Consider the following 115,343-nt stretch of genomic DNA (forward strand, 5'->3'; position numbering starts at 1 on the left):
GGTGCCCTTCTGGTTGGACAGCCGGGCCAGACGCCGCGTGTGGTCATGACCACGCCGGGCGAGATCACCGCCCTGCACTGGTCTCCGGACAGCCGCCGTCTCGCGCTCGAAATCGACCGTGGCTCCCACAGCCTGATCGCGCTCTGGGACGTCAGAAACAGCAGCGCCGCACCCATGTTCCTGCCCGCCGCACTGGGCCACGACCAGAACGCGACCTTCTCGCCAGACGGCCGTGCCATTGCCTTCGTCCGGGCCTATCACCCCCTGATGACGGCCGAACGCGGCAAGGGACATTTCTGGTCCCTTCAGGTCTATGACACCGCCTCCGGCGCGGAGCACACGCTCTGGACCGTACCGGAAGGCACGGGAAACCGCTTCTGGGCGCCCGAAGGCATGGACCTGACATGGACCCGCAGCGGGCAGCTCCTGTTCCCCTGGGAAGGCAGCGGCTGGCTGCGCCTCTGCGCCCTCAGCGTCACCGCCTCTGGCTCTGGCTCTGGCTCTGGCTCTGGCGCAACACCACGCTGCCTGACGTCGGATCAGGCCGAAATCGCATCCTATCGTCTGTCAGCGGATGAAACACGCCTGCTCTACACCGCCAATATCGGCGATCCGGATCACTGGCGCGCCTGGTCCCAGCCCCTTGATAACAGCCAGCCCGTAGCCCTCAGCGCACCCAACGAACAGGTTATGGACCTCACACTGGCGGGACCGGCCATCGCCATGATGGCCACAGGCACAGACCAGCCCGCCCACCCGGTCGTGCTCCAGAACACTGTCCGGCACCTCCCCGTAACCCCCGCCGCCCCGAACGGCTTCACATTCACGCCCCCTCAGGTCGTCCATTTCCGCAGCGAGGACGGCCGCGACATTCACGGACAACTGTTCCTGCCGCCCGCCGGAACACCCGGCCCGCATCCCGCGCTGGTCTTCGTGCATGGCGGCCCCCGCCGCCAGATGCTCCCGGCCTTCAATCCGATGGGCTATTATTCCAATGCCTATGCCATGAACCAGTTTCTGGCATCGCGCGGATATGTCGTGCTGGCCGTCAATTACCGCAGCGGCACCGGCTACGGCGTAGACTTCCGGACCGCCCCCGGAATCGGCCGTGCAGGTGCGAGCGAATACAAAGACGTTCACGCAGCCGGACTGTTCCTGCGCAGCCGCTCCGATGTGGTCCCCGGCAAGATCGGCATCTGGGGCGGAAGCTGGGGCGGCTATCTGACCGCCCTCGCCCTGGCCCGCAACAGCGACCTGTTCGTAGCCGGTGCAGATTTCCACGGCGTCCATGACATGACGGAGCCAGATCATTCCGGCCTTTCCCCCGAAGAAAAACAACGGGAAAAGGACAGCGAGTGGCGCTCCTCCCCGATCGCCGACATCGCCCACTGGCGCTCACCCGTCCTGCTGATCCACGGCGATGACGACTTCAACGTCGAATTCGAACAGTCCGTCCTTCTGGTCCGCATGCTCGTGGAACGGAACATTCCGTTTGAAGATCACGTCTTCCCCGGTGAACGCCACGCCTTCCTGCGAACACAGGACTGGTTGCAGGCCTATCTGTGGACGCTGCATTTCCTTGACGCAAAGCTGGACGTCCAGCCTCACTGACCTTCCTGCCGGATGGGGCCTCGGAACCACCCCATGCCCCTCATCCGGGAAATGTTGCCCTCATGAAACGTTAGGGGATGGCGCGCACATAACTTCGGGTTATATGGCGCGCGCAGTTTCGAAATCGACGCATGCATGACAGACATGCATATTAATTCGAAACCGAAACATCACCGCCCACCGGCGCTTATCGAGGGAACAAGGGTATGACGGCCAGACTGCCCCTGAAGTCTTATTTCCTGTCCTTTGCGGCCCTGTCATCGGGCGCAGCATTCCTGATGCCGCAGCAGGCCTGCGCAGCCGCAACAGTGACAGATCCCGCCCATTCCAAGGCGGCATCTTCCCAGTCTTCGAAGCCTGCTGCAAGTCACAAAAAGACACAGAAGCAGACCGACTCCAACCGGGAAGTCATTACTGTTACGGGCAGTCACATCGCGAACTCGCACATCAAGTCCCCGACCCCCATAAGCTCCCTCAACCAGCAGGAAATCCTGAACCAGGCGCCGAGCAATAACCTCGCCGATCTGATCAACCAGATGCCGCAGTTCGCAGGCAGCCAGACGCCCCAGAACTCCGCCTACTCCCTCAGTGACGGCACAGCCGGCATCAACGCGCTCAACCTGCGCAATCTCGGCCCCGTCCGCTCCCTCGTGCTGATGGATGGCCGCCGGATCACGCCTTCCGCCATCACCGGCATCGTCGACATCAACACAATCCCCCAGCAGCTCGTCAAACGCGTGGACGTCGTGACGGGCGGTGCGTCCGCGCAGTACGGCTCCGATGCCGTCGCAGGTGTCACGAACTTCGTGCTCGACAAAACCTATACGGGCCTGAAAGTCAGCGCGGATTCCGGCATTTCGGACTATGGCGACGGTGAGAACGAACACGCCGCCATCGCCGGTGGCTTCGGCTTCGCTCACGGAAAAGGCCATGTCCTGCTCAGCGGCGACATCGCCCATCAGGACGGCATTTTCCACGTCTCCCGCAGCTGGAACGTGAACGGCAGCCGCATCGTCGCCAATCCCGACTATGTCGCAGGAAACGGCCAGCCCTATTACCTCCGCGTCAGCAATGCAGGCACCAACAACGTCATGCCCGGCGGCATCATCAACGCCTCCACGGGCGGCGTGGCCAACTCCCTGCGCGGGATCTATTTCGGCCCCGGCGGCAGCGTCAATCATTACAACTACGGCTCGTTCTCAACGTCCAGTGTCTCGGTCGGCGGCGACCAGAACCTCGCCAACAACAACAAGAACATCGGCCTGGAGCCCCAGAGCGACCGCAAAAATCTCTTCGGACGCCTGAGCTATGACGTCGCGCCCTGGATGACCCTGTATGCGGAAGGCGCCTATAACGAGAGCGAATACGTCTACAATTCAGGCCCCCAGTATATCAGCTCGGTGTCCCTGAAAGGGACCAACCCCTATCTTGTCGATGCGCTCGGCGCAGCAGCCCTTCAGAACGTCTCAAACGTCACCGTCGGCACGACCGCCCTCGACATGCCCTATCGCCGGACCGACAACCTGCGCAACGTCCAGCGTTACACCTTCGGCGGCGAAGGCAATTTCGAGATGTTCGGCAAACGCGCCTCATGGAGCGCCTATGGCCAGTATGGCGTCACCCATACGCACGAGCAGATCTATAACGTCATGAACACGGCAAAAATCGCCAATGCGACCGACGCCGTGCGCAACTCCGCCGGACAGATCGTCTGCCGCTCGTCCCTGACCAATCCGGGCAATGGCTGCTCCCCGATCGACTGGCTGGGAACGGGCGTCATGTCTTCCTCATCCATCGGATACGTCCTCGACGCCCCGTGGCGCGACCAGCGGTTCCAGGAAATCGTCTCGGGCGTGAACCTCTCAACAATCCCGTTCGCAACATGGGCAGGCGACGTGAACGTGGCCGTCGGCGGCGAATATCGTGACGAACGCTCTTCAGGATATGTCCCGACCGAATACCAGTCGGGCTGGTCCGTCGGCAATTACCGCCCGACATTCGGCCATTACAACGTCAAGGAAGCCTATTTCGAAACGGCGGTTCCGCTGGCGAAGGGCCTGTCCTTCAACGGCGCCGTCCGCGGCACGGACTACTCGACCTCCGGCTATGTCACGACATGGAAAATCGGCGGCACCTGGCAGCCGGTCCGGGACGTGCTGTTCCGCGCCACGCAGTCGCATGACATCCGCGCGCCCAACATCAACGAACTCTACAACGCCGGAACGTCCCAGACGACAAGCGTGCTTAATCCGGCAACGGGCCTGACGAACACCGTTCTTGCCACCACAACCGGCAACACCAGACTGCGCCCCGAGACGGCCAATACGACCGTCGTCGGCGCTGTCATCACGCCGCGATACGTGCCCGGTATGGCCATCTCGGTCGACTGGTTCCACACCAAGATCAAGAACGCGATCCAGCAGTTCTATCCGCAGTCCATCATCAATGAATGTTACTCGGGCTACACCACGTTCTGCTCGGCCATCCGCCCCGACCCGACGGGCACGCGCGATCTCCTGATCAACGCCTCACCCTTCAACTTCGCCAAGCTCGAAACCAGCGGCATCGACATCGACGCCTCCTACACCTTCCCGCTCCGCCGCCTGCTGCGCGACGCCGACGGCAAGATCACCATCCATGGTCAGGCCACGAACTACCTGAAATATGTCTCGGACTCCGGCGTGGGCTATACGGTCGACACATCGGGCGACATCTCTTCCGGCCCGCCGCGCTGGATCTACCGTTTCTCTGCCACCTACAGCACGGCCCGCTACAGCCTCACGGCCATCGCCCATGGCATCAGCGCAGGCAACTATTCCAACAGCTACATCCAGTGCTCCGGAACATGCCCGGCGTATAACGCCAACTATCCCACGATCAACAACAACCGCGTCACGGGCATTTTCTACTTCGACATGAACGCGACCTACAATCTGCCGGTCGAGAAAATCGGCAAGATGCAGCTCTTCCTGACCGTCACCAACCTCGCAAATACATCCCCGATCCTGCTGCCGGAAGGCGGGCTCGAAGCCGACGAAACCTACAGCAACCTGCTGGGCCGGGCCTATCGCGGCGGTATCCGCATGGAGTTCTGAGCCAGCCTTTCCGCACCTGACCTGCCTACGAGGCTGCCTGTCTCCCCGACACAGGCAGCCTCATGTCTTTTCAGCTTCCAATCCCACTCAGCCAGGGCCTTCATGCATCAGATGTCCAGTTATCTTCCGCAGCGTTTGCCCCGGCTCTTCCACAAGCTGCTCTCCCGCACCGCCGCCGGACTGCCCGTCCTCCTGAGCGCCTGCGCCGTCCAGAGCACCCCGCCCCCGCTCGGCCAGCATGCCCTTGCGAAGCAACTCTCTCCCATCCTGCAACCCTCGCAGGATCAGGGCGTCCGATGGGGCATCGTCATTGCCACCCGGGACGGAAAAATCCTGTTCTCCCGCAACGCCAGCGGACGCTTCATCCCGGCCTCGAACACCAAACTGTTCACAACAGCCGCCGCCATGGCCGAGCTTGCAGAACTGGACCACGCGGCAGCCGCACACCCCACAACGCTCCTGCTCGCCCGCCGCCAACACGGAGCACCGGACCTCATCCTGCGCGGCTCGGGCGATGCCGTCCTGTCCGATGACGCTGCCTGCAAAACCGACTGCCTGAAAACACTGGCAGATGCCGTCTCCGCGAAGGGCCTCAGACATATCCACGCCATCATCGCCGATGACCGGCTTTTCGCCGACGAACGCTGGGGCGACGGATGGAGCTGGAACAACCTCCCAACCCAGTGGGGCACCGCCGTCTCGGCCTTGACGCTGAACGACAACACCGCCGAACTGACCGTCCAGCCCGGAACCCATCCCGGCGACCACCCAACCGCCCACTGGTCAGCACCTGAAGAAGGACTGTCCCTGCTCAATCAGGCCCTGACGGTCCCGGACGGCAAACCCGGACTGAGCCTTGAAAAGAGGCCCGGCGACAACCGCGTCGTTCTGACAGGAACACTCCCGCTCACCGCCCCCGTCCAGACACTGAAAATCGGTCTGGACGACCCGGCCCTCTCAACCGCCCGTCACTTCAGATCCCTGCTGCGCGACGCAGGCATCCGGGTGCAGACGGTGCAGGTCCGACACCGTCTGACGAAAACCACCTCTGATACGCCCACACCAGACGCAAGCATCCTCGCCACCCTGCCCGCCCCGGATCTGAAAGACGACATCCGTCACCTGCTCAAAGTCAGCCAGAACCTCCATGCCGAACTCATTCTGCGCCGTCTGGCGCTCGTGCACGGAAACGGTTCAGTCGAGGACGGCCTCGCGGAACGCAGCACGGTTCTGACTGCTCTGGGCCTGTCTGCCGCAGGCATCGCGCTTTACGACGGCTCGGGAATGTCTCCCTACAACCGCGTCACACCCCGGAGTGTCATCCAGCTTCTCCGTCTCGCGGACCAACAGCCCTGGGGCAAAGACTGGCGCGACGACCTTCCTCTCGCAGCACAGGATGGAACGCTGGCGCACCGCTTCATCGGCACCCCCGTCGCCGATCATCTGCACGCAAAAACCGGCACCCTCGCCGCCACGCATTCCCTGTCCGGCTATCTTCGAACCACGCGCGGCCAGACGCTCCTGATCGCCATCTTCGCAAACGACATCCCGGACGACCTGCCGCATCCGACCAGAATCATGGATGATCTCGTCACCGCCGTCGCCAAAGCCGAATAGTGCAAGTCGCGTAACAAATTCCCGGGATCCCGTCTCACATGCCCCACTCTCCTTCCGCGCCTCCTGCCCGGAAAACGTCCCTCGGCCGCCGCACCTTCATGGGCCTGTGCGCGGGAACTGCAGCCACATCATGGGCAACCGCTTCGGGACTGGGCACCGGATGTCTCTCTCCAGCCAAAGTCCGAACCGGCTACGACGTCCTCGAAGCCGATGGTTATCAGGCCCTTAAAGGCCGGAAACTGGGCCTGATCGCCAACCCCACAAGCGTGGACCCTCATCTGCGCCACATCGCAGACCGTCTGCACGCCGCCCCGGGCGTCAACCTGAAAGCCATTTTCGGACCGGAACACGGATTTCGCGGATCGGCACAGGCGGGTCATGCCGAAACGAAAAGCATCGACCCCCGCACCGGCATCCCCGTCTATGACATGTACACGCTCTCCGGCCCGAAGCTGGATGCGCTTCTGAAATCTGCGGATATCGACCTTCTCGTCTTCGACATTCAGGATATCGGCGCCCGGTTCTACACCTATATCTGGTCCATGTTCGACGCCCTCGCCGCCTGCGCCCGCTGCGGCATCGCGTTCATGGTGATGGACAGACCCAACCCCATCACGGGCCTGCATCCCAGCGGCCCCAGCCTCGACCCGGCCTTTTCTTCATTCGTGGGCAGGGTTCCGCTTCTTCTGCGACACGGCATGACCGTGGGCGAACTCGCACGCCTGTTCAACAGCCAGTTCGTGCCCCAACAGGCAGGACGTCCCGCCCAACTCAGCGTCATTCCCATGAGCGGCTGGCGGCGGGACCTGTATCTGGACGAAACCGATCTCGTCTGGGTGCCCCCAAGCCCCAACATGCCCGACATAACCACAGCCCTCGCCTATCCGGGGACCTGCCTGTTCGAAGGCACAACCCTCTCGGTCGGCCGCGGGACGGCATCGCCCTTCCTCACACTCGGCGCGCCCGATCTGGACGCGACCCGCTGGGTAGACAGCCTCAACGACGCCGCCCTGCCGGGATGCATGTTTCGCGAAGACTGGTTCACACCTACAGCGGACGTCGCGAAAGGCCAGCTATGCCACGGGCTTCAGCTCGCCATCACGGACCGAAAATCCTTCGATCCATTGCTGACAGGCATAACCCTGCTTCAAAGCGTCCTGAAAATATCGGACCGCCCGATCTGGAGAAAATCCGGCGCAACCTTCGACATCCTCGCCGGCAGCAACACCCTGCGCCAGCAGCTTTCCCGGAACGTGTCAGTCACCGAGATCATGGCAGGCTGGAAACCGGATGAAGCAGCCTTCACCCGGCAACGCCGCCCCTTCCTGCTCTACTGACGCCACGCCTCCCCCAACGGTCTTCACGACGCCTTATCGCCCCTGATCCAGTGGCAGAAGCCCGGTCCGCCCATACCGCCGGGCATATAGCAGCAGCGCCAGATAAGACGGCAGAACCAGCAGGGCGAACATGCCCTGAAAGCCGACGAACGGCTTGAGAAGGACATAAATCTGCGGAATGATCGCCCCGCCACTATACGCCATGACCAGCAGTGCGGATGCGAGCGGCGTCCACGCCCCCGCACCCCGGATGGCGATCGGGAAAATCGAGGGCATCAGCATGGCATTGGCCGCCCCCAGCAGCGCCACGCACAGAACCGAAACATATCCCTGCGTCAGAAACGCCGCGACCGTCAGCCCACCTCCCAGCAGACAGGCCAGTTCCATGAGCCGCTCCTGCGTCACGAGCCGCGGCACGACCAGAAACCCGAGAATATATCCCCCCAGCATTCCGGCCAGCGTCAGGGACGTGAAAAAGCGTGTCTGGCTCAGCGGCAGGCCAAAACCCTGCCCATAGGTCCCAATGGCGTCCCCGGCCATGACCTCCACGCCGACATACAAAAACATCACGATAATCCCGAACACCAGATGCGGCCGGAAAATACGCCGGCTCCCCTCCAGAGGTCCCGGCAGGGCTGGCGCCTGCAAATCCGGAAGCGGGCAGAGCGCCACGCCGATGGCCGTCAGCAGCAGAACAACCGCCATCGTCATGTAAGGCGCGTAAATCGCATGCACGAATCCCGACAGAAGCGCGTTGCGCGCCACAGGGTCCGTCGTCTCCTGCGCCCGCTGGGACAGCGTCCCAATATCGCCCATCACCACGGTCGCCAGAACGATCGGGGCCAGAATTCCCGCGCATTTGTTGCACACCCCCATGATGGCGATGCGCTGCGACGCCCGCTCGGACGGCCCCAGCAGACTGACCAGCGGGTTGATGACCACCTGCATCAGGGACAGCCCCGCCCCCATCACCAGCAACCCGGTCAGGGCCCCCCCATAAAGACGCATGGCAATGAACTGCCCGAACAGCGCCACGCCCGCCGCACACAACACGAGCGAAACAGCCAGCCCCCTGCGCAGACCCAGCTTCCGCGCCAGAAAAGACGCAGGCAGGGAAAACAGGAAATACGAAAAATAGAACACCATCGGCACGAGAAAGGCGCTCGTATCGCTCAGATCGAACGCCACGCGCACGAACGAAATCAGCGGACCGTTCATCCAGGTTACAAAACCCATGATGAAGAAAATGGCCGCCGCCACACCCAGCGGCGCCAGTCCATAATCCCCGGTCAGCCCCCTGCCGGACTGGACAGGAGCCGTCACGACGTCAGCCCCGCATCACGCAGTGCAACGGACACGCGCTCAATCCACGCATCATCCACGTCCCACCCGGCCAGACGCGCGGCACTGAGCAGCCCACCTCCGACAGGCGGAAGACGCGGCGATACAGGCGCACCATGCCGAACGGCGACGCCTTCCCCCAGAAACCGGCTCTGGAACGTTCCTCCGGCATAACTCCAGGGCAGCGATGTTTCGGGAAAATGGCGCTGGGCCGCCTCGATATGAGCACAGAGGTGACCCGCTGCCTCACGCATCAGGCGTCGGGCCGGTTCCAGCCCGTCCTCGGCCAGATCCGAAACAATCCGCGCCAGAGCCGCAACACTGGCCCTCGGATGACGCAGCGTCCCATACCATTCCAGAAGCGCTGTCCCACACGCCTCTTTTTCAGTCGGAAGCCCCATTGCGGTTGCAAACGGCGCGAAAAACGCATGATCCGCCTGATTGCGTCCATCCAGAAGCGCCGTCAGCAGCGCCAGCGCCTGACGCCCGATCCAGAACCCACTGCCCTCGTCCCCGAACAGGCCACCCCATCCACCAATCTTGACCTGACCGCCCCGGCCATCCGTAGCCCAGGCCACCGACCCCGTACCCGACAGGACCAGAACCCCGGCCGCGCCCGCGAAAGCCCCGGTACAGGCCATCTCCACATCGCTGCAGATGCTGAAGGGCCCTGCAAAGGCGCTCCCCACAACCTCCATCTGTTCACGCCCCAGAACCCGCGTCTCTTCATACCCCGCAAGCCCCAGAGACAGCGCCGCCGTAGTGGAGGGGAGCTGCCCCAGCAAAGACTGCAACACTTCCTGCCAGTCGGTCTGGTCAAACGGATTGGACCCTTTCCCCCGGAGCACAGGCCCCAGCGATCCGTCCCTGCCCAGAACCGCCAGAAGCGTCTTTGTTCCCCCCCCGTCTATGGCGGCGATGCAGGGCTGATGATGAGGCTGTAGGACCGGAGAAGAGACTGTCATGTTTTGACGCTTCGCTTGAGACAACAGAGGCAGAAAGAAAGACAGGCGAGCATGGCGGACGAATGATCGCATATCCAGCATCGTAATGATTTTTACCGCTTTTCAGGCCGCCCTGACAGAGGCTTTTCAGTTCCAGCCTCTCCCGATCCTTCGATTAGTCCTCTGACAGACCCTATGCTGATTGATATAGTATATTGCATATCATAACGCTGATGCTTTAAGTCTGACGCTGCCCCCTGATTCCGGGTGGCTGAACCCCACGCCGCAGGCCGCCCGCATGCATTCCAGCAAATATAGCAAATACTATAACATGATCAGCTTACTATCGCACCGAAAATGCTTCCGGACCTGCGGATGGATGGCCCTCAGCCTGACCCTCATCGGAACAGGCTTCGCAAACGACACCCCATCCAGACATAAACCCCGGACTGTCAAAAAAGCCGATCCCGCGAAAAAAGCCGCCCCTTCCGAACACATCAGCGTCGTCGGGCATCTCAACAGCGAACGCGCCCGCATTTTCCCCGGTCTCGGCGCCGTGGACTACACCATCGACCAGCGCCAGATCACCACCACCCCTGGCGGCCAGAACGCGGCTTTCAGCCAGATCCTCCTCCGCGTCCCCGGCGTGGTTCTCGACAGCTATGGCGAGGTCCATGTCCGCGGCGAACATGGCGGCCTAACCTATCGCGTCAACGGCGTGCTGCTGCCGGAAGGGCTGAACGGTTTCGGACAGGAACTCGACACGCGCATCATCCAGTCCGTGGACCTGCTGACGGGCACACTCCCCGCCCAGTTCGGCTTCCGCACTGCCGGCGTGGTGGACGTCACGACCAAGACCGGAGACAGCCTCAAGCACAACCAGGTCTCGCTATATGGCGGCAGCTACAACACGTTCGTCCCGTCCGTGCAGTTTGGCGGCCAGCATGGAAAACTGGACTATTTCACCACCCTGTCCTTTACCCGCAACAATATCGGCATCGAAAACCCGAGCAACACGTTCCGCGCCATCCATGACGTGACCGAACAGGAGAAAGCCTTCGCGTATCTGTCCTACCATCTCGACGACGCAAGCCGGATCACGCTGCTGACGAGCGCCTCCTACGCGGATTTTGAAATTCCCAACTCGTTCAAGACATTCGATACGACCAGCCCGGACTACACGACCCTGTACAACGTCGCAGGCGTCAATCCGCATGACCCGTCCATGAACTGGGCCAATCTGAACGACAGCCAGACCGAACAGAACTACTACGCCGTGCTGTCTTACCAGCGCACGACCGAAAAACTGAACCTTCAGGTCTCACCCTATTTCCGCTACGGCCGGATCGACTACACCCCGGACCGTGACCGCGACCTGATCTATCAGGGCGTCTCCGAACATGAAGTCAACGACTTCACGACTGGCGGCATGCAGGCGGACCTGTCCTACGATATCGCCCCCCATCACACCCTGCGGGCCGGTCTGCTGGGGCAGTACACGTCCGAACGTCTGGATACCGATACGCTGGCCTTCCCCGTGGACGAGGCCGGGAACCAGACGTCCGACATCGCCAAACGCATGATCGACAATACCGGCAACTGGTCCGTCGAAGCGGGTGCCTATATTCAGGACGAGTACAAAATCACCCATAACCTGACCTTCAATTACGGCATCCGTTACGACCGCTTCGCCTCGTCCTTCGACAATGAAGGACAACTCAGCCCACGCGCGAACATGGTCTGGAAACCCAGCCGCACCACGACGCTGCATCTCGGCTATTCGCGCTATTTCGCCCCGCCTTCCCCGCAATATGTCTACCCGTCCACACTCGCGCGCTTTGCAGGCACCACCAACGCGGCCGCGAACACGATCAACAGCGCCACAAAAGTCGAGAAATCGAATTACGTCGATGGCGGTATCCTCCAGCGCATCACACCCGAATTCCAGATCACGCTCGACGCCTACGCCAAATGGGCGCATGACCTCACCGATCTCGGACAGTTCGGCCGCGCGGTCATCCTCGCCCCCTTCAGCTACAAACGCGGCCGCGTCTATGGCGCGGAATTCGGCAGCTCCTGGCGCCACGGCCCCTGGTCGCTGTTCGGCAATTTTTCTTACGTCAAAACCTCGGCCCGCGACATCAATTCGGCGCAGTACCAGTTCGATCTGGCGGAACTCGCCTATATCCGCAACCACGCAATCCAGCTCGACCATCAGGGCGAATTCACCGCCACCGCAGGCGCATCCTGGACCACGAAACACGACATGGCCTATGTCGATTTCGTCTATGGCTACGGCCTGCGCAGCGGCTTCGCCAATCTGGAAAAAGAGCCGGAATACGACGTCTTCAACATCGGCTACCAGCACACCTTCACGAAGGTCCCGGTCGGGCATGACATCAAAATCCGCGCGGACGTCATGAACCTGTTCGACAAACGCTACCAGCTCCGCAACGGCAGCGGCGTCGGCATCTATCAGGCCCAGTACGGCCAGCGGCGCGGCACGTTTTTCTCAGTCGTCTCGGAGTTCTGAACGGATGCAAGAACCCGGTCTCACACCGGAACAACCAGCCCCCGCGCAGGCTCCACAGCCGTGCCCGGAAAGACTGTCCCAACCGCATGCTGCGGCAGATGCAGATGATCGCACAGCACCCCCGCCACGACCGACCGCAGATCGGTCGTCGGCGCAAGGTCGCGGTTCTCGAACAACTGCCCGGATCGCAGACCGGGCCAGGTTCCCCCGACCTTCCCGCCCGCAACCGCACCACCCGCCAGAAACGCGACCGTCCCCGTCCCGTGATCCGTCCCGCCCGTACCATTGATCCGCACGGTCCGCCCGAATTCCGTCAAAGCCAGAACCACGGTGCGGTTCCACCTCTCGCCCAGCCCCTGACGCAGCGCCCCGATCCCGCGGTCAAGCTGCGCCAGCGGTCCGCCCAGCCGCCCGAGCTGCCCGGCATGCGTGTCCCACCCCCCGATTTCCAGCGCCGCTACACGCGGACCATGCGCCGTCGCCAGCATCTCTCCCGCTGCCGTGGAAAGCTGCGTAAACGCGTCGATTTTTCGCGGCTTGCCCGCAGCATCCACGCCCGGCGCACCCGCCATGCCCCCTTCCGTCATGGCCGCATCCGAAAATCCCCGCGCTTTCAGAGCATTCCGCAACGCCGGTCCCGTCACAGGGTCGGACGCATTCAGCGCCAGAATCTGGCCATACAGATCCGCATCCGGGTGCTGGCTCCCCGCAGGCGCATAGCTCCCAACGCGCGCCGAACCGCGCAGCAGAAGCGGAACCGTCAGCCCCATCGCCAGCCCATACCCATCTGGCCGGTTCGCCTTGCCCTGAAGTACGGAAACAGCCCGGTTCAGCCATCCGCTCCCCAGACGCTCATCCGCTCCGCTCTCCAGATAATCCTGCGCCTCGAAATGCGACCGGCTGCGATAATGCCCCGCAACGGCATGGATCGGCAGCATCTGCCCCTGACCATACAGCCCATGCAGCGTCACGAGAGACGGATGCAGCCCGTAAAACCCACCCAGATCGAGCAGTCCGCCCTCCTGCCCCGGCTCGGGCAGAACCAGCGCACGACGATACGACGCCAGATCCGGGTCTCCATATGGCGTCACAGCCGACAATCCGTCGAGCGCGCCCCGAAGCAGGATCACCACCAGACGCGGATCATCCGGCCCACCGGAAGAGCCCGCAAAAGCAAGGGAAGAACGCCCGAGCGTCCAGGCAGACGTCAGACCCAGCAGGGCGGTACGACGGGAAATCATCATGGTTCAGCGCCTCTGGAATTCAGGGGAGGAAAACAGCAGGGCCAGCGCATCCTGACGCGACCCGGCATGATGCATGGCCGTGCGGGTCTGCGGCCGCAGGGCCGGACCAAGGGCAATATCGGCAACATCCATCGGATCGCCGGTTCGGACATGCGCCGCCACGCGCCAGGCCCAGTCCGTCCGCGCCAGCATGTCCGCAGGCGCGGACCAGTCCGCCGCATCGTCGCTCCAGCCATTGGGCAGCGGCGCGGTCCACAGCGGCTGCCCGAGCGATGCAAAACCCGAAACCAGCTGATGTGCCGGAGAATGCGGATCGCCCGGCTGGCTGGGCGCGCCCCCCACGGACAACGCCCTCAGAACCGCCGTGGCATAATCCATGGGGGAGCGGAACTTGCCCCCGCCCAAAGCCGGTTCCGGCAATGCCCCCAGAGCCAGAGACGCCGCCCGCAGATCCCCGCCACTGGCCTGCAAAACACCCTCGACATGCCGCACGGAGGCTGGCGCTGGCGTATCCGAAACGAAATGCCGGACCATCTGTGTCGCGATATGACGGTAGGTCGCCGGATGCGTGCCCAGAAACTGCAACGCCTGCACGCCGCCGTCCTCGCCTTCGGGGAAGGCCTGTCCCATAAGCGTTTTCACACCCGGCTCATGCGCCTTTTCGCGGAACACAAACCCCGGTTCGTCGGCTTTCAGATCCACGCCCCATCCCGTCAGGATCGCGGCAAAGGACGTCACATCCGCCTGACTGTAACCGGAAGCAGGCGAGACGGTATGCAACTCCAGACATTCGCGGGCCAGATTTTCGTTCAGTCCGCGATGGCTTTTGCGCCCCGCCGCGCTGTCCGGCCCGATGGAGGACGCGTTGTCCAGATACATCAGCATCGCCGGATGCCGCATGACCGCCAGCAGCATGTCCGAAAACCGCCCCGTCACATGCGGCCGGATCGCCTCGCGCATATAGGCGCCCACAACGGCACGTGTACTGCCCTGCCGCAGACTGACCGTGAAATGATTGAACCAGAACCAGACGAGTCGCTCCCGGAACGGCTGCTCCGTCAGCAACAGCGTGTCCATCTGCGTCGCGACTTCGGCCTGAAAGATCGGTTTGACCAGCGGATCGCCCTGCATCCTGGCCTTCCGCTGCTCCCGCAACGCAACCAGCCCGTCCGCACACGGCCCCACACCCGCAAACACGGCCCTGTCCGGCCCGGTCAACTGACCCGCCAGCCAGTCCTGAACGGACAGACCGGAACTGGAGCCATCCCGCTGGCCCCACCCAAACCTGTTGATTGCGCTGACTGATCGCATGGCATCCTCGCGAAACGGGGCGATAACGGGAGTCGACACCCTACAGAACGCTGGGCCGTCCATGTGGCGAAAGATGGGCCGTAACATGTGAAGTTTTTTAGAAACGCTTCTCCAGCACCACGCGCCATCGCGCCAGCCTGCCCGGCGCGTCGCGCACCAGATGCGGCACGATGGGCGATGTATGGCGCACGATCGGGTCCGCACTCTCCCGCATCGTCAGACCCGCAAACCGCTCCCCCACGATCCACGCCCCGACCGATGCCGTCACCCCGTCGATCCGGTGATCCGCAAATTCCTGAAAAATTTTCGGATATGCCCCATATGTCCCGCCCTCGGCACAGACCGTCCGCCCCCCGGCAATAATGCGCACATTCTCCCCGCCGCGGGCATGGATCGGTTTTTCAACGTAAGGCGCCCCGGCCTTCCCCCCACGCCTGCGACGCAGGTCTTCGGGCGCATATCCCGCCGCCAGCAGGTTGGGATGCCCCGGATACCGCCGCCATAATGCGGGCAAAAGCGCCTTGTTCGACAAAAGCGCCGTCCAGGGCGGATTGAGAAACGTACAACCACACTCCCGCAGATGCCGCGCTCCGGAATCGCGGAACATCAACTCCCACGGATACATGCGGATTATACTGCGAACGATCCGCCCCCGATGCAGAAGCTGACCATCCGTCGTCACCTCCAGATCCCGCAATTCACAGTGAATCGCCTCCAAGCCCGCCTGCTCGGCCCACTCCCGGTAATAAACGGCATGCGTGGTGTCTTCGAGATTGTCGGGATAGGGCACGATATGCACCGTGTGCCCTATCCGCCCCGCACGCCTCAGTGCGGCCAGACGCTCCACCAGAGCGCGCACGTCCAGAGGCGCATGGTCATGAGAGCCGCCACACTGCTGGTGCCAGAGTTCCTGCATCCGCGTGCTTTCCGGCAGTGTCGCAGGCGTATCGGCATTATATTCAATCAGACGAGGCTGCCCCCCACACCAGGCCAGATCAAACCGCCCGATCAGAAACGGGTCCCCGCGCCTCCAGGACTCCCGCACCACATCCTGCATGGCAGCCGGAATATGAAACGCGTCCAGTCCCTCAGGCCGCCGGACGGCCTCGTCCACAACCTCCAGACAGAGCCGATGCAGCGTTTCGGCCACGTTCCGAACACGCGCCACCGCCTGCGCATCGAACTCGTAACGCACGTCCTCACGCCATGCGAAACTTCCATCCGTATTGCGATAATAATGATAACCGAGCCGATCGGCCTGACGCTGCCAGTCCGGTCTCGCACAGGATGTCAGGCGGCGGATCTGCCCCACGGACCGACCCTATTCGCCCCCGCCCGCATGTCCGCCCGCACTTTCCCCAAACCCGGCATGCCCTGCCGATTCCGCCTCGCTGTCGCCATGCGAAGCACGACTGTCACGGGATCTGGACCGGGGTACATAAACGAAATGCCCCGAAGAACTGTCCTGTTCCGGGCAGTTCTGGGGCCGCTTGTCGGACGCTGCCGCACACGGGTCCTGTGCGGCCTGGGGATGTCGCATCGTCAGGCCAAGAACGCCCAGCCCGACAACCAGAGCACTCGCCCCCACACCCCACGCAATACCGTTTTTCATCATTCATCTGCAGATATGTTTGCCTGATACCGACCGTAACACATCCACAGACGAAGATAAGAGCCCTCAGAGCGTGAAGTTCACACGCCCGTAATAATATCCACCCGTCATCGGCACCTGAGACGAGAACGTATCGTAAGGATTGCCGCCAAGCTGGTTCAGCTCACCCGGCAGCTTGCGCGGACGGATATTGAAGATGTTGTTCGCCCCCACCGCCAGATGCCAACGCGAATTCACCCGATACCCGATCTCCAGATCCGTCAGCCAGCGCGGAGAATTTTTAAACTGCGCAAAACAGCTGCTGGACTGCTGAAGCTGCTTGCCATCAATTGGACAGATCGCCGCCGTAGGCGTCCAGTCCTGATACGTCATCATACCTGTCGTTTCGCCATAACGGGTCTGGCGCAGGTTCACGTCCCATTTCCCGATTGTCCAGAACGCATTCAGAATGATCTTGCTGCGCGGATAGGCGGTCGTGAGGTAAGCAATATTCTGCGCGTTCAGCAGCGGCGACCCGGTGGAGGACATGCCGTTATGCGTCAGACGCGTCCTGTTCAGGTCCAGCGCCATCGACAGGTTCAGGTTGCCGAAGCGATGCATGCGGACCATGTAATCCGCCTTGATATCCAGACCCTGCGTGCGTGTGCTGGCGCCGTTCGTAAAATAATAGGTCTGCACCGCATTTTCCGAAAGCTGCGTCAGAGCCGGAAGCGAAACGCCCATGCCTTCAAGTGCTGCAATTGCAGCCGGTCCCGTTACGTTGCCACCCTGCACGACGCGATCGCGGATATTGATCTGATAGACATCGGCCTCAACATGGAAACCATCTACCGGCTCAAGAACGATGCCACCTGTTGCACTGGTCGAACGTTCGGGCTTGAGGGGAGACGCCCCTGTCGCACGCGCTTCGGAAGACGAAACCGGCAACAGCCCCAGCACCGATGTCGGCCCGACATTGATGGCACTGTAATGCTGCTCGGCCATCGTCGGCGCGCGGAAGCCATTGCTGATCGTCGCCCGCAGGCCAATGCGCCTGGTGATGTCGTAACGCGTGGAGACCTTGCCGTTCTCGGTGTTGCCGACATCCGTGTAGTGTTCGAAACGGCCGGCGAAATCGAGGTTCCAGTTCTTCAGAAGGTGGAAGTCGCCATCCAGATAGGCCGCCCAGACATCACGGTCCCACTTGCCGGCGTCCTGCGGTGTCAGACCCGCCAGGGCCGAGGTGCCACCATATTCGTAAGATGCGGGTTCGCCCGCCAGAATGGTGTACTGTTCCAGACGATGTTCGCCACCGAAGGCCACGGTGACGGGGACCACATTGGCAATCTTGAAGTTCCGGCGCAGATCAAGATTGTTCGTCCACTGTGCTAGCCGGAAATTGGACGTCCGCACGGTCGTCGGTGTGTAGCCCGTGGCAGCGTACATGTTCGGATTGGTGGTGTTCTGGTTGGAGATCTTGTCCAGATCCTCACCCCAGGTGCTGCTCAGATCCCAATCAAAGCCCAGAAGATGGCCGCCTTTTAGACCCAGCGTTGCGGCATAATCATTCTCGTCGATCGTCTCCAACGGCGAATAGCCATATGGAAACAGCTCCGGATTGCTGGCGCTGGCGCCCGACGGGACGCGGTAGTTCTCATACGCTTCCGCATGACGGTGTGCATATGTGATCTGACCGTAAAACTGGATGTTCTCGGTCAGGTTCTTGCCGAAATCAATCCCAAGATTCTCACGCGTTTCTTCGGGCGTGCTCATGATCTTGTTGGAGTTCTTGGGTACTTTGACAGACCCGGTATATAGCTCGTTCGCAGCCCCTGCCGGAACATAACCCGCCAGACGGTTATCAACCGTGTTGGTTACGAAATGGTCCGTATGGTAAACCTGTGCCGATATATGCGCATACCCGTCATTACCGAGCTTAAGACCGCCATCGGCGTTGAGCTGGTACTGCCAGCCATCGCCGTTATAGGCGTTCGCCCCCGTCTGGGCGCTCATGTTCAGCCCGTGATCCTGCTTCTTGGTGATGATATTCACCACACCGGCAATCGCATCCGAGCCGTACATCGCAGCCGCGCCGTCTTCGAGCACCTCGATATGGTCGATCATGTTGGACGGGATCATGTTCAGATCCACGGGCGTCGCACCAAAATTCGGCCCCGCATCGGCATTGATGTTGGCTGTGGTGTGCCGACGCTTGCCATCCAGCAGAACCAGCACCTGGTTCGGATTGAGGCCGCGCATCCGGATGAAGGACGTGAGTGCACCGGCGTCATTGCCCATCGTGCTCATGTTGATGGAGGGATACGTCTTGGTCAGCGCATCGGCGAGATTCATCATGCCTGAGCGACGTAGCGTCGCACCGGACAGAACCGTGATCGGGCTGGTGCTCTGACGGGCGTGACGGTTGGACGCATGCGTTCCGGTGACAATTACGCCTTCTTCGCTCCCGGCGATGACATCCGCAGGCCGATGCTTCGCGGCAGACTGCGTGCGCGTCTTCGGAGGTACCGTTTTGGACGGCGTTTTGTGAACGGAAGCCTTCGTCGCCCCCGCCCCCGGTACGGCCTTCTCCGAGGCTGCAAAAACCGATCCACCACAGACGCTGACGGAGAGGAACGTAGAGTAAAGCGCAAGTTTCCTGATGTTCATAATCGGCTCCATCGCCCTGGCGCAGCACAGGGATATCAGTCAGAAACAGTCGGATCGCATAACGGAATTATGCGGGATTTTTATTCCTTGTTCGGAACTACTCGAATTCGGAACGTAAGAGACGGGAGAGTGCCATTGCGACAACCTTCGTCGCACGACGCATATCTTCCAGAACCACATGCTCGTTCGCACGATGGCCATTGGCATCCTGAAGGCGACGCGGACCGGCCCCATACAGAACGGTCGGATAGCCCGCATTGCTGTAAATTCTGGCATCCGTGAACAACGGCATGCCCTTGACGGCAATCCGCTCCCCGAACACCGCTTCGGCAGCGTCCTGCAAGGCTCCGATCAAAGGGGCCTGCCCCTCATCCGGAACCAGTGGCAGCGCCAGAAGATGCTGCGTTACGACGCAACTCACGCCCGGCACATCTACCGCATTCAGAATAAGCTGCCGCAGCTCCGCCTCGACTTCGGCCGCTTTTTCGTCCGGTAAAATCCGGCGCTCAAGCCGAAACGTCGCCTGTTCGGGCACGACGTTGGCCGCAACACCGCCGTTGATCGTTCCGATCACGAGCGTCGGCGATTCAATACCCGGGATGGAACAGACCGTCTTCGCCAGCCTGTCCCGGTAAGCGTACAGAGCCGTCATCACACGGCACGCCGCCTCGATGGCGTCGGCGCCCGTTTCGGGCCATGCGGAATGCGCGGCCTTGCCCGTGAAAGCCACATCAAGCTGAAGACTGCCATTATGGGCAATCATCACATCATAGGTGAAACCGGCACTGATGACGTAATCGGGGGTGCTGAGCCCTTCCGAGAGCAGCCAGCCCGGCCCGACATGACCACCGATTTCCTCGTCATAGGTCAGATGAAGCTCGACCGTGCCGGACAGGTCAGAACCGGCTTCCTTCAGCGCGCGCAGGGCAAAGGCATAGGTTGCAAAGTCGGACTTCGAAACCGCGGCACCGCGTCCATAAAGTTTGCCATCTTCAATGACGCCGCCATAAGGATCATGCATCCAGCCCTCGCCAGGGGGCACGACGTCCCCATGCGCATTGAGCGCAATGACGGGGCCGCTACCATTTCCGAAACGCTCCCGGATGATCAGGTTCGTCGCACTCTGCATGCCGTGCCGTTGCACGAAGTCCTGCGGAACCGGATGGCATTCAACTTCAAAACCGAGCGCCCGCAGTCTGTCGGCGGAAAAACGGGCGTGAGGCGCGCAGTCACCGGGAGGATTGTCCGACGGGACGCCGACGAGTTCCTGAAGGAACGGCACCTGACACAGATCGAAGTCCCGGTCGACGACATGACCCAAACATTCGCTCGCCGTTTTCTCGCAACAGGAAGTCTTTTCCAGCACAGCGCCTTCTCCTACCGGATCGTCTTACCGTCCTCAGTTCATATTCTCTTTGTATACGAACTGAATTCGATCCTGAAGCGGAATGTTGCCTATCGCGGAAAATATTTTCCCCTAACGGGAATGGGCAGCCTCAAACCGCAGAAAAGCCTGCGCTCTAGGCGAACAATGGCCTGCGAAGAAGTCCGGTACCGGGCAATCATCGACGATCTCGCCAGCATCAACGAACAGAATCCGCGTCGCGACCTGACGCGCGAATCCCATCTCATGTGTGACGCACATCATGGTCATGCCCTCGCGCGCCAGCTCGGTCATGACCTGAAGGACTTCCTGCACCATTTCAGGATCGAGCGCCGATGTCGGCTCGTCGAACAGCATCACATCCGGCTTCATCGCCAGAGCGCGTGCGATCGCCGCCCGCTGCTGCTGGCCGCCGGACAGGGCAATGGGATATTTATCTGCATGCTGCTCCAGCCCGACCCGGCGCAGAAGCGTTTTCGCATGCTCGCGAAGTTCTTCCTTCCCCCGCTTCTGGACCAGACGCGGGGCCAGCATGATGTTGTCCAGAATGCTCAGATGGGAAAATAGCTCGAAGCTCTGAAAGACCATCCCCGCTTTCGCCCGCAGCGCTGAATGATCGGTTTTCGCGGAACGCACGGGCATGCCATCAACGTAGATCTGCCCGCTCTCGAACGTCTCCAGCGCATTGATACATTTGATGAGCGTGGACTTACCCGAACCCGAGGGGCCACAGACAACCACGACCTCCCCTCTGCCGATCTCCGCCGAACAGCCCTTGAGTACCTGAAAGGCGCCATATGATTTCGTCACGGTGTCCAGCGTGATCATGACTGATCTCCATAAAAGCGTGCGGGAGAAAAAATCTCCAGATCGGGACGTTCGGAGCGGCGCAGAACCATATCCGCGACATGCCGCCCCATGGCCGGAGCGAGCGTGACACCATTGGCCGTTACGGCCGTGAAAAAGCCCGGCACGTCCGGACTTTCTCCAAGGATCGGAGCCCCGTCGATATCAATGTTCATCGCAGCCCAGCTCCTGACGACATTCACGGCCCCCAGCGCCGGAACCAGTCTCTGCGCAACCCAGAGATTTCCTTCCAGATTTTCCCGCAGCGGTCGCGGATGCCCGTGCACCGGATCAAGCCCCGCACTCCATCCTCCGCCGATCAGCAGCGAGCCATTCGCGGCCTGTTTGAGCGTGAGATGCCGACTTGCATGGGCCAGAAGCGAAAAGACCACCGGAGCCACAGGCTCGGTCACGATCATCTGCAACGGGGCACCGAAAACCGGCAGGCGACGCCCGACCAGCCCAGCGACTTCTCCCGCATAGGCACCGGCCGCATTCACCACCGCTCCGGCCGACCAGCGCCTTGACCCCGCACTGACATGAAACCGTGTGCCGTCGGGCTGGATTACGGACAAAGCTGTGAGTTCCTCAACCCGAACGCCCGCGTGTCGTGCCCGCGCCAGAACAGCCTGCGTTGCGGCCATGGGATTGATCTTGCCTTCCTCGGAGCAATACGCCCCGCCCAGAAAACCATCTCTCAGATTGGGCTCGATCCCGCGTAATTCGTCCGATGCCAGAATCCGCGCGTCAACGCCAAGAGCCTGTTCGACCGCGACCTTGCTGCGCAGACGGTCCATGTCGGCTTCGGTTTCCGCCACCACCAGCCCGCCGCTGACCTTGATCTCCAGATCGCGATCGAACGTTGTGCGCAGCGCCTCCCACATGCGGATGGATTCCCGCTGCAAGGCCAGCGTTCGCGCAGGCATGGACGGTCCGTCCCTATCCGCGCTGGCGTCGAACGCCATGAGCTGCGCGTGCAGACTGCCCGCATTACCGCCCGAGGCCAGCGCCCCGGCCCGACCACGTTCGAGCACCACGACACTTTTCCCGGCCTCGGCGAGAAACAGCGCCGTGAAAAGCCCAACGATCCCTCCACCTACGACCACGACATCCACGGTTTCGACAGCGCCGGAAGCCGATGGCCCCGTCGCTCCCAGCCCCGATGGAATGGGAACACGGACATGCCCCCGCCATTCCGGCTTCTGCCGCGCGAGGGCCGCAACCGGAACCGGGCGCAGCGGGATCTGCGGGGCGGTAAAATCCTTTTCGTTTTTCGGGTCTGGAAGCATCTTCATCAGTGAAGCCTGGCAGAACCGCCCCTGACAGCGCCCCATGCCGGCGCGTGTCGTCCGTTTCAGCGTCGCCAGATCGGTGATCCCGTCTTCCGACACGCGTGCCAGGACAGTCCCTGCGGTCACGCATTCGCATCGGCACAGGATGGTCGTATCCTGAGGGGACGGCAGCGAGACAACCGGATCATACAGCTTCCACAGAAGCTTCTGAAAACGGGCATTATCGCGATACATCCGCCGACTGCGTTCCAGACCGGACGGGACCGGTTTTCCTGCTCGGTCTAGAAGTCTGGCCGCGCACAGCATTCCCTGGGCCTGCGCCAGAAAAGCACCCCCAAAACGCCCGGCCTCACCAATAACGGACACATCCGCCTGATCGGTCTTTCCGTCGGGTTCTCGGCCCGTCTCGGGATGGGTCACGGGCCAGTTCCGGATCTCCTGTCGGCAGCCCAGAAGCCGTGGCAGTTCGCTGGCAGGAACGAACCCGTCTCCGAGGCAGACAGTCTCCGTCTCGATCCAGCGTTCTGCGCCTCCCTGCTGGTTCACCGCCACCCGCTCGACACGATCCTCGCCTTCGATGCAGGTTACGACGCTTCCCCACAGCACTGGGACTCCGGCCCGGTGCAATGTCGTAAGATGCCGCATCCCGGCGAGCGCCAGATGAGGGGATGCCATTGAAAGCCGTCCTGCCAGAAGCGGCCGCTTTACAGGCGCGGGTGCTGAGTCCACGACGGCCGCCACATCGGCACCACGCCCGACCAGTTCCGCCGCAAGCTGAAGATTGAGCGGTCCATTCCCGGCAATGACGATCCGCCCAGGCGCCACCGCTTCATAGGCACGCAGCATTGTCTGCCCGGCCCCCGTCGTGATGACACCCGGCAGCGTCCAGCCCGGTCGGGCCGCAGGCGTTTCCTGTGCGCCAGTCGCCACGATGATGTGCTGGGTGCGGATATAGAACGCCTCACCATCCCGCAGCCCACCGATGACGAGTGCGCCCTCTTCGCGATGGGCGCTCCATACGAGAGTGTCGTGCCACAGCCGCGCGCCACTGGCCCGCATGGCTTCAATGAGCTGTCGCCCCTTGCGACCCTGATCATCCTGCCGCTCCGGATGCACCGCATTCTGCTTGAAATACTGGCCGCCCGGAATATGCCGTTCATCCACGACGAGAACATCCATCCCGCCACGCGCCAGTTCGGTCGCCGCCACCAGGCCCGCCGGGCCCGCGCCCACCACCAGCACGTCGCAGGCATGTTCGGCCAGACGTTCCTCACCCTTCGCCAGACAGGCTGAAACAGCCGCATCCGGAAGACGGTCATTGCTGCGAACCCGCATCCCGTCCCGCACGGGCGTCATGCAGCCCCGGCGGGACATCTGCCCGTCCACCTCCAGCAGACACTCCTGACAGGCCCCGATCCCGCAGAACGGACCACGCTCCGATCCATCCGGCGCCGTCCGGTGCGGGATGCAGCCTGCGGCCATCAGCGCAGCCGTCAGGGTCTGTCCGGGTTTTGCGGAGACGGTGGTGTCATTGAACGTAAAGTTCAGCTGGTCCGACATCAGCGCGCATCCTGCGTCGTAGCGGGAAGTTCGATGGCCTCAACTGCTGCGGTTTTCTGCTGGCGACGATAGGGCCGTTCCGCATAATGCTCGATCCGCCGTTGCAGGAAGTCCCATGCCGTCGTCATCAGCAGGTAATACAGGGCCGCCACGGAAAACAGTTCCAGCACCATGAACTGGTCCTGCACCAGGATCTGGCTGCGCTGCATCAGCTCCTCCATGGAGATGACCGACGTTACGCTGGTCGTCTTGAGCAGACCGTTCACCGAATTACCCAGCGGGGGGATGATGAGCCGGAACGCCTGCGGAAAGGCGATCCGCCAGGCGATCTGCCGCTCGCTCAGACCCAGCGCCCGCGCCGCTGCGATCTGGCCGGTTGGCACGGCATTCAGCCCCGCACGGATAATTTCCGCGAGATACGCTGCCTCGTTCAGTGTCAGCCCGATGATCGAACACGCCAGAACACTCAGCCGGATATCCAGCTTCGGCAGACCGGTATAGATCACGACCAGCTGGACCAGCAGAGGCGTACCCCGGAAAAACCAGACATAGAATCGCGCCGGCCAGGACAGCACACGGTGCTGCGAGCGTTTCATGACCGCAGTCAGCAGCCCCAGAAGGAACCCCATCATCATTGAGACGACCGTCATGATGACCGTGATGAGCGCCCCGCGGAAAATATAGGGGCTGCCGAGATAGGTGAAGAAGCCGTGCCAGCTCCAGATCTGCATGTCGATGCCCCGTGTTCGTATCAGTGCATGTCGGATGGATGGGACGGCCCCGAGACCGTGATCCGTCCGGGAAAGGGGGAAACGCCATAGGGCGCCATGAGGCGTTCCAGCGTTCCGTCCTCACGCATGTTTTCCAGAACATCCGCCAGACGCTGTGCGAGTGCCGGGTCCCGCAGCGCCAGTGCGACGGGCGTGGGATACAACCCCTTCAGAATGGGCTTTACGCCACCCTGAAGTGCGTTGCGCCGTGCAACCGCATCAATGGAAAACACCGCCGTTACCTGTCGCGCACGCAGGGCGGCGAACGCTATGCCCACGTTCTGGAACGTCTTGATATCAAAGCCCGGCCGTCCGGCGTCCCGCAAGGCCTGATCGGCCTCTCGGGCGTGGTGTTCTTCAATTCCACCCATTTCGACCCCGATCGAAGACCCGGACAAATCCTCAAGCCCGGCGGGGTGCAGAACGGACTCATCGTTGAGAGACACGCTGATCGCCTGAATCTCGTAGGGGATCATTTCCATCAGCCGGGCGCGCTGGGCGGTATAGAACATGCCCGTATTGATGACGTCCCACCGTTTTTCAAGCAGCCCGAGCGTGAGCTGCGCGAAGGACGTCGAGAGCGTGACCGGCTTCAGACAGAGCCTGCGGGCGATCTCGTTTCCAAGCTCTATCCGCATCCCTGCAATCTGCCCATCCACCGTCACATATTGCAGGGGCGGCAGCGTCGGATTGGTCGCCATGACCAGATGCTGCGGGGAAATCAGTCCCTCAACAGCCTCCGGACACGGCGCGGCCTGCGCTCCGAAAGCGAGCACCGCACAGAGCAGCCCCGCCGCCCGGCTCAGACCTGACACAGGGCCGCCCGCCATATCAGGCGCTTTCTTCGAACCGCAGCTCCAGATCGCGGACGATCTGAAGGGCGCGGGCATCATCCGCTTCCGGCAGCGGCAGACGCGGCGCGCGCGGACCACCGACATCGAAGCCCATATGCTTCAGCAGGGCTTTCGTTCCCGAGACATAACCCTGCCCACCCACGAACTGGATCAGCGGCACATTGCGGAAATACATCTCGCGTGCCTTGCCGATGTCCTTGTAACCGTCACAGAGATTGAAAATCTCGCTCATGACATGCGGCGCTACGTTGGATGCCACTGCGACCCAGCCGATTGCGCCTTCGAGGAAGCTCTCGAAGCCCATGATGCCGCCAAAGACCGAAAGCCGGTCACCACACAGCCGGATGATGTCCCGCACGCGGGTTACATCCATCGTGGATTCCTTGATGAGGCAGCAGTTGTCGATACAGGACAGACGCGCCACGAGTTCAGGCTTCAGATCCACATTCGCCGTGGCCGGGTTGTTGTAGAGCATGATCGGCAGGCCGATCGCATCCGACACCCGACGGTAATGGACGAACAGCTCGTCATCCGTCGGCGTGGAATAGAACGGGGGGATGATCATCACGCCATCAGCCCCGAGCTTCTCGGCTTCCTGACTGTAGCGGATCACGTCATAGGTGTTTTCCGCACCTGTACCGATGAAGACCGGAACGCGGCCTGCGGCCTGCTCGATGACGGTCTGCGCAACCAGCGTGCGTTCGTCATCCGTCAGCGACAGGAATTCGCCGGTCGAGCCCAGCGGGATCAGACCTGCGATGCCCTGCGCGATCTGCCAGTCGGTAAAGCGCCGCAGTCCGGGGACGTCAATGCGCCCTTCGCTGTCATAAGGCGTGATCATGACGGTATATGTGCCACGAAACTTCATGGGTCTTTCTTTCCTCAATGGTCCGGGTCCGACCGCGATCCGGCCGGGTCCGTGGCGGCATCACCGCCATGGGTATTCATGAACGCGGCAATATCGGGCTGTTGCGCCGCATATCCGCGCCCCGTTCCGACGGCCCTGACCTGACCGTCTTCCAGAAGAACAATCCTGTCCGACAGCGATGAGACGACACCCATCGCGTGGGAAACCTGAATGATCGTCATGCCGTCCTGCGCCAGATCCCGCAGCAGCACGCCGACATCACGTACCTTGTGCGGATCGAGCGCCGATGTCGGCTCATCCAGCAAAAGCAGCGCCGGGCGGAGCATGAGCGCGCGTGCAATCGCCACACGCTGTTTCTGGCCGCCCGACAGATCGGCTGGCAGCACGTCCGCCTTGTCCGCCAGCCCCAGACGCTCCAATAGCGCGCGCGCTTCGTGCTCGGCCTCCCGACGCGAACGCTTCGCCACGACCGTTGGTGCCAGCGTCAGGTTCCGCAGAACCGACATATGACCGAACAGTCCGTATTGCTGGAACACGATCGCAGCCTGCTCCCGCAGGATGCGGGCAGAGGCCGGGGCGGCCATGTCCACGTTCCGCCCGTGAACGTCCATCTGGCCCTGCCAGACCGGCTGAAGCCCGATCAGCGTCCGCAAAAACGTGGTTTTCCCGGAACCGGACGGCCCGATGAAACTCACGATGTCCCCGCGTTCGGCCTCAAATCCAGCGTGACGCAGGGTTTCGTTTTTCCCGTGGCGGACGCAGACGTCCCGGACATCAATGTACGGCAATGCGTTTCTCCAGCAGGCGGCTCAGACAGGTCAGGGGATAGGAAATCGCGAAATAGAGCAGGAGGACCACACAGAAGACCTGCGCCGAGGGCAGCCCGCGATTGGTCAGGATCACCCCGGCCTGGCTCAGCTCCACAACCCCGATCTGGGAGGCCAGTGCCGTATCCTTGATGAACAGCACCAGATAGCCCACCGCGGGCGGCACAACGGCGGACATCGCCTGCGGCCCGATCACATACCGCCATCGCGCCCAGAGTGGCAGGTTCAGGACCAGCGCGGCCTCGGCCTGCTCCACCGGAACCGTTTTGACCCCGCCATGCAGGATTTCGCAGAGATAGGCCGCCGCAATCAGCCCGATGGAGCCGATCGCAACAGCAGTCGCCGACACATCCACGCCCATCATACCCGTGCAGAAAAAGACGATGTACAGCGTCACGATGAACGGAATGCGTCGGATGGTCTGAACATACATCACCGCCAGAACCCGCAGCGGCATCATGCCCCGCATCTCGGACAGGCGAAGCGCCGTGAGGATGACCGCCCCCACAATCCCGAGAACGCCACCACCCAGCGACAGCACGATCGTCCGAGCCATCGCCTGAAGCAGAAGGGTGATGTCATAATGCGAAAATGCGATCATACCATCCGCTCCATCGTGCGGCGGAACAGTGCAAAGACGCCCGTCAGCGCGAAAGAGAGCAGGGCATACAATCCGCCCGTCACGAGCATGACTTCAAGGATGCGGAACGTTGTCGATCCGATATCATAAGCGCGGCCCGTCAGGTCCTCGACGCCGAAAATGGACGCCATGGCGCTACCCAGGATCATGATCTGAAAATGGTTAGCCAACGCCGGGAACATCGCACGCCCTGCATAGGGCAGGATGACCCGCAGATAGGTCTGACGCCGGTTCAGCCCCAGCGTCAGCGCAACTTCATGATAGACAGGCGGCACCCGCGCCATGCCCGCCCCGAGAATATCCGCCAGATAGGCCGCCGCATTGAGCGTCATGCCGATCACGACTGACAAAAACGGCGAGACCATCAGCCCAATCAGCGGCAGACAGTAGAACACAGCGAAAATCTGGGACAGTTGAGGCGTATTCGTCAGGGCCGTGCTGTAACTGCGGCTGAGCCTGCGCCACGCCCCCTGATTTTCAAATCGCAGAATGGCCAGTGCGACTGCCAGCGACAGCCCGAACGCAAAGGCCAGCGTCGCAATCAGAATAGTTACGCCTACACCGCCCAGCAGAAACGGGAGATGCGCGAAAACAGGATTGAAATCCAACCCCGTCATGGCGCGTGCCCGGCACCGGCGGGATCGAACCAGCGGCGATGGATCTGCTCCAGACGTCCGTCGTGCTCCATCCCGTCAAGGATACCGTTTACATCCGCGCGCAGGGCCACGTCCTGCTGCGACATCCCGATGCAGTCATCCCCCACAGGCGCTGCAAATCCCCGGATGATCCGCCAGTGTACCTGAGGCTGCGACGGCAGGTAATGGCCGACATATTCGATGACATCTACCATCGCATCACCACGCCCCTGCGCCAGCGCTCGAATGGCATCGGCATAGCTCTCAAGCAGCAGCATCGACGCCTTGGGAGCATGCTGTTGCAGATACGCAACCGCCGTCGAGCCGCGCACCTCGATCAGGCGGTGCGCGCCGGATTCGAGATCTGCAAAGGACGCGATGCCCCGGTCCGCAGGTGCAATAACCGCAAACTGTTCGGAATAAAGCGGCCGTGAAAACGCAATAACATCCGCACGTGCAGGCGTCCGTGTCAGACCGCCCAGAACGACGTCGACCTTCCCGGCCATCAGATAGGGAATGCGACCGCTGGAAGCGAGCGTCACAAAACGCGGCTCAACACCCAGACCCTGCGCAATCGCCCGGCCGATATCGACATCATATCCGACGAGTACGTTGTGATCGTCATATTTCCCAAGTGGGGGCAGTCCGGGTTCCACACCAATATTGATGTGCCCGCTGGCCCGGATGGCGGCACTGTCTCTCGCCTGCACGCCCCCGCCCCACAGGACGACGGATGCAGCCCAGACCCCCAGCAGCAGACTGTTCCGGATCGCTCTCAAGAAAGGTTTCCCTGCATGTTGTGCGACTTTGGGGTTGCGGTTACCCGATCACTGATCTAATTCAGATATACGTTCTGTATACGATAGAAAACCCTTTAAAAGAAATTTCTTCTCCGGACCGATCCTGATGGGAAACAAGATGCCTCCTGTAACCTTCACCTTCCTGAACAGCACCATCGAAGGGGTCGAGGGAGAACCGGTTGCAGCAGCCCTCAGACGCGCCGGAATTACGGAACTCGGCCGGTCCGGCGTCGACGGAACACCCCGTAGCGCCTTCTGTTTCATGGGAAGCTGTCAGGAATGCCGGGTCCGCATCGACGGCACCGTCGCCTATGCCTGCAAGGCTCCCGTCCTCCCGAACATGACCGTCACGCCCTATGTCCAGTCCTGATTTCTCTCCCGTTACCGTCATCGGTGGCGGCATTGCCGGTGCGACGTCTGCCATCGCCCTGTCCCGGCATGGATTCCCGGTCACCCTGATCGACGAACAGCCTGTCGCAGGCGGCCAGATCTTCCGCGCCCCCTCACCCTATGCGCGCAAAATCGTTCCGCCCAATCACGAATTTTCCGGCGGCGACACCCTGCGGCAGAAACTGGCCGCATCAAACGTGGATGTCCGGTTTTCCACCCGCGTCTGGGGCCTATCGCCCACACTAATGCTCGATCTGCTCGGACCGGACGGCATCAACCAACTGCCCGCCGCAACTCTCGTCGTCGCCAATGGCGCCACTGAGCGTTTCCTGCCTTTCCAAGGCTGGACGACGCCGCGCATCATCGGTCTTGCGGGCGCCAGCATCCTGATGCGCAACGGCGGCACCCTGCCCGGCCAGAGCGTCGTGGTCGCGGGCTCGGGGCCGCTCCTGTTTTCCGTCGCCCATCAGGTTCTTGAACTGGGCGGCAGGGTCGTTGCGATCGTGGATGCCGGTCATCGTTCGGACTGGCTGCGTCTTGGCGCCATGCTGTCGCTCGACCCGGCACGCCTGACACAGGCCACAAGCTGGATGCTGCGTCTCAAAAAAGCTGGCATCCCGATCCATCATCGCGCCCACATTTCGGAAGCGCAGGAAACAGGAACCGGCCTGCGCCTGACCGTTACAGAAATGGATCATCCCGAACGACGCCACGTTTATGCGACTGAGGCCGCAGCCTGTGGATATGGCCTCAAGCCTTCCACTCTCATCACCCGCACGGCGGGCGTTCAACACCGTCACGATCCGGTTGGCGGTTATCTTGAGCCCGTAACGGACACCGCAGGCCGTACCAGCCGTCCCGATCTTTATGTCACGGGGGACGCGGCCGGAATCCGTGGCATGGCCGTGGCCCGTCTGCGGGGCCTGATCACGGCCCATGCCATTGCCCATGACCGGGGCGTGATTTCCAGAGACACTTACGAGGCGCTGACGCGCGTGCCCCTGCGTCAGCGCCGTCGTCTTGAAGCCGTTTCGCGCCAGATGCTGCCTCTGATGAACGCCGGCAGCGCCATTCCCGCCCATCTTCAGGACGAAACCATCGTCTGCCGCTGCGAACGCGTAAAGGCCGCGACCCTGCGTTCCGCCATTCAGGCCGGAGCCGAAGACCTGAATCAACTCAAGGCCTGGACACGCTGTGGCATGGGCCCGTGTCAGGGCCGCATGTGTGAGGACAGCGCACGCGGCCTGCTCGCGGCGGCCTGCGGCAAAACTCCCGAAGAGGCAGGCAGCTTCACAGCGCGAATGCCTTTCTTTCCACTCCCGCTCACAGCCGTGACCGGAGATTTCACCTATTCCGATATTCCTCTTCCGAAGGCAGCTCCCCTATGACCCAGGCGCTGCACACCAGACCGGATGTCTTTGATACGGTCGTCGTGGGGGCGGGCGTTATGGGCGCTACAACTGCGCTTTTCCTTGCCCGCGCTGGCCAGAAGGTCGCCCTGATCGACCGGGAGGACATGTTCCGGGCGGCATCCGGCGTCAATGCTGGCACCCTGACCCTGCACATGACCCGTGCTCAGCTCATTCCGCATGCCATCCGCGGCCGCGAGATGTGGCTCGACAGTGCCAACTGGCTCGGGGAAGACGTCGGTGCCCTCGCCACACCCGGCCTGTCCATGGCGTTTACCGAAGCCGAAGAAGAGCTGCTGCGTCAGCGCGCGCGCGTCCGACAGGAAATGGGTGCGCCGATTGAAGTCCTGTCAGCCAAAGAGACCATCAGGATCGAACCCGGCATAAACCCGACCCTCCGGGCCGCCGCCTACTGCGCGCTGGACGGCCATATCCCGACCTATCGCGTCGGTGGGGCCTATGCCCGCGCCCTCAGGCAGGCCGGGGTCACGATCATCGAGAACAGTCCGGTCGAGGGCATCAGCCCCGCTACTGGCGGAGGCTATGAGGTCCGGATTACTGGCCGCGCGCACCCCGTACGGGGCCACAGGATCGTGCTCAGCACCGGGGCCTGGCTCGAAAAAATGCTGGGCTGGCTCGGATATGACATTCCGATCCGCTGCCTCATCAACCAGCTTGTCGTCACGGAAACGCTGCCGCCCGTCATGAGGAGCGTGCTGAGCATTGCCAACGGCCTGCTGTCCCTCAAGCAGTTTGCCAATGGCAGCGTGCTGATCGGTGGCGGCTGGCAGGGCGAGGGCAACATCCATCAGGGCGGTACCCGCGTCATTCCTGAAAACCTGCGCGGCAATGTCCGTCTGGCTCAGCACGTCGTCCCGCGCCTCAACGAAGCGCAGATCCTGCGTGTCTGGCTCGGTCTCGAATCCGAAACGCCGGACGCCATGCCCCTGATCGGCGCCCTGACGCCGGATGAAGATGCCTTTGTCGTCGGATGCATCCATTCCGGATTTACGAGCGGGCCATATATGGGGCGCCTGCTTGCCGAGCGCATTCTGGGGAGCGACCCGGATCTGGGCGCGTTCGACCCCACCCGCTTTTCCTCCCTTCCCGCCACTGGAACACGCCCATGATCCCCGCTTCCCCCACGCCATTCCGGGGCGTATATGCCGCAACGCTGGTGCCCTTTCTGGAAGACGGGACGCTGGACGAGGCGCGCTTTACACAGCACCTGTGGGACTGCACCCGTGCCGAAGGCATCGTGGGCATCCTGTGCAACGGTCATGCGGGCGAGAACCATCTCCTGACCCGCGAAGAAAAGCGCCGAGTCGTGGAACTGGCCGCCGACACCATCGGCAAGGACCGCATCATCGTCTCGGGCATCCTGTCCGAAGACCTCGATGAAGCTTGTCTTCATGCCTGTGATGCCATCGCGGCCGGAGCGGACGCACTGCTCGTTTTCCCGCCGTTTTCATGGGCGGTGTCGCAGGATCATGACGCCATCATCGCTCATCATACCGCGATCTGCGAGGCCGTCGATGCCCCGATCATGCTGTATCAATCCTCCGTCGGTAGCGGCGGCATGGCCTATTCTCTCCCCATTCTTGAAAGCCTGCTCAGGCTCCCCGGCATCGTCGCCATCAAGGAAGGAAGCTGGGAAACCAACGCCTATGACAAACACCGCAGGCTGGCCGCGCGCGTAGCCCCGCATGTGGACGTCATGGCATCGGGAGACGAACATCTCCTGCCTTGCTTCGCCATTGGAACGACCGGCAGCCTCGTCAGCCTAGCGGCCATCCTGCCCGTTTCGCTCGCCAAACTGTGGCGCGCGATGGAGAACGATGACCTGCCCGCCGCGCGCAGTATCCATGATGCCATCCAACCGCTGGCGAACCTGATTTACGGTCGTGCGCCCTCGGGTCGGGCCACGCTGCGTCTGAAGGCCTGTCTGGTCATGCAGGGCAAATGGCCCTCCTGCCGCACCCGCAAGGCTTCTGATATCATCGCCCCCGAAGAATGGCAGGAGCTGTCAGCAGCCTTGCACGATGCAATGGCACTGGAAGGACCGTAATGGGCGATTATATGGTGGCCGAACGCGAGCTGAATCTCGCGGAACTGGCCTATACACAGATCCGGCGCATGATCCTTGAAAAAGAACTTCCCGGCGGAATGTCCGTCGTGGAGGGGCGCCTGGCGGATCATCTCGAGATCTCGCGCACTCCCGTTCGCGAGGCCCTGATGCGACTCGCCGCCGAGGATCTTCTGGTCAAGCAGGGCTCGCGCTCGTTTGCGGTGCGGAACGTCTCGGCTACCGAATTCTTTCAGGGCATCCATATCCGCGAGATCCTTGAAAGCGAAGCCATCAACCTGTCATTCGACAGGCTTGATCGCAAAGTTCTGGAAAACCTCCGCCGTGAAGTCATCGAACTTGGCGAGACGCCCGAGCAGACGGCTGCACAATGGCAGCTTGATGACCGGATCCATCTGATGTTTCCCAAAGTCTCGGGCAACACGGTCCTGCTCCGTTCCATCAACGAACTGCGGACCCTGACCCGCCTGTGCGAAGTCAGCTACCCGCTCGGGCGCGTTCCCGCATCCACGCGCGAACATCTGGCCATTCTGGAGGCGCTGCTCGACGGCGACAGCACCGGCGCGCGCGAAGCCATGGTCATGCATCTGCGCAATGTCGCGACAGACTGCATGGACATTCTCAGGGGCGGCTGACCACCCCTGCCCATTTCAGGAGAAACCGTCATGACGACTTTTGACATCGTTATCCGCAACGGCATAATCGTGACCGCCACGGATAAATATACTGCCGATATCGGAATAAACGGCTCAAAGATCGTCGATATCGGTTTCGACCTGAAAGGCCATGAAACGATTGATGCCACCGGCCTGCTCGTATTGCCGGGCGGAATTGACGGTCATTGTCATATCGAACAGGAAGAAGCCGACGGCACGATCCACGAAGACGATTTCGTCTCCGCCACCGGATCGGCACTGCTGGGCGGAACCACAACGGTCGTCTGCTTCGCGTCCCACGTCCCCGGCCGGGGCCTTGTGGAGCAGTTCGACGCCTATCGCGAAAAAGGCGGCAATTCCCGCATTGATTTCGCCATCCACCAGATCATCACCCGCACTGACGAACAAACCATCCGCGACGAAATTCCCGTCGTGGCCGAGCGTGGCGCTGCAGGGTTGAAGGTCTTCATGACCTATGACGATTTCCATCTGACGGACGGCCAGTTTCTTCAGGTTCTGGAAGCCGCCCGCAAAAGCGACATCATCGTATCCGTCCACTGCGAGAACTATGACGCCATCCGTCACCTGATCCTGCAGCATCTTGCGGAGGGCCGCACCGAGCCGCACGGGCACGCAACCTCGCGCCCGCCCGCCGTAGAGCGTGAAGCCACATATCGCGCCATGACGATGAGCGAACTGGTTGACCAGAAGATCCAGATCTTTCACGTCTCCTGCCCCGAAGTCGCCGAAGAGATCGCCCGCGCACAGTCCCGGGATGTGAAGGTCGTAGCGGAAACCTGTCCGCATTACCTGACCCTGACGGAAGACGACCTCAAGAGGGACGGTTTCGAGGGGACGAAATATATCTGTAGCCCTCCTCTACGCACGAAAGCCGCTCAGGACGGCATGTGGCAGTATCTCCGCAGCGGCGTCATCAGCATCATTTCTTCGGATCACTGCGGCTATACGTTCGACGGCGCTGTCGGTAAGGGACGCCACGGCCGGGATGCGGATTTCTCGCTGATTCCCAACGGTATGCCGGGCCTCGGAACGCGCCTTCCGGTCTTCTACGATGCCGCCATCAACGGCAGAAAAATCGACCTGACGGACTTCGTACGCCTGACCGCCACCACCCCGGCCCAGCGCTATGGGCTCTATCCCGAAAAGGGCACGATTGCTCCGGGTTCGGACGCCGATCTCGTCCTGTGGGACCCGAAGAAATCCGTCACGATCACCAACGCACTGTTCCAGAGCAATATCGACTACACGCCTTATGAAGGGCGGCAGGTTCAGGGGTGGCCGGTCAAGGTGTTCCAGAGAGGCGTGCTGGCCATGGAGAACGGCACCGTCATCGCCCAGCCCGGCACGGGACGCTTCCTCAGGTCACGCCGGGGCTGAGGCTTTCGCCCCAGCCTCATGAGTGAAGGCCGACTTACCGGTCGGCCAGAGCCGGGTCAGCGAAGCGGCGGTTTTGCAGAACCGGAAGCACGCGCCGCGCATGGGCAATCCGCTCGCGATCCAGTGTGGCAAAACCCAGGGCGGGCGCTTCACCCAGCGCGAGCGCAATCACGCCCAGCGGATCGACCACCATACTGGCACCGCAGTTGCGCGCGCCACATTCACCGACCGCCACGACATAACAGGTGTTCTCCAGAGCCCGCGCCACGGCCATGATTTCCCAGTGCCGTTCCTTCATAGGGCCTCTGACCCAGGCTGCGGGCAACAGTATGGCCTCGGCTCCCGCCAGAGCGAGATGGCGCGCCAGTTCCGGGAAGCGCACGTCATAGCAGGTCATCAGACCGACCTTCATGTCACCGATCTGCACGACGGGCGGCAGTTCCAGCCCCGGTGATGTCCGCTGGGATTCCTTCATGCTGAACGCATCATAGAGATGCAGCTTGCGGTACTGTGCGATGAATGCCCCGTCGCGCAGGACGAACTGCGTATTGTAGAACCGTCCATGCCCATCCGGCACATTCACACATCCCGCCACGGCAATGCCCTGACTGGCGGCGCGCAGTCCTTCCATGAACGGGCCGTCCAGCGGCTGTGCCGTCTGGGGCAGAAGCTCCGGATTGTTGATGTCCTGCGCCAGAATGCCTTCGGGCAGAAGCAGCAGTTCAGCGCCGCCCGCCTTTGCCTGCGCGATCAGATCCAGACATTGCCGCTGGTTGGTTTCCCAGTCCGGCGCAACAGCAAACTGTCCCAGAGCAACTTTCATCATCGCATTCCATTTTCCAAAAGAGTGGACACACGCCCAAATCCGTTCTCCCAGCATGCCCGACCCGTACGTTACGGTGAAGATGCAGGAGGTTGATACTTTTTATTACAGGAACAGATTCCTCAAACAGGAATCAGGAAAAAATAAATTCTAAAACAAATTGAGATAAATGAAACATAAATTCCAAATAATATAATGTATTAATAATATTAATCAGCTTATTTTGCTAAATTTTTAGACAAATTTTATCGAAATTCATCCTGATTTTTTCTTCCTTCAGCTCGGATCAACATTCTCATCTTTAAAAAAGACTTCACGATTCCGTTATATTGGTCAGGCCCCCTCCGAAAATATTGTCATTTTTCCGCGCATCCCTGCGGTTTCCGCGCTTCTGCCATTCCTCTGAAAATATTTTTAAGAGCTATCAGGCCCGGCTTCATGCACATGCTCGTGACATCTTTTGACACGGGGGATTACTTGATTCTGTTCACCTTTCACATGCTGCGATCCCTGCGCTATTCGGGACGCGGCTCCCTGTTTCTTGGAACGGCTCTGGGTGCACTCGCACTGAGCGCACCAGCGCGGGCAGACGACGATATTGTTTCGAAAATGGAACAGGAAATGAGCCGCCTTCAGGCCGCTCAGGCTCATGTCCAGGAAGAACAGCGCGCCATCAATCACGATATGGCCATCCTGAAAGAAGAAATCGCCCGGCATCATGCTTCCGGCGCATCTACGGCGCGTGCGAGTTCCCCCCATGCCGAACAGACCGCCTCCCAGGAAAATCGCTCAGGCCGCCTCACGACGGCCTCGCTGCACCGTCCGGGAATTAAGGCGAACGCCCCCCTCAATCCTCCCGCCTCCGAACGTGAGATGACGGCCGCCTCTGGCTATGAGCCAATGCGTGGCGCCCATGCGCGGCGCGACAGGGTCTCTCTCTCCCCGACCGGACGTGCCCTGGTCGACACCGACAGGGGATCGGAACTTGCCGTCGTGGGACATCGCGCCGAAGACGTGCTTGTTCATTTCGCGGAAAACGGCGTCGGCCCCCATCCGCGTGAAACGCTCGGCGCGCAGGCTGCGGGCGCTGTTGGCGATCATGGGGTTTTCCATCTCGGTCCCGTCACGCTCATGCTGGGTGGGTTCGTCGATACTGCCGCCGTGCTCGAAAACCGTCATATCGCTTCGGACACGTTCAATTACTGGCAGGACATGCCGTATCCGAACGAGCCGCGCTATCACACCAACAATTTCGACGGGGGTGCACGTTACAGCCGCCTGTCCCTGCTGGCGCGCGGCAATATTGATTCGGAAGCGACGATTTCCGGCTTCTTCGAGTCTGATTTCGGCGCGGGTGCGGTCACGACCGACCCTTACGAGAGCAACAGCTATTCCTTTCGTATGCGTCAGGCCTATCTCGCCTATGACGACAACAAGGAAGGGTGGCATTTCCTGGGCGGTCAGGCCTGGAGCCTCCTGACGCCGGGTCGTGCAGGTATCGTCGCACGTCAGGAAAGCCTTCCGGAAACGATCGAGGCGTCCATGCTCGCAGGCCAGACATGGTCCCGGCAATGGCAGGTCCGCATCGTGAAGGATTTCTTCCATCACCGCCTGTGGACCGGCCTTTCCATCGAAAACCCTGCCACGCTGTATGATACGACCGGCTTTTCAAACACGAACGGCGCTGTTGCGATGCCCAATGGCTCGACCGTCACGATCGGGGAAAACGGCGTCGGTCTGACCAATGATACGACCAATTTTTCCAATGAAATCGCTCCTGATGTCATTGGAAAGGTCGCTTACGATCCGGTCTGGGGTCACTACGAAATGGAAGGCATCCTGCACTTCCCCCATGACCACGTAACCATGGGCCATACCGGCCATAACAACACCGCTGTCGGAGGAGGAGCGGGTGGTTCCATGATCCTGCCTCTCATCCCCGGCAAACTGGAACTGCGTATGGCTGGCCTCGCGGGCTGGGGCATCAACCGCTACGGTTCCGTCCTGCTCCCCGACGCCACGCTCAAGGCCAATGGCAGCCCCGATCCGCTTTTCGGCATCCAGGCGCAGGCAGGCATCATCGCGCATCCCAATCCGCGGATTGATGTGTACGGCTATTTCGGCACTCAACGCGTCGGCCATTCCTATTTTAACGAAAACGGCGGGTCTTATGGCTACGGTAACCCTGCCTATTCCAATGCTGGCTGCCTTCAGGAACTCTCCGCCCTGTCCTGCACGGCCAACACGCGCGGTGTGTCCGAAGTCACGATCGGCGGCTGGTGGCGTTTCTTCAAGGGCAAATTCGGAACTGTCGAGGCGGGCACACAGCTTGCCTATGCCCGGCGTCAGATCTGGTCCGGCATTGGCGGCGATCCGCATACCAGCATGAGCCAGATCTTCTTCGACTTCCGCTACCTGCCCTTCCAGTAAGAGCCCTCCGCACCGGACAGACCTACTTCTGCTCCGGTGCTTCCTGATCGTCGCGGCCAAAGAAACGCGCATAAAGCGTCGGCAATACGAACAGCGTCAGGAGCGTGGAAGAAATCAGCCCTCCGATCACGACAGACGCCAGAGGCCGCTCGACTTCCGCGCCCGATCCGCCTGAAAACGCCATCGGGAAAAAGCCCAGACTGGCTACGGATGCTGTCGCCAGAACGGGCCGCAACCGGCTCCGCGCGGCCTGAAATGCCGCATCCGCCGCTGCCAGTCTCTGTTCCCGGAACACACGGATCTGGCTAACCAGCACAACACCGTTCAGGATCGCTACGCCAAACAGCGCGATGAACCCGATCCCCGCCGCAATGCTGAAAGGCAGCCCACGCAGCGCCAGCATGAAAATGCCGCCCGTCGCCGCCATCGGCAGGTTGGCAAACACGAGCGACGCCGCGCCGAACGACCCCAAGGCCGCCACGAGCAGCAGGAAAATCAGCGCCAGCGCGATCGGCACGACGATAAACAGACGGTGCAGCGCCGATTGCAGATTGCGGAACTGCCCGGCCCAGACCATCCGGTAGCCCTGTGGCAGTTTCACATTCTGCACCACCGCTTTTTGCGCGGCCGCCACGAACGAACTGACATCCCGCCCGCGGATATTGGCCTGAACGATCACCCGGCGGTGGATGTTGTCCCGGTCGATGCGCGGCACGCCATCCGACAGCACGATATCCGCGACCTGTGACAGCAGAACCCAGCCCTTCCCATCCGCCCGGCGCACCTGCAGATGGCCGATCCTGTCCGGCGAACTGACCGCATCCGCCCGCAGACGCACCTGCGTGGGAATGATGGCCCCCTGCACCGTCACGGGCTTGCCGACATGACCGCCGACGGCCTCCACCACCGCCAGAATATCCGGCACCGCGACCCCGAGGCGGGCAGCCGCATCGCGGTTGACGTCGATATGCAGGAAAGGCACGGTCCCGCTTCCCTGCAACGCGACATCCGCCGCGCCCCGCACGGTTTGCAGCGTCGTGACGACCTGTCCTGCAATCCGGTTCAGCTCCGACAGGTCATCGCCATAGATCGAGATCGCAAGCTGTGTCCTGACCCCGGCGAGCAGATCATCCATCCGCATCTGGATCGGCTGCGACCACGAATACGCCGCATCCGGCAGGGTTTTCTGCAGCGCATCATTGATTTTCGTGACCAGTTCCGTCTGGGTGGACGCCGTTTTCCACTCGTCGTGGGGACGCAGGAAAACGAACGTATCGGTCTCGTTCGTCCCCATCGGGTCGGTCGGGATCGCCGCCGTTCCCGTGCTGCTCACAACCGTCCGGACTTCGGGGAAAGAACGCAGGATCTTTTCCTCCGCCGTCACGCTAGCCAGCACCGTCTCCAGCGAGGCTCCGGGCAGGCGCGTCGAGGTCACGACCAGCGAGCCTTCCTCAAGCTGCGGCACGAACTCGCCACCCAGCCGCCCACCGATCAGCACCGCCGTGATAAATGCGACACCCGTGACGATCAGCAGTCGCCCGCTATGGTGCTCGGTCCAGCGCAAAGCGGGCTCGTAATACCGGCGCACGGTCCGTACGAAAGCGGTCTCCCGGTCCGCCTGGACATTGCGCATCAGCATTGCTGCAAGAACCGGCACGCAGACGAAGCAGTAAACCAGTGAGGCCAGCAGGGCCATAATGACTGTCTGCGCCATCGGCCGGAACATCTTGCCCTCGATGCCCTGAAGCGTGAGCACCGGCAGATAGACCATGATGATGACGAAAATCGCAAAACTCACCGGCCGCACCACGGCGCGCGCAGCCTCCGCCGTCAACGCGGCAAAGGGCTTTCTTTCCCGGTTCTCGCCGCGCTCGACCATGATGTGTTCCACCACGACGAGCGAGCTGTCCACGATCATCCCGAAATCAATCGCGCCCAGACTCAGCAGATTGGCCGATACGCCAAACAGCCGCATCCCCGCCATCGCCGCGACCAGGGACGCCGGAATGACGGACACGATCACCAGTGCCGCCCGCCAGTCTCCCAGAACAACCACCAGCACGACCAGCACCAGAGCCGCACCGATCAACAGGTTTTCCTTAACCGTATGGATGGTCTGGCCCGTCAGATCCGCCCGGCTGTAAAACGGCTCCAGCGTGACACCCGGCGGCAGGGACTGGCGGATCGTCGGCAGAACATGCCGGATCGCATCCAGCGTCGCATTCGAACTTGCGCCGGTCTGCATCATCACGACGCCAATGACCGCCTCGCCCTGCCCGTCGCGCGTCACGGCTCCAAGCCGCGTGCGGGGCCCTGCGGACACAATGCCCATGTCGCGCAGCCGGATCACATGACCATTCGTGCCAAATTTTACGGGTATGGCGCCAAAATCCGCCAGACTGCCCACGAGCGCACGCCCGACCACGACATTCTGCTCGGCATGATGCGCAATCCAGCCCCCACCCGACGAGGCATTATTCGTGTCCACGGCCTGAACGATATCGCCGATCGACACACCGAACGCCCGCATCCGCGCCGGATCAACCGCCACCTGATACGTCTCGACCGACCCGCCATTGACGTTGACATCCACCACGCCCGGCACCAGCCGGAGCTGCGGTACGACCGTCCAGGTCATGAGACGGTTCAGTTCCATCAGCGACAGACCGCCGCCCCGGATCTGAAGCTGCATGATCTCGCCCATGCCCGTTGCGAGCGGCCCCATCGACACACTTACGCCCGGAAGCGTGATGCTGTCCCGCGCCGCCTGCAGCCGTTCCGACACCCGGGCCCGGTCCAGATCAATATCCGTCGCATCATCGAACTGGAGATAGACCGCCGACACGCCCGTCCGGGACACAGACCGCAGATCCGTAACGCCCGGAATTCCGGTCAGGCTGGCCTCGACAGGGAAGGTGATGAGCTTCTCGACCTCTTCCGTCGCCAGTCCGGGTGCGGTGACCGAAACCATGACCTGTTTGGGTGAAATATCCGGTACCGGCTCGACCGGCAGTCCCGGCACGGTCATAATCCCGCCGATCATCAGCGCGACAAGCAGGCCCAGCAGGACAAAACGGTTGGACTGGAAAAAATGCAGCATGAAACCCGGTCAGTCCGTATCCAGCCCGCTGACGAGCGACATGGATTTCAGGACGAAACTGCCCTCCGTCACCACGATGTCTCCCACCTTCAGAGGGCCCTGCACGACGGCGCTCTCATCCGTGGCCAGCCTGACCCGGACCTCGCGCGGGGCGTAATGGCCCTCCAACGTCTGGACATAGACAAGATCGTGCCCTTCGATCGTCTGCACCGCACTGGCCGGGACGATCATGCCCTCGACGGCCTCGCTGGTTTCCAAGGTCGCGTCCAGCATGACGCCCGGTCGCAGGAAGGCAACAGGCCGGTCCACAACACAGACGACCTTGACCAGTCCCGTCACCGGATCCGCCACACCATCAATCGTCGTAATTTTCGCATGGAACGGCTCGGCCCGCGTGTTTCCTGAAGGCCGAACCGTCACGACACTTCCCACGCCCAGCCGGGACACTTCATCGGGCCGCAGATCCGCGACGATCCACACGCCCGACAGATCCACGACCGTCGCCACGGCCTGCCCCGGCGTCACGTCAGAGGCCACGGAGGTCTGGATGGACTGTACGACACCCCGCACCGGCGAAATGAGCGTGGAGGCCTCATCCTGCACGATCTTTTCCGTCACGGAGGTGAACTCTTCCGTCAGGCGATGCTCGATCAGCCCGATATCCGCTTCCCGCGCCACAACCATGCTGCGGGCCTGCTGCACCGCCGCCTGACGCCGCCGCACTTCCCCGACCGACACCGTACTGCCGACAAGCGACTGCCCGCGACGATAAGCCAGTTCGGCTTCCCCCAGCGTCGCTTTCGCCGAGGCCAGCGCGGCCTGATCCTGCTCCATCTGAAGATGCAGCACATGCAGCGAATGATCGGTGTAATCAATGAGCGCCTGTCCCGGCTCCACGGTCTGCCCTGGTGTCACCCGGACCGCCGTGACTTTGCCGTCCCCGCTTGTACGGATCACGACTGTCCGGGAGAGATCGGCGCTCACCTGAGCCAGCGCCGACACCGTGTCATGCAGTGTTCCCTGACGGACGGTCGCGGTCCGCAGATGCTCCGCGTCCCGCGCCTGCACCCCCAGTGTCAGGGACTGCATCCAGCCCGGCGATTCAGCCGCATGCGCACAATTCAGAGCACATGCAGCCACCCCGACGATCAGAAAACGTGAAAAGCGGCTCATGGAATGGTCCCCGTCGCAATGCCCATCCGGATAACGGCCGCATGCCAGGCAATCTCCGCACGGTTCAGATCCAGCAGCGCGCGATACGCATCCGTCCGGGCCCGCAGCGCCTCGATCAGCGGCGTCTCGCCCACCCGCCAGGAACGCTCCATCCCGTCCGCCCGGTACAGCATGGAACTGGCTTCAACGCGGGCGTTGGAGCGCGCGCCGGTCGCCGCTACCAGCCGTGCCCGGACCTGTGCCATCTCGTTCCGCACGGCCCGGCGCGCCTCGACTTCCTGTCGTGTTGCAGCAGCCATGCGGTCCCGGGCGGCGGATTCCTGCGGAGTATTCGTCACTGCACTCGGCAGCGGCACCCGCAGATTGACGCCCACCTGCGTATCCCACGGACTGCCATACTGCCCCTGATCAATCGCATCGACGCCCACTTCGGGGTTGGGCATGAAGCTCCTGCGGACCAGCTTCATCTGGTTCTGCGCCGCAATCACGGCCTGATGCGTTGCCCGCACACGCGGATCAATGTCCTCGACCCAGCGTCCGTCATTGGCACGCGTCAGCTCCAGCCAGTGGTCATCCGCCTGCGTGATATCCGGCACCCCCGGCAGGCCGGTCAGGGTCCGCAACTGGCTCGCAGTGGTTTCGATTTCCTCGGCGGCCATGTCCGCTTCGGTCCGGGCCTGGGCGAGCTGTGCTTCCACGGCCTGCTGGTCGGACATCGCAGTCTCGCCCGCATGTCCGGCCCGCTGCACATCGGCCTCGATTCTGCGCAATGCGGACACCGTCGCCAGTGCCGCAGTCTGCCGGCGCATCGCCATGATCGCGGCCCCGGTTGCATCCACGACCCGCACCGCAACGGACATGCGCTCCACATCCAGGCGAACGGTCGCGGTTTTCGCTTCGGCCTTCGCAACGTTCTCAGTGGCCGTGCCTTGTCCGGGCAGCCAGAGCGGCACCGAAACACCCCCCTGCCAGGTGATGTACCCATGATTGTCCCCGCTGATACGGTCATCATAGTATTCACCGCTCAGTGTCGGGCCACCCGCGAACCAGGACTGCGCTGCCTTCGCCCGCGCATCCGCAGACTCCTGATTGGTCTCGAGTTCGATCCGGACGGGATCATTTTTCCACGCCGCGGCAATCGCATCATGCATTGAAAGCGGTGCTGTCATACTCCCTTCGGCACGGCCATTTTCTGCGCCTGCGACACAGATGACAGCCAGAAGCCCCACGTTGGCCCACAGCCTGCACGCGCCCCCTGCAGACCGCGCAACACAAAGGAAATGAAATGCCATTCCCGTCTCATCCCCCGACCGGCGAGACGTGTCAACGGACAGAAATGCGACTGTCTCTCCGCATTCCGGGTGCGTCACGCAGCTGCTGCGTCAATTGCTCCTCTTCCCAAACAGCCTTATGACTCAAAGCTAAGAGTCACTCTCATTTAATGTCCGTCCTTACTCCCCCAGGGCCCAACATCCATGCTGATCCATATCCCGAACGTCCTTTCTCCCGAAGAAGTCTGCCATTTCCGCAACAGGCTGGAAGCGGCCGAGTGGACGGATGGCCGTGTCACGGCCGGAGAACAGTCCGCACGGGCCAAGCTGAATCTCCAGATCCCGCAGGACTCTCCGGAATGCCGCGAACTCGGGGAAACCATCCTGCGCGCCCTGGGCCGCAATCCGACGTTCAACAGCGCGGCCCTGCCGCTGCGCGTCTACCCGCCGCTTTTCAACCGCTACGATACGGGCATGCATTTCGACGCCCATGTGGACAACGCCATCCGCCCCGTCCCCGGCACGGGCATGCGCATCCGCACTGATGTTTCCTCAACGCTGTTCCTCACCGGCCCGGACGAATATGAAGGCGGCGAACTCGTCATTCAGGATACCTACGGCACCCAGAGCGTGAAACTTCCCGCGGGCGACATGGTGCTCTATCCCTCGACCAGCCTGCACAGCGTCAACCGTATCACCAGCGGCAGCCGCTGGGCTTCATTCTTCTGGTCGCAGTCCATGGTGCGTGACGATACGAAGCGCAGACTGCTCTACGACTTCGACTGCTCCATCATCGAGACCCGCAAGTCCTTGCCCGACAGCCACCCCGCCGTCCTTGGCCTGACCTCGACCTATCACAATCTTCTGCGACAGTGGGCGGAACTCTGACCCCCATATCCGTCCCTGCCGACACACATAAAAACAGAAAGGCGGGTTCTCAACCGCATCACCGAGGCGTTATGAAAGATCAGATCGCCTCGGCAATCCGCTGAAAGCCGTCTCTACTGAAAGAAATTAAATAAAAGCTGACATAATCAGCGCAGAAAAGAAAAAACTCTGCAACAGAGCCGGCGAAGATTCACCCGAACACACCCGGACAGCCTTTTAACGAACGTTTAATTATTGTAGGATAATAGTCAATTCTCCTATCGAGAGAGTCAATTCGGGTGATGGAAAAGCAAAAGGATGACTTCAGGCAAAGCCTGAATTCTGTCCAGAACTGGCCACAGGGAGCCCGTGATGACTTTGTCCTTCACGCTCTGGACTGCTCCGCTATTGTCGCCATCACCGATACCCGGGGCCGTATTCTTTCCGTCAACAACCGGTTTGAGGAAATCAGCGGCTACACCCGTGAGCAGCTCATCGGAAACGATCACCGCATGCTGCGCTCAAAGCAGCATGACAAAAAATTTTTCCGCCAGATGTACCGCACGATCGCCTCAGGCAATGTCTGGCATGGCGAGATCTGCAACCGGCGCCAGGACGGCAGTCTGTACTGGGTCGACACCACGATCGTCCCTCATATCTCGGAAAGCGGAAAAGTCACGAGCTATGTGGCCATCCGCTTTGATATCACCGACCGCAAACAGGCTGAAAACCATCTCAAATCAAGTCGGCAGAAACTGCAGAAAGTCGTCAATACAGACTTCCTGACCAAGATTTCGAACCGGCTTCATTTTTCACATACCCTGCGCAGAACACTCCGTACGAGCACCGCAAGCCATATCTGCCTGGCCCTGCTCGACATAGATACCTTCAAAACGATCAACGATACGTCCGGCCATGATTCCGGCGACCGCCTTCTGCGCAAGGTTGCCGAGAAGCTTCAGGAATTCGAAAGCGACAGCTGTTTCATCGCCCGCATTGGCGGCGATGAGTTTGCCGTCCTCATGACGGGCGACACCCTGGTCCTGTTCGAGACAATCCTTCAGGACATCCTGGAGCAGATGCGCTTCAGCATCCGCAACCGGACCATGACCCATGCCTGCACCGTGAGTATCGGGTATGTGTCTGTACCCCTGTCCGATGCACGGGAAAAAACCCTTCTGAAATGCGCCGATCTGGCCCTCTATGCTGCCAAAACAGAAGGCCGGAACCGCATGCGGGAATACCATCCTGTCATGGAAGAGAAGCTGGACCTTGCTGCCCGTCTCCGCCGACGCGTCCAGAGTGGCCTGCGCGACCAGAGCATCAAGGTTTTCTACCAGCCCATTTTTTCTCTGAGCGTTCCAGGACGCATTTCGTTCGAAGCCCTTCTGCACTGGGACCATCCGCAGCATAAAGTGCTCTCTCCGCAATATTTCCCCGAGGTTTTCGAAGATCACAGCCTGACCATGACCCTGAATACTTTCGTGACGCACAGGGTCATGGAAGATATGAGCAGGCTCCGTGAAAAGAACGTCCGTTTTGAGCGGATCGCCATTAACATCACGTCCTGTGATTTCGAGAATACCGATTTTTTTCGAAAGCTCGACAGCCTCGCGGATGGTATGAACGTTCCACTCAATTCCCTGGCGCTCGAAATTACCGAGAACATCTTCTCGCGGCCACACCATCAACAGGTTGAGCGAGAACTTGATACGCTGCATCGCAAGGGAGTCCAGATTTCTCTGGACGATTTTGGCACGGGATTTGCGTCCCTGACCCACCTCAAGACCATCACGTTCGACTACGTCAAGATCAACCGCGCATTTGTAGCCGGGCTGGAGCGTCACGGGACCGATGCGGCAATCATCAGGGGCGTGATTGACATCGTGCACAGCCTCGGACGCAAGGTGGTCGCCGAAGGAATCAGGAGCGCCTCGCAGGTTCGCGCGCTTCTGGAAATGGAATGCGATTTCGTGCAGGGGGATTTTCTGTGCGAAGCGGTGCCTGTGATGGACATCCCGGCCGCGCTGGAAAAAATCCGGTACAAAGCGCTTCTGTAAAAGTCCTTGTACCGGGATGACCTGACGAGCGCTTCAGCCCGTCAGGTCGTGTTACTCAGAAACGCTGATCAATACCGGTGAGGATCGTACGACGCAGACCATATTGCGGTGCCCCGACGCCAATGCCACTGCCATCACGCAGCAGATAGGTCCGGTCAAACAGGTTGGTCACATCCAGACGAAGCTGGGTCCGTTTGAGGAAAGGAACGTGGAACAGATCCTTGAAGGACTGGACCAGCGACAGGTTGAACGTTGCGTACTGCGGAACCGAAGCCCCGTTGGGCGTTGCACCGTCAGCCCGCAGGCCGCTGCCGTAAACCATCGTTGCAGACAGGCGCAGCGGATGGCCGGTTCTGTGGAAGAAGGAATAGCTGCCGCCTGCCGAAGCGGTCCAGCGCTGATCGTGGTCCAGATGGATCCAGCGCTTGCTGGTATAGGCCAGATCGTCCGGATCGAAGTTCCACTGGGCGGTCGTGATGTCCTTGCCGATCGCGCGGGACCAGGAGAAATTGCCGTAAACACTGAAGGCACCACGGGTATAGTCAGTGGCGAATTCATAGCCATGAACCTGACCGCGACGGTAATTGAACGCCGACAGGATGACGGGAGAGCCAAACTGGCCTTCGTCGATCATGTTTTTAGCGAGCTTCACATAGGCATCAAAAGAGGCATGCCAGCCCGGCAGAATAGTCTGAGAGAAGCCCGCATCGAAATAATGGTCACGCTCGGCCTTGACGTTGCTGTTCAGGAACGTTCCTGGGGCGGCAGACGTATTGGCGAACTTGTTAAGCGAAGTGCCTCCCACCAGCTCGAACGGCGGCGGCGTGAAGTAACGGGAATATCCCGCATGGAACGTCCCGCCATGCCAAGGCTTGTAGACAATATTCAAGCGCGGGCTGACCTGCTTGGCGTGCGTGTATTCATCCACGCCATCGAAACGCAGGCCATAATTGACTGTCAGGTTCTTGAGCGGACGCCACTCGTCCTGGGCATAGAGCCCGTACATCCAGCCCGTACGGCCCGTTCCATCATGAATGGTAAGCGGATTGTCGGAATAAACCGCACCCCCGTCGGCATCTTCACCCGTCTGGGGATAAACGGTTGAATCCGATTTGGAAACATTTCGTTCGACATAGATCTGATAACCGAAGCGGACAGTGTGATCCTTCGCGGCCTGCCATGTCGCGTCGGACTGTGTTCCCGTCGAGAAGACCGAACGGGCCGCACGCTGTGCAATGCCGTTATAGACCAGGTCGCCCAGCGGATCGGGCGAATACCGCAGGGAACTGTAGCGCATCACGGCGGAGGTCTGGAAGCTCAGCTTGCCCATGTCCTTCTGCAGGGACAGGATGCCGAAATCCGTAATTTCCTTCTGATGTTCGTTCAGGCTTGAGCTGTCGCCATTGCCGTAAAGCTGCTGTGACAGGTCGCTGCCAGCAAAGGACGGATTGGCAAACTGGCGCTGCTGCCCCGGATTGTTGGGGAGCTGGTATTCCGCATTGGACACACCAGCCGTAAAGCTGATGCGGGTATTTTCATCAACCGTGTAACGGCCATGCCCGAGAAAATGATACTGGTTCGTCAGATCGTGCAGGGCATTGAAGCTCGGTGTCGTGTTTTCGATACCGACACGGTTATGCACGAAATCACCCGTCGCAAACCAGTCCCACTTGCCGTGATGACCGCCGAACTGCACGGACGGAAAGAAGTAATCGCGCGCGCCACCGTAAATCGAAACGTCTCCGCCCGCATCCGAATATCCGTTCTTCGTGGTGATATCGATCACGCCAGCCTGAAGGAAACCGTATTCACTGGGGAGCGCGCCGGTCGTCAGCGACATGGAATGGGCAAAGCGCGTCATGAGCGTCTGTCCAAAAACGCTCATACCTTCCGGAAGGGCCACGCCATCCAGACGGAACTGCACTTCATTATGATCGCCACGAACATGGATCTGGCCGTAACTGTCCTGCGCCACGCCCGGAGCCTGAAGCAGCAGGGCGTTCAGCGGAGCATTGTCGCCGCCCGGATTGGTCTCGATCGCCTGACGCGAAAAATTGTAGACCGTGGCCCCTGTTGAAGGCTGAAGCGCGGCCCGGGCGCGCTCGAGATGGGCGTTGACAGTAACGGCATCTTCGCCCGTGCGGCTTGTTTCCGTCGTTGTCGTCCCATGCTGGTCATCGGTGTGGCCGAAGCTGGAACGGGCAGCGGAAGCCTCATCATCCGTCTGGGCGTCAGCGGAAGCCGCAGCCGTCTGGGAAGAGGTTGCAGACGGCGTTACCGACTGCGCAAACGCGGAATCGGCAAGGGCGGTGGTGCAGCCCAGCAGCAGCAGAAAAGAACGGGCAGACACAATAGACGGCATGAAACCTCCGGACGGGGATGCAGGCAGAGACGAAGGATTGTCAGAGCGGCTCTCTTATTATGTTATATCATAACGATTCAAGTGAAATCTGCCGCCTCACCCGCCATGATGCGTTGCGCGTTGGCGCTGTTGCACAAGTACAATATAAGCACCGTGAATTGCCGGGTTTGTCCGCCTTTCCGGACAGACTGCCCACGACTGACGCTGCCCTTCCCAGGAGCTCCGATTTTTCCCATGACGCTTCGCAAGGCTCTTCTCCTGAGCGCCAGCCTTCTCGGCCCATCCCTCGCCCTCGCGGCCCCGACGGAGAAACCAAAGACACTGCCCGGAAAAGCTATCGCGCCTCATCGGACGAAAGCCCTTCCGTCAATCGCGAAGTCAGTCCCGCGCAAAGCCGCGCCCCCGTCCGTTCAGGCCCGTGATACCGAAACAATCGCCGTCACCGCACGCCGCACGGATTTCGCCTTCGCCGCAGCACAGCATCTTCCCGACGCTGATACCCGCCTCAGTGCAGAGCGCCTGATCCAGCGCGGCGTTGTAACCCTGCGCGATCTGGAGCGCGTCGCGCCCAATCTGACGATCCAGTCGATCAACGGGACGGCCTCGACCAATTTCTATCTGCGTGGCGTCGGCTTCAACGACTTCACCATGAACAACATCCCCACCGTCATGACCTATTTCGATGACGTGCCCTTCGCGTTATCGACCATGTCGAGCGGCCTGATGTTCGATCTGGCGGACGCCACAGTTGCACCCGGTCCCGTCGGGACCACGCACGGGCAGTCCGATACCGGCGGCGAAATCCGCTTCCGCACTGCCGACCCGACCAGCACCTGGCATTATGGGGCCAGTCAGGACATTGCGTCTTATGCCCGAAGCCGCAGCGAGGCCTATGTTTCAGGCCCGATCGCCAAGGGGCTCGATTTCCGTCTGGCCGGACAGATCCGGCAGGGTGGCGGCTGGCAGACCGACCCGCAGAACGGTGCCCATCTGGGCGATGCAGACTCCTATGCCCTGCGCGGCAAGCTGCGCTGGCATTCGGACGACAACCGCACCACGATCCTGCTGTCCGGACATTTCGTGCAGGACAACAGTCAGGTCGTGACCAGTCAGGCCGTCCATCGCCTGATCGGCACAGCCGCTCTCCCGCATCTGGGTCAGCAGCAGGCCGAATGGTCCATGCGGCCAGAGTTCGCAAACCTGATCGGACGTCCGGAAGGGCTCAAACCCAGTGAACACAACCAGTTCTGGGGCTGGGACCTGCATATGGACCATGATTTCGGGTTTGCAAAACTCACCTCCGTCACGGCATTTGAGACCGAGCGGCAGGGCGAATACACCGATCAGGACGGCACGTCGCGCGCCGAAGCAGACACCTACCGCACCATCAGTGCCAACGCTTTCACGCAAGAGCTGCGTCTGGGCTCCAGCGATCCCGACAGCCGCCTGCAATGGGTCGTCGGCGCGTTCTACCAGCGCAGCCGGATGAAACAGCGCTTCTTCTTCGACTACACCGACTATGCGGCCCGCGGTTACATGATGGCGACGTCTTTTTCCATGAATCAGGAAAGCACGTCCGAATTTGGCCATGTCAGCTACCGGCTGCCCCATAACGTCACGCTGTTTGCGGGCCTGCTGCACGAAATTGACGACCGCAGCCTGCCGGGCCTGACGTCTGAAATCTTCGGCGGCAAGACCACGGCCTTCCACGGTGAGAGCACGGCCTCAGCCCAGTTTGCCGGACAGGTCGGCGTCTCATGGCAGGCGACAAAAACCACGCTCGTCTATTACAAGATGAGCAAGGGCTTCAAACCTGGCGGTTTCAGCGCCAACAACACCCAGATCCAGGCCCAGCTTGATCCGTTCGGACCGGAGACGGTGCTGACCTACGAACTCGGCTTCAAGAGCGATCCCATCCCCAATGTCCTGCGCCTGAACGGTGCGGCCTTCTATAACGACTTCCACGGCCAGCAGGTCGTTGGAACAGTGATGATCCCGAATTACGGCCCGCTCAGCGAAATCACGAACGTCCCGAAATCCGAAAGCTGGGGCTTTGAAGGGACGATCGAACTCCACCCCGTGCGCCATGTTTTCGTGACGCAGAACATCGGCTGGCAGCGCGGAAATTATCAGGACTTCCTGAACGTCAACCGCGCCGCCACGAACGCGGCCTATGCCAAGACAGGCGTCTGGCGGGCCATCAACAGCAATTTCGCTGGCGTGGACAACGGACAGCCCAAACTCACCCTGAACGGTCAGGCAGAATGGCGGCAGCCTCTGACCTCAGCTCTGGGGCTCGATGTGGGGCCGGACTGGTCATATCGTGGCAGCCAGGCCATCGCGGTTGGCGGTACCGGATTCTATCGCCTGCCGCCTTATTTCCTGCTCGGCGCCCATGCGACCCTTCGCCCCTCATCGGGAAAATGGGAAGCCACGATCTACGCTTCCAACCTGCTCAACCGCAGCTTTTTCGAAAGTGGCGGGATGGCGACGACAACCTATTTCTACATCCCCGGGCCGCCGCGCTTCATCGGCGGCCGAGTTTCCTGCGGCTTCTGAAAACCTCGGGGCGGATCAGCAGGAAATCAGGCAGTGCGCGAGCGACTGGATTTCCTGAAGATTCTTCTCGGCATTCATGGGCTCGCGTCCCAGCATGTTCATTGCCCGGAAGTGGATTGTGCTGAGCAGCATGTCCAGAATCGTATCCGGATTCTGGCAGAAAACTTTCTCGCCACGCCGACTTGCACGCTCAAGGAAAAGGGCCATCTGCGCACGGGCAGGTGCCACGCTCGTTTCCCACAGAACCTGACCGAACTGTGGATCATGCACGGCCTCACCCAGCAGGGTCCCATAAGTACGGCCCAGCGGTGTAGCGAGGAACCGGACGCGCGCCGCGATCAGTTCGTCCACGTCCCCGGCAAAGCTTCCGGTGTCAATCTGCGGCGTCAGATCGTCGCGCCACAGACGGATGGCATCGAAGAACATCGCCTGTTTGGTTGGCCAGCGCCGATAGACCGTAGCGGTCGAAACGCCAGCGGCTTTTGCCACGCGACTGATCGTCAGGCCCTGATAGCCTTCTTCCGCCAGAACCTGCGCGATCGCCGCGAGGATATTGTCTTTCAGGCTGAGATTGATGGGCCGTCCCGGCGCACGGATCAGTGCGCGGTCCCGAACGGGAACATGCACTGACTTTAGCGGTAAAGTGTGTGTCACTGCGGTCTGCGACATGAGTGTTCCCCTTCCTGACCATTTTATCGGTCGACGTGATCTCTTGAGTTAACGCAGCTAGTCAGAGATGGACGCTTCGTTACAACACGCAATTGCGTTTATTTGATATCAAAAGATGTCCATTTTCCATCAGGGAATCACATGGCTCGCCTGAAGCGCTGTTCTCTTGGCCTGAACTGCTGCTGCATCCATCGGAACAGACCGGACCGAGGCGATCTCCTGAGCAGAAATCCCTGACGACGATCCGCTGCCCAGAGTCGCGGCATAATTCAGCACAGCGGCAATATCGTCATCGGACAGCGCCTTGAACGACGGCATGAAGCCCTTATAGGACTGCCCTTCCACCAGGATCGGACCATGCAGCCCGTTCACCAGAACCGCAGCAAGATACGCCTTCCCTTCGGATGAGGCCGCAATTGCACCAACCCGTCCCGCCAATGCCGGGAAAGCACCCGGTCGGCCTGCGCCCGCAGGACCGTGACACATCGCGCATTTCCCCGCGTACAGGGCTGCACCATCCGCCGCCATCGCCGCCGAGGTCACGAACGGCCCCACGCCGAGAAGGCCCGCCAGCATGATCCTGAACCCATGTCTCTTCGTCATGGCCCGAAGCCCTCCGGAATATGCGTTGCCGTAGCAGTTTGAAACACATTACCTCCCGGTTCGTCTGAAAGCTACCGCCTCCAGACGGCGGCCCGCGTCTTTCTCGAAACCGCAAATCCGCCTATCCTGCGCGCATCTTTCCTGCCGGGGTCCGGCACAGTTGGCAGAGGTTCCGCATGACCCAGAGCGAGACACCCCCTCCCCCGGGCGGCACGAAACGACGCGACCTGCTGACAACCGCAACCGTAACACTGGGCTGCGCGGGTGCCTGCGCCCTTGCCGTCCCTTTCCTCAACAGCCTGAAAAATTCGGCCGCCACGACCCTTTCCGACAGGACGCTGGAGGTCGATCTGTCCTCTCTTGCTCCCGGACAGGACATGACCGTGCAGTGGCAGGACTGGCCCATTTTCATCCAGCGTCGCACACCACAGATGCTGGCCGCCCTACAGACGCCCGGCCACATCGCCACCCTGCGAGACGCGGACTCGAAAATGCTCCAGCAGCCGAAGGACGCCACGAACTGGCACCGTTCGGTCCGCGCCGATTATGGCGTTCTGGTGGGGATCTGCACCCATCTGGGCTGTGTTCCGTCTTTCGAGAAACCCGGCTCGGCGCCCGAGGCTGAGGGGGGATATTTCTGCCCCTGTCACGGCTCACATTTCGACGCCGCAGGCCGCGTCGCACAACGCGCGCCCGCGCCTTATAATCTGCCGGTCCCGCCCGTGACGTTCCTCTCCGACACGAAAATCCGCATTGGCCACAGCGCGGGCGATCCGGGGTTCAGCATGTCCGACATCCAGCAGATCTGAGGACCGGCCCCCATGCCCATACCCGAGAAAACTCCCGGCTGGCTTGAACGGCGCCTGCCCGTCATGAGCGTTTTACGCCGAGAATACATCGCCTTTCCGATGCCCCGGAACCTCAATGCCCTGTGGAGCTTCGGCGCGTTCCTGATCGTGACAATGGCCGCCATGATCGCCAGCGGCCTGTTCCTCGCCATCAACTATACCCCCGACATTACGCAGGCCTTCGCCAGCGTCGAAGCCATAGACCGGCAGATCCCCTCAGGCTGGTTTCTGCGCAGCCTGCATATGGGCGGCGTGACCATGCTGTTCGCCTGCCTCTACATCCATATCGCGCGCAGCCTCTGGTACGGCTCCTACAAAGCCCCGCGCGAACTGCTCTGGCTGACGGGGCTGGGCCTGATGCTGATGGTGATGGTCACGGCGTTCGCCGGTTACGTCCTGCCCTGGGGACAAATGTCCTACTGGGGCGCCACGGTGGTCCTGAACGCGGTCCATACCATTCCCCTGATCGGCAAGCCGGTTTCCGAACTGCTTCTGGGCGGCGAAACGCTGGGAAATACGGCCCTGCACCGCCTGTTCGTGCTGCATTTCACGATGGCCTTCGCGATCCTCGCCGTCATCGCCCTGCATGTTGCGGCCCTGCATGTGGTCAAGCCGAACAACCCTTCCGGCATTGACCCTGTCAGCCCGAAACAGACCCTGCCGTTCCATCCGTATTACACCAGCCGAGACGGCTTCGCGCTCTGTCTGTTTTTGATGGTCTATGCCGGGCTGGTCTTTTTCCTGCCCGACCTGCTGACGCTCGCGGACAATTATGTTCAGGCCAATCCGCTCGTCACACCGCGTGACATCCGGCCGGAATGGTATTTTGCACCATTTTACGCAATTCTCCGCGCGGTGCCGTCCCGCCTCGGAGGGCTGCTCCTCGCTGTGGGCAGTCTGGCCGTTCTGTTCGCCCTGCCCTCGCTGGACCGTTCACCCACCCGTCCGGCCACACGGCGCCCACTGGTGCGGCTGTCCCTGCCGCTGGCTTTTGTGTCGTTTATTCTGCTGGGCATCGCGGGAATGCATCCGCCGACCGAAACATGGCTGATCGTCAGCCGGGTGGCGATGGCCTGGTGGTTCATTCATTTTCTGGTGGTCATGCCGCTCGTCTCGGAACGGGAGATCACATCATGAGCCGCCTGCTCCGGGATCTCGTGCTTACCAGCCTCGCCTCCCTTCTCACCGCGCTCCCTGCCTGCGCCAGCACCCCGGCCCAGCGCGGCCTGATCGTCTTTCAGCAGGTCTGTGCCGCCTGCCACGGCATGGACCATGTCGATTACGGCGATATGGCCGCCTTCGGACTGTCACCGGACGCCATCCGCACCTGGGCTGCCGATCAGCAAATCCCGAACGGAACGGACGACAATGGCGCCCCGAAAACCCGTGCCGCCACACCCGCCGATCCCATCCTTTCGCCCTATCCCAACGATGCCGTAGGGCGCCTTGCCAATCACGGCCTGCTCCCGCCCGACCTGTCCCGACTGGCCATGACCCTGCATGGCGGCCCGGCACAGATCCAGCGCATTCTCCTGTCCTATGCCCCCACACCTGCGGGCGTAAAACTTGATGACGGCCGTTATTACAATACCGCCCTGAAATGGAAGCATATCGGTATGCCTCCACCCCTTCAGGATGGCATGCTGACCTATCCGGACGGCACAAAAGCCACCACCACACAGATGGCAACCGACGTTTCGGCCTTCCTCAACGACGTCGCCCACCCGCACGCAGCAGAACGCAGACGGATCGGCGTCTACGTCCTCACCTATCTCGCCTTGATGGCGATCCTGACCTTCCTGCTGCAACGCCGGATCTGGAAATCACGCCCCTGATGACTGTCGTGCTTACAGATGCGAGGCACGATCCATACGATGCGCCTCGCGATAGGTCAGGGGCATGACCGCCAGCCCCTGAACCGTCTCGATCACGTCCAGCTCCGCATTTCCAAGCAGCCGCACCAGCGCATCCCGCGGCGTATATTGCCCCCTGACGGCCACGCTGCTCCCGTCCTGCAAAAGCGCGTCGTCCATCAGAACCGGGCATCGCGTCTTGCGCTCCAGCTCTGCGACAGCCGCTGCAAGGGTTTTTGTGTCGATCTGCAAGTTGGCTTTGCGAACCGGACAGATATCAGGCGTCCGCGTCACGGCTTCTCCCCATCCAGGCACGCTGAGAACGCACACACAGACCATCACCCGCAACCCCATCCGCACAGATCCGGATGCGAGACGACACCATGTCAAATACTCAGGATACGGACGGTCTCGCATGCCCGTGACTCCTTCTGGGCGCACCTGCCTCATTTTGCTGGCAGGCCCGCCAGAGGACGGAACGCAACAGCAGGAAGGACGCCTTACCCCTCCCGTTCTTTTGAAGAGCAGACCGAAACGCTTAAAACGTCGGCGGCGTGCAGGCGCTGATGATTTCGCATCCTTCGGAACTCAGACATCGGAACCGGTGGGGCTGGCGACTGTCGAAATGATACGCATCCCCCGGCCCAAGGATCTCCTGCCGGTCTCCGACCGTGATTTCCACGCGCCCGTGAAGGATGAAACCACCTTCCTCGCCCTCATGGGCATAAACCGCAGCCCCCGTATCGGCACCGGAAACATAGTTTTCCCGCAGGATCTGCAGCGTCCTGCCGAATGATGGCGCGCCCACCTGACGGAACACCACGCCTCCCTGCTCGAATGTCAGCAGTTCGTCCGCGCGGTAAAAGATCTTGTCACCGCCTTCCGGGGCGATACTGAAAAATTCGCCCAGCGTGACGGGAATCCCGTCCAGAACACGCTTAAGCGTCCCGACGGAGGGGTTCATATCTCCGGATTCGATCAAGGAAATCGTGGAGTTGGTGACGCCGGTCCGCTTGGCCAGCTCACGCTGGGACAGGTTCCTGTCCGTTCGGACAAACCGCAGGCGTGCTCCCAGATCCATCCTGTCCCATGCCCCTTATCCTGTTCCGTGTCATGAGTATGTCATATCGAAACAGAAAGGAAACCATGAAAATCGTTATACCGGGGGGTAGTATTATTTTTTCGTATTCCTGTCCGGACCGTTCTTCGGACAAAGGCATGTGAGCCCGGAACATATGGCCCGCAAAGCCGTTCTGGAGTAGACAAACTCCCAGAACGGCGTGTGCGGACTTCCGGCTGTTCCAGTCAAGGCTCCGCGATTTTAGCAGAGACAGGATGGACGACTGATGCTGTATGTTTCGACGGGGTGTTTCACCCTCACGGTCATCATGGGCGTGTGGCTCGCCATTTTCGCGGCCCGCTACAAACGCCCTTTCCGCTTCCTCACGCCCGTTCACGTCGGATCGGCCATCGTGGGAGCGGTCTTCCTCATCATTGCCATCAGCAATGGTGACAACCGTCTCATGCTGAACGTGGCGCTCGCTGTCGCCATCGCAGCCTTCGGTGTTTTGATGGCGTTTTTCCGCAGGCGCGGCGCCATGATCGCACCGCTCTATATGTGTCACATCCTGCTGGCGGTCATGTTCTATTTCTCGATGGTCTGCTTCACGATTTTTCCGAATTTCGGCCTCGACTGATGCCTTTTACAGCGCGGCAAGACTCTTCCAGATCATGTAAGCCGCAACCGTGAAAATGACGCAGGCAAAGAACGTGGTCAGCGCAGGGCCGGAGCCTGAAAGACGCTTCGCCGCACGGGTTCCCAGCAAACTGCCGACCACACCGCCCGCCACGAACAGCAAACCCATCGTCCAGTCCACATAGCCCGAGAGCATGTAACTCAACGCCGTACTCGACCCCAACGCCGCCACCGCGACCAGGGACGTGCCAACCGCATTGAGAATGGGCATCCGCGTGCAGGCGATCAGCGCCGGCACGATCAGGAACCCGCCCCCAATTCCAAAAAACCCGGACAGCAGTCCTGTCCCGCCCCCGGCCAGCATGACGCGCGGCATGTTCTGGCGGTTGCACGCAGCCCCCGCCTCGCCATTGTTGCGGCGCCCCCGCAGCATGAGGACGCCCACGACGATCATGAGCAGCGCAAAACACAGCAACAGCTTCTCGCCATTGACCGCCTTGCCTGCTGCCGCTCCGATCAACGCGCCTGCCACGCCGCAGGGCGCGAAAATGCCCGCGCATTTCCATTTGACGGTCCCCGCGCGGGCATGGCTGACGAGCCCGGCCAGAGCATTGACCGCCACGGCCATAGCGCTCGTTCCGATGGCGACATGGGCGTTTTTCACACCCACGACATAGACCATCAGAGGAACGGCCAGAATGGACCCGCCTCCCCCGATCAGTCCCAGCGTAAACCCGATCAGAACACCGCAGGCCAGCTCAAGGGCAATATGCACGATCCGCTCAGCCGCCTTTTTTCGCAGTCAGGGGCTTGGGCGCGACCATCAGTTCACGCCCCTTGAGCATCCCGTCCCAGTACATCAGCGGCATGACGTATTTCTTGAGCCACCAGGCCAGACGCGTCGGCTTTTGGCCATTGAGCAGCCATTTCGGCATCGTGGGTGCAAGTTTGCCCCCATAGCTGAACTCCGCCAGCACGATCCGTCCGTTTTCCACTGTCAGCGGGCAGGCACCATAGCCCTCATATTCCGAAACCGGCCCCTGATGCTTCAGAAATGCCATCACATTGGTCGCCACCACGGGCGCCTGTACGCGGACGGCCGCCGCCGTCTTGGCGCAGGACGTGCCGATCACGTCTCCGATGGCGAACACGTCCGCGAAACGCACATGCTGCAACGTCGCCGGATTGACCTCAACAAACCCGTCCGATCCCGCCAGGGCGCTCTCGCGGATCACCTGCGGCGCGCTCTGCGGTGGCACGACATGCAGCATGTCGAACGTCCGTTCAACCCGCTCCACACCATCCCCGACCTTGCGCTCGAAAACGGCCTTGCGGTTCGGTCCGTCCACTTCCACCAGCTTCGATCCGGTCTGCAGACCGACGTGATAGCGCCTGATGTACTCCATCAGCGGCGGGACGAATTCCTTGACGCCAAACAGCCCCGGCGTTGCGGTGTCGAACTCGACCGAAATGCTATCCAGCACGCCCCGGCGCTTCCAGGCATCGCAGGACAGATACACAGCTTTCTGCGGCGCACCGGCGCATTTGATCGGCATCGGCGGCTGCGTGAAAATCGCAGTGCCCCCCTTGAGCTGCTGCACAAGCTGCCAGGTGTAGGGCGCCAGATCGAAACGGTAATTCGATGTCACACCATTCCTGCCCAGCGTCTCTACCAGACCCGGAATGGCGTCCCAGTTCAGCGTAATCCCCGTCGCCACGACCAGCGCGTCATAGGACACGACCGTGCCATCCGTCAGCACCACCTCGCGCACATCCGGCCGGAACAGCTTTGCCGCCTGCTTCACCCAGACAACGTCCTTGGGCATGACGTCTGCTTCCTTGCGGCGCGTCTGGGCGGCCTGAAACACGCCGCCGCCCACAAGCGTCCAGCCCGGCTGGTAGAAATGCTCATTGGACGGCTCCACCACACCGATGGACAGGTTCCGGTTCCGCTTGAGCAGGCTTCCCGCAGTGGACAGTCCACCCGCACCACCGCCGATGATCAGCACCTGAAAATGGGCTGCATCCCTGCGCGGGGCGGCTGCGGGAGCGGCAACCTTCTCGATCCGCGTCCGCAGACGGCTGATATCCACCCCGGCCCGCTCCGTTGCCGCGAAAATTTCAGCGGCAGGGCGCTTGCCAGCCTCGGCCAGAGCCCAGATCTGCCCCGCCCGCGTGCCGGAGCGACAATAGCCTACGACCGGCGCAGGCAGCGTGGCCAGAATCTGGCGCGTTTCGGCAATCTGGGCATCGCTCGGCACCGTACCGGATTTTACGGGAATTGCTGCGAACGCCAGCCCCGCTTCCTTTGCAGCGGCTTCGATCGCGGCCATATCCGGCTGATCCGGGGCCTCTCCATCGGGACGGAAACACAGGATCGTATGAAACCCCTCAGCCTTCAGATCGGCAATATCCTGCACGGCAATCTGGGGGGAAATGGCATAGCTGTCGGTCAGATGACGGGTTGGCATGGGAACTCCAGAAACGAAAAACAGGGCACGGCCGTGCCGGACAGACGGATTTCAGACGCGATTGACGGGGATCTTGATGTAGCTCACGCCGTCGGCTTCAGGTTCGGGAAGGTGTCCGCCACGCATGTTGACCTGCACGGACGGCATCAGGAGGCGCGGCATCGCAAGCGTCGCGTCGCGCGCCGTGCGCATCTGCACGAACTCTTCTTCGCTCACCCCGTCATGAACATGAATGTTGTAACCGCGCTCGTGCCCGACCGTCGTCAGCCAGACATAGTCGTCCCGTCCCGGCGCCTTGTAGTCATGGCACAGGAACAGCCGCGTCTCGACCGGAAGTGACAGCAGACGCCGGATGGAGCGGAACAGCTGGCGCGGATCACCGCCCGGGAAATCCGCCCGCGCCGTACCGAAATCCGGCATGAAGATCGTATCACCCACAAAGGCCGCATCACCGATCACGAACGCCATATCCGCCGGCGTGTGACCCGGAACATGCAGCACCGTTACGGGAAGCTCCCCGATCCGGAAAGTCTCGCCATCGCGGAACAGACGGTCAAACTGCGACCCATCCCGCGCAAACCGCGTTCCCGCATTGAAGATCTTGCCAAACACAGCCTGGACCAGCGTGATATCCGCCCCTATCCCCAGCTTTCCGCCGATTTTTTCCTGCAGCCACGGAGCGGCAGAGAGATGGTCAGCATGAGCGTGCGTCTCAAGCTGCCAGTCCACAGTCAGGCCTTCGCGCCCGACATAATCGACGATTGCCTGAGCCGAGCCATGCGACGTGCGTCCTGCCGCGGCGTCATAATCAAGTACGCTGTCAATGACAGCGGCGTGCTTCGTGACGGGGCAATGGACCACATGCGTCGCGGTGTTCGTGGCTTCATCGAAAAACGTACAGACGACGGGAACGGGCGTCGCGCCTTGCTCGGTCCGCCGGATCTGGTCGGTCGCGGCCTGAATTGCTGCATCGTGCATGGCGTCCACCTTCTGGCTGCGGAATGTCTTTACGACACTTTCATTAACTGTTAAGTTAATATTGTAAGTGTTGCATGTCAAGCGCCCCGATGCTTTTGGAACCGGACCATGATCGTATCCCCTCCCGCTGAATCGTCTTTTCCGTCCCTTCGCATCGGCGACCGCGCTCCGGATTTCAGCGCCCGGACCACGCATGGCGAGTTCATCATGAGCGCTTTGCGCGGGCACTGGGTTCTGCTCTTTGCCCATCCGGCCGATTTCACACCTGTCTGCACCAGCGAATTCATCGCACTGGCCCGCAGTGCGGAAGAGTTCCAGCAGCGGGACTGCGCGCTCCTCGGCATCTCGGCGGACAGTCTTCCGGCCCATCTGGCCTGGGTGAACGCGATCCGGACCCAGTTCGACGTCCATGTCCCTTTCCCCATCATCGAAGACCCGTCCCTTGCCGTCGCCAAGGCCTACGGCATGCTCGACAGCACGGCTCAGGACAGCGCAACGGTCCGCTCCGTCTTCATGATTGATCCCGCGGGCATCGTCCGGGCGATCCTCAACTACCCTGCCACGGTCGGACGCTCCGTTCCCGAACTCCTGCGTTTGCTCTGCGCACTACAAGAAGTCGACCGCGCGGGCGCTCTCACACCCGAAAGCTGGCAGCCCGGACAGCGTACCATCGCGCCCCCGCTCCAGACGCAGGCCGCCGTGGAAAAAGCCGGGGCCAAATGGTTCTTCCAACCCATGGCACGGGAACGCTCATGACCGTTCTGCTTCCCCTTGAGAAAAGCCGGGAACTGGCGGAATGGCTGCGCATCCTTGCCCAGCCCCAACGCCTCATGATCCTCTCGGCCCTGCTCGACAGCACCCATGCCGTCAGCGAAATCGAGACCATGACCGGCATCGGACAGCCGACGCTGAGCCAGCATCTGGGCGCACTCAGACGCGCAGGCCTGATCGAATCCCAGCGCGAATCCCGCGCCATCCATTACTGCTGGGCCGACACCCCGGACGCCCGACGCGCACGGGCGCTTCTGATGAGCCTGCAACCCGGAGCCCTCCCGCCCGAACTCCCCGTCCCGGCCCCCGAAACCGCACCCGGCCCGGCTGCATCAGCGCGGTTTGCCCGTATTCTTCACTCCTGACAGTCTGAAATCAGGATCTGGAAAGTCTTTATTGAAGAATATTGCACCATGCGGAGTTGCGATAAAGTTTCTTCAGGCTGAAACTGTAAAAAGCCCCATACGCTTACCTGAAGGTAAGGAGAAAACACATGATTCGTTATTGTATAGCTCTGGTCGGACTGGCATTTGCACTGACACAGGGTGCCTCCGCAGCCACCCGCGAAGAACAGACGAAGGCCTGCAAGGGCGATGCGCTGCGCCTGTGCGCGCTTGCCATTCCCAACGAAGCCAAGATCACCGCCTGCATGCAGAAGAAGATCGACAAACTGTCCCCGAAATGCCGCGCAATGTTCGCACCTCTCCCTCAGACCAAAAAAGCGTCCGCACCCAAGCCGAAACAGGGGTGAAGCAGCCCTGAAAAACAGTTTAACGGATCCGTGATTGCGAAATCGGTCATTTTCGCAATCACTCCCGCGTCCGTGACTGGTTTCTGCCCGACAGACTGGATATGGTACCTCCAGTGATTTTCAACAGAATACTGACATCACACCGCAACCGTCAGGATCGGCCCCGACAGGTCTGGTGTGTTTTGCTGGACAGACCGGAACAATGACCCGACAGTACGACCGCCGCAAAGTAACCCTCAAGGACGTGGCAGCACAGGTCGGGGTCTCCCACACAACGGTTTCCAATGCCTATATCCGCCCTGGCCAGCTCTCGGCCGCCCTGCGCGAGAAGATCCTCGCCGCCGCGCAGGAGCTCGGATATACCGGCCCCGATCCGGCGGCCAAACAGCTTGCAACCGGTCGCGCCGGGGCTCTGGGGTTCCTGTTCAGCGAAGACCTGCCCTACGCCTTCACCGACCCCGCGATCCTGAGCGTCCTCAACGGCGTCGCCCGTTCCTGCGACGATCTGGAAACCGATCTGGCCCTGATTTCCGCGGGCAGCAATCTGCGCAACCGCGCCGCGCCCGTGTCGCTCGGCAACGCGGCCGTGGACGGCTACATCCTCTATTCCGTTGCTCCCGACAGCCGCTGCGTCCTCATGGCCCAGCAGCGCAATGTCCCGCTCGTCGTGGTGGACCAGCCCCGCCTCGATGGCGTGCCGTATGTCGGGATCGACGATCGTGGCTCAGCCTATCGCGCAGCCAAAACCCTTCTTGATCTCGGGCACCGGCATTTCGGCATCCTGTCGCTCAAGACGGCCCATGACGGCTATTTCGGCCCCCTGACCGCCAAACGGCGTGCCAATATTGCCCACAGCACCATCGCCATGCGCCTCGAAGGCTATCTTCTGGCCCTGCGGGAAGCCAAAATCGCCCCCGAAGACGTCCCCGCCTGGGAAATCCCGATTAATTCCGAAGACATGGGAGCGGAAGGCGTTCGCCACCTGCTGAACCGCGCCCAGCGCCCGACCGCCATTCTCGCCATGAGCGACCGCGTCGCCATCGGCGCCATGCAGACCATCCGCGCCCTGGGCCTGAACATCCCGCAGGACGTCTCGATCTTCGGGTTCGACGACATCCCCGCCGCCGAAGGTGCCGATCTGAGCACGATCCGCCAGCCTCACGAACGCAAGGGGACGGAAGCCGTGCGCCTGCTGGGTGCGGCCAGCGGCAGCGAGAATGTCATCCTCGATACCGAACTGGTCCTGCGCGGCAGCATCGGCCCCACCGCAACCTGACGGCGGCTTTCAGCTCCGCAGCGCCGCAGGAAGCTCGCTGAAAGAACCGATCCGCAGATGCGGGTCCAGCGCCGCGCACTGGGCTGCGGATCCATGGCCGTAACTGGCCCAGCATGACGCAATCCCCGCATTGCGGGCGAACTGGAGATCGGCCACGGTATCGCCCACCATCAGGAAAGCCGAGCGCGGCTGTGTCGGGAACAGCGGCACAATCCGCTCGTCCATCACGCGCGGATCAGGCTTGTGCGGAAAATGCGGTTCGGAGGCCACGACGCCCGAGAAGAACGGCGTCAGGCCAAAGCGCGCGATGCTCGCACAGACGGTCGGGGCATGTTTGTTGCTGAGAATGGTGAGAATTGTCCCCTGTTCTTTCAGTGCGGCGAGCGTGTCCACCACCCCTTCGAACAGGACCGTCTCCTCTTCGTCCGCAGCCGGGTAGAACGCCCGGTAATGGCGCACGAACGCTGCGGCGTCCTGTGCATCACTTTCGGGGACGATCGCCTGAAACAGCGTCTGGAGCGTTCCGCCCCGCGTCAGTTCCTGCTTGAGCGCAGCCGGTGCGGGAGCGGGGACGCCCACGGCGTTGAATGCTTCTCTGAGGCTGCGAAGAATGGCCGGCTGCGTTTCCGCCAGCGTGCCGTCATAGTCGAGGAGGAGGATCGGAAAACCTGTCATGCTTTCCTTTTCCCCCGCCATGCGACGGAAATCCATCCCCTGCGGCGCATATCCGCAACGCTTATCGACCACCTGCTGCAAGAAGCGCCCTGATCCCCGGCAAAATCGCAATCAGCAATCCTCCCGGCGGCTGCGGAGCGCGGGCGGAGGCCAGCATGCTAGCCGAATTTTCAAAAGCCGCTTCCTGATCCTGAAGCAGGCGGGTCGCATCCATCCGCCATGCCGAGCCGCCTCGCCCGTTCAGAACACCCAGCCCGGCCCGGGACAACTGCCCCACGGCATGGGATACGGGGACCACGGTCTCAAGCGCGGGGATATTTTTTGCAACGGCGACAAAGGCCGCTTCATTATCGGCCCAGCGCTGGAGCATCTGGCGCAACGGCGCGGCCAGTCCCGTCTCGCCTTGCGCGTAACGCTCCGCCATCGCGTTGAACTGTATCGCCACGAATGAATCCGGCTCCGCCACAGCCACCGGACCCGAAAGCATGGTGCCACCACTGGCGGTGTCGAGATGGTTGAGCGCGTAATTGCGGACCGGCACCGTTACATCCGTCAGCACGTTCAGAGGCTCTGAATGCCCTGGTGCCATGGCTTCGCGCAGGGCATTGCGATGCTGCGTTGCCTGCAACCCGGTTGCCTCAAGCTCCGCCATCACAGCGGGCAGACGCCGCTCCAGATCAGGAACATCCCGCACATCCTGCGCGGACCAGAACCGCTCGGCCAGCGCCGCCATCCGGGGCCAGAGCCGTGAATCCAGCATCGGTTCGGGCACCATTTCCGCCCAGAGCGTCCCTTCCGCCCCCAGCACCAGCTTTTTCTGTGCGTCATCCAGAGGCGGGGCATTTACATCCATCTCAAAAGGCACGGAGAACTCGGGATGCTTGGGCGGAAACTTCGCCAGCTGATCTGCTGTGATGCCATCTGCCCTCGTATCGAACGGATCGACCGCATAATGTGTGGCGGACGGACGCAGCAGATCGAGATAATATCCCGCGGACACCACCACCGGATGTCCGGCGCGTGTGGCCGATCCCGTCCATTTCGACGCGCGCCAGGGCTCGACGACCACGTTTTTCGGGATCGGGGCCTCGCTGACCTCGTCCCATCCCATCATTACATGCCCCTGCGCCGCGATGATGGCCGCGACCTGCCCCGTAAACGCAGCCTGAAGCGCTTCGGCCGTTTCGTAGCCATGCGCCTTCATATAAGCCGCAATCGCCGGATTTTTCGTCCACTGGGAGGACACGACTTCATCGCCGCCCGCATGAATATAGCGGTCCGGGAAAAGGCGCCCCATCTCGCCATAAAGAACCCGTACGAAGCGCAACGTCTGCGGATTGGTCGGGTCGAGGGCAGCATTGTTGAGGTTCAGCCCCTTGGTGCTCATGTCAGGCAAAGGCTGCGCTGCCAGTTCCGGATAGGCGCGGACGATTGCCAGTGCATGACCCGGAACGTCGAATTCCGGCACCACACGAATGCCACGGTCGGCTGCATAGGATACGACCTCGCGGATCTGGGCCTGCGTATAATACTGATCCGGAGCGGTCATGGCCTGAAGCTGCGGATATGTCCGACTCTCGACCCGGAAGGCCGTTCCGTCACTCAGATGCCAGTGCAGCACGTTGAGCTTGACCATTTCCATCGCATCGAGCTGACGCTCTACGGTCGCGACCGTATCGAAATGCCGCGACACGTCCAGCAGCAGACCGCGCCACGCAAACCGGGGCGCATCTTCGATATGGATACGCTCGACGACGGCACCTTCCGGCGTGGCGCGGACAAGCTGGAGCAGCGTAGCCAGCCCATGGATCACACCTGCCGGACCATCCGCCTCCAGCCGCGCACCTTTGGCTGCAGTCGTGAGCGCGTAATGCTCCTTTTCATCCACACTCAGATAGGCCCGGTCCGGCCCGGCAGACACGTGCAGCACATACGGTGCGCCCTGTCCCGCAGGCCCGGCGATGGCGGCAAGGCGTGTCGTGAACCGCGCTGCGGCCCGTTGCAGCAGGGGGGAGGGGCGTGTGTCCCACACGATCTGCACCCCGCCACCAATTGGCGCCACACCATTGGGCACCGAAACGCTCTGCGGAACGGGCAGCAGACTCTCTTCCGCTCGCGCTTTACCTACAGAAATCCCGGCCAGAACGCTTCCCGCAAGGAGCAGCCCCACCGCGCCACGAACCCTGCGGTGAATGATCCGTCCGCGTTGTGAAGCTGTCTGCGTCATCTGAAGCTGTCCCTGAGTGTGAATTTCAGTGCGTATCGGGCGCGGGAGGGCGCGCATCGAGCATAAGCTCCGCATCTCCGGCAGACAGCGCAATACCATAGAACTCATGATAGAAAGAACGGATAGACCGGATCATCGCAGGCCGGTCCACCTGTCCGGTCTGAACGATCTGCCGCGACCACAGAACCTGAAGCAGAAGCTCCGGCCCATAACGGTCCCACGGAAACAGCCCGGTCGGATTGCGATAGACACGCCCGGACTGCACGGCTTTGACTTTCGACCAGACCGGGTCCTGCGTCAGTGTCGCCGGATCGCCCGCATTGGCGCCAATAATGACGATATCCGGATTCCACGACAGGATCTGTTCGATCGAAACGGGCTGCTTGTTGCCATGAATGCCCTGTGCCGCATTCTGCCCCCCCGCACTGCGGATCCACTGGTCGATGATACTGGCATCGCCATCCACCCTGAGCGGCCTGAGGGACTCCACATGCAGCACGCGCGGCCCCTGCGGATTGGTCGGAGCCTGCGAGACGGCCTGAAGAAACGCCAGACGATAGGCCTGCGCCCGCTTTGCCGCCAATGGTGTCTGAAGCAGGGTCGCCGTTCCGTCCACGCAGTCAAGCATCGAATCAAACCGGTCGAACCCTTCAGGCACGACATTGAGCCCGGCGCGTGTGAGGGCATCGGCGGAATGGCCCGAAGCCGTCACGAACACCAGATCGGGATGCAGCGCCAGAAGTTCCTCCGCATTCAGATTGCCGGGATCCAGCGTCTCGGCCCTGGACAGCGACGGCACCAGCCTGAACATCCAAGGCAGCATCGCCGGACGCGCCACAGTCCCCACGATCCGGTCCTGCGCCCCCAGCATGACGAGCATCGCATTATGGGCGTACCACCCCTCCACAATCCGGGTGGGAGGTGCCGCATACGCGACCGGTCCCGGCAGCGAAACCGCACCCAGCAACGTCGCCCCCAGAAATGTCAGGGCCGAAAACCGCTTCAGGGTCCGTGACAACGTCAGTCCCAGTGTCATTTCTCGTTCCTTTCCTGATGGAAAAAGCGGTTTCCGGCATGATCCATCTGCATCAGAGGCACCCCGTAAAGCGCCGACATCCGTTGTGCCGTCACGACATCCTGCGGCGGCCCGTCAGCTTCGATCCGGCCATGATCCAGAACCAGAACCCGGCTGGCATGCGCATAGAGTTCTTCCGGCCGGTGGGAGGTGAGCATAACAAGCCGCCCCTCACGCGCAAGCTCCGCCAGCAGTGCCATCAGACGCATCTGATACCCGTAATCCAGCCCCGTCATCGGTTCGTCCAGCAGCAGCCCCCGCGCATCCTGCGCAATGGCCCGCGCCAGAACGACCCGCTGACGCTCGCCACCGGACAGCTCCGTGACGGGACGATCGGCAAAGCGCTCCAGCCCCATCCGCCCCAGCGCCCCCGACACGGCGCGGCGGTCCTGCGTGGACAAACGCCCCGTCAGGCCGGAATGCGGCACCCGTCCAAGCTCCACCATTCGCCGCACCGTATAAGGAAAGGTGGCCACATGGCTTTGCGGCACGTAAGCCAGATGCCGCGCGATGGCAGAGGCAGGCCACGCCCGCAGAGGCCGCCCCTCAAGAAAAACCTCTCCCGTCGAAGGCGCGAGAAAACCCATCAGAAGCCGCAGCAGCGTACTTTTGCCTGCACCGTTCAGGCCCAGAAGCCCAACCAGTTCGCCTTCCCGTAGCGAAAGGTCGATCCCCTCCAGCACAGATCCGGGCTGCCGCGGCTGGCGGAAACCAAGGTTCCGGCACGACAGCAGCGTCATGCCATCCCGCCCCGCAGGCGCCGCAGCACCAGCACGAAAGCCAGAGCGCCGAACAATTGCGTGACGATCCCGAGCGGAACCTCGCCCGTCGTCAGACTGCGCGCGCAGGTATCGGCCAGCACCAGCCCCCCGGCCCCCAGCAGCGCCGTCACCGGCATCATGTTCCGGTGCTCCGCCCCGACGAGCAGGCGTGCCACATGGGGCACCAGAAGTCCGATCCAGCCGATAATGCCCGCCATTGAAATCGTCATCGCACAGGCCAGCGTTGCCAGAACAATGAGTGCCGGTCGCATGACCCGAACGGAAATTCCGAGACTGCGGGCTTCGTCATCTCCCAGTGACAGCACGTCCAGAACGGGGGCGCACACCACAAGCGCCGTGGTCAGGGCGAGAAGCGGGCCGGACATCCATGCCAGTTCCCGCCATCCGCTCGGCGCCAGACTGCCTAGCAGCCAGTTCACGATAGCCGGAAGCTGATCCATCGGATCGGCCAGATATTTCACCAGAGACAGCAAGGCGGTAAAGATCGCATTCCCGATCAAGCCACCCAGAAGCAGGGCCAGAATGCCCCCCCCTGGCAGGGTCCTGCTGATCAGGAGCCCACAGCCAACCGCCAGCAGCCCTCCCCCGAAGGCGCCCATCTGCACCACGAACGCTGATCCGCCGCTGACGATCGCAAGCGCTGCCCCGAACGCCGCGCCACTCAGAACGCCCAGAAGATCCGGCGAAACCAGTGGGTTACGAAACACCGCCTGATAGGTTGCGCCGCCGCAGGACAACGCACTTCCCACCAGCAGCGCCGCCAGAATACGCGGCAAGCGGGCCTGCATCACCACGGCCTGCGCAAGAGGATCAACTCCGGCGGACAGATGCAGCAAATGCCCGAACACTCCAAACACCCGCAGCGGTGACAGCGGATAGCGCCCCAGACAGAGCGCGCACACCACACTCAGAACAACACCGGTCAGGGCCAGGGAACGGATCAGGGCAGGACGAACGGAAATGGCAGGTCCTCTCGGCAGAACGACAGACGAAACCCGCCGCAGGAAAATCATAAGCCAAGCCTCTCCGCGCCACCAGAACCCGTTGCTTGGCAAAGTCAGGGCGTGATCCGAGCCTGTAAGGCGCGACTAGAATGGATCAAAAGCATCAGTATTTTTGGCACCGGGTGCCACAATACTTACTACAAAACATACTTGCGCTCAAAGGCCATGTAACAGGATTTTAAACAAATCCCTCAGTATCGCCCCTCTGCGTCTGCAGGATCCTTAACCGGGAATACTGCAATCAGGACTGAAACAGTCCCGGATTTACGCTGAAACATCCGGAAATCTGTGTTATTTTCATGACTCTGATTGCATTTATTTTAGGAAACGCACGGTTTTGAGATAGCGCAATCTTTCCTTTCGTGGTCCGGTGCCTTAGGTTGCACGCAACAGTCGCCTTTTGTGGCAAATGATTTCAATCCTTCCGGGACAGTCCAACCATGCTCAAACGGATAGCTGCCGCTGTCATTGGCCTTGGTGCCGTGGGAGGCATCGGCTTTCTTGCCTATGCCTGGTACCCCGCCATCGCCCCGATCCCCAAGCCAGCCGCATCGTCGTTCTCCGCTGACGCCATCAGCCGTGGCGCCATTGTCGCGAATGGCGGCTACTGTGCGGAATGTCATACCCGCGTGGATGGCAACCCCGGCCCTGAACTGGCTGGCGACTTCAAGATGGCCACGCCGTTCGGCGATATCTTCTCGTCCAACATCACTCCTGACGAGCAGTGGGGAATCGGCAACTGGTCTCTGGCCGCGTTCAAGCGCGCGATGAACAAGGGCATCGCGCGCGATGGCTCGCAGCTCTATCCGGCTTTCCCATTCGACCACTTCACCAAGGTCAACGATCAGGACGTCTCGGACCTCTACGCCTATCTGATGACGCGTCCGGCCATTCATCTCAAGCCGCGCGACAACACCGTTCCCTTCCCGATCAACATCCGCCTGATCGGACAGGGCTTCTGGAAACTGCTTTTCTTCACGCCGGGCCGCTATCAGAACGACCCCAAGCATGACGCACAGTGGAACCGCGGCGCCTACCTCGCCGAAGGCAACGAACACTGCGGCGCCTGCCACACACCGCGGAATCTGCTCGGCGCCGAAAAGATGAGCAAGGTCTATGACGGTGCTGTCATCGACGGCTGGATCGCTCCGCCGCTGAACGACCACAACCCGACGCCGGTCGTCTGGACCGAAGACGAGCTGTTCCAGTATCTGCGCTTTGGCGTGGCTCCGCTGCACGGTTCGGCCGCGGGCCCGATGTCCCCCGTGCCGCATCGCTTCCTGTCGAAGATCCCCGAAGAAGACGTGCACGCCATCGCTCATTATTATGCGGATGTGGACAAGGCGGCGCAGCGCAGCGGTGGCGATCAGGCCGCGATTGCCCGTGCCATGCACATGTCCGGTCTCAACCTGACCGGCCCGCAGACGCAGGACGCCGATGCCCGCCTGTATCAGGCCGCCTGTGGCGCCTGCCACTACAATTCCGGCCCGAACCCCGTGCTCGGTCGCCCGGAACTCGCCCTGAACAACGCGCTGTGGCTGGATGAGCCGAACAACCTCTATCAGGTCATGCTGCATGGCATTACCGCAGAGGAAGGTCAGGATCACATCTCGATGCCGAGCTTCTATTCCGGCCTGTCCGATCATGACATGGCCCGCATCGCCGCGTATCTGCGTCGCACACGCACCACGCTTCCCCCCTGGACGGATCTGGAAAAGAAGGCCGCAAGCGCGCGCGCCACGCTCGAAGCTCCGCCCATCACCGCTTCGCACTGATCCGGGCAGGACTGGGAATACAGGACATGACCACGAAATTTGAACTCAACGGACAGCCCGTTACGGTCGACGCCCCGGCAGACACCCCCCTGCTCTGGGTCATCCGTGACGACCTGAACATGACCGGCACCAAGTTCGGCTGCGGTATCGGCGAATGCGGTGCCTGCACCGTCCATGTCGGCGGACGCGCCACGCGCTCCTGCATCACGCCGCTTTCGGCCGTGGAAGGCGCGTCGATCACCACGATCGAAGGGCTGGATCCGGAAGGAAACCATGTCGTTCAGGTCGCCTGGCGGGACCAGCAGGTGCCGCAGTGCGGCTACTGCCAGTCCGGTCAGATCATGCAGGCCGCAAGCCTCCTGAAGGACTATCCCAACCCGACGGACGACCAGATCGACGGCGTGATGGGCGGCAGCCTCTGTCGCTGCATGACCTATATCCGCATCCGCAAGGCCATCAAGGAAGCTGCCTCAAAGCAGCAGGAAGGTGCCAACAATGGCTAAAATCGAACAGATTGCGAAGAAGAGCGACGCCGCGCGCCTCTCCCGCCGCAACTTCCTGATGACGGCGGCTGGCGGCGGACTGATGTTCGGTTTCGCCCGCAAGGCCGGTGCCGCCGTAACGCTGCCCTCCCCGATGCCGCCGGAAGCCGCGTTCGAGCCGAACATCTGGTGCGCCATCGCGCCTGACGGGGCAATCAACGTCAACATCGTCCGCGCCGAAATGGGCCAGCATGTCGGCACAGCCCTTGCCCGCATCATCGCGGACGAGATGGACGCGAGCTGGGACAAGATCAAGATCACCGAGGTCGACACCGCGCCAAAATGGGCCGGGAAATACGTCACCGGTGGTTCCTGGTCCGTCTGGGACACCTGGGACACCTTCCGTCAGGCAGGAGCTGCGGCTCGTACGGTCATGCTTGAAGAAGGTGCAAAGCTGCTCGGCACGACGGCGGAACGCTGCACCGTCAGCGAAAGCGTTGTTTCTGCTGGCGGCAAAAGCGTGTCCTTCGGCGACATCGTGGCCCGCGCCAAGCCGACCCGGACCTTTACGCCCGAAGACATGGCGAAGCTGCCGCTCAAGCCTGTCACGAACCGCCGCCTCATCAGCAAGCCGGTCCCGGCGCTCGACATCCCGGACAAGACGACCGGCAAGGCCATTTACGGCATCGACGTCAAACTGGACGGCATGGTGTATGGCCGACCGAAAATGCCGCCGACACGCTATGCCTCGAAGGTCGTCTCCGTGGACGACAGCGCCGCGAAGAAAATCCCCGGCTATGAGCGCTATGTGGTTCTGGATGACCCTTCCGGAATTGTTCCGGGCTGGGTCGTGGCGCTGGCCAAGACCTATCCCGCTGCGATCCGGGCTGCCGATGCCCTCAAGGTACAGTGGAATCCCGGTCCGACGATCCACGTCTCCGAAGCGGACATCATCGAACACGGCCGCAAGCTGACCCTCGATCCGAAGAACGGCGCACGCGTCTTCAACGATAAGGGCGTGGACGAAGCACTCGCGATCCATCCCAATCAGGTCTTCGAACGCAGCTATACCTGCGCGTCAGTCGCACATTACCAGCTTGAGCCGGTCAATGCCGTAGCGCGCCATATCGACGGCATGTGGGAAATCCATACCGGCAACCAGTGGCAGTCCCTCATTCTGCCGCAGCTCGCCAAGTCGCTTCAGGTTCCCGAAGAGCAGGTCGTGATGCGCACCTATATGCTCGGCGGTGGCTTCGGACGGCGTCTGAACGGCGATTACTGCATTCCGGCTGCCCTGGCCTCCAAAGCCATCGGTGGCGCTCCGGTCAAGCTGATCCTGACGCGCTCCGACGACATGGAACTGGACTCCATCCGTTCGCCGTCCTTTCAGAACATCAAGGTCGCGCTCGACAACGATCGCAAGAAGATCACTGCGATGGACTATGTCGCGGTCGCGGGCTGGCCGACACAGGTGATGGCGCCAGCATTCCTCGCGACGGCTGAAGACGGAAAGAAATATGATCCGTTTGCCATCGCAGGCGCGGATCACTGGTATGAAACAGGGCCGACACGCGTCCGCGCCGTCAGCAACGACCTCGCCAACGCCACGTTCCGCCCCGGCTGGCTGCGTTCGGTCAGTGCGGGCTGGACTCCCTGGGCGCTGGAATGCTTCCTCGACGAGGTTGCTCATTCCACGAAACAGGACCCGCTGGAGTTCCGCCTGTCCATGTTCACGGCGCAGGGCCGCAACGCGGGTCAGGCTCCGAACTCCGTCGGCGGGGCCAAGCGTCAGGCCGCCGTTCTCCAGCGTCTGGCTGACAAGATCGGTTACGGCAAGGAACAGTTTCCTGCCGATACGGCCATCGGCATCGCCACCAGCTTTGGTCAGGAGCGCGGCATGCCGACCTGGACGGCGGGTGCGGCGCAGGTCCACGTCGATCGCAAGACGGGTGTTGTCACCTGCCAGAAGCTCTGGCTCGTGCTTGATGCCGGCACCATCGTCGATCCGGGCGGAGCACTCGCTCAGACCGAAGGCGCGGCGCTGTGGGGTCTCAGCATGGCCATGTTCGAGGGTACCGAAATCGTCGACGGCACGATCAAGGACCGCAACCTCAACACCTATACTCCGCTGCGTCTCCCAGACGTTCCGGATATCGACATCGAGTTCATCCAGAACACCGAAAAGCCCACGGGCCTCGGTGAGCCGGGTGTGACCGTTGTTGCGCCTGCCATCGCCAATGCGATCTTCAATGCGGTCGGCGTTCGCCTGCGGCATATGCCGATGCGCCCGGCCGACGTGCGTCGCGAACTGCAACAGCACGCGCGCTGAGCTTTTGGCAAATCATGAAAGGGCCGCAGTTCCAGCCGGGACTGCGGCCTTTTTCATACCCGACGACAGGCCTACTCCCGTCCTGCGGACAGGATGGGTCTTGCCAAGCCCCCCGGAAGTCGTGACAGACTGTACCGCTCGGGACCCGGCAGGCCCCGGCACCACGATGCGCGGCCCGGAATAAGGACGAACTGTGAGCTGGTTTTACGAAGACCATGGCACCCGTAAGGGACCGGTGTCCGCAGACGGCATGAAAGCCCTCGTCACCGAAGGCATCATCGGGCATGCCACCCTGTGCTGGACCGAAGAATTTGGCGGCGAATGGCATCCTGCCGGAAGCTGCGTTTTCTGGCCGCCCCAACCCGAAGGCGTTCCTCCTGCCCTCCCTGCCAGCCTGATTTCAAACCGCTGGCTGTGGCTCAGTCTGGTCGGTCCGTTTTTCGGCAGCATGGCGGTCAGCGTTCTTCAGGGCTTCGGACTCATCCCCGATTTCGCAAGCAATTTTGCGTCCATGATCGTGAGCATCGGCATTTTCTACGTGGCTCTCGTTATGGACCGCCGCAGCCTGCTCGCTGGGGGTTTTCGCCCCGGCACAATCCTGTGGATCCTGCTGCCACCGCTTTATGTCTGGCGCCGCATCCAGATCGTCGGACACGGCATGCTGCTCTTTTTCCTGTCGATTTTGGTATTTCTGTGTGAATTCGTTCCCGCTCTCACCACGGGCTGGCACGTCTTCCCGGATGTTGGCCTGTCGGACTATGTTTCCCGCCGTTACTATGAACTGTAAGATTCAGCAGTAACGGCGATAAAAAGCCTCAACGCTGCTGGCCGCTGTCGCGATACGGTAACGGGACATGTCCCACTGACGCGGCGCCGCGGCTTCGAGACGCTGCAACCCGGCCGTCAGGGCTTCCAGGCAGCCGGACGGTAGCAAACATTCTGGCGCCTCTGCGAGAATATCCTTAACTCCGCCCGCCGCCGTTGCGCAGACCGGCAATCCAGCTTCCATGGCTTCCAGCAGCACCAGTCCGAACGGTTCGTGACGTGAGGGAACGACGAACGCATCGAATGCGGCCAGAAGATCGGGCATGTCCGTGCGATAGCCGGTGAAAAGAATATCCGTGCGGCCCTGCGCCGCTTTTTGCAGCGCACACCGCTCCGGGCCGTCGCCGACCAAAACAAGCCGGGTCTCGGGCCTGAGGCCAGCCTGCTTCCAGGCATGTATCAGAAGCTGGAAGTTTTTCTCCTCAACCATCCGCCCGGCTGCCCCGATCACGATGCCCCCCTCTGGAATACGCCACTCAAGCCGCATCCGTTCCCGCAAAGCCGCACGACATGCGACAGTGGATTGTGGAGGAAGCGTCCAGTTGGGGATCAGGGCACAGGCTTCACGCTGTCGTTCTGGCAGAACATCGCGCTGCCAGGATGCGATGCAGACAAGTCCGTCATGCGTTCCATAACTGCGACCGCGATAAGAGGTATGAAGCGTGGCAACGACAGGCACGGAGCCCGCAAGCCCCGCCCGGCGCAGCCAGCTCGCCCGGGCGGAGGCCCGACCGAGATGGGTATGAACGATGTCGTGCCGCCCGCTGCGCAGCTCGCTGGCCAGTGCGGGCAGATATCCCGCCGGCCCCGCCCGCACGATCTTTACGTCAGGGCACAGAAACCCCTGAATATCTCCGCCCGTGCGCGCATCGGTCGTCCTGCGCTCCAAAAGCAGCGTGACGTCATGGCTCTGCGCCTGAATCGCGGACAATTCCGCAACATGACGCTCCGTTCCCGCAAATTCCCGGGTCGAGAGACAATGCAGAATTCGCAGTCGGGAAGTCACGCGCGTTTTCCTTGATGGGCGTGGCGAAGAAACGGAATGTCAGGAGTTCAGACGGCCTCCGGCCGTACCCCAGACGCCCTCAATGACCGGGCCGCTGCGGCTGGACATGCGCTGGAAAGGCGGACGCGGCTGGCAGGCCACGAGATAAAGGCCGACGGTAAAGAGAAGCTGGGAAATCGTCGTGAGCTGCGTCACCAGCCAGACAAAACCGGGCGCGCCCAGCCCGCGGAAAAGCTGGTACGCCAGAAAAGCCAGAGACAACAGCCGCATGGCCCGAAGCAGGGGCCGCAGCGGGTTGAGCATTCCGGGTCGCACCATCGGCGCGGAACGCCGCATGCCCAGAAAGAACGCCAGACTGACGCACCAAATCAGGGCGCTGTCGATCATGTTGCCCAGACTGGCCCCGAACAGCAGCATCGGCAGCACAAGGGACAGCCCGTCAAGCATCAGAGCCCCGAGCTGACAGCTCAGACCAAGATGGAGCGCCGTCAGGCGTGCGGGAAGACGGTCCGCCAGAGGCTGGAAAAGCCGGTCGAGCAGCCAGTCATCCACTTGGGCAATGCGTTCAGGTAAAGTCATCACACATACTTTATCCACCTCCCCGCTCAGCTGCACATAATTTTTTCTTCATCCGGCCGTCAGATACAGCGCTCTAGGCACGGGTTACACATGGTGGACAGAAACCGGCGCAACAGCTTTACTCTTTTGTGAAGATACGTTTCTCCTCAGGAAAGTTCTGAATCCATGTCCGCACTCTCCCGTCTCTCCCGCCTGTCCCTGCTGGCAGCCACCATGCTCGCCCCTCCGGTTCTGACGGGAGCTCACGCCGCCTCGGTCCCGGCCCCGACGGAGAGTGTGGCTCCGGAGAGTGCGGCTCCGGCCACGGTCACGCGCGCAACGCTGCCCAACGGATTGCGGGTTATTGTAGTGCGCGACACGCTCGCTCCGGTCGTGCAGACCATGCTGAATTACGAGACGGGCTCCGTGAATGCGCCGAAGGGCTTTCCCGGCACGGCACATGCGCTCGAGCATATGATGTTCAACGGCTCACAAACCCTCTCGCGCGACCAGCTCTCCACCATCAGCGCGCAGCTCGGCAACAACGACAACGCGGACACGACCTCGGACGTCACGCAGTATTACTTCAAGACCCCCGCCAGCGATCTTGACGTCCTGCTGCGGATTGAGGCCGGACGGATGCGCGGCCTGAACATTACCGAAGCTGAATGGGCCCATGAAAAAGGCGCGATCGAACAGGAAGTCTCGCGCGATCTCTCCAGCCCGATCTACCGGTATCTGTCGCAGATCCGGGCAGCCCTTTATGCAGGCACCCCCTACGAACATGATGCCCTCGGCACGCGTCCGTCCTTTGACGCGACCACCGCCCCGCTGCTGAAAAAATTCTATGAGACCTGGTACACGCCCAACAACGCCGTGCTGGTCATCACCGGCGACGTGGAGCCGCAGGAAACGCTGAAAAAGGTCGAGGCCGCTTTTGGCAGTATTCCAGCTACGACCCTTCCCGAGCGTGGCACCGTCTCCCCTACCCCGGCCAAGGCCCAGAGCATTTCCCTCGACACCGACCTGCCGATTGGCCTTGTGACGATGGCGTGGCGGATGCCGGGACAGCGTGATCCCGACTATGCCGCGACAACCCTGCTCGCAGATGCCATCAGCAGCCAGCGCGCCGCTCTGTTCGCTCTCGTGCCTGAGGGCAAGGCGCTGGATACGGGCTTCATGTATGATCCCGATGCGCAGGCCGGACTTGGCGTCGTGTACGCCGGCTTCCCCAAAGGCGCCAATCCCGACGGACTGCGGACAGCCGTTGCCGCGATCATGGAGAATTTCCGCGCGCATGGTATTCCGGCCGAACTGATCGAAGCCGCGCGCCGCAAGGAAATCGCAGCGCTTGAGTTCAACGCCAACAGCATTTCCGGCCTTGCCGAAAGCTGGTCGCAGGCCGTCGCCATCCAGCATCTGAACGATCCGCAGGACATGCTGGCCGCTTTCCGCAGCGTCACGAAAGAACAGGTCGACGCGCTGGCGAAAAAACTGCTCGACCCTGCCCATGCCATCAGCGCGACCCTGACGCCCAGCGCTTCGGGCAAGCCCGTCGGCCAGAAGGGCTTTGGCGGTGCGGAGTCATTCAATACCCCTCCCGCGGGCAAGGTTGCTCTCCCGGACTGGGCCCAGCAGGCCCTTGCCCGTCTGACGATCCCTGCCGCAGCGCCGCTTCCCACGGTCTATACGCTGCCCAACGGGCTGCATCTTCTCGTCCAGCCCGAACATGTCAGCCATACGGTTGAACTGATCGGCAGCATCCGCCAGAACGCGGACCTCGAACAGCCTGCCGGTCAGGACGGCGTAGCAGGCGTGACGGAGCAGATGTTCCTCTACGGCAGCAAAACGCATGACCGTCTGGCCCTCGCCCGCGCGCTTGATGACCTCTCGGCAGACGAAGAAGCCGGTCCCTCCTTCTCTCTCAGCACTCTGACGCCGAACTTCGAAAAAGGCCTCGCCCTGCTGGCGGATCACGAGCTGAATCCCGCTTTCCCGGAAAAGGCCTTCCGCGTCACCCAGATGCAGGCTGCGCAGGCACAGGCCGGTGAGCTTCAGTCACCCGGTTACCGCTTCGGCCGCGCCACCCGCAAGGCACTCGTCCCCCCGCAGGACCCGACCCTGCGTGAAGCCACGCCTGCCACGATCAGCAAGCTCACACTGGCCGACGTTCAATCCTATTATGCCCACACCTATCGTCCGGATCTGACCACCATCGTCATTGTCGGCGACATCACTCCCGAGGCTGCAAAAACAGACGTTGAAAAAGCATTTGGCGGCTGGAAGGCCGTGGGACCAAAGCCCGTCGTCGATCTGCCGGGAATTCCCCTCAGCCGCCCCTCCCAAGCCGTAGTCGAAGATCCGGGCCGTTCACAGGACGAGGTCAAGCTTGTTGAGACCATCGGCATGAAAGTGACCGATCCTGACCGTCACGCACTCGCCGTCGGCAACACGATCCTTGGAGACGGCTTCTCTTCGCGCCTGATGCAGGACCTGCGCGTCAAGACGGGCTATGTTTATGGCGCCGGAAGCGGATTCAACTATTCCCGCACCCGCAGCAGCTTCGGCATTACTTTCGGCGCCGATCCCGACAAGGTTAGCAAGGCCCGGGCGCTTGCCGTCAAGGATGTCGAGGACATGCGCACAACACCCGTCTCGCAGGAAAGCCTCGACCTCGCCAAGGCCACCCTCCTGCGCAGTCAGCCCATGTCCCGCGCCAGCTTCAGTGCCCTGGCCGGAAGCTACCTTTCCCTGATCGCGCTGGACCTGCCGCTCGACAGTCAGGCGAAAGCCGCGCAGGCCATCTATGACATGACCCCGCAGCAGGTGCAGGCGGCGTTCCGCAAATGGATCCGCCCGACCGATCTCGCCCAAATCGTCATGGGTCCTCAGCCGAACTGAGGCTCCTCTCAAACACAAAAAAGGCCGCGGAATGACTTCCGCGGCCTTTTTTAATGGGGCTCGTCCTGAACGATGCTCAGGCGATCAGGCCCTCGTCTTTCAGAACGCGCAGCGCATACTCGATACGGTGTCGGTACAGGTGTTCGGCCTGCGTCCGCGCCTGCGCCTTGCGGGCCATTTTCACCCGTAGTTCATTGTTGTCGAGATAGGTCGCGACCAGCCGTTCGAAATCGACACGGTTCGAGAAAACCGGAATTTCATCCGCCGAGTAATACCGCCGGATCTCATGGGTGTCTTCATGAAATACCTGAAACGCTCCGGCCAGCGCGGCCTCGAATGTCCGCGGCCCCGGCGTGGAAGGCGCAATGACGAAACGCTTGTTCTCAAAGCTCAGGGAACGCCCCAGATTCAGGACCAACTTGGAGCGACGGTACAGTTCCACGAGCTGCGATTTCTCGATCCGGGCATCGGAAAACCCGATCCCCAGTTCACCCCAGCCCGGCCCGACGATCTTGATGTTCAGATCCCGCAGGGCGGGGAGAAGATTGCGGACGATATCCTTGCGGTTGGTGAACGCCACACCACAGAACAGGACGTCAATTGTCTTTTCCGAATGCTCTTCGATCTCGCCGTAATGCAGCTTCGGACTGGCGGCCAGCGGCAGATGGAACACCCGCTCGCGCTGGTAGAAATTATGGCCCCAGCGGTCACAGGAGAAAATCACGTCGAAATCATCGGCAACGCGATAGTTCGCATCCTGCTCGTAGGGGTCTTCGGTCGCCCAGAACACAGTCACGGCGCCGATCTTTTTTGCCTCACGGCATACCTCGCCGAAATAGGTGCTTTCAGGAAGGTAGGAGCCGATGGCAAAGACAATTGTCGGCTTCAGAAAGCGGATGGAACTGGCCGCGGCCGAGATATGAACGGCCGTAACGTTTCCCTCACCGAAACAGTCCGCCCAGCCATCCATGATGGACTCGCGGATCTGGGTGTTGGCCTGGCTTTCATACCGCCCCCCGCTACACACAAGGACCCGACCGGTCATCCCGGCTGTTCCGCTGTTCGTCACACTGGCGTCCCCGGCTTCCACGACCGCGTCATTCACTGCGTCCATAACCTTCCTGCTCTCCCCAAACTTCTAAAACCGGTCGTATCCGGTCCGTCATGCCATGCAGCTCTGAACAATCCCTGACAGCGCCTGCCGGAAATCGGCCGGAGAACAGTCCCGCTCGACAGCCGCGAGAGCGCCGTTGCGCAGAGTCTTCCACAGTTCCCCGTCCCGATAAAGCCGCTCTACAGCCGCCGCGAACGCCTGCGGATCATCCGCCGGAGCCGCCAGAACCTCGCTACCCTCAGCCCAGCCAACCTGCTCCTGAAGCAGTGTCGTCACGACCTGCGGCAGACCATAGGACGCCGCTTCATGAACCTTGAAGGGGATCCCTCCCGCAAACCGCGTCGGCGCGACAAAGACCCTGTGCCGGTCGAACAGCTCTCTCGGGTCTCCGACCGGCCCCACGATCTCGACCCGGCTGTTCGTCGAAAAGACCGTCATGTCCACATTCGGTCCGACAAACCCCGCGATCGTAAAATGAACTTCCGGCGGCAGAACACTGTCCAGCAGGGGCAGAACACTCTCCACGAACCAGACAAGACTGTCATGGTTGGGCGCACCCTCATCATGGATCGCGCCAAAGAAAAGGATGTTGTGACGGTTCTCGAAAGGAGCAGGGGTGGGCTGAGGATTCAGTTCATGTCCAAGCACCGAGACACTCACACGGCCCGCACGGCGCGCCAGCTCGGCATCATGCGCCGTCACCGTAATGACCTTCTGGCAGAACCGGGCACAGTCCAGCTCCTGCTGCAGCATCTCGTCAAAACTGATCTCCGGAGCAGGAAGATCCAGAATCCGTATGCGCTCCAGCGTCCGTGGTGTGGCGATTACTTCCGTATCCAGAACCGGGCCGCCAGCGGGGAGGTAGCGGCTTGACTCATTGAGCAGCGGCAGAAGGCGTTCCAGATTATGCGTCCGGCCAATCCAGACCAGATCGTAATATCCGACCCGCTCCTGAATAAAATCAGCGAAGCTGGAAAAATTCCGGTCAACAATCAGTTCCACCGTTTCGGGGAAATCCCCGAACAGATCGATGGATGTCTGATCCCGCGCAAGCACAGGGAAAACCGTTACCTGATAACCCAGAGCCGTCATCTCGCGGATGATGTCGTTGGAACGGACATAGCCCGATCCCAGACGGCGCAGGGGCAGACGATCCTCGATAAAAAGGATTTTTCTACGCTGGCTCACGCGGTGTTCGCGACCAAGCACGGCATTGCGGATATGGGCAGGCTGCTGATGCCGCAGGAAATCCTGCTGCAGGCGCGCAAAGGTCTTGAGATTGCCACGGATCAGGGCATGGGAGCCCGCCGCACCGGAACTTCCGAATTCCAGATGTTCGATCACCACACTCGGATCATAAACGATCCGCATCCCCGCCTTGAGAATCCGCACACACAGATCCGCATCCTCGAAATAGGCGGGCATGTACCGTGGATCATATCCGCCAAGACGGCGCAGCAGCGCAGTCCGCACCATCAGGAAGGCGGCTGAACAGTAATCCACGTCCCGAACGAAATTGGCACTCGTCAGGTTCGGGTCATCCTCGCGCAGATATCCGTAGGTCGCGCCGTCCCGCCAGATGATCGACCCCGCTTCCTGAAGACGCATATTCGTACGAATCAGCTTGCCACCCACAGCCCCGATACCAGGCTCCCCATGCAGGCGCTTCAAGGCGTGAAGAATGGCATCCGGGTAGAGGCGGACATCGTTGTTCAAATACAGTGCGAGCGGCGCTTCCGCTTTTTCCAGCGCAAGATTACAGCCCTGAAGATATCCGATATTGTGCCGGTAACGCAGGATCGTGGCGCCGCGCACCATCCGGCCGATATGGCGCGTCTGGTCATGAGATCCGGAATCCACGAGAATAAGCTGGATCCCCCCGCCATAATTGGCACGCAGGGACGCCAGCGCCTGCGCGGTCAGGGCGATCCGGTCATAAACCACCATCAGCACGCTGACTTCAGGCACACCATGAACGGTGAAATCCAGCGGATGGCGGACCAGCGATGGCAGAATGGCTTCGGCCTCACGCTCGAACAGGATCCGGGACTGTTCTTCGGGAATAGCGGGAACAGCTGCAAGAGCCGCCATCCGTCCCTCCTCCAGACCCGTCCGCCCCGCCACAAGATGGGCAAACGCACTGTCATACAGACGATTGCGCACATCGTTGCGGACCTGCGTCTGCGACATATGGGCCGCAAGATCCACATCCGCCTGCGGAATACGGCCTTCCTGCGCGCCGTAACGGACGAAATGATCGTAGCCGTTACGGAAAAACCCATGCTCCAGCGAGGGGAGAATGTCGGGGTGGGCCGTGGCGTAGAACTGTTCGGAGAAGAATTCCTGAGGATCGAAAAGCCGGGGCGTTTCGTTCGTGAGGTAATGATGCAGGGCGCTCGAATAATGTCCGGCAGCGATCTCCTGACGGACTCCTGGATAGCGCGTCAGATACCAGACCGGATCAAAATACCAGGAGACGCGACCGGCATCGGCAACATGGGCCGGCAGGCCAAGCCAGGAACCGAACAGACCGATCCGGCTGTCGAAATGATCCGGAAAAGTCAGTGCAAGATCCCGGCAGAGCTCATCATCAAAGAAATGATGCCCGCGGTAGTAATGACTTTCGCCAATCTCGAGAAAATGGTCGTAGCCGTTAAGAAATCCGTTTTCAGTCAGGAAACGCTGCGTCAGCTCCGGATAGCGGCGGCGATAGGCGGGTTCGTCAAACAGCCAGTGCGGCGCGTGGGTTTTGTAACCCGTGGCGATATAGTGCTCAAAACCCGACGCCCACTCTTCGCGGATGAGGCCCTGACGCACATCCTTGTGGGCCTCGCGATACCACACCTCGTCAAAATACCGATTGGGAGAGTGTCCGTAACGCTGACCCGTCTGCTGATAGAATGCATACGGCCCTTCCTGCCCCTCTTCCCGCATCCAGTCCCGCACCTCGGGATAGCGCAGCAGATACCATTGCGCGTCAAAACGGGACCAGCGGGGGGTACGGGGCTCTTCTGACAGCGGCACTTCAGCATTTTCGAACATCAGGGCAAGCCTCCCGCTCTAGGTCAGGAAACGATCTTTGCCGCGAGCAGGCGTTCAGCACGTTCGACATCATAAGGCTGCACATCCGTCCGTTCGACCGTCAGGACAGCACCATCATCAAACGTCACGGCAATATCCGTCAGTCTCGATCCGTAGACATCGCCGACGACATTGACGAGGATGAAGCGATAGACCCCATCAAGCGGACGCGCATAGCCTTCGCGCGGCATGAACGCCCCTCTGAACCCAACACAGAGAGGTGCATCACGGTAAACCTTGCCGACATCGGCACGGGCCATCCGTTCCATCGCAAAGAAGATGATTTCCTCTCCGCTTTCCGATACCAGTCCGCCATAAACCTGTCCGGCCCGGGACAGATTGCGGAAGAACATCCAGCCCCGGATCATGACGGGCGCTTCAGGACCGGAGGGCAGGGGAAGATCACCGAGCAGTCCACTGAACTCGTCAATGAAATACTCCAGGGCACCCGCCGTATATGGATGCATCGGCTGTTTGCCGACACCTGACAGCTTGACGTTCCGCATCAGACCGTCGCTGTGGGAAACGCGACGGAAGTCGGACAGGACAAGATCGTTGGACGGCGCGCTGCGGACGATACTCCGGATCTGGCCTCCCTCGACCTCGATCTGGATCGGGGTCAGCTGGAAAGCGCCCTGCCCATTGACCACATTGATCAGACCAATCCGGAATCGCCCTTCACACCACTTACCGCGCAGAGCCACTTTCCCAGAGAACCCTGAACGTCGGGGCGCATCGGCGAAAAGCTCCGCAATATCGCCCCTGATTTCGCGCTGGCATTCCAGAAAAATCATCGGGCTGTCGGGATCTTCGCCTACCAGAACCGTGAACATCTGCCCGGCAGAACTCACACCGGGAAGGATTATCCATCCCCGGATATGGAACTCGGAAGCCCCCTGGAAAACCGCTTCATCCAGATCGGAAAAGACGTGGTGGCAGATATCGTCGATATAGCATTCCGCCCCCTGGACCGAGAACCAGTCCGAAATCGTAACCGGAAGTTCCACAGACAGATCACGGGCGGTCGGAGGATCGAAAATATGGCGCGGCGGGGCCTGATGACGCCAGGAGGCGTGAGGCAGCAGATGAACCTGTCCGGCATCCAGACGCAGTTCCGAGACGCCCATTTCACGCCGGGGCGCCGTCTCGTGATACAGCGCCAGAAGATCGTCGGCATAGTCCCGTGCATGCGTCCAGAGCGCGGGCGTAATGTTCTGCATGATCTGGTGGCGCAGCGGCTCGGAAGAACGCAGGAGTTCCAGCCGTTCGAGCACCATGCTCGGACGGCTGATGGGAACCTTGAAACCGTTGACGCCGTCTTCGACGCGGTCTCCCAGAGCCCCCACATCCGTCACGATGGGAATGAGTCCGTTCTGCCAGGCTTCAGAAAGCGAGATGCAGTATGTCTCGGGCCAGATCGAGAGATTCAGCGCGACATCCGCGACTTTCAGCGCGTCGATGTCTCCCATCTCGTAACGGCCATAAACCTTGACGTTCGCACGCGGAACAGCCGTCAGAACCGCCTCGTATTCCGGGCTCAGATATCCGAAAATATGAAAAACGAAATGATCCGGATGGGCGATATCGATCAGGCTGAGGATCGTGTCTGCGCCTTTGGTCCGCAGGAAGTTTCCGACGATCGCCACGCCCAACGGGCGCTCCCCGAGAGGCTGATACGCTTTTCTCAGAATGGGAACCGTATTGTCCGGGCTCGGAATCCCCTTCACGAGGCTGCGCTTGCTGTCGAGAACCGGATAAATCTCGTGCGTCAAGTTCCGGGAATGAACCGTCCCGAACAGGATGGCATCAATCGAGTGCAGCATCTTCGCCACGAAAGCACGGCGGGTCTGCTCTCCACCATGTTCCACATTCTCTGATGCCTTGAGGGTAATGTCGGCAGCGAGAACGGAACGAACCTCGGCTTCGACATACCGCAGCTCATGGTTGAGCAGGTTATACCGTGCGGAGAGCAGCCAGAAATCATGGGCGGAAAAGATCACACCCGTCCCGTTTGCCTTGGCAATGATTGGCAGCGACAGGGCGTGATGGCCCAGATGCTGAAAATGGACGAGATCAATATTGTACTGGCTGAGAACACTGGAAAACGCCATTTCTTCCGGCGCATCACACAAGGCCTCCTGCCAGCCCACTTCCGGGACGTCAAAACGCTCCAGTTCATGACCGTTAGCCGTCGTCAGGCGGCAGAAGTTTCCACGACGCAGCCAGTAGAAATACTCCACATCCCGCGCCAGCAGCGTGCACAGCCCCTGCTGATAGACCTCAACGCCGCCCCAGGCCTGCTCGTGAATCGTTGAGTGTGTGCACATCAGCACGCGCAGGCGCCGGCGCCGGTGAAGAGGCGCAATCGCATGGGTGCGACGCCCGAAATCTGCGCCCGTAATGCTCTGGATTTTCTCAAGCCGGTGCTCATACAGATGCTGCGACAGAACCGACTTCTGAGCAGCCTGTGCTGCAGAAAGACGCGCATCTTTGTGCTTGAGCAGCTTTGCGATGGCATCCACGACCTGATTGGCATCCCTGGCCAGTGCAATGCCGTTCACTGTCTCGAAATGGGCGGCATCCATGCTGTCCGGAGCTTCGACCACCTGCGCCGTACCCGCCAAGGCGAGTTCGAAGAAACGCGGACCGGGTGCCGTTGCCTGACTGACTTCGCCATGACTGGCGTAATCACGGAACATGGTCAGGGTGACGGCGCTGACATTGGCAAAATCAATGAAGGCTTCATGACTGATGGGACGCTGGATGGCGAGAGATGCCAGATCGCCGGGCAGCGGCGGCAGGAACTCATTGGTCGGGCAAACCAGCTTAAGCCGGGCATCGGGAAATGCCGCAATGACCTTGCGTAGGGTATGGACGCGATTGGGCCACATCGTACCCGCGAAGAAGATATCGTATTCCAGATCGTCCGCAGGAACCACGCTCCGTTCATGGATCGACGGGCTGGCAGCCAGCGGAAGGTAATGTCCCTTGCCATGATAGTATTCGGCACAGGACGGATCATTCGTAAAGACGAAGTCAAAGAGTTCGGCGTTCTCGACATTGAAATCCCGCATGAAGGGATCTTCGAACGTCCAGAGGATCATGGTCTTGAAGGCCGGGCGGACCCGACGGATGAGCGGAAGGTTGATGCGCTGGGCGTCCAGACAGATCAGGACATCATGCTCGCCGGACGCAGCGATCCCCGCAAGGCTCATGTTGTCCGCGACCGTGACATTGTCCTTGCCGAACAGAGCCTGAGCCGCCCGCTGCACGGCCAATGTCAGATAGGAATTGGGATTGTGGGTATAATTCGTATTGTAAATGACCGCCATCAATCTCCTGGGCTCTGACGCCCACTCCTATCTTCAATATTGGTCAGTCGTCCGGATTTCAGCAGGAGCTGCCTCCCGTTTACGACATTTTTGTCTCGACGCACTTTCTTGTGTAGCGGATGGCACGGTCAAGAAAAAGCCCACCGCAAAAGAATGAATTTTTGATAAAAAAAGGGCCGCCGAAGCGACCCTTTATTCTCCGACCGAAAGAGGAAATCCTCTTTCGGTAAGCTGGGCAGATGCTCAGGCGTCCGTGTTACGGCGACGGATAGCGGCACCCAGGATGTCACCCAGGGACGCGCCGGAGTCAGAAGACCCGTATTCGTTGATGGCTGCCTTGTCTTCCTCGACCTCACGGCCGCGGATCGTCAGGGCCAGCTTGCGTGACGCGCGGTCAACGGAGACGACCTTGGCGTCAACCTTCTCACCGACTGCGAAACGCTCCGGACGCTGCTCGGCCTTGTCACGGGCCAGTTCAGCGCGACGGATGAAGCCCTGCAGGACGTCATCAACCTTCACTTCGATCCCGTTGCTCTGGACAGCGGTCACGACGCAGGTCACGACAGCACCCTTCTGGACGCGGGACAGGGTATCAGCGGCCGGATCTTCCTGAAGCTGCTTGATGCCCAGGGAGATACGCTCTTTCTCGGGATCCACATCGAGGACCTTGGCCTTGACGACCTGACCCTTCTCGTAATGGGCCATAGCAGCTTCGCCGGCTTCGTCCCAAGAGAGATCGGACATGTGAACCATGCCGTCGATGTCTGCAGAAAGACCAACGAACAGACCGAATTCGGTGATGTTGCGGATCTCGCCTTCGATGATCGAACCGACCTTGTGCTCTTCCTCGAACTGTTCCCAAGGGTTGCGCTGAACCTGCTTGAGACCAAGGGAGATGCGGCGCTTGGAGCTGTCCACATCCAGAACCATGACGTCGACTTCCTGCGAAGTGGCGACGATCTTGCCCGGATGGACGTTCTTCTTCGTCCAGGACATTTCGGAAACGTGCACCAGACCTTCGACGCCCGGCTCTAGCTCCACGAATGCACCGTAGTCGGTGATGTTCGTGACACGACCTGTGAAGCGTGCTCCAGCCGGATACTTGATGGCGACGTTTTCCCAGGGATCAGCTTCAAGCTGCTTCATGCCCAAGGAGATACGCTGCGTATCGGAGTTGAAGCGGATGACCTGCACGCGAACCGGCTGACCGATCTGCAGAGCTTCGGACGGGTGGTTGATGCGCTTCCATGCGATGTCCGTGACATGCAGGAGACCATCGACGCCACCGAGGTCAACGAACGCACCGTAGTCGGTGATGTTCTTGACGACGCCGTCGAGGATCATGCCTTCCTTCAGGCCCTGGATCAGCTCGGAGCGCTGTTCCGCACGGGTCTCTTCGAGAACGGCACGACGCGAGACAACGATGTTGCCACGGGCGCGGTCCATCTTCAGGATCTGGAACGGCTGCGGATGACCCATCAGGGGTCCGACGTCACGAACCGGACGGATATCGACCTGGCTGCCCGGAAGGAACGCCATTGCGCCGCCGAGATCAACCGTGAAGCCGCCCTTGACGCGACCATAGATCGTGCCGTTGACGCGCTGGTTGTTGCCGAATGCACGCTCCAGAGCGGTCCATGCCTCTTCGCGGCGAGCCTTCTCGCGCGACAGGACGATGGAGCCGTCACGGTCTTCGTAACGCTCGACATAAAGCTCGACAACGTCGCCCGGCTTCACGTCCGGGGCAACGCCAGCCGGACCGAATTCCTTGAGGGAGACGCGGCCTTCGCTCTTGAGGCCGACATCGACGATGGCGAATTCGTCGGTCAGGCGGACAACGCGACCGGTGACGACGGAGCCGTCAAAGCCCGTGTCGCGGCCAAGGGTCTCGTCGAGAAGAGCTGCGAAATCTTCGTGAGCGCGCTCTGTCGTGTGGGTCTGAGTGGCTGAAGCCATGTAGATACGATATTCCCGGACGCCCGTTCCAATGGCGGAGCGGATGTCCACGTCTGCGCCAGATCCAGCAATGGACCGGACGTCTCCCCGCTGCCGATGAACGGTCAGATCGGGTTTGTTGGCTGTTGGACCTGCCCGCCAGACGCGGAACAGACCATCCTCCCTCCCCTTCGGGGCGGGTGATACGGTGCACCAACACCCTGCGGGGGCGCGGTGTCAATAAAAAAAGCCGTTTCCCGGCCGCCGTCGCGTCGGTTCAGTGTCGCGTGTGACGCAGGGCCACGATTTCGCAGGCCTTATCAAGAACCTCTGCGGCAGAAAGCCCGTCCGTCTCGATCAGAACGGCATCCGCAGCCTGAACCAGCGGGGCCGTTTCACGCGATGAATCGCGCGCGTCCCGCGCCACGATTTCGGATACGGCCTCGTCAAGTGAAGCCCCTTCCAGCGGAGTCTCGCCTGCAACCTGACGGTGGCGGCGCAGGGCGCGGGTGCGCGCAGAAGCCGTGATGAAGAACTTCACGTCCGCATCCGGGAAAACAACAGTCCCGATATCGCGCCCGTCCACAACCGCACCGGTTTCGGACGCAAAAACCCTCTGACGAGCCAGGAGGGCTGCGCGAACTGCGGGCTGTGCCGCAACGAGAGAAGCCCCACGATCAATCTCGGGAACACGCAGGTCCGTCCGGGCCAGATCACCCTGTTGCAGAGCTTGCGCTTCAGCGGAAGCATCGTCAGCCGGGTTCAGCCCGGCATTCACCATCCGGCGCGCAACAGCACGATACAGCAACCCGGTGTCAAGATAGGGCAGCCCCAGTTTCGCGGCCAGAGCCTTGGCGAGCGTTCCTTTGCCCGCCGCCGCAGGCCCGTCAACAGCAATGACCAGCGGACGAGCCGTCACGCCGTCAGCCCTGCGCCGAGAGCGTTCATCAGGTCCACGAAGCCGGGAAAGCTGGTTTCGATGAAAGCCGTGTCGTCCACCTTCACGGGCTTTGCAGCCGCAAGGCCAAGCACGACCGCGCTCATGGCAAGGCGGTGGTCCATATGGGTCTGGACCGTTCCGCCACCGAGAGGCGCATGAGCCCCCTTCACGATGAGATCGTCTCCGATCACCTCGGTTTCGGCACCGTTCACATTCAGCAGGGCGACCGTAGACGCCAGACGGTCACTTTCCTTCACGCGCAGTTCTTCCAGGCCACGCAGACGGGACGGACCCTCCGCAAAAGCGCAGGCTACGGCGAGGACGGGATATTCGTCGATCATGGACGGCGCGCGCTCTGGCGGAACATCCACGCCTTTGAGCTGGCTGTGACGGACATGCAGATCGCCAACCGGCTCTCCACCTTCCACGCGCTCGTTCTCGATGGAGAGGGATGCTCCCATCTCGATCAGCGTCGTGAACAGCCCGGTCCGCAGCGGGTTGAGACCCACGCCCTCGATCCAGATATCCGAACCCGGCACCAGCAGGGCCGCGACGATCGGGAAAGCTGCGGAAGACGGATCCCCTGGAACCGTTACGTCCCGAGCGGTCATGACGACCGGCCCCGTCAGAGCGATTCGGCGTCCACCCGCATCGAGCCGCGCAACATCCACTTCGACCCCGAAATGCCGGAGCATGTTTTCCGTATGATCGCGCGTGGCGACGGGCTCTTCCACGATCGTGGTGCCATGAGCATTCAGACCCGCCAGCAGAATGGCAGACTTGACCTGAGCGGACGCGACCGGAAGGCGGTATTCGATCGGCTTTGCCTCACCCGTGCCCCGGACGGCCATCGGCAGGCGGCCGCCTTCACGCGTCAGGAACTCGGCACCGTTGGCCGCCAGAGGCGCCGTCACGCGGCGCATCGGGCGTGAACGCAGGGAGGCATCGCCGGTCATGACGCTGTTGAATGCATGGGAAGACAGAATCCCCGACAGCAGGCGAGCCGCCGTGCCGGAATTGCCCATATCCAGCACGTCCGCAGGCTCGCTCAGGGCGCCCACGCCACGACCGTCAATGGTCCACTCCGCGCCCTCGCGCGTGATGGTCGCGCCAAGCGAGCGCATGGCGTCCGCCGTCCGCAGCACATCCTCACCTTCGAGCAGACCGGTCACACGGGTGCGGCCGGATGCGAGGGCGGCGAGCATCAGCGAGCGGTGGCTGATGGATTTGTCACCCGGAACACGGGTGCGGCCGGAAAGTCCCTTGGGGGACGCGGAGACGGTCAGGGGGCGCGAGACTTGCATGGTGATGTTCTTGCTGGGGTGCCCCATGCCTGTCAATCACCTCATGAGGGTGCAGTCATTCGCCTGAAAACTGTCAGGAATCATACGATGGGATTTGACAGGGAGCGCACAAGCTGGCATGGCCGCGTTCCTTATTCGAGGCATCAGCAGGTTCCCGCACAATGGCAAAACCCGAACTCGGTCTGAAACGGACATGCGTTGAGTGCAACGCCCGCTTCTATGACCTGAACCGCGTCCCCGCGGTGTGCCCGAAATGCGGCACGACCCAGCCGGACGATTCCCGTCTGAAGCGCAGCGAAGTTCCGCTGCCGGAAGAAAAAGATCCGAAGCCCCAGGCCAACGAGCATGAGGACGACGTGGATCTGGAAGTCGCCGATGACGAGGACGATGACGATGTGATCGCCCCGGACGACGATCTGGACGATGACGACGATCTCAGCAACGACATCGAAGTCCCGAATGACAAGGATGATCGCGACGACAACTGAGGTTGTCGCCAAAATCCTCTGCGCCGCTTTTCTGGCGGCACTGATGAGCGGCTGCTCTGATCCGGAAGGCATCTTCGCCCCGGACAGCGCAGCCGTTCGCGCATTCAGGGCCCGGCTCGACAGCCAGCCCAGCGCAACGGCGGTGCTTCAGGCCGGCTGCCCGTCTCCGATCCGCGTGCTGCGCCTGAGCGTGGACCGTCCCGTGACGGAAGATATTCTGGCCCTGCTGCAGGTGAGCGAGACCCATCAGGTCAACACGCGGCATGTCCGGCTGCTGTGTGGCGAGACCGTACTGTCGGATGCCTGGAACTGGTATGTGCCGGAGCGGCTTTCCCCGGCCATGAACACACTGCTTGAACAGACCGACACACCGTTCGGACGCGTCGTGCAGCAGACAGCGTTCAGACGGGAAAGACTGGAAACCCGTTTCCCCGGGGAAGCCTCCGGAATCGTTCTGGAGAACAGGGCGCTTCTGCGCCGGGGCGCGGATGACGCACCGATTTCCCTCGTGGTGGAAGACTATCTCCCCGCAGCCCTCCGCCCCTGAGCGTCAGGACGCCGGAGACCAGTTCAGATGCTGCCCGCCATCCAACGCCAACATCTGCCCCGTCACGGAAGGAAGCGCGAACAGCGCAAGTGCGGCCTGAGCGATCTCTTCGGGGGATGAGCCATGCTGCAACGGTGTGCGAGCGCACATACTGTCGAAATGCTCCTGCGTCTGCCGCACCGCCGGAAGGACCGGGCCGGGACCGATGGCGTTCACCCGGACCCGCGGTGCGAGCGCCAGTGCCATGGTCTGCGTCAGGGTCCATAATCCCGTGCGGGACAGGGTGTAGCTAACGAAATGCGGCGTCAGGTTCCATACACGCTGGTCCAGCATGTTCAGAATCAGACCCTCGGCACCCTCAGGAAGCGCCTGCGCCATGGCCTGGGACAGGACGAATGGCGCGCGAAGATTGGTTTCAAGATGCAGATCCCAACTCTCGCGGGTAACGTTGCCCATCTCGTCGCGGATGAAAGCGGAGGCATTGTTAACAAGGACGCCAACCGGACCAAGAGCGGCCTGCACCCGCGGCAGCAACGCCTCGACCTCGTCTTCGCAGTGCAGATCGGCCTTCAGAACGCAGCCTTTGCCCCCGATCTGCTCCAGCAAATCTTCGGCTTCACGGGTGCTGTCGCGACAATGGATGGCGACCGCAAATCCCTCCCCGGCCAGCATTTCCACAAGCGCTGCACCAATACGGCGCGCGCTTCCCGTCACCAGAGCCACACGGGGAACACGCGCAGAAATCTGAAACGGCATCATGTTCAGAGAGACCGCCGGGCCGTCAGCGCGGCGGCGAGCGTCCCGTCATCCAGCACGTCCAGCGCGCCGCCCATTGGCACACCATGCCCCACACGCGTGACACTCACGCCCGTAGAGAGCAGCCGTTCCTGAAGCCAGTGCGCGGTCGTCGCCCCCTCAACGGTGGCACTCAGGGCGAGAATGACTTCCCTCACCCCACCAGCCTCGATCCGCTCAAACAGCGGGCGAACGTTCAGATCATCCGGCCCCAGCCCCGCCAGCGCGGACAGGGTCCCACCCAGAACCTGATAGACCCCGCGATGCACGCCCGCGCGCTCCAGCGCCCAGAGATCACCCACGGTTTCAACCACGCAGATCAGCCCCTGATCCCGCGCCGTGTCCGTGCAGATCTGGCACGGATCGACCGTATCGAGATTGCCGCACCGGGTGCAGGTCTTTACGCTCGTGGCCGCGCGCTCCATCAGATGGGCAAGCGGCAGCATCCGGCTTTCCGGCTGACGCAGAAGCGCCAGGGCGGCCCGGCGGGCGGAGCGTGGCCCCAGTCCCGGCAGACGCGCAAGCATGGTGATCAGCTGATCGATATCGCCGTGGCCCATCATGGGCGTAAAATCCCCGCCAGCCGGATCAGAACGGCAGTTTCAGGCCTGCCGGAAGATCAAGACCACCCGTCACGTCGCGCATGGCTTCGGAACTGGCAGCCTCGGCCTTGGCCTTGGCGTCCGTATAGGCCGCAACGATCAGGTCCTGAAGCGTTTCGATATCGGTCGGATCGGCCAGCTGCGGATCAATTTTCAGATCGCGCATTTCGCCCTTCCCCGTCAGCTTGACCGTCACCAGTCCGGCACCGGCGGAACCATCAACGACAAGAGACGCCAGATTGCTCTGCGCGGCTTCCATCTTGGCCTGCATCTGGCTGGCCTGCTTCATCAGTCCGGCAAGGTTTTTCATCACTATCGTCCTTCAGTTCAGGTTCAGATCGTCTTCATCAAGGGAATCGGCATCCAGAGGTGCAAATTCCAGATCGGGCGGCGCATCATCGGTCAGCGGCACAGTGATTTCGGGTGGCAGACCGTATTCATCAAGGGAGTGATCCTGAACTTCCCCGATCTTTGCGCCGGGAAAGGCTTTCAGAATGGCCTGCACCAGCGGATGTTCCTCCACCGAAGCCTGATTGATGGCCACGACTTCGGCGCCCTGCTCGTCGAGTGTCGGCTCACCCGAAGCGGTCGAGGCACTGACACGCCACTGACCGGGGTAGACACGGTCAAGCAGTTTCTGAAGCTGACGCTCGATACGGGCCTGCGGCTCTTCGGCGCGGATCTGAACGTCGGGCGGCGAAAAGCGCACGAGGTGGACGGCATTGCGGAGCAGCCCGTGCAGAACGGGCTCCCGTTCCCGCGCCACCATCGCCACCATCTCGCGCCATGTCCGGGGCGGCGGAGGAAGTTCAGGTTCGGGCTCAGGCTCCGGAGTTGCTTCGGCATAACAGATGCCGGGCTCGAGAATTGTTCCACCATTCGCAACCAGTCGAACATGCGCCCGAGGCGCAGGACCGCCTGAGCTTTCGCTAACATTGGTCGAGGCGATACCGCTGACAGCAGCTGACGGCGTGGCTGAAGACGTCCCACCTGTCGGCGTGAGAGGCACAGCTGGCAGAGACAGGTCCTGCCCGCCTTCGGTCAACTGGCGGATCAGCCGGTCCGGCGTGGGCAGCAGACTGGCATAACACAGACGAATCAGGACCATCTCCGCCGCCTGACGGCGATCCGGAGCCGTCTCGACTTCCTGCACGCCTTTCAGCAGGATCTGCCAGGCACGGCCCAAAACGGCATTGGACAAACGGTCAGCCAGCGCCCCGCCGCGTGTGCGCTCGGCTTCCGGCAGATCCCGACCTTCCCGCAGGGACGGAATGGCCTTGAGACGCGAAATCAGATGCAGCAGATCCAGCAGATCCGCCAGCAGCACGCCCAGATCAGCACCCCGGGCATAGGCCTGATCGGTCAGGTCCAGCGCATCGGCAGGCTTTCCAGCCATCAGCGCGTCCAGCAGATCGAAAACCAGACCACGATCCGCCAGACCCAGCATATCGGCCACGGCATCCGCGTCACTGGCCCCCTGCGCGATGGCCTGATCGAGCAGCGAGAGGCCGTCACGCACGGAACCATCCGCCGCACGGGCGATCAGGGACAGCGCGTCTTCTGAAAGGGTCGCCCCTTCCTTCAGCGCGATATTGTGGAAATGCCCGGCCAGAAGAGACTGCGGAACGCGACGCAGATCAAAACGCTGGCAGCGGGACAGAACCGTGACCGGAACCTTGCGCAACTCAGTCGTGGCGAAAATGAATGTGACCTGCGGCGGCGGCTCTTCAAGCGTCTTGAGCAACGCATTGAAAGCATTGCGCGACAGCATGTGGACTTCATCGATGATGAAGACTTTCATGCGCGCCTGCATCGGGCGAAAACGCGTGGCCTCGATAATTTCGCGCACATCGTCTACGCCCGTGCGGGAGGCGGCATCCATTTCCAGCACGTCGGGATGACGGTCCGCCAGAATGGCGGTGCAGTTGGGGCAGACGCCGCAGGGATCAGCGGTCGGGCCACCGTTGCCATCCCGGCCGATGCAGTTCAGGGCACGGGCAATGATGCGGGCGGTCGTCGTCTTGCCGACGCCGCGCACGCCAGTCAGCATGAAAGCGTGCGCCACACGCTTGAGCTCAAATGCGCGACGCAGAATGCGGACGAGCGAATCCTGCCCGATCAGATCATCAAAGGTCTGTGGCCGGTACTTGCGGGCCAGAACGCGATAGGGCGTGGCCTCGGCGGCCGGGGGCGCAGACATTTCCGGCTCTGGTGCGTCTCCGAAGAAGCCGCCGCCATTTTCGGGCGGCAGGGGGAGATCGTCGTGGTCATCAGTCATGGAAGTGTTGAACCCTCAGAACTGAGGATGGGACCGTCAGGAAACGGTCGGGGACACTGCGGGAAAGAGCGTCCAGTGACTGTGTGAGGTAGGAGGCCGGACATTCAACCCGGATAAAACTCACTGCGGCTGCTTCCTTCCGGACCTGACCGGGTTGGCAAGGTATCCGTCCAAAGCCGACCTCCCGGCGCTCTCCTAACACGGAGAGAGGGGTGTCTGACAACCCCCAATCATCAGAGTACGCCCTCATTCCCGCGTCTTATTCGCCGACAGCCGCCCCACCCATGTGCCGCGGGTCGGCCGCACCATAGATCAGACCGGTCTTCGGAGCCTTCAGGCTCGGGCGATCGGCAAGGATGCCTTCCGCCACACCCCACGGACGATGGGGCGACAGGGCATACCCTTCGGCCTTGAGAGTCTGCATGGCCGTGTCAGACAGCGCCCCCTGCTCAAGCTCAACAGCGGAAGGCTCCCACTGTTCATGGATTCGCGGCAGGTCGATGGCCTGACGGATATCCAGCCCGTAATCAATCACCCCGAGAATGACGGAAAGCGTGATCGTCGGAATGCGCGAACCGCCGGGGCTGCCGATCACCATGACGACCTTGCCATCGCGCGAAACGATGGAGGGCGACATCGAAGACAGCGGCGTCTTGCCCGGGGCAATCGCATTGGCTTCCGAACCGACAATGCCGAACATGTTGGGCGCACCCGGCTTGGACGAGAAATCGTCCATCTCGTCGTTCATCCAGATGCCAGTATGCCCCCCCATTACACCCGCGCCGAACCAGCCATTGAGGGTATAGGTTGCCGAAACGGCCGTCCCTTCACGATCAAGCACGGAGAACTGCGTGGTCTCATGCTTTTCCTGGGTGTCGGGAGCCGCCTGCGTCACGGGAACGGGCAGCGCCTCTCCTGCTCTGAGCGTGCTGGACGACAGCGCGCGATCGGTCGGAATGCCCTGGCGGATCTGATAGGCGTAAGCGGGGTCGATCAGGTGTTCGACAGGATTATGGACGAAATCCGGATCGCCCAGATCGCGCCGGTCGGAATAGGCATGACGCATGGCCTCGATCTCGCGCTGCGTTGCAGGCGCGCTATGCAGACCAAGGGCGTGCATATCGTAACCGGAGAGAATGTTCAGGATTTCGCAGAGTGCAACACCCCCGCCGCTCGGCGGCGGTGCCGTGTCGATCGTATAGCCCCGATAGGTGCAGCGGATCGGCTCAAGGTGACGGATGTGATAGTTTTTGAAGTCAGAAAGCTGAAGAATGCCGCCGCCTTCAGTGCTGGCGCGCACGATTTCCTTCGCGATCGGACCATCATAAAACGCCTGCGGACCTTCTTTGGCGATCAGTTCCAGCGAGTCCGCCAGATCCTTCTGCACCAGACGGTCGCCCGTCTGAAGCGGCGTACCATCGGGGCGCAGATAGAACGCGCGGGCATAGGGATCGTGCTGGAAATAGCGCGTCGAGGTGTGCAGAAGATCCGCATCGCCCTGATTCAGAACGAAGCCATTCCGGGCCAGCGCAATCGCAGGGGCCATGACCTTGGCGCGTGGCAGGCGCCCCCATTTCTGCAGAATGGAGTCCAGCCCCGCGACTGTTCCCGGAACGGCGACGGCTTTCCAGCCTTCAGTGGACAGACCCGGAATGACCTTGCCCGAAGCGTCCTGATACATCGTGGCCGTCGCAGCGGCGGGAGCATGTTCGCGGAAATCAATGAAGACCGTCTGGCCCGTTTTCAAACGCAGGGTCATGAATCCGCCGCCGCCAATATTACCGGCTGCGGGATAGACCACAGCCAGAGCATATCCGACAGCCACGGCCGCATCGACCGCATTGCCACCCTGTGCAAGGATTTTCGCACCGGCATCCGAGGCGAGATGCTGCGCCGACACCACCATGCCATGACGGCCTGACGTCAGCACACCGGCACTGACATTGTCCGGACCGAAAGCCAGCGGATCATGCGCTGAACTCAGCGCCGGGGCGGCTGCGATGGCGAGCGTCGTGCTGCTGATCAGGGCCGTGGCGAGAAGAAGCGAAAACGCTCTCATGCGGTCTCTCCATAAGGAGGCTTGGTGTAGCCTTTGGGGGACAGGGTGAAAATTTCGCAGCCATCGGCCGTCACGCCAACCTGATGCTCGAACTGGGCTGACAGGGTGCGGTCACGGGTCACGGCTGTCCAGCCGTCATCAAGGATTTTCACGTCCGGACGGCCGATATTCAGCATGGGCTCGATCGTGAACACCATCCCTTCCACGAGCTTCACACCCTCACCGGGGCGCCCATAATGGAGAACATTCGGCTCGGCATGGAAATCCCGACCAATGCCATGACCACAGAAATCCTGAACGATGGAGAAGCGGTTGGCTTCCGCATATTCCTGAATGGCATGGCCAATATCACCAAGCGTCTTGCCCGGGCGCACCTGCGCGATGCCACGCATCAGCGCCTCATACGTCACATCGACCAGTTTTTCGGCCTTCTTTGGCGCCTTGCCCACGACATACATGCGTGAACTGTCGCCGTACCAGCCGTCCAGAATGGAAGTGACGTCAATGTTGACGATGTCACCATTGGACAGCTTCTTGGAACCGGGAATGCCGTGACATACGACATGGTTGATCGAGATGCAGCAGGATTTCGGATAGCCGCGATAGTTCAGCGGAGCAGGCGTGGCACCATGGGCGATCGTGAAGTCGTGGATCAGCTGGTTCAGCTCTTCTGTGGTAACGCCGGGCTGCACATGGGGCGTGATCATGTCCAGCGCCTCCGCCGTCAGGCGGCCAACACGATGCAGATGTTTGAAATCGTCCTGATCGTAGAGAACGATACCCCGTGCGTTATCCATAATCTGCCGCCTGATCCTTCAATCTTCAAAAGCCCGGACAAAATGCGTCTGTCCGGGCTGGATCGCAAGGCGGCAGGTCAGATTTTCAGGATCAGCTGTGCCGGGAGCGCTTTTTGTGGGCGACAACATGGCGCACACTCACCATGCGTACGGCCGCACCATGGTGAGAAATCCGGCCATAACGACGCGGGGCTGTCGGCGCATCGGCAACTTCCATGGGGCGCGAAGACGCCAGCAGGAAACCGTGATGGAAGCGACCGCGACGACGGGCCGAGGCCATCAGGACACCGGATGGAGCCGCAGGGTGAAGAAGCGGCTGGGGCGCCACGCCTTCATCTGCAAACCCCTTATCGAGCAGCGCCACCATTTCCATGGAACGACGCGCATTGCTGGGAGACCCCATGACCACGCCGATCAGGCGCACATTCCCGCGCTGGGCAGACGTGATGAGGTTATGGCCTGCCAGATCGGTATACCCCGTCTTGAGACCATCAGCGCCCGCATAGATTTTCAGCATCGGATCATGGTTCGGAACCATACGGCGATGGAAATAGAAGGAGGGAACGTTGAAATAGTGATAATACTGGGGAAAATCTGCAATCAGATGCTGCGAGAGCAGGGCCAGATCATGCGCTGTCGTAACCTGATCCGGATCAGGCAGACCGGAAGCATTGCGGAAGGTCGTATTGACCATCCCCAGAGCCCGCGCCTGCTGCGTCATGAGCTGGGCGAAGCGTACCTCATCTCCGCCGCCGAGAAATTCACCCAGGGCACAGGCCGCATCATTGGCAGACTTCGTGACGAGCCCCAGAATGCCCTGCTCCACTGTCAGCTTCGTTCCCGGCACAAGGCCCAGCTTTGACGGAGCCTGAATGGAAGCATGAATGGACACCGGAACCTGTTCGTCCAGCGTGATCTGATGCGCTTCAAGGGCGCGGAACGTCAGATAGAGCGTCATGAGCTTTGTCAGGGACGCAGGATACCGTTGCAGCTCGGCATCCGTCGCAGACAGAACAGCGCCTGTCCTGGCGTCCATCACATAGCTCGAGACATGTCCGGCATATTGTGCCTTCGCAGATCCCAGCCCCATGGTTGTCATGGCGCACAACAGAAAAGCTTTCTGGAACGGGAAACGCATCTACTGACAGCCTCTGAACGGAACGTCGTCTTGGGAAAGATCTGGCTCTTGAGCCACCTGCATGACAGGCAGTCTAGGCGCATTGAAAACTCCCCGTCCACCAGCTTTGAAGGACTTTCCTTAATTTTTCGTAAGCAGGGCGGAAAGGAGGCAGGATCATGGCACGCGGCGCATAAAAACCTTATTTCAGGGGCTTGCAGCCCTTCTCAAGACCGAAATTCGCACCATATCATACCCGTCATGTCTTTTTATGATCTTCCCCCCTGCCCGAACGGCCTTTCCGGTGTCGCATCCTCGCGGAGTCCATCTCGCATGGGGCCGGAGTCTCCCGACTCCATTCCGCCCCGTGAGCCGGACAGGGGAGACGGGGATCAGGACCTTGAAGTCAGCGTGGTGGTGCGTCCCAGAACCCGGACGCGCAAACCTTCCATGTACAAGGTTCTGATGCTCAACGACGACTACACGCCCATGGAGTTTGTGGTGCATGTGCTGGAGCGTTTCTTTGCCAAAACCCGGGACGAGGCAACGTCCGTCATGCTTCAGGTTCACCAGCGCGGCGTCGGAGTCTGCGGGGTGTTCACGTATGAAGTGGCTGAAAGCAAGGTGACACAGGTGATGGATCTGGCGCGCCAGAACCAGCACCCTCTTCAGTGCACGATCGAGAAAGACTGATCCGTCTGACAGGCAGAAAAGCCCGGGCGCAGGATAATTTCTTGTTTCCCTTTGCGTTTCTGACTGGCGTTACACGTTACTCCGCGACAAGATACCTTTCCTACGAGAGGTCGAGAGGAGCGCCATCCCATGCTGTCCCGTACGCTCGAACAGACGCTCCACCGCGCCCTGACATTCGCAGGTGACCGGCGTCACGAATATGCAACCCTCGAACATCTTCTGCTCGCACTGACAGAAGACGACGATGCCCTGACGGTCTTCCGGGCCTGCGGCATTGATCTCGACAAGCTGCGCTCCGATCTGACGGATTTCCTGGACAAGGATCTGGCAGGGCTGGCGGCTGAACGCCCGACGGAACCCAAGCCGACCGCGGCTTTCCAGCGCGTGATCCAGCGCGCGGCGATCCATGTACAGAGCACGGGCCGCGACGAAGTCACGGGCGCTAACGTGCTGGTCGCCCTGTTTGCCGAGCGCGAAAGCCATGCCGTCTATTTCCTGCAGTTGCAGGACATGACGCGACTCGATGCGGTCAACTTCATCTCGCACGGAATCGCCAAGGCACCCGACCGGGGAACGGGGCGCCGCTCGGCTGCGGCTTCCAAGGATACGTCCGAACGCGAGGAGCGCAAGGAAACGGCCAAGGAGGGAGCACTGGCGACCTATTGCGTCGATCTGAATGAACGTGCGCGTGAGGGGCGGATTGATCCGTTGATCGGCCGCGATCAGGAAATCGAACGCACCATCCAGATCCTGTGCCGCCGGACCAAGAACAATCCGCTTTATGTGGGAGATCCGGGCGTCGGCAAGACGGCAATTGCCGAAGGTCTGGCCAAGCGGATCGTGGAAGGCGAAGTGCCGGACGTTCTGCTGAACAGCACGATCTACTCGCTGGACATGGGCTCGCTTCTGGCTGGCACGCGCTATCGCGGCGATTTCGAAGAGCGGCTGAAAGCCGTCGTGACGGAAATGGACCAGACCCCTGGCGCCATCCTGTTCATTGACGAAATCCATACCGTCATCGGCGCGGGAGCGACATCGGGAGGGGCAATGGACGCCTCCAACCTGCTCAAGCCTGCCCTGGCCGCAGGGACCCTGCGCTGCATCGGTTCCACGACCTACAAGGAGTTCCGTCAGCACTTCGAGAAGGATCGGGCGCTCGTGCGCCGGTTCCAGAAAATCGACGTGCCGGAGCCTTCGATCGAGGATGCGATCAAGATTCTGCGCGGCCTGAAGGGCAGCTACGAGAAGCATCACAAGGTTCGCTACACCGACGAAGCCCTGCGCGGCGCCGTCGAACTGGCGGCCAAGTATGTCCATGACCGCAAACTGCCGGACAAGGCGATCGACGTAATCGACGAAGTCGGCGCGGCGCGGATGCTGGTGCCCGAAAACAAGCGCCGCAAGACCGTGACGCTGAAGGACGTGGAAGAGGCCATCGCCAAGATCGCCCGTATCCCGCCCAAAAGCGTCTCGGCCGATGACCGCGAGACCCTGCGCCATCTGGAGCGGGACCTGCGGAACATGGTCTTCGGACAGGACAAGGCGATCGACGCGCTGGCTGCGGCAATCAAGCTGTCCCGTGCCGGACTGCGCGATGCAGAAAAGCCGATCGGCAACTACCTGTTCTCCGGCCCCACGGGCGTCGGCAAGACGGAAGTCGCCAAGCAGCTTTCCAACTCGCTCGGGATCGAACTGATCCGCTTCGACATGTCCGAATACATGGAGCGCCATTCGATCTCCCGTCTGATCGGTGCGCCTCCAGGGTATGTCGGGTTCGATCAGGGCGGTCTGCTGACGGATGCGATCGACCAGCATCCGCACGCGGTCCTGCTGCTGGACGAGATCGAGAAGGCTCATCCGGACCTGTTCAATGTCCTGCTTCAGGTCATGGATCATGGCCGCCTGACGGATCACAACGGCAAGGTCGTCGATTTCCGCAACGTGATCCTGATCATGACCACGAATGCGGGCGCGGCGGACCTGTCCAAGGAGGCGATCGGGTTTGGACGGACGGCGCGGAGCGGTGAGGATGAAGAGGCAGTCAAACGCCTGTTCACGCCGGAATTCCGCAACCGTCTGGACGCGATCATTCCCTTCGCCAACCTGACGCCGGAGACCGTAGGCCGCGTGGTCGAGAAGTTCGTGCTTCAGCTCGAAGCTCAGCTTGCCGACCGCCATGTGACGATCGAGATTTCCTCGAGCGCCAAGGAATGGCTCGCCGAGCGCGGATACGACCGACTGTATGGCGCCCGTCCACTGGGACGCGTCATTCAGGAATACATCAAGAAGCCTCTGGCCGAGGAACTGCTTTTCGGACGGCTGGCTCAGGGCGGTGCCGTTCGGATTGGCATGAAGAACGGCGCACTCGACTTCGATATTCTCGAAGGAGGAGATAACGCCAAGGGCGAGGATGGCGCTTCCAAGAAAGACGAAGCGACAAGCTGAAGTCCTTCAACCAGCAGAAAGGCCCGGGAGACACTGTCTCGCCGGGCCTTTTTTCTTACTGGTAGCGGGTGCCGTTCACCACGACATAGCCGGGCCAGGGCCATTTGCGGCCTGTACCATGATGGGTCCAGTCCACGCCCTGACGACGCAGGCTGTCGTAATAGTAGCGCCCCTGAACCTCGACCTGATCGCCCTTGCTGACCCAGGGCCATTGCGGTGCATTCATCTGATCCAGATCAGAGACGATCCGGATGGAGACCCCCTGCCCGACCGACAGATAGAAATAACCGTGCCAGCCGCTGCGGGTGCGTTTTGCTTTGGGGGAGACCGCCAGAACCCGTCCACAGAGATGCTCGGGCAGGTCGATACCGGTGGGGCCGCTCTGTTCCAGTCCATGCTGATCGGCGAGGAAATGCGCATTGTCACACTGCGCAGGCATGTCATGCGCGCTACGGGGCGCAGTATTCTGGCCGAAAAAGCCCTGAGCGGATGCGGCCAATGGCGCGCATAGCAGTGCCACAGCAAACGTGGAGAGCAGACGGGATGTCATGAAGGGGTTTTCTCCTGTCAGGGCGGTTCTGCCTGTTGCTCTGCCGCCAGAAGGTCCGGATCAGACACAAAAAAGCCCGCCCCTGAGAGGGAACGGGCCTTTATGCTGGTCCGCAATAAGGGATCAGGGCGCTTCGCTGGCGCCTTCACCGGGAGCGGGCTCGGACTTGACAGTTTCGCTGACAGCCGGACGCGAAGATGCGCCATCCGTGATCATTTCGAGCTGACCCGTGATCTGACCACCATCCTCGACCTGAAGACGACGGCACTTGACCTTGCCGATGAGACGGCCGGTCGCACGGATCGTCAGGCTGCCATTGACGGTCAGGGTGCCGTCGATCGTGCCCGCCAGTTCTGCGTCCTCAACCTCGACGCCGCCCCGGAAGACGCCACCATGCGTGACCTGAAGCTCGGTCGCATGGATCATGCTGGACTCGACCGTACCCTCAACGACAAGGCGTTCGGCGTCCTGCACGGACCCCTGCACGCTGATGCCACGGCCGACAACAAGCGTACGACGCTCAGGGCCGGTCTGGCGCGGTGCGCCCGGAACGGCGGCCACACCGGGGCGCGGCGCCCCTGCCGGCGTTACGCCCGTCGGAGAATTGGAAGACGGCGGTGCCGGGAAAGGGGTACGACCCATGGGCGCGGGGTCCTTCTGCTGGTTGGGCTGCTGGGCAGGTTGGGGACTGGAGGGCGATCCGGATCCTGACGCGGGAGCCGTCTGGCTGGGAGCGTCCGGCCGGTTGGGGAAAATGGGCTGACCTGCAAGTTTGCCGTTCTCGACAGGCTTGGAGTCATCTTCCGGTTTGCGTCTTCTGAACAAGGAAACCCCGCTGCGGATCTGAAAAGAACACTCTAATTCTGTCTTGGACGTCTCCCGGACGATCCATTGCGAGAACAGGACGCTCGCAGACAGAACATTCGGGAACCGGTCTTTCGACAAGGCTACACGCTCACGACCCGGCGGGACAAGACGCGCATTTCCATAAATGTGACGAAATCTCACGGAGGAAAACGGCGTCGGGTTAACCGGGAGTTGGCGTGAACCCAGAGGGGACCTATGATCGTGTTGATTTAATGGCGCAGTCTGCCCGTTAAATGTTTTTTTCTGAAGTTTTCAGCGACCTGACCGGAGTTCCAATGTCTGCACCCCAGCATGACCTTCTGTGTATCGGCAATGCCATCGTCGACGTTCTCGCCCCTGTGGGCCAGGACCTGATCGACGGGCTTGGCGCTGCTGCCGGGAGCATGACCCTGATCGACGCTGCCACGGCGCATGCCATCGAAAGCCGCGTGGATATCGAAAATGTGACAGGCGGCGGCTCCGGCGCCAACACGGCCGTCGTGGCGGCCCGTATGGGTGCGAAAGTGGCCTATCTTGGCAAAGTCACGGCTGACGAAGCCGGCGACCATTTCACACGCGACATGCGCGAACAGGGCATCACCTTCCCGTCCGAGCCGCTTCCGGCCGCCGATGGCACCCCGACCGCACGCTGCATCGTTCTGGTGACGCCCGAAGGCCAGCGCACCATGTTCACCTATCTCGGCGCCTGCACGGAATTCACGTTCGAGGACGTGCATGAATCCGTCGTGGCGGATGCGGCCATCACCTATCTGGAAGGCTATCTGTACGACAAGCCGCAGGCCCAGGAAGCGTTCGAACATGCAGCCCGTCTGGCCCGCAAGGCTGGCCGTCAGGTCGCCCTGACGCTGTCCGACACGTTCTGCGTGGAACGCCATCGCGCCGCCTTCCACGAGCTTGTAGCGGGCCATGTGGACATCCTGTTCGCCAACGAGGCCGAGCTTCTGGCCCTGTACGAAGTCACGGATTTCGAAGAAGCCGTCACGCAGGTCTCCGCCGAAACAAAGCTGGCCGTCATCACACGCAGCGAAAAGGGTGCGGTCGTGATCGGCGAAGGCGAGCGCCATGACGTTCCGACAACCGAAGTAAAGGTCGTGGACACCACGGGCGCAGGCGATGCGTTCGCAGCAGGCTTCCTGGCCGGTCTGAGCAGGAAGCACGACCTCGTCACCTGCGCGAAGCTGGGCAATCAGGCGGCCGGTGAGATTATCACCCGTTACGGCGCCCGCCCGACCGAAGCGTTCACGCTGACGGCCTGAGACGTGCTGCCGGGCCGGTCTTACAGATCGGCCCAGCCGATGCGGGCGACCCCATACCGGTCGAATGCCTCCCGCACAGCCGGGTCCAGAAGGGCGGCCAGTTCGCCCTCCTGCTCATAGCCCGGCATGAAACGCTTCATCATGGCGTCCTGAGCCGTGGCGGGGTGAAAGTAGATTTCGCTCGTGCCCGTGGGCAGGCGCGGAACAAGACTGCGGATATGGTCCGGCGTCATATGGCCGGACCAGCGCAGCCCGAAACACCAGTCATTGGTTTTCAGCCCCGCTTTGCGAATCTGATGCCGCAGCACGCCGATCCAGTGGCGTAGGGCGCGGTCTCCCAACGTATCGTTGGCCTCGACAGGCTCCGGCGGCTCGAAGGGCGAGCGGACAGCCCGTAATCCATGCTCCAGGCCGGACTCGATCAGGAATCGTCCCACCGTCGGATGCAAATGCATGTGTTTATGGGCGTTGGCGTGATCGAGCGCTAACCCGCTTGCGACAAAATTACGGAACTGGGCTTCGATTTCGCGCCGCAGGGCACTCCGAGCCTGCGGGCTGAAGAAATACTTCACGCCAAGGCGCAATTGGTTGCGCCCAAACCAGCCCTGCTCGTCCGTAATGGCAGGCAGATCGAGGACGGACTTGCCCTCGATCGCCACCACATGCAATCCGACTCTCAGATCCGGCATCGTCTTCGCACGTCGGATGGCATCCCCGGCAGCATCCCCGGCCACCATCAGACTAGCCGTGGACAGGATGCCGTTGCGATGGGCCTGTTCGATGGCCTCGTTGACTTCGAGGCTCATGCCGAAATCGTCGGCGGACACGATGGCGCGGCGGGAGGGGCTGGATGTCATGGCAGATCTCACGAAAAAGGGGCCATGACATGCGCCATGGCCCCCGGATATTGTCTGGTCAGGCGCACGCCGTTCAGGCGGCGTGACGGTCCTTGAGGAACTGGAAGAATTCCACACCCTCGCGCAGACGACGCTTCATCATCTGCGGGCTACGGATCATCTCGTTGACGATGGAGGCGATCTTGGAACCGCGGAAGTAGAACTTGCGATAGAATTCCTCGACGCTCTCGAAGATTTCCGTATGCGACAGGTGCGGGTAATGCAGCGGTGCGATCTGCACGCCGCTCTCGTCGATCAGTTCGGCTTCCGCTTCGTTCAGCCAGCCATTTTCCGTCGCCTGCTTGTGCAGGAAGGTGCCGGGATACGGCGCAGCCAGCGAAACCTGCAGGGTATGCGGGTTGATTTCCTTGGCGAACTGGATCGTCTCCTGGATGGTCTCCTTCGTCTCGCCCGGCAGGCCGACGATGAAGGTTCCGTGGATCTTGATGCCCAGCTTGTGGCAGTTGCGCGTGAATTCCTTGGCCGTTTCGACCAGCATGCCCTTCTTGATGTTGTGAAGGATCTGCTGGTTGCCGCTTTCGTAACCGACCAGCAGCAGGCGCAGGCCGTTTTCCTTGAGAACCTTCAGGGTCTCGTAAGGAACATTCGCCTTGGCATTGCAGGACCACGTAACACCAAGCTTGCCCATTTCACGGGCAATGGCTTCGGCGCGCGGCAGATCGTCCGTGAAGGTGTCATCATCGAACATGAATTCCTGCACTTCGGGGAAGTACTGCTTGGCCAGACGCACTTCAGCGGCCACATGCTCAGGGCTGCGGGTCCGGTAGCGATGGCCGCCAACCGTCTGCGGCCACAGGCAGAACGTGCAGCGCGACTTGCAGCCACGGCCCGTATAGATCGAGATGTAGGGGTGCTTCAGATAGCCGATGAAGTAGTCGTTGATGTTGAGGTCACGCTTGTAGACTTCCGTCACGAACGGAAGGCTGTCCATGTCCTCGATCATCGCGCGATCCTTGTTCGCGATGATCTCACCCTTCTCGTTGCGCCAGGTGATACCGTCCACTTCCGCGAGCGGCTTGCCTTCGGCGATTTCCTTGATGGTGAAATCGAACTCGTTACGGGCCACGAAGTCGATCGGGCTGCCCTTCTCCATGCTTTCGGTCGGCTGAACCGCCACCTTGGCGCCCACCATGCCGATCATGATCTTCGGATTTGCATCCTTGATCATCTGCGCCACGCGCACGTCGGAAGCGAAGGACGGCGTGGAGGTATGGATGACGACGAGGTCGCGGTTCTTCACGTCCTCAAGGATGGGATCCATACCCATCTTGGCCGGCGGCGCGTCGATCAGGCGTGATCCTGGAACGAGAGCAGCCGGCTGGGCCAGCCATGTCGGAAACCAGAAGGACTTGATTTCGCGCTTCGCCTGGTAGCGGGAACCCGCACCACCATCGAAACCGTCAAAGGAAGGAGGCTGGAGAAAAAGGGTTCTCATCATGATCGGACACTCCTTTGGGTGGCGCCGGCCTGGAGCGAGGGGGCGCAGGACACGGAATTACGTTTTCTTCGGGCGATATGGACCGTTCTGCCTCGCCATGCAACGCGTGATCCGCGGGCACTCCCCACCATGATGGCAGCAGACAGCCAGTCGCGGATGACCAGAAGCGGGATTACAGCCGGGAGCGGACAGTCCGTGGCACGGTCCATAATCCGGCTTCCGATGGCGCGGAGCAGCCATGTCAGAAGCAGCAGGCTCCATGTCCACCAGGCATTCGGGCGGAACAGCACTGCCGTCACGGCCCAGAACAGGGGAAGCTGGATGGACGACAGCCCATAACCGACCGGGGCGACATTCTTGACGGTCCGCCCCCAGCGCAACTCATGCGCCAGCAACTCGCCGAGCGTATGTTCGCCCACGGTCGTGTGGGTCAGGGTCGGCGCGATGACGATGTTCTCGCCCCGCGTCCGGATCAGCTGACCCAGTTCGGCATCATCCGCCACGTGATCGACCAGCGCCTCAAGGCCACCGATTTCCTCAAGGGTCTGCCGACGCAGGGCCATCGTCGCGCCCAGACAGTCCTGACGCCCCAGAAAGCGGGACATCATGACGCCAGGCAGGAAATTATGATTGATCTGGCAGGCACCGAGTTGCTGCACGAGCGTTCCCGCAGCAGGACGACCTGCATACAGGGTGGTGACCAGACCGGCCCCCTGCTCTTCCAGACCCGTTACGACATGACGCAGATAGCGGGGGCTGGCGTGGATGTCCGAGTCGGATATCACGATAATGTCATGACAGGCCTCCCCGTACATGTTCATCAGATTCCCGACCTTGCGGTTCGGACCATATTCGCGCGGATCGACCACCACGCTGACCGGAACCTGCGGATAACGCCCCCGGAGTCGCTCGATCACGGCCAGCGCGGTGTCCTGCGCGTCCTGCACGCCAAAGACGATCTGGAAATCGGGATAATCCTGCGTGAAGACGCTTTCCAGCGCATCCTCCAGCAACGGCTCGTTACCGTGCAGAGGCTTCATCACAGTGACGGCGGGCCATGTCCGCTCGGACAGGCGCAGCGCATCATCCGCGCGACGCTCCGTGCGGCGGAACCGGGCGAGCAGGAGGGCGCCCGTCAGCGCCTGTAGGTTTCCAGCGGCTGAAACAAGTGCGCAGACGCTGGCTGCGATGGTAAGAGGTAAGGGCACGACGGTGTTCTAGCCTTCCCGAATGCTTTTGGGAAAGACTGCCGTCGTGAGACTGGGCTCAGTCATGCAGGAAATGGGCAGTCTTGTCGTCCAGATGATCGGCCAGACCATTGGCGCCGCCCTGACTCAGGGCCCCTCCGAAATCGGAACGCTGCGCGGCGACCTGACTGATATGGGCGTTCAGCAGAACATCCGTAATCCGCCAGCCCGATGCCCCATTTGTCATGATGTAGTCGATGGGCACGACATCGCCGCCATCCGTGCCGCCGATCGTCGTATCGACAATCACACCACCGGTCGGGTTCGGACGCGTCTGTGAGGAAATGGTAAAGGCCGCCTGCGCCTGAGGCTTAAACGACGCAGCATAATGGGCGATCGTGAACTGCCGGAACGACCCCAGCAGACGCGTACGGTCCGAAGGACTGAGACTGTTGTAGCGCACACCCACTGAACGACGGAGAATCGCTTCCAGATCGAAAGCATGGTCCACGGCAGGAGCGATCATCGTCGCACGCTGCTGGGCGGTTTTCCCGGTCTTCTGGGCAGCCTTCAGAGCGTCGTACAGGGCTGCGACAGGCGCCACCGCAGCAGAATCCGCTGGCGAGGCGATAGCCGCTGCATCGGCCAACGCAGCCGGAGAAAAAGCCGCCAGCGCAACAGGGCCCGTCAGGAGGCAGGCAGACAGAAGGGACAGAGTCACTTTCGGGGAAAAACGGCAAATCATGATCGTACTTTCGTCCTGGTAGACAATTCCGGGCATAGAGATCAGGTTCATGACACAATGTATCAAGTTCCCTGTATCAGGTTCTCGCATCCATAGGACCATCTGTGCTCCATTAGCCACAGGGCCGGTACGAATTATGCAGCCTGACATTGAGGCGAACACGACAATGGGTCTATAGGCAGACAATCTAATGCCCGATGGTCCTTCACGTTTCCCGACTTCCCGGAGCCGGGACAGGAAAGAAGGCCACGGGCCATCCACGATGTGCAAGGCCCCGGGCGCCCTATTGGACGCACCTTCCGGAGGCTAGAACCAGAGGATTATAATGGCCGTTCCTTTGATGCAGGCTGTCCGAGTCGGACGGTACGTTGTCAAGCAGCACCTCACGGGCCGCAAGCGATATCCGCTGGTCCTGATGCTCGAACCGCTGTTCCGCTGCAACCTGGCGTGCGCCGGCTGCGGCAAGATCGACTATCCCGCGCAGATCCTGAACCAGCGTCTCAGCCTTCAGGAATGCCTGGATGCCGACACGGAAGCCGGCGCTCCTGTCATTGCAATCGCCGGTGGTGAACCCCTCCTGCACAAGGAAATGCCCCAGATCGTCAAAGGTTTGATCGGGCGCAAAAAATACGTCTACCTGTGCACGAACGGGCTGTTGCTGGAAAAGAAGCTCGACGATTACGAGCCCTCCCCGTTCTTCTCCTGGGACGTGCATCTCGATGGCGATCAGGTGATGCATGACTCCTCCGTGTGTCAGGACGGTGTGTACGACCGGGCCGTAGCGGCGATCCGTCTTGCAAAATCCCGTGGCTTCCGCGTCTCGATCAACTGCACCGTCTTCGACGGAGCCGTGCCGGAGCGCCTTGCCGCCTTCTTCGACGAAGTCATGGCTCTCGGCGTTGACGGCATCATGACGGCTCCGGGCTACGCCTATGAGCGCGCACCGGATCAGGAGCACTTCCTGAACCGCCAGAAGACAAAGCAGCTTTTCCGCGACGTTTTCCGTCTCGGAAAAGGCAAGAAGTGGCGCTTCACGCAGTCCCCGCTTTTCCTGAACTTCCTGGCGGGCAACGAGAACTACCACTGCACCCCCTGGGGCAAGCCGCTGCGTACGGTCTTTGGCTGGCAGCGTCCGTGCTATCTGCTCGGCGAAGGTTATGCCAAGACCTTCAAGGAGCTGATGGACGACACGGCCTGGGAGCAGTACGGCACAGGCGCATACGAGAAATGCGCCGACTGCATGGTCCACTCCGGCTACGAATCCACAGCCGTCATGGACGCCGTCGCACGCCCCTGGCACATCGCGAAGGTCGCCCTTTTCGGTCCCGAGACCGAAAAGCCGATGGTTCCGGAAATCTCGCTCGCCAACCAGCGCCCTGCCGAATACGGCTATGAAGCGCAGGTCCAGCAGCAGATGGAACGCATCTCCACAGGTGCTAAGCCGGCTCGCGGCCCCCGCGTCCGCGTCAACGGCCGCCCGGCTGCCAACACCGTTTCGGAAGCTGCAGACGCAGCAGACTGAGAACTGGTCTTCTTCGATCTGCGTAAAAAAAACCGGCTCCATGCGAGCCGGTTTTTTTATGGAAAAGCCTCGCGTCTACGGTCAGCAAATGAAGGGCATGGCATCCGTCAGTCGTCCTGTTATGATTGAGCCATTCATTATTCTGGCCGGACCATGCTGACCCCTATTCTTGTTATCTGTCTGCTCATTTTCCTCAATGCCGTGTTTGCCATGGGAGAAATGGCTCTCATTTCGGCAAAACGGCCACGGCTTGAGGTTCTGGCCAAGCAGGGAGTCCGTGGGGCTACAACCGCAATCCGGCTGACGGAAGATCCACACAGCTTTCTGCCAACCGTTCAGGTCGGCATGACGCTGGTGTCCATTCTTGAAGGTACGTTTGGCGGCAGCCAGATGGAAGGTACCGTCACGCCCTGGATTGCGGACATTCCTTCGCTGCGTCCGATCGCCAGCGAAGTCTCGATGGTTCTTGTCGTTGCCATCATCACCTTCGCCATGCTGGTTTTCGGTGAACTGATTCCCAAACAGATTGCCCTGCAACAGCCGGAGACCATTGCCTCACGTCTGGCCTGGCTTCTGGTGGGCGTCGCGCGTGTGGCACAGCCGATTGTCTGGCTGCTGAGCGGGACATCCTCTCTGGTCCTCCGGGCGCTCCGTATCGGCCCCCTGACGCGCGCTGCCGTGACGGAAGAAGAACTGAAAGCCGTTCTGGCCGAAGGTGCACGGGCGGGCGTACTCGAAACTGACGAACAGGCCATGATCGAGCGCCTTCTGCGTCTGGCAGACCGACCGGTGAGAGCCATCATGACGCCGCGCAATGAACTTTTCTGGATCGACAGACATGCGGATCAGGAAACGCTGGTCCGCAAACTGCGCCAGTCTTCATACGCGCGGATTGTGGTCTGTGAAGGAGATGTCGACCATCCTGTTGGCGTCATTCTCGCCAAAGACATCATGGATCGACTGCTCCTGAAACTGCCGGTTTCCGTTGATGCCGTCCTGCGTGAGCCCCCCGTCATCCCCGACAGTCTCAGCGCACAGGACATGATCGAGCGCATGCGCGGGGTCAATCTCGGAATTACGTTTGTTCTGGACGAATACGGCTCTTTTGAAGGCATCGTCACACCATCCGATGTGCTGGAAGCGATCGTCGGTGAGGAAAAAACGGAGTCGTCATCATCGGAACTACAGGCCGCTGAAGGCGAAGACGATTATGTCTTTGAAGGCTTCATGCCTGCGGATGAACTGCGCTCGCGCCTCAACCTTCCGGAACTCCCTGGCGCCGGGGGCTATCATACCCTTGGCGGTGTCATGCTGGCACTTCTCAGGCGCGTTCCCGCACGGGGAGACAAGGTCGCGTTCGGCGGATGGCTGTTCGAGGTTCTGGAAATGGACCGCCGACGTGTTGGCAAGGTCAAGGTCAGTCGGCAGATTCTCGCCGAAGACTGACCTGACGACTTCAGGCTTTACTGACGAAAAGCGCCTGTCTCTCGCTGACAGGGGCATAGGCGCCCTGATTGCCATAGTTCTGCGGCAGAGCCGCCGCTGGGGTTGATGTCAGCAATTCAATCACGCGCTTCTGGGCCGTGATGGCTCTTTGCAGAAGTTCACCATTGCGATTGCCCAGTTCGGTCATCTGGTCCAGCAAATCGCGATAGGGCAGCGCCGACGACTCCTGCTGTACGGGATTCTCTTCGTCATCCGGGCAGCAGGGGCAGAGGTCCTGTTTACGGTCATTGGCGACCGAGACTTCCTGCTCCAGCGTTCTGGCAGCATTCTGCTTGTCGGGCAGGAGCGCCAGAGCATCCGGGATGCGCGCTTCTTCCAATGCAGAATTTTCCGCTTCCAGAATGGCAATCAGCCGCTGCATGGCCGGAATAATGGACGCGCTCATTTCTGCTCCTGCATGGCCAGCATCTGACGGTTGATTGCATCCGTCATGCCAATACCACCGTTGTTTTCCATCTGTTTGGCGATCTGCTCCACTAGCATGGGCCGAAACTGCTTTTCTCCGGCTCCACCACTGAACATGCTGTCGCTGTCGTCGTCCGTTGCGAACATGGGCTGAAGCATCTGATTGATGGCCATTGATTCGAAATCCTCGGCGGATTTTAACGTCTTGGCCGGATCTGCCTTCTGGCCGTGCAACGGAAATCCCTGTGATAGGGTGCCGGTGGTCGAGGATATGGTCATCAACGCATCTCCAGTTCTGCCTGCAGGGCACCATCAGCCTTGATGGCCTGCAGAATGCTGATCATGTCTCTTGGCCCCACACCCAGAGCGTTCAGTCCCGCAACAAGCTCCCTGAGCGTTGTGCCACCAGGGACAACCGCCAGATGCTGGTTCTTGCCCGTATCGACCTTGACGTTCGTACGTGGCACCACAGCCGTCTGACCATTGGAGAATGGGCCCGGTTGGGAGACCTCGGGCGTTTCGGTCACCTGTACCGTCAGATTTCCCTGCGCTACGGCAACAGTGCTGATCCGGACATCTGCTCCCATGATGATGGTTCCGCTAGCTTCATCCACCACCACCTTGGCAGGCGTATCCGGCGTCACGAGCAGATCACCGATCCGCGAAAGTGTAGGAACGGGATCGTGGCTGCTCAGATCCAGCAGGACGGTACGGGGATCCTGAACATTCGCAATCGGCCCGAAGGTCCGGTTGATGATCGCTGCAATCCGACTCGCTGTTGTGAAATCAGGATTTCGCAGACTCAGATGAAGATTGGATCGATGGCTGAGGTCGAAAGGCACTTCCCGCTCGACGATGCCACCATTCGCGATATGCCCGCTCGTCGGCACATTGCGGGTGATGGAGGCAGCAGCTCCCCTGGCCGAAAACGCGTTTGTTGCAAGCGATCCCTGCGCAACCGCATAGACTTCACCATCCGCCGCCATCAATGGTGTGACCAGAAGCGTGCCTCCCGTAAGGGAGGAAGCATCACCCGCAGCTGAGACCGTCACGTCAATCCGGTTTCCTCCATGAGCGAAAGCCGGGAGATCTGCCGTCACCATGACGGCCGCGACGTCATGTGTCTGAAGCTGTGTTTCCTGATCGCGGATGTTGACGCCCAGGCGATTCAGCATGGAAATCAGCGTTTCACGCGTAAAAATTGTATTGGTCAGCCGGTCACCGGTGCCGTTCAGCCCCACGACCAGACCATAACCGATCAGCTGGTTGCTTCGCACGCCTTCCATATCCGTAATGTCCTTGATGCGGACACTGGCTGCCAGAGCAAAACCCGGAAGCAGAAGCAGCCCAACGCAAACAAGCGCAGTAAGCCGGTGCATCAGGATGTGAAAAGATGACGGAGATCGCAGAATAAAACGCATGGGCGACGGGGGGTATCCTGATGCCTGCAAGACAGGTCTGGGGGTCTCAGGTATTGAGGATGGCCTTACAGGGTAAAGAAACCCCTAACGGAGACG

93 protein-coding genes and 1 other RNA gene are annotated in these 115,343 nt (G+C 61.2%); 35 read left to right on the forward strand and 59 right to left on the reverse strand.

Features of this window, described 5'->3' with window-relative positions:
* From GAL01_RS06550 to GAL01_RS06565, 4 genes are all read left to right on the forward strand, one after another.
* Positions 1–1,611: S9 family peptidase (locus GAL01_RS06550; protein WP_099253163.1), on the forward strand; the 1,611-nt coding region annotated here is incomplete at its 5' end.
* A 206-nt stretch (positions 1,612–1,817) separates the two neighbouring features.
* Positions 1,818–4,706 (forward strand): TonB-dependent receptor plug domain-containing protein, encoded by a 2,889-nt coding sequence (locus tag GAL01_RS06555; RefSeq protein WP_082790767.1) that lies wholly within the window; start codon positions 1,818–1,820, stop codon positions 4,704–4,706.
* Between the two features lie 111 nt (positions 4,707–4,817).
* Positions 4,818–6,323 carry a D-alanyl-D-alanine carboxypeptidase/D-alanyl-D-alanine endopeptidase gene (dacB, locus tag GAL01_RS06560; RefSeq protein WP_169926409.1) on the forward strand — a complete coding sequence of 502 codons (1,506 nt, stop codon included), beginning with the start codon at positions 4,818–4,820 and terminating at the stop codon, positions 6,321–6,323.
* 38 nt (positions 6,324–6,361) lie between these two features.
* Positions 6,362–7,660: an exo-beta-N-acetylmuramidase NamZ family protein gene (locus tag GAL01_RS06565; RefSeq protein ID WP_099253165.1), complete on the forward strand. Its 1,299-nt coding sequence runs from the start codon at positions 6,362–6,364 to the stop codon at positions 7,658–7,660.
* A 33-nt stretch (positions 7,661–7,693) separates the two neighbouring features.
* Here GAL01_RS06565 and gluP read toward each other — a convergent pair whose 3' ends face one another.
* Positions 7,694–8,983, reverse strand: coding sequence for a glucose/galactose MFS transporter (gene gluP / locus GAL01_RS06570; RefSeq protein ID WP_062031612.1), 1,290 nt, complete (start codon positions 8,981–8,983; stop codon positions 7,694–7,696).
* Positions 8,980–9,966 (reverse strand): N-acetylglucosamine kinase, encoded by a 987-nt coding sequence (locus tag GAL01_RS06575; RefSeq protein ID WP_062031798.1) that lies wholly within the window; start codon positions 9,964–9,966, stop codon positions 8,980–8,982. The genes gluP and GAL01_RS06575 overlap by 4 nt, the downstream gene beginning before the upstream one ends.
* Before the next feature lie 358 nt (positions 9,967–10,324).
* Between GAL01_RS06575 and GAL01_RS06580 the strand changes: the two genes are divergently transcribed.
* Entirely contained in the window at positions 10,325–12,478 is a 2,154-nt protein-coding gene (locus GAL01_RS06580; RefSeq protein WP_231865395.1) for a TonB-dependent receptor, read from the forward strand.
* 20 nt (positions 12,479–12,498) lie between these two features.
* Here the strand turns inward: GAL01_RS06580 and GAL01_RS06585 are convergent, their stop codons facing one another.
* The 15 genes from GAL01_RS06585 to GAL01_RS06655 all read right to left on the reverse strand — a co-directional run bounded on the left by GAL01_RS06585 (position 12,499) and on the right by GAL01_RS06655 (position 29,746).
* The gene (locus GAL01_RS06585) at positions 12,499–13,722 is read right to left on the reverse strand and encodes a DUF1501 domain-containing protein (protein WP_062031619.1); all 1,224 of its coding nucleotides are present in this window, start codon (positions 13,720–13,722) and stop codon (positions 12,499–12,501) included.
* Between the two features lie 3 nt (positions 13,723–13,725).
* Positions 13,726–15,033 carry a DUF1800 domain-containing protein gene (locus GAL01_RS06590; protein ID WP_082790768.1) on the reverse strand — a complete coding sequence of 436 codons (1,308 nt, stop codon included), beginning with the start codon at positions 15,031–15,033 and terminating at the stop codon, positions 13,726–13,728.
* 97 nt (positions 15,034–15,130) lie between these two features.
* Positions 15,131–16,345 carry a glutathionylspermidine synthase family protein gene (locus GAL01_RS06595; RefSeq protein ID WP_062031623.1) on the reverse strand — a complete coding sequence of 405 codons (1,215 nt, stop codon included), beginning with the start codon at positions 16,343–16,345 and terminating at the stop codon, positions 15,131–15,133.
* Between the two features lie 9 nt (positions 16,346–16,354).
* The gene (locus GAL01_RS06600) at positions 16,355–16,648 is read right to left on the reverse strand and encodes a hypothetical protein (protein ID WP_062031627.1); all 294 of its coding nucleotides are present in this window, start codon (positions 16,646–16,648) and stop codon (positions 16,355–16,357) included.
* A gap of 63 nt (positions 16,649–16,711) precedes the next feature.
* A complete protein-coding gene (locus GAL01_RS06605) occupies positions 16,712–19,291 on the reverse strand; it encodes a TonB-dependent receptor plug domain-containing protein (protein ID WP_062031630.1) in 2,580 nt (859 codons plus the stop codon).
* 97 nt (positions 19,292–19,388) lie between these two features.
* Positions 19,389–20,612 (reverse strand): ArgE/DapE family deacylase, encoded by a 1,224-nt coding sequence (locus GAL01_RS06610; RefSeq protein WP_231865396.1) that lies wholly within the window; start codon positions 20,610–20,612, stop codon positions 19,389–19,391.
* A 156-nt stretch (positions 20,613–20,768) separates the two neighbouring features.
* On the reverse strand, positions 20,769–21,503 hold the full coding sequence (locus GAL01_RS06615) for an amino acid ABC transporter ATP-binding protein (RefSeq protein WP_062031634.1): 735 nt from the start codon (positions 21,501–21,503) through the stop codon (positions 20,769–20,771).
* The gene (locus tag GAL01_RS06620; RefSeq protein ID WP_062031638.1) at positions 21,500–24,373 is read right to left on the reverse strand and encodes an FAD-dependent oxidoreductase; all 2,874 of its coding nucleotides are present in this window, start codon (positions 24,371–24,373) and stop codon (positions 21,500–21,502) included. The genes GAL01_RS06615 and GAL01_RS06620 overlap by 4 nt, the downstream gene beginning before the upstream one ends.
* Complete coding sequence (locus tag GAL01_RS06625) at positions 24,373–25,104, reverse strand: amino acid ABC transporter permease (protein WP_062031643.1); 732 nt, start codon at positions 25,102–25,104, stop codon at positions 24,373–24,375. The genes GAL01_RS06620 and GAL01_RS06625 overlap by 1 nt, the downstream gene beginning before the upstream one ends.
* 20 nt (positions 25,105–25,124) lie before the next feature.
* Positions 25,125–25,973: a transporter substrate-binding domain-containing protein gene (locus tag GAL01_RS06630; RefSeq protein WP_231865397.1), complete on the reverse strand. Its 849-nt coding sequence runs from the start codon at positions 25,971–25,973 to the stop codon at positions 25,125–25,127.
* Position 25,974: 1 nt separating this feature from the next.
* The gene (locus GAL01_RS06635) at positions 25,975–26,865 is read right to left on the reverse strand and encodes a dihydrodipicolinate synthase family protein (protein ID WP_062031647.1); all 891 of its coding nucleotides are present in this window, start codon (positions 26,863–26,865) and stop codon (positions 25,975–25,977) included.
* Positions 26,866–26,879: 14 nt separating this feature from the next.
* On the reverse strand, positions 26,880–27,653 hold the full coding sequence (locus tag GAL01_RS06640) for an amino acid ABC transporter ATP-binding protein (RefSeq protein WP_062031651.1): 774 nt from the start codon (positions 27,651–27,653) through the stop codon (positions 26,880–26,882).
* The gene (locus GAL01_RS06645; RefSeq protein WP_062031655.1) at positions 27,640–28,293 is read right to left on the reverse strand and encodes an amino acid ABC transporter permease; all 654 of its coding nucleotides are present in this window, start codon (positions 28,291–28,293) and stop codon (positions 27,640–27,642) included. Before GAL01_RS06645 ends, GAL01_RS06640 begins: the two co-directional genes overlap by 14 nt.
* Entirely contained in the window at positions 28,290–28,949 is a 660-nt protein-coding gene (locus tag GAL01_RS06650; RefSeq protein ID WP_062031660.1) for an amino acid ABC transporter permease, read from the reverse strand. Before GAL01_RS06650 ends, GAL01_RS06645 begins: the two co-directional genes overlap by 4 nt.
* Positions 28,946–29,746, reverse strand: a complete 801-nt coding sequence (locus GAL01_RS06655; RefSeq protein ID WP_062031664.1) for a transporter substrate-binding domain-containing protein — start codon at positions 29,744–29,746, stop codon at positions 28,946–28,948. Before GAL01_RS06655 ends, GAL01_RS06650 begins: the two co-directional genes overlap by 4 nt.
* 127 nt (positions 29,747–29,873) lie before the next feature.
* Between GAL01_RS06655 and GAL01_RS06660 the strand changes: the two genes are divergently transcribed.
* The 6 genes from GAL01_RS06660 to hydA are packed head-to-tail and all read left to right on the forward strand — an operon-like array spanning position 29,874 to position 35,706.
* Positions 29,874–30,137, forward strand: coding sequence for a (2Fe-2S)-binding protein (locus GAL01_RS06660; protein WP_231865398.1), 264 nt, complete (start codon positions 29,874–29,876; stop codon positions 30,135–30,137).
* A complete protein-coding gene (locus GAL01_RS06665) occupies positions 30,124–31,545 on the forward strand; it encodes an NAD(P)/FAD-dependent oxidoreductase (protein ID WP_062031668.1) in 1,422 nt (473 codons plus the stop codon). The genes GAL01_RS06660 and GAL01_RS06665 overlap by 14 nt, the downstream gene beginning before the upstream one ends.
* A complete protein-coding gene (locus GAL01_RS06670; RefSeq protein ID WP_062031672.1) occupies positions 31,542–32,696 on the forward strand; it encodes an NAD(P)/FAD-dependent oxidoreductase in 1,155 nt (384 codons plus the stop codon). The genes GAL01_RS06665 and GAL01_RS06670 overlap by 4 nt, the downstream gene beginning before the upstream one ends.
* A complete protein-coding gene (locus tag GAL01_RS06675) occupies positions 32,693–33,634 on the forward strand; it encodes a dihydrodipicolinate synthase family protein (RefSeq protein ID WP_062031677.1) in 942 nt (313 codons plus the stop codon). Before GAL01_RS06670 ends, GAL01_RS06675 begins: the two co-directional genes overlap by 4 nt.
* Positions 33,634–34,287, forward strand: a complete 654-nt coding sequence (locus GAL01_RS06680; RefSeq protein ID WP_231865399.1) for a GntR family transcriptional regulator — start codon at positions 33,634–33,636, stop codon at positions 34,285–34,287. The genes GAL01_RS06675 and GAL01_RS06680 overlap by 1 nt, the downstream gene beginning before the upstream one ends.
* 30 nt (positions 34,288–34,317) lie before the next feature.
* The gene (gene hydA / locus GAL01_RS06685) at positions 34,318–35,706 is read left to right on the forward strand and encodes a dihydropyrimidinase (protein ID WP_062031681.1); all 1,389 of its coding nucleotides are present in this window, start codon (positions 34,318–34,320) and stop codon (positions 35,704–35,706) included.
* Positions 35,707–35,740: 34 nt separating this feature from the next.
* Here hydA and GAL01_RS06690 read toward each other — a convergent pair whose 3' ends face one another.
* Positions 35,741–36,532 carry a deaminated glutathione amidase gene (locus GAL01_RS06690; protein WP_062031686.1) on the reverse strand — a complete coding sequence of 264 codons (792 nt, stop codon included), beginning with the start codon at positions 36,530–36,532 and terminating at the stop codon, positions 35,741–35,743.
* Between the two features lie 495 nt (positions 36,533–37,027).
* Between GAL01_RS06690 and GAL01_RS06695 the strand changes: the two genes are divergently transcribed.
* Complete coding sequence (locus GAL01_RS06695) at positions 37,028–38,959, forward strand: hypothetical protein (RefSeq protein WP_062031821.1); 1,932 nt, start codon at positions 37,028–37,030, stop codon at positions 38,957–38,959.
* 22 nt (positions 38,960–38,981) lie between these two features.
* Here GAL01_RS06695 and GAL01_RS06700 read toward each other — a convergent pair whose 3' ends face one another.
* The 3 genes from GAL01_RS06700 to GAL01_RS06710 are packed head-to-tail and all read right to left on the reverse strand — an operon-like array spanning position 38,982 to position 44,401.
* Positions 38,982–42,059 (reverse strand): efflux RND transporter permease subunit, encoded by a 3,078-nt coding sequence (locus GAL01_RS06700; protein ID WP_062031689.1) that lies wholly within the window; start codon positions 42,057–42,059, stop codon positions 38,982–38,984.
* A 9-nt stretch (positions 42,060–42,068) separates the two neighbouring features.
* Complete coding sequence (locus tag GAL01_RS06705) at positions 42,069–43,232, reverse strand: efflux RND transporter periplasmic adaptor subunit (RefSeq protein WP_082790769.1); 1,164 nt, start codon at positions 43,230–43,232, stop codon at positions 42,069–42,071.
* Positions 43,229–44,401 (reverse strand): TolC family protein, encoded by a 1,173-nt coding sequence (locus GAL01_RS06710; protein ID WP_062031826.1) that lies wholly within the window; start codon positions 44,399–44,401, stop codon positions 43,229–43,231. The genes GAL01_RS06705 and GAL01_RS06710 overlap by 4 nt, the downstream gene beginning before the upstream one ends.
* Before the next feature lie 306 nt (positions 44,402–44,707).
* Between GAL01_RS06710 and GAL01_RS06715 the strand changes: the two genes are divergently transcribed.
* Positions 44,708–45,391, forward strand: a complete 684-nt coding sequence (locus tag GAL01_RS06715; protein WP_062031693.1) for a Fe2+-dependent dioxygenase — start codon at positions 44,708–44,710, stop codon at positions 45,389–45,391.
* Positions 45,392–45,672: 281 nt separating this feature from the next.
* Entirely contained in the window at positions 45,673–47,430 is a 1,758-nt protein-coding gene (locus GAL01_RS06720; protein WP_062031697.1) for a putative bifunctional diguanylate cyclase/phosphodiesterase, read from the forward strand.
* A gap of 55 nt (positions 47,431–47,485) precedes the next feature.
* Here GAL01_RS06720 and GAL01_RS06725 read toward each other — a convergent pair whose 3' ends face one another.
* Entirely contained in the window at positions 47,486–49,792 is a 2,307-nt protein-coding gene (locus tag GAL01_RS06725; RefSeq protein ID WP_062031699.1) for a TonB-dependent receptor, read from the reverse strand.
* Positions 49,793–50,026: 234 nt separating this feature from the next.
* Here GAL01_RS06725 and GAL01_RS06730 point away from each other — a divergent pair, with 234 nt between their 5' ends.
* A complete protein-coding gene (locus GAL01_RS06730) occupies positions 50,027–52,351 on the forward strand; it encodes a TonB-dependent receptor (protein ID WP_062031703.1) in 2,325 nt (774 codons plus the stop codon).
* A 15-nt stretch (positions 52,352–52,366) separates the two neighbouring features.
* Here GAL01_RS06730 and GAL01_RS06735 read toward each other — a convergent pair whose 3' ends face one another.
* Both GAL01_RS06735 and GAL01_RS06740 read right to left on the reverse strand, forming a co-directional pair.
* Positions 52,367–53,020, reverse strand: a complete 654-nt coding sequence (locus GAL01_RS06735; protein WP_062031707.1) for a TetR/AcrR family transcriptional regulator — start codon at positions 53,018–53,020, stop codon at positions 52,367–52,369.
* A gap of 129 nt (positions 53,021–53,149) precedes the next feature.
* Positions 53,150–53,623 carry a c-type cytochrome gene (locus GAL01_RS06740; RefSeq protein ID WP_082790770.1) on the reverse strand — a complete coding sequence of 158 codons (474 nt, stop codon included), beginning with the start codon at positions 53,621–53,623 and terminating at the stop codon, positions 53,150–53,152.
* Positions 53,624–53,799: 176 nt separating this feature from the next.
* Here GAL01_RS06740 and petA point away from each other — a divergent pair, with 176 nt between their 5' ends.
* The 3 genes from petA to GAL01_RS06755 are packed head-to-tail and all read left to right on the forward strand — an operon-like array spanning position 53,800 to position 56,306.
* A complete protein-coding gene (petA, locus tag GAL01_RS06745) occupies positions 53,800–54,432 on the forward strand; it encodes a ubiquinol-cytochrome c reductase iron-sulfur subunit (RefSeq protein WP_062031710.1) in 633 nt (210 codons plus the stop codon).
* A 12-nt stretch (positions 54,433–54,444) separates the two neighbouring features.
* Positions 54,445–55,608 carry a cytochrome b gene (locus GAL01_RS06750; RefSeq protein ID WP_062031714.1) on the forward strand — a complete coding sequence of 388 codons (1,164 nt, stop codon included), beginning with the start codon at positions 54,445–54,447 and terminating at the stop codon, positions 55,606–55,608.
* Positions 55,605–56,306, forward strand: a complete 702-nt coding sequence (locus GAL01_RS06755) for a cytochrome c1 (protein WP_082790771.1) — start codon at positions 55,605–55,607, stop codon at positions 56,304–56,306. Before GAL01_RS06750 ends, GAL01_RS06755 begins: the two co-directional genes overlap by 4 nt.
* Positions 56,307–56,318: 12 nt before the next feature.
* Here the strand turns inward: GAL01_RS06755 and GAL01_RS06760 are convergent, their stop codons facing one another.
* Positions 56,319–56,741, reverse strand: coding sequence for an STN domain-containing protein (locus tag GAL01_RS06760; protein WP_145995608.1), 423 nt, complete (start codon positions 56,739–56,741; stop codon positions 56,319–56,321).
* Between the two features lie 121 nt (positions 56,742–56,862).
* Entirely contained in the window at positions 56,863–57,405 is a 543-nt protein-coding gene (locus tag GAL01_RS06765; protein WP_062031722.1) for a cupin domain-containing protein, read from the reverse strand.
* Positions 57,406–57,670: 265 nt separating this feature from the next.
* Between GAL01_RS06765 and GAL01_RS06770 the strand changes: the two genes are divergently transcribed.
* Entirely contained in the window at positions 57,671–58,021 is a 351-nt protein-coding gene (locus GAL01_RS06770) for a hypothetical protein (protein ID WP_062031726.1), read from the forward strand.
* A gap of 6 nt (positions 58,022–58,027) precedes the next feature.
* On the opposite strand, the gene GAL01_RS06775 is transcribed toward GAL01_RS06770, so the two are convergent.
* From GAL01_RS06775 to GAL01_RS06785, 3 genes are read right to left on the reverse strand one after another with little or no spacing between them, the layout of a single operon-like run.
* Positions 58,028–58,795, reverse strand: a complete 768-nt coding sequence (locus GAL01_RS06775) for a sulfite exporter TauE/SafE family protein (RefSeq protein WP_062031730.1) — start codon at positions 58,793–58,795, stop codon at positions 58,028–58,030.
* 7 nt (positions 58,796–58,802) lie between these two features.
* A complete protein-coding gene (locus tag GAL01_RS06780) occupies positions 58,803–60,491 on the reverse strand; it encodes a bifunctional protein tyrosine phosphatase family protein/NAD(P)/FAD-dependent oxidoreductase (RefSeq protein ID WP_062031734.1) in 1,689 nt (562 codons plus the stop codon).
* Positions 60,492–60,542: 51 nt separating this feature from the next.
* Positions 60,543–61,469: an MBL fold metallo-hydrolase gene (locus GAL01_RS06785; RefSeq protein WP_062031739.1), complete on the reverse strand. Its 927-nt coding sequence runs from the start codon at positions 61,467–61,469 to the stop codon at positions 60,543–60,545.
* Positions 61,470–61,577: 108 nt separating this feature from the next.
* Here GAL01_RS06785 and GAL01_RS06790 point away from each other — a divergent pair, with 108 nt between their 5' ends.
* The 4 genes from GAL01_RS06790 to GAL01_RS06805 all read left to right on the forward strand — a co-directional run bounded on the left by GAL01_RS06790 (position 61,578) and on the right by GAL01_RS06805 (position 64,267).
* Positions 61,578–62,225, forward strand: coding sequence for a peroxiredoxin (locus GAL01_RS06790; RefSeq protein ID WP_062031743.1), 648 nt, complete (start codon positions 61,578–61,580; stop codon positions 62,223–62,225).
* Positions 62,222–62,605 carry an ArsR/SmtB family transcription factor gene (locus GAL01_RS06795; protein ID WP_062031747.1) on the forward strand — a complete coding sequence of 128 codons (384 nt, stop codon included), beginning with the start codon at positions 62,222–62,224 and terminating at the stop codon, positions 62,603–62,605. Before GAL01_RS06790 ends, GAL01_RS06795 begins: the two co-directional genes overlap by 4 nt.
* Before the next feature lie 128 nt (positions 62,606–62,733).
* Positions 62,734–62,991 (forward strand): hypothetical protein, encoded by a 258-nt coding sequence (locus GAL01_RS06800; protein WP_062031752.1) that lies wholly within the window; start codon positions 62,734–62,736, stop codon positions 62,989–62,991.
* 202 nt (positions 62,992–63,193) lie between these two features.
* Positions 63,194–64,267, forward strand: a complete 1,074-nt coding sequence (locus GAL01_RS06805) for a LacI family DNA-binding transcriptional regulator (RefSeq protein WP_062031841.1) — start codon at positions 63,194–63,196, stop codon at positions 64,265–64,267.
* 9 nt (positions 64,268–64,276) lie between these two features.
* Here GAL01_RS06805 and GAL01_RS06810 read toward each other — a convergent pair whose 3' ends face one another.
* The 5 genes from GAL01_RS06810 to GAL01_RS06830 form a co-directional block, all read right to left on the reverse strand.
* On the reverse strand, positions 64,277–64,942 hold the full coding sequence (locus tag GAL01_RS06810; RefSeq protein WP_062031844.1) for an HAD family hydrolase: 666 nt from the start codon (positions 64,940–64,942) through the stop codon (positions 64,277–64,279).
* 61 nt (positions 64,943–65,003) lie between these two features.
* On the reverse strand, positions 65,004–67,169 hold the full coding sequence (locus GAL01_RS06815) for a family 20 glycosylhydrolase (RefSeq protein WP_062031848.1): 2,166 nt from the start codon (positions 67,167–67,169) through the stop codon (positions 65,004–65,006).
* 25 nt (positions 67,170–67,194) lie between these two features.
* Positions 67,195–68,205 carry an ABC transporter substrate-binding protein gene (locus GAL01_RS06820; RefSeq protein WP_062031756.1) on the reverse strand — a complete coding sequence of 337 codons (1,011 nt, stop codon included), beginning with the start codon at positions 68,203–68,205 and terminating at the stop codon, positions 67,195–67,197.
* Positions 68,202–68,984 (reverse strand): ABC transporter ATP-binding protein, encoded by a 783-nt coding sequence (locus GAL01_RS06825; protein ID WP_062031759.1) that lies wholly within the window; start codon positions 68,982–68,984, stop codon positions 68,202–68,204. The genes GAL01_RS06820 and GAL01_RS06825 overlap by 4 nt, the downstream gene beginning before the upstream one ends.
* Entirely contained in the window at positions 68,981–70,039 is a 1,059-nt protein-coding gene (locus GAL01_RS06830) for a FecCD family ABC transporter permease (RefSeq protein ID WP_062031762.1), read from the reverse strand. Before GAL01_RS06830 ends, GAL01_RS06825 begins: the two co-directional genes overlap by 4 nt.
* 431 nt (positions 70,040–70,470) lie before the next feature.
* Here GAL01_RS06830 and GAL01_RS06835 point away from each other — a divergent pair, with 431 nt between their 5' ends.
* From GAL01_RS06835 to GAL01_RS06850, 4 genes are all read left to right on the forward strand, one after another.
* Positions 70,471–71,805, forward strand: coding sequence for a cytochrome c (locus tag GAL01_RS06835; protein ID WP_062031767.1), 1,335 nt, complete (start codon positions 70,471–70,473; stop codon positions 71,803–71,805).
* A gap of 26 nt (positions 71,806–71,831) precedes the next feature.
* Positions 71,832–72,308, forward strand: a complete 477-nt coding sequence (locus tag GAL01_RS06840; RefSeq protein WP_062031771.1) for a (2Fe-2S)-binding protein — start codon at positions 71,832–71,834, stop codon at positions 72,306–72,308.
* On the forward strand, positions 72,301–74,616 hold the full coding sequence (locus tag GAL01_RS06845) for a xanthine dehydrogenase family protein molybdopterin-binding subunit (protein WP_062031772.1): 2,316 nt from the start codon (positions 72,301–72,303) through the stop codon (positions 74,614–74,616). The genes GAL01_RS06840 and GAL01_RS06845 overlap by 8 nt, the downstream gene beginning before the upstream one ends.
* A 193-nt stretch (positions 74,617–74,809) precedes the next feature.
* Entirely contained in the window at positions 74,810–75,403 is a 594-nt protein-coding gene (locus GAL01_RS06850; protein WP_062031775.1) for a DUF4339 domain-containing protein, read from the forward strand.
* Between the two features lie 3 nt (positions 75,404–75,406).
* On the opposite strand, the gene GAL01_RS06855 is transcribed toward GAL01_RS06850, so the two are convergent.
* Positions 75,407–76,447: a glycosyltransferase gene (locus tag GAL01_RS06855; protein ID WP_174694458.1), complete on the reverse strand. Its 1,041-nt coding sequence runs from the start codon at positions 76,445–76,447 to the stop codon at positions 75,407–75,409.
* 39 nt (positions 76,448–76,486) lie between these two features.
* On the reverse strand, positions 76,487–77,026 hold the full coding sequence (locus tag GAL01_RS06860; RefSeq protein WP_062031856.1) for a hypothetical protein: 540 nt from the start codon (positions 77,024–77,026) through the stop codon (positions 76,487–76,489).
* 165 nt (positions 77,027–77,191) lie between these two features.
* Between GAL01_RS06860 and GAL01_RS06865 the strand changes: the two genes are divergently transcribed.
* Entirely contained in the window at positions 77,192–79,906 is a 2,715-nt protein-coding gene (locus tag GAL01_RS06865; protein WP_062031777.1) for a M16 family metallopeptidase, read from the forward strand.
* Positions 79,907–79,982: 76 nt separating this feature from the next.
* Here GAL01_RS06865 and GAL01_RS06870 read toward each other — a convergent pair whose 3' ends face one another.
* From GAL01_RS06870 to aroA, 6 genes are all read right to left on the reverse strand, one after another.
* Positions 79,983–80,951, reverse strand: coding sequence for a CgeB family protein (locus GAL01_RS06870; RefSeq protein ID WP_062031859.1), 969 nt, complete (start codon positions 80,949–80,951; stop codon positions 79,983–79,985).
* A 117-nt stretch (positions 80,952–81,068) separates the two neighbouring features.
* Complete coding sequence (locus GAL01_RS06875; protein ID WP_062031779.1) at positions 81,069–84,062, reverse strand: glycosyltransferase; 2,994 nt, start codon at positions 84,060–84,062, stop codon at positions 81,069–81,071.
* A 23-nt stretch (positions 84,063–84,085) separates the two neighbouring features.
* Complete coding sequence (locus GAL01_RS06880; protein WP_062031782.1) at positions 84,086–87,433, reverse strand: glycosyltransferase family protein; 3,348 nt, start codon at positions 87,431–87,433, stop codon at positions 84,086–84,088.
* Positions 87,434–87,676: 243 nt separating this feature from the next.
* Positions 87,677–89,389 carry a 30S ribosomal protein S1 gene (gene rpsA, locus GAL01_RS06885; RefSeq protein WP_062031864.1) on the reverse strand — a complete coding sequence of 571 codons (1,713 nt, stop codon included), beginning with the start codon at positions 89,387–89,389 and terminating at the stop codon, positions 87,677–87,679.
* Positions 89,390–89,645: 256 nt separating this feature from the next.
* Positions 89,646–90,287 carry a (d)CMP kinase gene (gene cmk, locus GAL01_RS06890; RefSeq protein ID WP_062031784.1) on the reverse strand — a complete coding sequence of 214 codons (642 nt, stop codon included), beginning with the start codon at positions 90,285–90,287 and terminating at the stop codon, positions 89,646–89,648.
* The gene (gene aroA / locus GAL01_RS06895; RefSeq protein WP_373317670.1) at positions 90,284–91,639 is read right to left on the reverse strand and encodes a 3-phosphoshikimate 1-carboxyvinyltransferase; all 1,356 of its coding nucleotides are present in this window, start codon (positions 91,637–91,639) and stop codon (positions 90,284–90,286) included. Before aroA ends, cmk begins: the two co-directional genes overlap by 4 nt.
* Positions 91,640–91,773: 134 nt before the next feature.
* Between aroA and GAL01_RS06900 the strand changes: the two genes are divergently transcribed.
* A complete protein-coding gene (locus GAL01_RS06900) occupies positions 91,774–92,100 on the forward strand; it encodes a TIGR02300 family protein (protein ID WP_062031788.1) in 327 nt (108 codons plus the stop codon).
* Positions 92,081–92,647 carry a chorismate--pyruvate lyase family protein gene (locus GAL01_RS06905; RefSeq protein WP_231865401.1) on the forward strand — a complete coding sequence of 189 codons (567 nt, stop codon included), beginning with the start codon at positions 92,081–92,083 and terminating at the stop codon, positions 92,645–92,647. Before GAL01_RS06900 ends, GAL01_RS06905 begins: the two co-directional genes overlap by 20 nt.
* Positions 92,648–92,650: 3 nt before the next feature.
* Here GAL01_RS06905 and GAL01_RS06910 read toward each other — a convergent pair whose 3' ends face one another.
* From GAL01_RS06910 to GAL01_RS06945, 8 genes are all read right to left on the reverse strand, one after another.
* Positions 92,651–93,406 carry an SDR family oxidoreductase gene (locus GAL01_RS06910; RefSeq protein WP_373317671.1) on the reverse strand — a complete coding sequence of 252 codons (756 nt, stop codon included), beginning with the start codon at positions 93,404–93,406 and terminating at the stop codon, positions 92,651–92,653.
* A gap of 2 nt (positions 93,407–93,408) precedes the next feature.
* Entirely contained in the window at positions 93,409–94,005 is a 597-nt protein-coding gene (gene recR / locus GAL01_RS06915) for a recombination mediator RecR (protein WP_062031791.1), read from the reverse strand.
* Between the two features lie 25 nt (positions 94,006–94,030).
* Positions 94,031–94,354 (reverse strand): YbaB/EbfC family nucleoid-associated protein, encoded by a 324-nt coding sequence (locus GAL01_RS06920; RefSeq protein WP_062031793.1) that lies wholly within the window; start codon positions 94,352–94,354, stop codon positions 94,031–94,033.
* 12 nt (positions 94,355–94,366) lie between these two features.
* Positions 94,367–96,322: a DNA polymerase III subunit gamma/tau gene (locus GAL01_RS06925; protein ID WP_099253171.1), complete on the reverse strand. Its 1,956-nt coding sequence runs from the start codon at positions 96,320–96,322 to the stop codon at positions 94,367–94,369.
* Between the two features lie 88 nt (positions 96,323–96,410).
* Positions 96,411–96,507: signal recognition particle sRNA small type (ffs, locus tag GAL01_RS06930), an RNA gene on the reverse strand.
* Positions 96,508–96,581: 74 nt separating this feature from the next.
* A complete protein-coding gene (gene ggt, locus GAL01_RS06935; RefSeq protein ID WP_062029845.1) occupies positions 96,582–98,381 on the reverse strand; it encodes a gamma-glutamyltransferase in 1,800 nt (599 codons plus the stop codon).
* Positions 98,378–99,178, reverse strand: a complete 801-nt coding sequence (gene map / locus GAL01_RS06940; RefSeq protein WP_062029847.1) for a type I methionyl aminopeptidase — start codon at positions 99,176–99,178, stop codon at positions 98,378–98,380. The genes ggt and map overlap by 4 nt, the downstream gene beginning before the upstream one ends.
* A gap of 91 nt (positions 99,179–99,269) precedes the next feature.
* A complete protein-coding gene (locus tag GAL01_RS06945; protein ID WP_062029849.1) occupies positions 99,270–100,316 on the reverse strand; it encodes a D-alanyl-D-alanine carboxypeptidase family protein in 1,047 nt (348 codons plus the stop codon).
* Between the two features lie 312 nt (positions 100,317–100,628).
* Here GAL01_RS06945 and clpS point away from each other — a divergent pair, with 312 nt between their 5' ends.
* Positions 100,629–100,988 (forward strand): ATP-dependent Clp protease adapter ClpS, encoded by a 360-nt coding sequence (clpS, locus tag GAL01_RS06950; RefSeq protein ID WP_062029917.1) that lies wholly within the window; start codon positions 100,629–100,631, stop codon positions 100,986–100,988.
* Positions 100,989–101,117: 129 nt separating this feature from the next.
* The gene (gene clpA, locus GAL01_RS06955; RefSeq protein WP_062029850.1) at positions 101,118–103,433 is read left to right on the forward strand and encodes an ATP-dependent Clp protease ATP-binding subunit ClpA; all 2,316 of its coding nucleotides are present in this window, start codon (positions 101,118–101,120) and stop codon (positions 103,431–103,433) included.
* A 55-nt stretch (positions 103,434–103,488) separates the two neighbouring features.
* Here the strand turns inward: clpA and GAL01_RS06960 are convergent, their stop codons facing one another.
* Both GAL01_RS06960 and GAL01_RS06965 read right to left on the reverse strand, forming a co-directional pair.
* Positions 103,489–103,983, reverse strand: a complete 495-nt coding sequence (locus GAL01_RS06960; protein WP_062029852.1) for a DUF3465 domain-containing protein — start codon at positions 103,981–103,983, stop codon at positions 103,489–103,491.
* 123 nt (positions 103,984–104,106) lie between these two features.
* A complete protein-coding gene (locus GAL01_RS06965) occupies positions 104,107–104,808 on the reverse strand; it encodes a bactofilin family protein (RefSeq protein ID WP_231865317.1) in 702 nt (233 codons plus the stop codon).
* A gap of 317 nt (positions 104,809–105,125) precedes the next feature.
* On the opposite strand from GAL01_RS06965, the gene GAL01_RS06975 reads away from it, so the two are divergent.
* On the forward strand, positions 105,126–106,106 hold the full coding sequence (locus GAL01_RS06975) for an adenosine kinase (RefSeq protein ID WP_062029854.1): 981 nt from the start codon (positions 105,126–105,128) through the stop codon (positions 106,104–106,106).
* 20 nt (positions 106,107–106,126) lie between these two features.
* Here the strand turns inward: GAL01_RS06975 and hpnK are convergent, their stop codons facing one another.
* From hpnK to GAL01_RS06995, 4 genes are all read right to left on the reverse strand, one after another.
* Positions 106,127–106,963, reverse strand: a complete 837-nt coding sequence (hpnK, locus tag GAL01_RS06980; RefSeq protein WP_062029856.1) for a hopanoid biosynthesis-associated protein HpnK — start codon at positions 106,961–106,963, stop codon at positions 106,127–106,129.
* A 73-nt stretch (positions 106,964–107,036) separates the two neighbouring features.
* Complete coding sequence (gene hpnJ / locus GAL01_RS06985; protein WP_062029858.1) at positions 107,037–108,461, reverse strand: hopanoid biosynthesis associated radical SAM protein HpnJ; 1,425 nt, start codon at positions 108,459–108,461, stop codon at positions 107,037–107,039.
* Entirely contained in the window at positions 108,458–109,669 is a 1,212-nt protein-coding gene (hpnI, locus tag GAL01_RS06990) for a bacteriohopanetetrol glucosamine biosynthesis glycosyltransferase HpnI (RefSeq protein WP_062029860.1), read from the reverse strand. The genes hpnJ and hpnI overlap by 4 nt, the downstream gene beginning before the upstream one ends.
* A gap of 58 nt (positions 109,670–109,727) precedes the next feature.
* The gene (locus GAL01_RS06995) at positions 109,728–110,444 is read right to left on the reverse strand and encodes an ABC transporter substrate-binding protein (RefSeq protein WP_231865318.1); all 717 of its coding nucleotides are present in this window, start codon (positions 110,442–110,444) and stop codon (positions 109,728–109,730) included.
* A gap of 274 nt (positions 110,445–110,718) precedes the next feature.
* Between GAL01_RS06995 and hpnH the strand changes: the two genes are divergently transcribed.
* Both hpnH and GAL01_RS07005 read left to right on the forward strand, forming a co-directional pair.
* Positions 110,719–111,915 (forward strand): adenosyl-hopene transferase HpnH, encoded by a 1,197-nt coding sequence (gene hpnH, locus GAL01_RS07000; protein WP_062029862.1) that lies wholly within the window; start codon positions 110,719–110,721, stop codon positions 111,913–111,915.
* 153 nt (positions 111,916–112,068) lie between these two features.
* Complete coding sequence (locus GAL01_RS07005) at positions 112,069–113,361, forward strand: hemolysin family protein (protein WP_062029864.1); 1,293 nt, start codon at positions 112,069–112,071, stop codon at positions 113,359–113,361.
* Between the two features lie 10 nt (positions 113,362–113,371).
* Here the strand turns inward: GAL01_RS07005 and GAL01_RS07010 are convergent, their stop codons facing one another.
* From GAL01_RS07010 to GAL01_RS07020, 3 genes are read right to left on the reverse strand one after another with little or no spacing between them, the layout of a single operon-like run.
* Complete coding sequence (locus GAL01_RS07010) at positions 113,372–113,806, reverse strand: flagellar protein FlgN (protein ID WP_062029866.1); 435 nt, start codon at positions 113,804–113,806, stop codon at positions 113,372–113,374.
* Complete coding sequence (locus tag GAL01_RS07015; RefSeq protein ID WP_082790714.1) at positions 113,803–114,105, reverse strand: rod-binding protein; 303 nt, start codon at positions 114,103–114,105, stop codon at positions 113,803–113,805. The genes GAL01_RS07010 and GAL01_RS07015 overlap by 4 nt, the downstream gene beginning before the upstream one ends.
* Positions 114,105–115,247, reverse strand: a complete 1,143-nt coding sequence (locus GAL01_RS07020; protein ID WP_062029868.1) for a flagellar basal body P-ring protein FlgI — start codon at positions 115,245–115,247, stop codon at positions 114,105–114,107. Before GAL01_RS07020 ends, GAL01_RS07015 begins: the two co-directional genes overlap by 1 nt.
* Positions 115,248–115,343: the final 96 nt, after the last annotated feature.

The organism is Gluconobacter albidus (assembly GCF_002723915.1).
Classification (GTDB): Bacteria; Pseudomonadota; Alphaproteobacteria; order Acetobacterales; family Acetobacteraceae; genus Gluconobacter; species Gluconobacter albidus.

Bases quoted from the DNA above. Each gene is read 5' to 3' on its own strand.
- GAL01_RS06900 (WP_062031788.1), top strand. From the start codon at position 91,774: ATGGCAAAACCCGAACTCGGTCTGAAACGGACATGCGTTGAGTGCAAC.
- GAL01_RS06860 (WP_062031856.1), bottom strand. From the start codon at position 77,026: ATGACTTTACCTGAACGCATTGCCCAAGTGGATGACTGGCTGCTCGAC.
- ggt (WP_062029845.1), bottom strand. From the start codon at position 98,381: ATGAGAGCGTTTTCGCTTCTTCTCGCCACGGCCCTGATCAGCAGCACG.
- aroA (WP_373317670.1), bottom strand. From the start codon at position 91,639: ATGGGGCACCCCAGCAAGAACATCACCATGCAAGTCTCGCGCCCCCTG.
- GAL01_RS06740 (WP_082790770.1), bottom strand. From the start codon at position 53,623: ATGACGAAGAGACATGGGTTCAGGATCATGCTGGCGGGCCTTCTCGGC.
- GAL01_RS06630 (WP_231865397.1), bottom strand. From the start codon at position 25,973: ATGGCGGGCGGCCCTGTGTCAGGTCTGAGCCGGGCGGCGGGGCTGCTC.
- clpS (WP_062029917.1), top strand. From the start codon at position 100,629: ATGGGGCCGGAGTCTCCCGACTCCATTCCGCCCCGTGAGCCGGACAGG.
- GAL01_RS06580 (WP_231865395.1), top strand. From the start codon at position 10,325: ATGGCCCTCAGCCTGACCCTCATCGGAACAGGCTTCGCAAACGACACC.
- GAL01_RS06830 (WP_062031762.1), bottom strand. From the start codon at position 70,039: ATGATTTTCCTGCGGCGGGTTTCGTCTGTCGTTCTGCCGAGAGGACCT.
- GAL01_RS06585 (WP_062031619.1), bottom strand. From the start codon at position 13,722: ATGATGATTTCCCGTCGTACCGCCCTGCTGGGTCTGACGTCTGCCTGG.
- GAL01_RS06795 (WP_062031747.1), top strand. From the start codon at position 62,222: ATGACCGTTCTGCTTCCCCTTGAGAAAAGCCGGGAACTGGCGGAATGG.
- map (WP_062029847.1), bottom strand. From the start codon at position 99,178: ATGGATAACGCACGGGGTATCGTTCTCTACGATCAGGACGATTTCAAA.
- petA (WP_062031710.1), top strand. From the start codon at position 53,800: ATGACCCAGAGCGAGACACCCCCTCCCCCGGGCGGCACGAAACGACGC.
- hpnJ (WP_062029858.1), bottom strand. From the start codon at position 108,461: ATGATGAGAACCCTTTTTCTCCAGCCTCCTTCCTTTGACGGTTTCGAT.
- GAL01_RS06820 (WP_062031756.1), bottom strand. From the start codon at position 68,205: ATGACACTGGGACTGACGTTGTCACGGACCCTGAAGCGGTTTTCGGCC.
- dacB (WP_169926409.1), top strand. From the start codon at position 4,818: ATGTCCAGTTATCTTCCGCAGCGTTTGCCCCGGCTCTTCCACAAGCTG.
- GAL01_RS07020 (WP_062029868.1), bottom strand. From the start codon at position 115,247: ATGCGTTTTATTCTGCGATCTCCGTCATCTTTTCACATCCTGATGCAC.
- GAL01_RS06770 (WP_062031726.1), top strand. From the start codon at position 57,671: ATGCTGTATGTTTCGACGGGGTGTTTCACCCTCACGGTCATCATGGGC.
- hpnK (WP_062029856.1), bottom strand. From the start codon at position 106,963: ATGACATCCAGCCCCTCCCGCCGCGCCATCGTGTCCGCCGACGATTTC.
- GAL01_RS06835 (WP_062031767.1), top strand. From the start codon at position 70,471: ATGCTCAAACGGATAGCTGCCGCTGTCATTGGCCTTGGTGCCGTGGGA.
- GAL01_RS06650 (WP_062031660.1), bottom strand. From the start codon at position 28,949: ATGACGGGGTTGGATTTCAATCCTGTTTTCGCGCATCTCCCGTTTCTG.
- GAL01_RS06760 (WP_145995608.1), bottom strand. From the start codon at position 56,741: ATGCGAGACCGTCCGTATCCTGAGTATTTGACATGGTGTCGTCTCGCA.
- GAL01_RS06720 (WP_062031697.1), top strand. From the start codon at position 45,673: ATGGAAAAGCAAAAGGATGACTTCAGGCAAAGCCTGAATTCTGTCCAG.
- GAL01_RS06710 (WP_062031826.1), bottom strand. From the start codon at position 44,401: ATGACAGCACCGCTTTCAATGCATGATGCGATTGCCGCGGCGTGGAAA.
- GAL01_RS06925 (WP_099253171.1), bottom strand. From the start codon at position 96,322: ATGACTGATGACCACGACGATCTCCCCCTGCCGCCCGAAAATGGCGGC.
- GAL01_RS06755 (WP_082790771.1), top strand. From the start codon at position 55,605: ATGAGCCGCCTGCTCCGGGATCTCGTGCTTACCAGCCTCGCCTCCCTT.
- GAL01_RS06705 (WP_082790769.1), bottom strand. From the start codon at position 43,232: ATGAGCCGCTTTTCACGTTTTCTGATCGTCGGGGTGGCTGCATGTGCT.
- GAL01_RS06910 (WP_373317671.1), bottom strand. From the start codon at position 93,406: ATGATGCCGTTTCAGATTTCTGCGCGTGTTCCCCGTGTGGCTCTGGTG.
- GAL01_RS06975 (WP_062029854.1), top strand. From the start codon at position 105,126: ATGTCTGCACCCCAGCATGACCTTCTGTGTATCGGCAATGCCATCGTC.
- GAL01_RS06945 (WP_062029849.1), bottom strand. From the start codon at position 100,316: ATGCGTTTCCCGTTCCAGAAAGCTTTTCTGTTGTGCGCCATGACAACC.
- GAL01_RS06805 (WP_062031841.1), top strand. From the start codon at position 63,194: ATGACCCGACAGTACGACCGCCGCAAAGTAACCCTCAAGGACGTGGCA.
- GAL01_RS06695 (WP_062031821.1), top strand. From the start codon at position 37,028: ATGCTGCGATCCCTGCGCTATTCGGGACGCGGCTCCCTGTTTCTTGGA.
- GAL01_RS06575 (WP_062031798.1), bottom strand. From the start codon at position 9,966: ATGACAGTCTCTTCTCCGGTCCTACAGCCTCATCATCAGCCCTGCATC.
- GAL01_RS06625 (WP_062031643.1), bottom strand. From the start codon at position 25,104: ATGCAGATCTGGAGCTGGCACGGCTTCTTCACCTATCTCGGCAGCCCC.
- GAL01_RS07005 (WP_062029864.1), top strand. From the start codon at position 112,069: ATGCTGACCCCTATTCTTGTTATCTGTCTGCTCATTTTCCTCAATGCC.
- GAL01_RS06620 (WP_062031638.1), bottom strand. From the start codon at position 24,373: ATGTCGGACCAGCTGAACTTTACGTTCAATGACACCACCGTCTCCGCA.
- GAL01_RS06920 (WP_062031793.1), bottom strand. From the start codon at position 94,354: ATGAAAAACCTTGCCGGACTGATGAAGCAGGCCAGCCAGATGCAGGCC.
- GAL01_RS06765 (WP_062031722.1), bottom strand. From the start codon at position 57,405: ATGGATCTGGGAGCACGCCTGCGGTTTGTCCGAACGGACAGGAACCTG.
- GAL01_RS06600 (WP_062031627.1), bottom strand. From the start codon at position 16,648: ATGATGAAAAACGGTATTGCGTGGGGTGTGGGGGCGAGTGCTCTGGTT.
- GAL01_RS06590 (WP_082790768.1), bottom strand. From the start codon at position 15,033: ATGCGATCAGTCAGCGCAATCAACAGGTTTGGGTGGGGCCAGCGGGAT.
- GAL01_RS06810 (WP_062031844.1), bottom strand. From the start codon at position 64,942: ATGACAGGTTTTCCGATCCTCCTCCTCGACTATGACGGCACGCTGGCG.
- GAL01_RS06995 (WP_231865318.1), bottom strand. From the start codon at position 110,444: ATGAACCTGATCTCTATGCCCGGAATTGTCTACCAGGACGAAAGTACG.
- GAL01_RS06730 (WP_062031703.1), top strand. From the start codon at position 50,027: ATGACGCTTCGCAAGGCTCTTCTCCTGAGCGCCAGCCTTCTCGGCCCA.
- GAL01_RS06615 (WP_062031634.1), bottom strand. From the start codon at position 21,503: ATGATCACGCTGGACACCGTGACGAAATCATATGGCGCCTTTCAGGTA.
- GAL01_RS06635 (WP_062031647.1), bottom strand. From the start codon at position 26,865: ATGAAGTTTCGTGGCACATATACCGTCATGATCACGCCTTATGACAGC.
- GAL01_RS06680 (WP_231865399.1), top strand. From the start codon at position 33,634: ATGGGCGATTATATGGTGGCCGAACGCGAGCTGAATCTCGCGGAACTG.
- GAL01_RS06735 (WP_062031707.1), bottom strand. From the start codon at position 53,020: ATGTCGCAGACCGCAGTGACACACACTTTACCGCTAAAGTCAGTGCAT.
- GAL01_RS06690 (WP_062031686.1), bottom strand. From the start codon at position 36,532: ATGATGAAAGTTGCTCTGGGACAGTTTGCTGTTGCGCCGGACTGGGAA.
- GAL01_RS06845 (WP_062031772.1), top strand. From the start codon at position 72,301: ATGGCTAAAATCGAACAGATTGCGAAGAAGAGCGACGCCGCGCGCCTC.
- GAL01_RS06780 (WP_062031734.1), bottom strand. From the start codon at position 60,491: ATGCCAACCCGTCATCTGACCGACAGCTATGCCATTTCCCCCCAGATT.
- GAL01_RS07015 (WP_082790714.1), bottom strand. From the start codon at position 114,105: ATGACCATATCCTCGACCACCGGCACCCTATCACAGGGATTTCCGTTG.
- GAL01_RS06670 (WP_062031672.1), top strand. From the start codon at position 31,542: ATGACCCAGGCGCTGCACACCAGACCGGATGTCTTTGATACGGTCGTC.
- GAL01_RS06800 (WP_062031752.1), top strand. From the start codon at position 62,734: ATGATTCGTTATTGTATAGCTCTGGTCGGACTGGCATTTGCACTGACA.
- recR (WP_062031791.1), bottom strand. From the start codon at position 94,005: ATGATGGGCCACGGCGATATCGATCAGCTGATCACCATGCTTGCGCGT.
- GAL01_RS06790 (WP_062031743.1), top strand. From the start codon at position 61,578: ATGATCGTATCCCCTCCCGCTGAATCGTCTTTTCCGTCCCTTCGCATC.
- GAL01_RS06605 (WP_062031630.1), bottom strand. From the start codon at position 19,291: ATGAACATCAGGAAACTTGCGCTTTACTCTACGTTCCTCTCCGTCAGC.
- GAL01_RS06565 (WP_099253165.1), top strand. From the start codon at position 6,362: ATGCCCCACTCTCCTTCCGCGCCTCCTGCCCGGAAAACGTCCCTCGGC.
- GAL01_RS07010 (WP_062029866.1), bottom strand. From the start codon at position 113,806: ATGAGCGCGTCCATTATTCCGGCCATGCAGCGGCTGATTGCCATTCTG.
- hydA (WP_062031681.1), top strand. From the start codon at position 34,318: ATGACGACTTTTGACATCGTTATCCGCAACGGCATAATCGTGACCGCC.
- GAL01_RS06870 (WP_062031859.1), bottom strand. From the start codon at position 80,951: ATGACCGGTCGGGTCCTTGTGTGTAGCGGGGGGCGGTATGAAAGCCAG.
- GAL01_RS06880 (WP_062031782.1), bottom strand. From the start codon at position 87,433: ATGGCGGTCATTTACAATACGAATTATACCCACAATCCCAATTCCTAT.
- GAL01_RS06865 (WP_062031777.1), top strand. From the start codon at position 77,192: ATGTCCGCACTCTCCCGTCTCTCCCGCCTGTCCCTGCTGGCAGCCACC.
- GAL01_RS06645 (WP_062031655.1), bottom strand. From the start codon at position 28,293: ATGATCGCATTTTCGCATTATGACATCACCCTTCTGCTTCAGGCGATG.
- GAL01_RS06840 (WP_062031771.1), top strand. From the start codon at position 71,832: ATGACCACGAAATTTGAACTCAACGGACAGCCCGTTACGGTCGACGCC.
- GAL01_RS06960 (WP_062029852.1), bottom strand. From the start codon at position 103,983: ATGACATCCCGTCTGCTCTCCACGTTTGCTGTGGCACTGCTATGCGCG.
- GAL01_RS06825 (WP_062031759.1), bottom strand. From the start codon at position 68,984: ATGACGCTGCTGTCGTGCCGGAACCTTGGTTTCCGCCAGCCGCGGCAG.
- clpA (WP_062029850.1), top strand. From the start codon at position 101,118: ATGCTGTCCCGTACGCTCGAACAGACGCTCCACCGCGCCCTGACATTC.
- GAL01_RS06715 (WP_062031693.1), top strand. From the start codon at position 44,708: ATGCTGATCCATATCCCGAACGTCCTTTCTCCCGAAGAAGTCTGCCAT.
- GAL01_RS06785 (WP_062031739.1), bottom strand. From the start codon at position 61,469: ATGCACGATGCAGCAATTCAGGCCGCGACCGACCAGATCCGGCGGACC.
- GAL01_RS06725 (WP_062031699.1), bottom strand. From the start codon at position 49,792: ATGCCGTCTATTGTGTCTGCCCGTTCTTTTCTGCTGCTGCTGGGCTGC.
- GAL01_RS06875 (WP_062031779.1), bottom strand. From the start codon at position 84,062: ATGTTCGAAAATGCTGAAGTGCCGCTGTCAGAAGAGCCCCGTACCCCC.
- GAL01_RS06815 (WP_062031848.1), bottom strand. From the start codon at position 67,169: ATGACGCAGACAGCTTCACAACGCGGACGGATCATTCACCGCAGGGTT.
- GAL01_RS06660 (WP_231865398.1), top strand. From the start codon at position 29,874: ATGGGAAACAAGATGCCTCCTGTAACCTTCACCTTCCTGAACAGCACC.
- GAL01_RS06675 (WP_062031677.1), top strand. From the start codon at position 32,693: ATGATCCCCGCTTCCCCCACGCCATTCCGGGGCGTATATGCCGCAACG.
- GAL01_RS06700 (WP_062031689.1), bottom strand. From the start codon at position 42,059: ATGCTGCATTTTTTCCAGTCCAACCGTTTTGTCCTGCTGGGCCTGCTT.
- GAL01_RS06555 (WP_082790767.1), top strand. From the start codon at position 1,818: ATGACGGCCAGACTGCCCCTGAAGTCTTATTTCCTGTCCTTTGCGGCC.
- GAL01_RS06665 (WP_062031668.1), top strand. From the start codon at position 30,124: ATGTCCAGTCCTGATTTCTCTCCCGTTACCGTCATCGGTGGCGGCATT.
- hpnH (WP_062029862.1), top strand. From the start codon at position 110,719: ATGGCCGTTCCTTTGATGCAGGCTGTCCGAGTCGGACGGTACGTTGTC.
- GAL01_RS06750 (WP_062031714.1), top strand. From the start codon at position 54,445: ATGCCCATACCCGAGAAAACTCCCGGCTGGCTTGAACGGCGCCTGCCC.
- rpsA (WP_062031864.1), bottom strand. From the start codon at position 89,389: ATGGCTTCAGCCACTCAGACCCACACGACAGAGCGCGCTCACGAAGAT.
- GAL01_RS06905 (WP_231865401.1), top strand. From the start codon at position 92,081: ATGATCGCGACGACAACTGAGGTTGTCGCCAAAATCCTCTGCGCCGCT.